The following is a 104776-nucleotide window of genomic DNA, read 5'->3' as shown; positions in this document are numbered from 1 at the left end:
TGTCAGATGAGCTTGAAGCCGGGGACATCCAGACTGTTCGGTTTTTTGGCCAGGATTGGGTGCTCTTCCGTGATGCCAATGGGAAGGTCGGCATGTTCGAACCGCACTGTCCCCATCTTGGGGCCCATCTTGGCGTGGGAGGCAAGGTCGATGGAGAGCTACTGCGCTGTCCCTTTCATAACTGGGGATTCGACCACAAGGGATTCTGCCGAAATATCCCGTATGCCAAGGCCATACCGCCAAAACTTAGACATGATCCGGTGTTGAAAGGGTTGTCGGTTGTAGAAGCCAACCAGATGATTTGGGCGTGGTTTCATCAGGATGGCGCTGCTCCCCTGTGGGAAGTCACTCATGTTCCTGAGGCGGGTGGCGCAGGCTGGTGCACACGTCGTCACCGCCTATTTGAAATCAAGACCATCCCACAGGAAATTGCCGAGAACAGCGTGGATGCTGCGCACTTAAAGTACGTTCACGGGCAGGAGGCACCGTTGGGCGTTGACTCATGCTACGAAGGACATCTACGAACCACTGCACTCAACGGACCGATGTCAATTGTGGACTCGCAGGGTGGTCGCATTGATTGCGAGTTCTCCGTGAACTTCGAACAGATCGGGCCAGGCATGCAGGTAGTCAGAATGTCCCGTCATGTCACCCTGGTCATATTGATCACTATTACCCCTGTCGAATCCGAACTCACCCATTTGCGCTTTTCCTTCTTGCATCCGGACTATAGCGGCGACCCACTCAGGCAGACGCTTATCGACGACCTTATCCAGGAGCAAGTGGGTGAGCGAGGTAACTACGTTGGGGTGCAGGCAGACCTGCCGATCTGGGACAACAAAGCTTACCTTCGCAAACCTCTGCTATGCGATGGCGATGGAAAGATAATGGAGTTCCGTCGCTGGTTCAGCCAGTTCTACGAGTAAGCCTATTGGACCCAGATACGGCTCTAGTTCAAGGATTTAGGCGTAGTGATCGAAGAGAAACTGCGAGGCAACGCCGAAATGGACGCCGAGCAGGCTCGATGGACCCATCTGGTTCCCGAGCCTGAACACCTACGCCTAATTCGGGAGTGCGAGGTATCACCCGCATGAATAAGGCAACGGCTTTGCTGGTCCATACAGACAATGTCAGGGCTACCGTCTTGATGAGTTGCTCGGGAGCAAGGTTGAAATAGGGGGTATCGGACTGCTCGTGCAGATGCCCGGCCTGTCGCGAGCGCTGCCAGAGTTGTTGCCATTGGCTGGCGCCCGCGTATTCGGCCAGTTGCTTGCCAAGTGCATGTCGTTGTTCGGGAGAGAGTGCAGTGCTAGGGAGTGCCTGGGCTTCCAGGCCAATCAGCAAGGTGATAGTGCTTAATAGTCGGCCGATGAACATGGCGATCTTCCATTTGTCTGGGGTAATGCCCGGACGCCATGGTTTCAGGAGGGAGGTGAGCGCAGAAGGAGGAAATTGTCCGCTCGCGGCAGGGCTGCGTTGTATGATGCGCACGAGCCGTTCCAGGCCCTTACCCCGATGTTGCAAGGAAATATCAATGACTCAAGGTCAACGCTTGAAATATTCCATTCTGATCTCCCTGCTGGTGCTGGGGATCATGCTCGGCCTGTCCTACCTGCAGAAGCAGGGGATGCTCAGTGAGCAAGTGTTCCAGTACATTGCCATTGCTGTGGCAGTCGCGGTCGTGGTGATCAACGGCATCATGCGCCGCAAGGTCAAACTCTGAAGCGATCCGCGCGGCCGGCATCTGCCGGCCTTCGCGCTTAGCGTGAGCAGGCTTGTTGCAGAATGCTGCGGGCCTCGGGGTTGAGGCTGTAGCACTTGTCGTTGCCCATGCTGATCACGCCCTCGATGCACAAGCGCTTGAGCACTTCCCGAACGCTGAGGAACGACAGTGGAATATCCAGCTGTTCAAGCTGGCTATGGACGCCGCGCACACCGATGCTGCGTCCGTTCCTGTCGGCCATATGCAAGGCATCGATGACCTTGAGGCGGATCAGGCTGGTACGCAGGCCGAATGACCTGAGCAGTTCGCGAATATGTTCGTTGCCGGGGCGTTCGTTGTCGCCGTTGTCGACTTTCACGCTCAGGGCTTGCCGAGCCTTTCGTTCGGGACGGTTGGCGATCGCTGCCTGTTGCTGGTTATACATGTGAATGCTCCCTTTCGTGGCCAGTCCAGATACCGTCTTATTGATGCCTACACCCTATAAGACGAATGAGCATGGCAAAACTGCAGTACTTGGCGAAAAAATTTCGATTCGCTTAGGTAAAGACGTATCGGGTCTGCAGTTTCCGTAAATTTATCGCCTGTGCTTCGTTCAATCAGGATCAATAGTTCCGTGATCTGTGCAGGAGTGTCCGTGATCAAATCCCATCCCTTGGCAAGCGTCTGTCTGGCCGGACTGCTCGCCGGCCTCAGCTTTGCTTCCCAGGCCCGTGTCGCCCCGGGTGATGCCAGTGCCGAAATCCGCCGCACCAGTTTTGGTGTACCGCACATCCTGGCCCAGGATGAACAGGGGCTGGGGTACGGAATCGGTTATGCCTATGCCCAAGACAACCTGTGCCTGCTGGCCAACGAAGTGGTCACGGTCAACGCCGAGCGCGCACGTTACTTCGGGCCTGATCAGGTGACCTTCGAGCAGCGCGAGAACCTGGCCAGTGATCTGTTCTTCAGCTGGCTCAACGCGCCTGCCGCGGTGTTCGGTTTCTGGCAGGCGCAACCGGAGCAGGTGCGTGCGTTGCTCGAAGGCTATGCCAAGGGCTACAACCGCGCGCTGGCCGAGCGCTTGGCCCAGGGGCAGGGGGCGCAATGTCTGCAGGCACAGTGGTTGCGGCCGATCACCACGCTTGATCTGGTCAAGCTGACCCGGCGTCTGTTGGTCGAAGGTGGGGTGGGGCAGTTTGCCGAAGCCCTGGCTGGCGCTACACCGCCCAATGCCGTGGCGCGCCTGGGCGTGGACATGGGTGTGGCGCAGGTGCGCCAGGACAATTTTGCCCTTGAGCGTGGCAGTAATGCAGTGGCCGTCGGCAGTGAACGATCGGCCAGTGGTCATGGCATGTTGCTGGCTAACCCGCACTTCCCCTGGGCAGGCGGCATGCGCTTTTATCAGATGCAACTGAGCATGCCCGGTAAGCTGGATGTCATGGGCGCCGCCTTGCCAGGACTTCCCTTGATCAACATCGGTTTCAACCGCCACCTGGCCTGGACCCATACGGTGGATACCTCCAAGCACTTCACCTTGTATCGGCTTGAACTCGATCCCAAGGATCCGACCCGCTACCTGCTCGACGGCAAGTCTCTACCCATGAGCCGCCAGCGTCTGACGGTGACGGTCAAAGGTGAGGACGGCAAGCTCATGCCGGTCAACCGCGAGGTCTACAGTTCGGTGTTTGGTCCGGTGGTACAGTGGCCTGGGCGGCTGGACTGGAACAAACAGTATGCTTTCAGCTTGCGTGACGCCAACCTGGACAACACGCGCGTACTGCAGCAGTGGTACAGCATGAACCAGGCTGACAGCCTGAAGGCGTTGCAAGACTCGGTGCGGCGTTTGCAGGGCATTCCTTGGGTAAACACCCTGGCCGTAGACGCCAAGGGTCAAACCTTGTACTTGAATCAGTCGGTGGTGCCCTTTGTTGACGCTGCCTTGCTGGCCGAGTGCGGCGATCCGGCAGCCGCACAGGGCATGATCGTGCTCGATGGCTCGCGCAGTGCCTGCAACTGGAAGGTCGATCCGCGTGCTGCGCAGTCAGGTATCTTTCCAGCCCAGCTGCAGCCGAGTTTGAGCCGAGGTGATTTTATCCAGCATTCCAACGACTCAGCCTGGATGGTCAACCCGGCGCAGCCGTTGCGTGGCTATTCGCCGTTGATCAGTCGCGAAGACCAGCCCCTGGGGCCACGCAGCCGCTTTGCCCTGCAACGCCTGAGCCGCGACGGCAAGCTGACGGGGGCCGACCTGCAGCAGATGGTGATGGACAACCAGGTCTATCTGGCGGAACTGTTGATGCCGGATATGTTGCAATGGTGTGGCAAGCAGGCGGTGGCGTCGCAATTGACTGCGCTGTGCAGCAGTTTGAAGGCCTGGAACCTGCGTGCCGACCTGGACAGTGGCATAGGTCTGGTGCATTTCCAGAACATCTTGCAGCGCTTGCTACAGCGCCCGGATATCTGGCGGGTGGCATTCGATCCGAGCGATCCCCAGCACACCCCGCGCGGGCTGGCCGTCGAGCGCGCCGAGGTGGCAACAGCCTTGAACGAAGCCGCCTTGGCATCGCTGGCCGAGGTGGAAAAGAGCGGCCTGGCAGCAGATGTGCGTTGGGGGCAGATCCAGCAAGCCGCCGATGGCACGCCGATTCATGGCGGCCCTGCAAGCCTTGGGGTCTACAACGCGATCCAGAGCGTACCGGCAGGGCCGGGCAAGCGCCTGGTGGTCAGTGGCACCAGTTACTTACAGTTGGTGACTTTTGATGCCAAGGGGCCTCAGGCCTTGGGGCTGCTGGCTTTTTCGGAGTCCAGCGAGGCGGGCTCGGCGCATGCCAGTGACCAGACACAGGCCTTCTCGGCCAAGCACTGGCACGCGATTCCATTCACCGAGGCGCAGATCAAGGCTGATCCGCAGTATCGCGTGCAGGTGATTCGGGAGGCAGATACCGCGGCGGTGGCCAACGTCGTGCCCTGATCCGAGGGACTCATCGCGGGGCAAGCCCGCTCCCACACAGAGCCCCTGTGGGAGAGGGCTTGCCCCGATCATTGCACTATCTCACGCAACAATAAGCCAAATCCCAGGTCCACTTGCTCGGGAATCGGCAGGTAGACCGTATGCCCGTCCCCCGGTGCTACCTCGATCGATGCCCCCTGACGGTCGCGCAACTGGTGCAGGTCGAAATGATAGTTGCCGCGCGGCGTCATCAACTCCAGATGATCACCCAGGGCAAAGCGGTTCTTGACCCGCACTTCAGCCAGACCATCGACGCGCTCGCCGGTCAGCTCTCCGACAAACTGCTGACGCTCGGAAACCGAATTGCCACGCTGGTAGTTCTGATATTCATCATGCACATGACGCCGCAGGAAGCCTTCGGTGTAACCGCGCTGGGCCAATGAATCGAGGTTGAACATCAGGTTGCGGTCGAACTCTCGGCCTTCAACGGCATCATCGATGGCCTGGCGATAGGCCTGGGTGGTGCGCGCGCAGTAGAAGTGCGACTTGGTCCGACCCTCGATTTTCAGCGAATGCACACCCATGCGGGTCAGGCGTTCGACGTGCTGCACCGCCCGCAGGTCCTTGGCGTTCATGATGTAGGTGCCGTGTTCGTCCTCGAAGGCCGGCATGTCTTCATCCGCCCGATTGCTTTCCTGGAGCAGGAACACCTGCTCGGTGGGCGCACCGATGCCCAGGGTCGGCTGCACTTCGCGGACGATATCGCCACTGGCATCTTCCGTAGCCGCTGTGGCGCTGTACTTCCAGCGGCAGGCATTGGTGCAACTACCCTGGTTGGCGTCGCGGCGGTTGAGGTAGCCCGACAGCAGGCAACGACCTGAATAGGCCATGCAAAGTGCGCCATGGACGAAAACCTCCAGCTCCATCTGCGGTACCTGCTGGCGGATTTCCTCGATCTCTTCCAGCGACAGCTCGCGGGACAGGATCACTCGGGTCAGTCCTTGGCTGCGCCAGAATTCGACGCTGGCCCAGTTCACCGTGTTGGCCTGTACCGACAGGTGAATCGGTATCTGCGCAAAGTGCTGGCGCACCAGCATGATCAGGCCTGGGTCGGACATGATCAGCGCATCCGGGGCCATCTCGATTACCGGCGCCAGGTCTTTGAGAAAGGTCTTTAGCTTGGCGTTGTGTGGCGCAATGTTGACCACCACATAAAAACGCTTGCCCAAGGATTGGGCTTCTTTGATACCCAGGGCCAGGTTGGCGTGGTCGAACTCGTTGTTGCGTACGCGCAGGCTGTAGCGCGGTTGGCCGGCATAGACCGCGTCGGCGCCATAAGCGAAGGCGTAACGCATGTTTTTCAGGGTGCCGGCAGGGGCGAGCAATTCAGGTTTGGCAAGCAGGGTCATGATCGGGTCGCGGCAAAAGGCGCGGATGCTACCGGTAATGCCACCTCAGGTTATTGATTTGCATCAACGGCGCTTTGGTCACTGCTTGTGCTTCAGTCGGACATTACACGACGGTTTCTTTAGTTTTATTCAGCAAAATCAATGGCTTGATATCAAATGACGATTATTGAGAAGAATTTCAGCTTGGATCACAGGAAACTTGAATGGCCCATAAAGTGCGCCTGAGAAAAAAGGAGCGGGCACACATTGTGTTATTTCATTGGGATCTAATAAATGTCTGAACCCGTCAGCTTGCACGCTTACCGCCAGACCAGTTGCAAGACCTGCAGTTTAGCGTCGCTGTGCCTACCCGGTTCAGTGAGTCATGAAGAAGTCGACACGCTTGATGACATGGTCAGGCACGGCCGTCTCCTGAAAAGGGGCGACTTTCTGTTTCGCCAAGGTGACAGTTTTAGCTCTATTTGCTCGATTCGGTCGGGCGCGTTGAAGTCCATTAACCTGAGCGAAAGCGGAGAAGAAAAAATCGTCGGCGTTCATCTGCCTGGCGAGCTGATCGGTCTGTCGGGCATGGGCGCCGAAGCTTATCCGGTGACAGTTCAAGCGCTAGAAACCACGTATGTTTGTGAGCTCCCGTTCGGGCCGCTTGACGAGCTGTTGATACGCTTACCGCAGACACGCCGACACTTGATGCGGGCGATGAGCCGTGAGATTCGCGACACACAGCAAATGACGCGGTTACTTTCAAAAAAGGCCGCTGATGCGCGGGTCGTCACCTTTCTGGTCAACCTGGAGGCTCGCTTTCGCGCGCTGGGGTATACGGCCAATCAGCTGCACTTGAGCATCTCGCGCAACGAAATCGGCAACTATCTGGGATTGGCCGGAGAAACCGTATCCCGAGTGTTCACTCGTCTCCAACAGAACGGCCTGATTGAGCTCGAAGGCAAGGACGTGCGCATTCTCGACCCCGACCAGTTGTTTTTCCAAGCCGATGGATCGATGGCAGTGTTCATTCCGCGTTAAGGAACATAAATGACTTTGATTCTCTCGCATGGGCCTTGGTCCATCGCTATCGCGAAACCTACCGATTCGTGTCCAGACTTTCAGACCCATTACACCTTGAATGAGGACAACGAAGTGGACACCACCTACCGCTGGGACTGGAAAGGACAAACCCTGGCCGGTATGAATAAGTGCACGTTCTCCTTCACCAAAATGGGAGTGCACCGGTCAATTACCTGGAGCACGTCACGCGATCGGAATGCTTGGTACAACGCGGCCCAGGCAAGCAGCGACGCAGACATGGGCTACGTGCAAATCGAATTGAATGCCAAGTACTTCTGGGAAAGCGACTTGACCGCTGGGCGAGCAATGGAGAATTGGCATGGCCTGATCATGGCAAACGCGACCGATGCCGCCTCAGAGGGTAATTGTTCTGTGTAAACGGCACTTTTGTCTCTGCGCCACGTACTAAAGTTATGAACGGCAGCGGAGCGCACATGAACGAAACCATCCTGCAGAACAGAGCCCTGCATTTGCTTCTGGCCCTGGTCACCATCGCCTTCATCTGGATCCTGCTACCGTTCTACGGCGCGGTGTTCTGGGCGGTGACCCTTGCCGTCGTCTTCGCTCCGCTGCAGCGCCGCTTGTTGCAGCGCCTGGACTGGCGGCGCAACCTGGCCGCGGGGCTGACCCTGCTGGTATGCCTGGTGATCGCCATCCTTCCGGTGATCATTATCAGCGCCTTGCTGGTGCAGGAAGGTGCGGCGCTGTACAAGAAGCATCGAGAGCGGCGAGCTGGACCTGGCCGGCTACATCGAGCGTTTCAAGGGCATCCTCCCGGCGTTCGCGCAAAATAGCCTGGAGCGCATGGGTATGGGCGACTTGGCTGGCTTGCGCGACAAGATCGCCAAGGGCGCCATGCAGGGCAGCCAATTCTTTGCCACCCAGGCGTTCAGTTTCGGCCAAGGCACCTTCGATTTCCTCGTGAGCTTTGCTGTCATGCTCTACCTGTTGTTCTTCTTTTTGCGAGACGGCGCCGAGCTGGCACGCAAAATCCGCGCTGCGGTGCCATTGGCCGAGCAGCAAAAACGCCGCTTGCAACTGAAGTTCAACCGGGTGGTGCGCGCAACGGTCAAAGGCAACGTGCTGGTGGCGGTGACCCAGGGTGCCCTAGGGGGGACTATCTTCTGGATTCTGGACATTCCCAGTGCGTTGGTCTGGGGTGTGCTGATGGCCTTTCTTTCGCTGCTGCCGGCGGTGGGTGCCGGCATCGTCTGGGCACCAGTGGCAGTGTACTTCCTGGTCACCGGTGCATACTGGCAAGGCGCAGTGCTGGCCACCTTCGGAGTATTCGCGATCGGTCTGGTGGACAACGTGTTGCGGCCGATACTGGTGGGCAAGGACACGAAAATGCCCGATTACCTTATTCTGATTTCAACCCTCGGTGGCCTGGCGGTATTCGGCCTTAACGGTTTTGTCATCGGCCCGCTGATTACTGCGCTGTTTATATCCAGCTGGGCGATCTTCGTTTCGACCAAACCGCAGGTGCAACTGCCCAGTTAGCGAAAGCTGTAGGACACTCCCGCGTATACCCCGAAACCTTCGCCGGGGGTTGAGTGGGCAATGTCCTTGCCCTTGTCGTTGTAGCCTGGCGTAACCGTGGCGGCATAGCGCTTGTTGGTCAGGTTGCGCAGGTCGATCCAGGCCTGCCAGTCCTGTTTCGGCGCGTTGTAGCCTAAGGTTGCACCGAGCAGGGCATAAGCGTCGGCCGGGTAGCTGTTGGCGTAGTCGACCTGGACCTTGGAAGCCATCTGGGTATTGATCCCGGCGTAAAAGCCGCTCGGCAGGTCGAAGCGCAGTTCGGCCTGGTAGTAGTGCATCGGGATACCGGGCAGGCGGTTGTCGCCGAAAACATCGTCGTCGCGGTAGTGGAAGTCGCTGAAGGTGTAGGCCTGGCGCAGGGACAGCTTGCCGACGGCGGTGCGCTCCCAGAGCAGACTGTCGAGGCCGGCTTCAACGCCTTGATGAACGGTGGGACTGGCGTTGAATTCGGCGGCAGGAAGGCCGGGCACGATCTCGACCGCCAGCAGTTCATGGCGCACGTCTGAGTAGTACCAGGCCAGGTCCCAACGTCCGGCCAGCGAATCACCCCGAGCGCCAAGCTCAAGGGTGGTGGCAGTCTGGTTTTGCATTTCGATTGGCTGGGTTTGCAGGCCTTTGATCCTCGGCGAGCTCCAGATCAACGCCCATGGGTGTGGCGGCTCAACCGAGCGGCTGAGGTTGCCGTACAGTTGCAGGCTCGGGCTCAGGTCATAGCGCAGGCCCAGACGCGGCGCGTAGTCCCAGTCATGCTGGCTGACCTTGCCGCCATTCTCCGGGTAGCTCACCGCACTTTCGCGGCGGGTATAGATCATCGCCAGGCTGCTGGTCAGCCACAGGTTGGGAGTCAGCTCAAGTTCGTTGCCGACATGCACAACGCTGTCGGAGCCCTGGTAGCTGAAATCACGGGTACGGGTGCCAATGGGCAGGTTGCCGTTGCTGTTTTCCGATACCCGGACGAACTCGGAGGCACCACTATTGGGCAGGTGCTTGGTGGTACGCCAGCCGACCGTGGTCTTGCTCTCGTGACCGAACAGGGTGTCACGACGAAAGTAGTTCAAGGTGCCGCTGACGTCGGTGTAGGCAACCTTCAAGCGGTTGGCACCTTCACGCAGGTCCATCGGGTAGTCGTGGTAGACCAGCCCGGCCTCCAGACGCGAATCGTCATCAAGGAAGAAGGTGGTCTTGTTGCCCAGCCAGGTACTGCCCGGTTGCGGCCGGCTGGCATCACGGCTCAGGTACAGCGGGTTGGCTGCGCGCGGATCGTGCTTGATCTGCTCTTTGCTCAGGCGCCCGGCCAGGTCATTCTCGGTTTCCCGGTAGCGCAGGTAGAAGCGCGTTTCCAGGTTCGGGTTGAAACGGTAGCCAACGTTGGCGGCAATGCCCTTGCTGCTGCCGCTGCTGTGCTCCTGATAACCATCGTACTCAGAGTCGGTCAGGGCCACGTAGTAGTCCAGGTCACCCAGTACCTGGCCCGAGCTGATCTGGCGCTTGGCATAACCGCGATTGCCCAGTTCATAGCGTACTTGCAAGGGCGCGGTATCATGGCCGGTATGGCTGATGTAATCGATGGCGCCGCCTAGGGCCAGGGCGCCGCGGTCGAAGCCGTTGGCGCCGCGCAGGACTTCGGCGCGGCTCAGCCATAAAGGCTCGAACAGTTCATAAGGCGTGCCGCCCGGGCCGGTCAACGGCAGGCCGTCAAACATCGTGTACACGCCTGAGCCGTGGCTGCCCGGCGCACGGTTGATACCTGAGCCGCGGATCGACAGTTTGATACCGTCGTTGCCGGCAGACTGGGCAAACACACCCGGCTGGTAGGCGAGTACGTCCTGGTTGCTGGCGACCCGGCCTTGCTCCACCCGTTGCATGTCCACCAGGTTGCTGGCGCCTGGCACCTGATACAGGCGCTCGCGGGCGTCTTGCAGCTCGCTCTGTTCCTGTTCCTGGATCAGTACCTGGCCAAGTTCAATGCCCTCGCTGGCCTGGACCGAAGTGGCGCAGGAAATCAGCAGGGCGAGGGAGGAGCGGGGCAGGGTGAGGCGCATCGATGGGGTTCCGGGACTGTGAGCGCGTATCTGACGTCGCAACTATCAGACGAAGCACAGGGGCCGGAAACAAAACACCCCGCCGAGGCGGGGTGTTTGTCATAGCGAGGTCGATCAGCCGATCAACTGCAAGCCTGCATGCTGGACCATGTCCAGCAACGGCTGCGGGTACACACCCAGCACAAAGGCCAGGATCGCAATTGCCAGCAGCATCACGCCGCCGGTGCGCTGTTCCCAGTTCAGCGGTGCATCGTGGCGACGCAGGTTTGGCTCCATCAGGAACAGGGTGACCATGACGCGCAGGTAGTAGAACACGCCGATGGCACTACCGATCACCAGGGCACCAACCAGCCACCACAGTTGCGACTCGACGCCGGTAGCGATGATGTAGAACTTGCCGATGAAGCCCGCGGTCAGCGGGATACCGGCCAGCGACAGCATCATCACGGTCAGTACCGCAGTCAGGTACGGACGGCGCCAGAACAGGCCGCGGTACTCATACAGGGCGTCAGCGTCACGACCGTTGTACGGCGAGGACATCAGGGTGATCACACCGAAAGCGCCAAGGCTGGTGATCACGTAGGTGACCAGGTACACGCCGATGGCTTCAACGGCCAGGCCCTTACTCGCCACCAGGGCGATCAGCAGGTAACCGAAGTGGGCGATCGACGAGTAACCGAGCAGACGCTTGAGGTTGCTCTGGGTCAGTGCCAGCAGGTTACCGATCAGGATCGAGGCTACGGCAATCACCGACAGCACGGTGGTCAGCACGCCGCTGCTGGCAGCAGGGGAGAGCATGAACAGACGCACGACCACGGCAAACACGGCAACCTTGCTGGCGGTGGCCAGGAAGGCGGCGACCGGCGCCGGAGCACCTTCGTAGACGTCCGGGGTCCACAGGTGGAAAGGCACCAGCGACAGTTTGAACGCCAGGCCGACCAACATCATGCCCAGGCCCAACTGAGCCAGCAGGCTTGGCATGTTGGTGGCTGCCAGGGCCTTGCCGATACCGTCGAAGCTCAGGCTGCCGGCGTCGGCGTACAGCAGGGCCATACCGAACAGCAGGAAGGCGGAGCCGGCGGCCGACAGCACCATGTACTTGATGCCGGCTTCCAGCGAACGCTTGTTGAAGAAGGCATAGGCGACCAGGCCGTAGACCGGTACCGAGAGCAGCTCCAGGCCAATGAACAGGCCAGCCAGGTGTTGCGCGCAGACCAGCACCAAGCCACCCAGGGCAGCCATCAGGATCAGCAGGTACAGTTCTTCACGGTTGCCCGGGTAGCCTTTGCCGCCGTCACCGAGGTAAGCGTGAGCGAGGGTCACGCAGGCCAGGGTAGCGACCAGGATCAGCGCCATGTACAGGCCGGCGAAGTTGTCGACGGTCAGCAGCGGGGTGACTGCCAATGGCGCAACTTTCAGGGCCGGGATGATCGACAGCAGGGCCAGGTTCAGGCCCATGATCGACAGCAGGAAGGTTTGCGAGTGGTTGCGGCGCCAGGCGATGGCCAGCATCACCACGATCGTGGTGATAGTGGTAATCAGCAGCGGCGCAAGCGCGATAAAGTGTTGAATCGTCAGGTCCATAGCGCTCTTACCGGGCCGAAGCGAGTTGAGTGAAAGCGGTACCGAACCACTGCTGCACACCGCTCATGGTGGCGGCAGAAGTGTCCAGGAACGGCTGCGGGTAGATGCCCAGCAGGATCAAGAGGCCAGCCAGGCCCACCACCATGATCAGTTCGCGGTTGTCCAGGCCGGCCAGGACCTCGTCGGTTTTCGACGGGCCGAAGTAGGCGCGGTGGATCATGATCAGCGAGTAGACCGAACCGAACACCAGGCCCGAGGTAGCGATCACGGTGACCCATGGGGCACTGGCGAAGGCGCCGATCAGGATCAGGAACTCGCCGACGAAGTTGCCGGTGGCCGGCAGGCCCAGCGACGCCGCAGCGAAGAACAGACTGATGCCCGGCAGGTAGGCGATGCGGTGCCACAGGCCACCCATCTGACGCAGGTCACGGGTGTGCAGGCGCTCGTACAGCTGGCCGCAGAGGATAAACAGTGCGGCTGCCGACAGGCCGTGAGCCAGCATCTGGATCACCGCGCCTTGCAGGGCTTGCTGGCTGCCGGAGTAGATACCGATCAGCACGAAGCCCATGTGCGAAACACTGGAGAAGGCGACCAGGCGCTTGATGTCGGTCTGGGCGAAGGCCAGGAACGCACCGTAGAAAATCCCGATCAGACCCAGGGTCATGGCGATCGGCGCAAACTCCGCCGAGGCATTCGGGAACAGCGGCAGGGCGAAGCGCAGCAGGCCGTAGGCAGCGGTTTTCAGCAAGATACCGGCCAGGTCAACCGAACCTGCGGTCGGCGCCTGGGCGTGAGCGTCAGGCAGCCAGGAGTGGAACGGTACCACCGGCAGCTTGACCGCGAAGGCGATGAAGAAACCGAGCATCAGCAGGTATTCGGTGCCAGCGGGCAGTTCGGCCTTGAGCAACTGGGTGTAGTCGAAGGTGATTACCCCGGTGTTGCTGTAGTTGACCAGTACCAGACCGAGGATCGCCACCAACATGATCAGGCCGCTGGCCTGGGTGTAGATGAAGAACTTGGTCGCTGCGTAGATCCGGGTCTTCTTGCCGTCGGAGGAGCTGTGACCCCAGAGCGCGATGAGGAAATACATCGGCACCAGCATCATTTCCCAGAAGAAGAAGAACAGGAACAGGTCCAGGGCCAGGAACACACCGACCACGCCGCCCAGGATCCACATCAGGTTGAGGTGGAAGAAACCGACGTGACGCTGGATCTCTTTCCAGGAGCACAGAACCGAAAGCACACCGAGCAGACCGGTGAGCAGGATCATCAGCAGCGACAGGCCATCGAGGGCCAGGTGCAGGCTGATGCCGAAGCGCTCGATCCACTGCACTTTGAATTCGACCGCCCACTCAGGCGCAGCGCCCGGTGCAGGGGCCAGGGTGTAGTCGCCGTTGGCCCACAGCCAGAGGCCGATACCAAGCAGCAGGGACATGGTCAGCAGCGCAATCCAGCGCGGCAGGGTGGCGCCGAAGCGCTCACCCAGCCAGCACAGCAGGCCGCCGATAAAGGGGATCAGGATCAGCCAAGGCAAAATCATGACGGGCTCAATTCCTTTCGCAAAGTCGCAAGGTTCATATCAGACCGCAGCCATCAGGACAGCACCGATTACAAGCACGGCACCCACGGCGATCGAAGCGGTATACCAGCGCAGCTGACCGGTTTCGGTTTTGCTCATGGCGGCATGACCGCCCTTGGCCATACGCGGAATCAGGCCAATGCTACGGTCAACCGGATCCTTGCGCAGGATATGGATGATCAGCAGGTAAGGTTTGACGAACAGCTTGTCGTAGATCCAGTCGAAGCCCCAGGCGGCGAACCACCAGGCCGACAGCACACGACCGATGCCGCTGTCGGCGATCGCGGTGGCCAGGCGCCGCTTGCCGAGGAACAGTACCGCGGCCAGCAGGATGCCGGCGATAGCGATAGCGCCCGAGGCGATTTCCAGGTTGTGCTTGGCTTCGCCGCCGGCATGGCCGACGCTCTGCGGCAGCACATCCGCCAGTGGTGGATGAATCCAGGCACCGATGAAGGTCGACAGCACGATCAGCACGCCCAGTGGCAGCCAGTGGGAAATCCCGTGGCCAGCATGCGCTTCGGTCTTGGCTTCGCCGTGGAAGGCGATGAAGATCAGACGGAAAGTGTATAGCGAGGTCATGAAGGCGCCGACCAGACCGGCGTACAACAAACCGTTGTTGCCGCTGGCGAAGGCTTCCCAGAGGATCTCGTCCTTGGAGTAGAAACCTGCGGTCAGCAGCGGCAGGGCAGCCAGGGCGGCACCACCGACGATGAAGCTGGTGTAGGCCAGTGGCAGCTTCTTCCACAGGCCGCCCATCTTGAAGATGTTCTGCTCGTGGTGGCAGGCAACGATCACCGCACCGGAAGCAAGGAACAACAGGGCCTTGAAGAAGGCGTGGGTCATCAGGTGGAAGATCGCGCCTTCCCAGGCACCAACGCCCAGGGCCAGGAACATGTAGCCGATCTGGCTCATGGTCGAGTAGGCGAGGATACGCTTGATGTCGGTCTGTACCAGCGCAGCGAAACCCGCCAGGACCAGGGTGATACCGCCGACCACGCCGACCAGGTGCAGGATGTCTGGCGCGAGGGCGAACAGGCCGTGGGTACGGGCGATCAGGTAGACACCGGCGGTCACCATGGTCGCGGCGTGGATCAGTGCCGAAACCGGGGTAGGACCGGCCATCGCGTCGGCCAGCCAGGTCTGCAGCGGCAGCTGGGCGGACTTACCGACCGCGCCGCCGAGCAGCATCAGGGTGGCCAGGACCATCCAGAAATCACCCGCCTGGAACTTCTGCGGGGCCAGCACCAGCAGTTCCTGCACGTTCAGGGTGCCGAGCTGGGCGAACAGGATGAACAGGCCGATGGCCATGAACACGTCGCCGATACGGGTGACGATGAAGGCTTTGAGTGCGGCGTTACCGTTATTGCGGTTGCTGTAGTAGAAACCGATCAACAGGTACGAGCACAGGCCCACGCCTTCCCAACCGAAGTAGATGAACAACAGGTTGTCGCCCAGGACCAGGAACAACATGCTGGCAATGAACAGGTTGGTGTAGGCGAAGAAGCGCGAGTAGCCGGCTTCACCGCGCATGTACCAGGAAGCGAACAGGTGGATCAGGAAGCCCACGCCGACCACGACGCCGAGCATGGTCAGCGACAGACCGTCCAGGTACAGGGTGAAGTTCGGCGCAAAGCCGTCCACCGACATCCACTGCCACAGCAGCTGGCTGTACGCGCCACCTTCAGGCGGTGCGACGTTGAACTGCCAGATCACGTAGGCGGCGACGATGGCCGAGAGGCCCACCGAGCCTACACCGATCAGCGCCGACAGGTTCTCCGAGAACCGTCCGCGCGAGAACGCCAGCAGCAGGAAGCCGACCAGGGGGAAAACGAAAGTCAGAAAGAGAAGGTTCATCCGCGCATCTCACTGGCTGCATCGATGTCGAGGGTGTGGAAGCGGCGATACAGCTGCAGCAGGATCGCCAGGCCGATACTGGCCTCGGCGGCTGCCAGGCTGATCACCAGGATGAACATGATCTGTCCATCCGGCTGCGCCCAGCGGCTACCGGCGACGATGAAGGCCAGTGCCGAGGCGTTCATCATGATTTCCAGGCTCATCAACACGAAAAGAATGTTGCGGCGCACCATCAGGCCGACGAGGCCGAGGCAGAACAGGATGCCGGCTACCGCTAAACCATGTTCGAGGGGAATTGCTGGCATGTGATTACTCCTTCGCCTCGTTGCGACCAAGATGGAAAGCTGTCACCGCTGCGGCGAGCAGCAGCATCGAGGCCAGTTCCACCACCAGCAGGTAAGGGCCGAACAGGCTGATGCCGACGGCCTTGGCGTCAACGGTGGTGTGGCCGATGCCGGTGCCGCTTTCGCTGGCGAACAGCACGTACAGCAGCTCCAGCAGCAGCAGGGCGGCCAGGACCACAGGGCCCAGCCAGATACCCGGCTTGAGCCAGCCACGTTCCTGGGCGACCGACGCCGGCCCCAGGTTGAGCATCATCACCACGAAAACGAACAGCACCATGATGGCGCCAGCGTAGGCAATCACTTCCAGGACACCGGCGAACGGAGCGCCGAGGGCGAAGAAGGTCATCGCCACGGAGATCAGCGAAATGATCAGGTAGAGCAGGGCGTGCACGGGGTTGGTGTTGGTGATCACCCGAAGGGTGGACACCACAGCGACACCGGATGCGAAATAGAAAGCGAATTCCATCTTTCTTCCTTAAGGGAGCAAGCTCTTCACGTTGATCGGCTCGGCTTCGTTCTGCGCGGCGCCTTTCGGCTTGCCGGCAACAGCCATACCTGCAACACGGTAGAAGTTGTAGTCAGGGTATTTGCCGGGGCCGGAGATCAGCAGATCTTCTTTCTCGTACACCAGTTCCTGACGTTTGAACTCGGCCATTTCGAAATCCGGCGTCAGCTGGATCGCGGTGGTCGGGCAGGCTTCCTCGCAGAGGCCACAGAAAATGCAACGGGAGAAGTTGATACGGAAGAACTCCGGGTACCAACGGCCGTCTTCTGTCTCGGCTTTCTGCAGCGAGATGCAACCGACCGGGCAAGCCACGGCACACAGGTTGCACGCTACACAGCGCTCTTCGCCATCCGGGTCGCGGGTCAGGACGATGCGGCCACGGTAGCGTGGCGGCAGGTAGACCGGCTCTTCGGGGTACTGCAGGGTGTCACGTTTGCGAAAACCGTGAGAGAACACCATCACCAGGCTGCGTAGCTGGGTGCCAGTGCCCTTAACGATGTCGCCAATATACTTGAACATGGGTCAAATCCTCACTGGGCCGCAACAGCTGGCGTGTTGAGCAACACGAGCGCAGCGGTCACCAGCAAATTGATCAGGGTCAGCGGCAGGCAGAACTTCCAGCCGAAGTCCATCACCTGGTCATAGCGCGGGCGCGGAATCGAGGCGCGCAGCAGGATGAACAGCATGATGAAGAACGCGGTCTTCAGAGCGAACCACAGGAACGGTACTTGCGGCAGGATGCCGAACGGACCGTGCCAGCCACCGAAGAACAGGGTTACCAGCAGCGCCGAGACCAGGATGATGCCGATGTACTCACCGACGAAGAACATGCCCCATTTCATCCCGGCGTATTCAATGTGGTAACCGTCGGCCAGTTCCTGTTCCGCTTCCGGCTGGTCGAACGGGTGACGGTGAGTCACGGCGACGCCAGCGATGAAGAAGGTGCAGAAGCCGAAGAACTGCGGAATGATGAACCACAGGTTCTGGGCCTGGTAGTCAACGATATCGCGCATGTTGAACGAGCCGGCCTGGGCAACGATGCCCATCAGCGCCAGGCCCATGAACACTTCGTACGACACGGTCTGGGCCGAGGCCCGCAGGCTGCCGAGCAGGGCGTACTTGTTGTTCGACGACCAGCCGGCGAACAGTACCGCGTACACCGACAGACCGGCCATGGCGAAGAAGAACAGCAGGCCGATGTTCAGGTCCGCGACACCCCAGGTCGGGGTGATCGGGATGATGGCGAAGGCGATCAGCAAGGCACTCATGGCCACCACCGGCGCCAGGGTGAAGATCATCTTGTCGACGAAGGGCGGGTTCCAGTCTTCCTTGAAGAACATCTTCAGCATATCGGCAGCGATCTGGAACATGCCGAACGGGCCGACGCGGTTCGGACCGTAACGGTCCTGCCACCAGCCCAGCAGGCGCCGCTCGACAAAACTGAGCAGCGCACCGCAGACCACCACGGCCAGCAGGACCACGATGGCCTTGATGACGGTGATGATCACATCGATCACTTCAGGGGTGAACCAGGTCATTGTGCTGCCTCCTGCAGGCCTTCGACGGATGCACCGAAGATGGCCGGTGGAATGCCGGCCAGGCCTTTGGGCAGGGCAACCAGGCCTGCGCCCAGTTCTTCATTGATACGCAATGGCAGACGCAGGGTCATGCCTGCCACGTTCACGCTGAGCATCGCGCCGTCGTTGACGCCCAGGCGGTCGGCTTCGGACTTGGCCAGGCCAACGTAGGCCTGTGGGATGCGCTCTTGCACCGGGGCGGCGCGCGAGGAGTTCTCTTCGCTGCCGAACAGGTGGTAGAACGGCACGACCTGCCAGGTACCACGGGCCGGGGAGAAGGCTGCCGGTACGCTGGCGAACCAGTTCAGCTTGTCACCCTCGGTTTCGATCAGGCGGGTGCCTGGGTCGCCTGCACGCAGGTGACCACCGACCTCGTCCTGGAACTTGTTCCAGGCTTGTGGCGAGTTCCAGCCCGGAGACCAGGCGAACGGCACTTGCGAACGCGGTTCGGCCGAACCCGAGTAACCTTCCATGGAGAAGGCGAAGGCGCTGTCCTTGTCTTGCGGAGTACGTGGCTCGTGCACGCTGATGTTGGCGCGCATGGCGGTACGACCGGAGTAACGCAGCGGCTCACGCGCAAGCTTCATGCCCTTGATGCGGAACGACGCGGATGGCGCGGCGTTGACGATGCCCGAGAGTTGCGGCGTGGCAGCGGCGCAGGCAGCGGTGACGTGGTCCAGCTGGGTCCAGTCCACCGGCTTGTTGAGCAGGGTCGCACGCAGGGCGTGCATCCAGCGCCAGCCTTCGTGAACCAGGATGCTGCTGTCCAGGTAGGTCGGATCGAACACCTGGAAGAAGCGCTGGGCACGGCCTTCCTGGCTGACCAGGGTGCCGTCGCCTTCGGCGAAGGTTGCCGCCGGCAGGACCAGGTGGGCGCGTTCGACGGTTGGGGTTTTCTGGTGATCGGCGACGATCACGACCTTGGCGGCGGCCAGGGCAGCGTCGACCTTGGCCGCTGGTACACGGCTGTACAGGTCGTTTTCGAGGACGACGATGGCGTCGGCCTTGCCGGCTATCACCGCGTCCAGGGCGGCATCGACGGACTCGCCACCGAGCATGGCCATACCCAGGCTGTTGGCCTCAGGCACCACCAGGCTCAGGGAACCGTTCTTCTCGCGCAGCTTCAGGGCTTTGGCGATGTTGGCGGCGGCCTCGATCAGCGCGCTGGAGGCCAGCGAAGTACCGGCAACCACCAGCGGACGGTTGGCGGCAACCAGGGCATCGGCGATGCGCTTGGCCAGGGCCAGGGCTTCGGCGTCCAGGCCTTCGACGGCAGGGGCGCTCGGGTCGATGGCGTGGGCCACGGCGAAACCGATACGGGCCAGGTCGTCAGGCGCGGCGTGTACGCATTCTTCAGCGACGTCATCGAGCTTGGTTTCGGCCAGGCTGGCGATGAACAGCGGGTACATGGCGTGCTGGCCGATGTTCTTCACCGCAGCATCCAGCCATGGCTGAACACGCATGGCATCGGCCATGGCTTCGGCCTTGCCCTTGACCGACTGGCGCAGGGCCAGGGCCACGCGGGCAGCAGTCTGGGTCAGGTCTTCGCCAAGGACGAACACCGCATCATGGTCTTCCATGTCGCGCAGGGTCGGGACCGGCAGCGGGCTGTCGTTGAGTACCTGCAGGGCCAGGCGCACGTGGGCCAGTTCAGCGGCTTCCATACCCGAGTAGAAGTGCTCGGCGCCGACCAGCTCGCGCAGGCCATAGTTGCTTTCCAGGCTGGCGCGTGGCGAACCGATACCGACGATGTTGCGACCGCGCAGCATGTCGGCGGCCTTGTCCAGCGCCGCGTCCAGGCTCAGCTTGCTGCCATCGGCCAGCAATGGCTGACGTGGACGGTCTTCGCGGTTGACATAGCCATAGCCAAAACGGCCACGGTCACAGAGGAAGTACTGGTTGACCGAACCGTTGAAACGGTTTTCGATCCGGCGCAGTTCGCCGTAACGCTCGCCCGGGCTGATGTTGCAACCGCTGGAGCAGCCATGGCAGATGCTCGGGGCGAACTGCATGTCCCATTTACGGTTGTAGCGCTCGGAGTGGGTCTTGTCGGTGAACACACCGGTCGGGCAGACCTCGGTGAGGTTGCCGGAGAACTCGCTTTCCAGGGTGCCGTCTTCAACGCGCCCGAAGTAGACGTTGTCGTGGGCACCGAACACGCCCAGGTCAGTACCGCCGGCGTAGTCCTTGTAGTAACGCACGCAGCGGTAGCAGGCGATGCAGCGGTTCATCTCGTGGGCGATGAACGGGCCGAGCTCCTGGTTCTGGTGAGTACGCTTGGTGAAACGGTAGCGGCGCTCGTTGTGGCCGGTCATCACCGTCATGTCTTGCAGGTGGCAGTGACCGCCTTCCTCGCAGACCGGGCAGTCGTGCGGGTGGTTGGTCATCAGCCATTCGACGACGCTGGCACGGAATACCTTGGCTTCTTCGTCTTCGATGGAAATCCAGCTGCCATCGGTGGCAGGGGTCATGCAGGACATGACGATACGACCACGGGTGTCGTTCTCGTCGGTGTACTGCTTGACTGCACACTGGCGGCAGGCACCGACGCTACCGAGCGCCGGGTGCCAGCAGAAATAGGGGATGTCGAGGCCTAGCGACAGACACGCCTGTAACAGGTTGTCTGCGCCGTTGACTTCGAGCTCTTTGCCGTCTACGTGGATAGTGGCCATGGTTCAAAGTTCTTCGTTGGCCCGCGTCTGCGGGCGTGGCTAATGGAAAACTGTGTGCCTGCAGCCCGCTACAGGTGTCCCCGGGCGAGCTGTGCAAGCAGCGGACGGCACGGACCGTCCGCATGTCTATTCGTTATGCGCCGACGACAATCGGCTTTGCCAGGTCCGGGCGCAGGCCGACAGCGGTGCTAACCGATGCCTGGTTGGCGATGCCAGCCTCGAACTCAGGGCGGAAGTACTTGATCGCGCTACCCAGCGGCTCAACGGCACCCGGTGCGTGAGCGCAGAAGGTCTTGCCTGGGCCGAGGAAGCCGACCAGACCCAGCAGGGTCTCGATGTCGCCCTGCTGGCCCTGGCCTTTCTCGAGGGCGCGCAGGAGCTTGACGCTCCATGGCAGGCCGTCGCGGCACGGGGTGCAGAAGCCACAGGATTCGCGGGCAAAGAACTCTTCCATGTTGCGCAGCAGCGACACCATGTTGACGCTGTCGTCCACGGCCATGGCCAGGCCGGTACCCATACGGGTGCCGACCTTGGCGATACCACCGGCGTACATTTGTGCGTCCAGGTGCTCGGGCAACAGGAAACCGGTACCGGCGCCGCCTGGCTGCCAGCACTTGAGCTTGAAGCCATCGCGCATGCCACCGGCGTAGTCTTCGAACAGCTCGCGGGCGCTGACGCCGAACGGCAGTTCCCACAGGCCCGGGTTCTTGACCTTGCCGGAGAAGCCCATCAGCTTGGTGCCGTGGTCTTCAGAGCCTTCGCGGGCCAGCGACTTGTACCAGTCGATGCCATTGCCGACGATGGCCGGCACGTTGCACAGGGTCTCGACGTTGTTCACGCACGTCGGCTTGCCCCAGACGCCAACGGCGGCAGGGAAGGGCGGCTTGGAGCGCGGATTGGCGCGGCGGCCTTCGAGGGAGTTGATCAGTGCGGTTTCTTCACCGCAGATGTAGCGACCGGCACCGGTGTGGACGAACAGCTCGAAGTCGAAGCCGCTGCCGAGGATGTTCTTGCCCAGCAGGCCTGCAGCCTTGGCTTCCTCGACCGCACGGGTGAGGTTGCGCGCTGCGGTGGTGTATTCGCCACGCAGGAAGATATAGCCGCGGTAGGCTTTCAGCGCGCGGGCACTGATGAGCATGCCTTCGATCAGCAGATGAGGCTGTTGCTCCATCAGCATGCGGTCTTTCCAGGTGTTGGGCTCCATTTCATCCGCGTTGCACAGCAGGTAGCGGATGTTCATGGATTCGTCTTTGGGCATCAGGCCCCATTTGACGCCCGTTGGGAAGCCCGCGCCGCCGCGGCCCTTGAGACCGGAGTCTTTCACGGTCTGCACGATATCGTCCTGGGACATCTGCGCCAGGGCCTTGCGGGCGGCGCTGTAGCCGTCCTTGGCCTGGTATTCGTCCAGCCACAGCGGCTCGCCGTCGTCGCGCAGGCGCCAGGTCAGCGGATGGGTCTCGGCGCTGCGGGCAATGCGGTTGGCCGGGCCGAAGGAAGTGATGGTCATACGTAACCCTCCAGCAACTTGGAGACGCCAGCAGGCTGGACATCGCCAAAGGTGTCGTCGTCGATCATCAGCGCCGGGGCCTTGTCGCAGTTACCCAGGCAGCACACTGGCAGCAGGGTGAAGCGGCCGTCGGCGGTGGTCTGGCCCAGGCCAATGCCCAGCTCGCTCTGAATCTGGCTGACCACCGATTCGTGGCCGCCGATGTAGCAGACCATGCTGTCGCAAACGCGGATGATGTGCCGGCCAACCGGCTGACGGAAGATCTGACTATAGAAGGTGGCTACGCCTTCGACGTCGCTGGCGGGGATGCCGAGCACTTCGCCGATGGCATAGATGGCGCCGTCCGGCACCCAGCCGCGTTCCTTCTGAACGATCTTCAGGGCTTCGATGGACGCCGCGCGCGGGTCCTCGTAGTGATGCATCTCGTGCTCGATGGCCGAGCGCTCGGTTTCGCTCAGGGCGAAACGGTCGGTTTGGATAAGCGTGCTGTTCATGCTTAGCGGTCCACGTCAGCCATAACGAAGTCGATACTGCCCAGGTACGCAATGAGGTCCGCGACCATGCTGCCGCGGATCACCGAAGGGATCTGCTGCAGGTGCGGGTAGCTCGGGGTGCGAATCCGGGTGCGGTAGCTCATGGTGCCGCCGTCGCTCGTCAGGTAGTAACTGTTGATGCCCTTGGTCGCCTCGATCATCTGGAAGGATTCGTTGGCCGGCATGACCGGGCCCCACGACACTTGCAGGAAGTGAGTGATCAGGGTTTCGATGTGCTGCAGGGTGCGCTCTTTCGGCGGCGGCGTGGTCAGCGGGTGATCCGCCTTGTACGGGCCTTCCGGCATGTTGCGCAGGCACTGGTCGATGATGCGGATACTCTGGCGCATCTCCTCGACACGGACCATGCAGCGATCGTAGGCATCGCCGTTGTGGGCCAGCGGTACTTCAAACTCGAAGTTCTCGTAGCCAGAATAAGGACGCGCTTTGCGCAGGTCGAAGTCAAGGCCGGTGGAACGCAGGCCGGCACCGGTTACGCCCCACTCCAGGGCTTCTTTGGTGTTGTACTGGGCAACGCCGATGGTCCGGCCCTTGAGAATGCTGTTCTGCAGGGCAGCCTTGGTGTACTCGTCGAGGCGCTTTGGCAGCCATTCGACGAAGTCTTTCACCAGCTTGTCCCAACCGCGCGGCAGGTCGTGGGCGACGCCGCCGATGCGGTACCAGGCCGGGTGCAGGCGGAAACCGGTGATGGCTTCGATCACGGTGTAGGCGCGCTGACGGTCGGTAAAGGTGAAGAATACCGGGGTCATGGCGCCAACGTCCTGGATGTAGGTACCCAGGAACAGCAGGTGGCTGGTGATCCGGAAGAACTCGGCCAGCATGATGCGGATCACGTCGACCTTCTGTGGCACCTGGATGCCGGCCAGCTTCTCGACCGCGAGCACGTACGGCAGGTTGTTCATCACCCCACCGAGGTAGTCGATACGGTCGGTGTAGGGAATGAAGCTGTGCCAGGACTGGCGCTCGGCCATCTTCTCGGCACCACGGTGGTGGTAGCCGATGTCCGGGACACAGTCGACGATCTCTTCACCGTCCAGTTGCAGGACGATACGGAAGGCACCGTGAGCCGACGGGTGGTTCGGGCCGAGGTTGAGGAACATGTAGTCCTCATTGGTACCGTGGCGCTTCATGCCCCAGGCCTCGGGGTTGAAGCGCGCAGCTTCTTCCTCAAGCTGCTGCTTGGCCAGGGTCAGGCTGTACGGATCGAATTCGGTCGCGCGCGCCGGGTAATCCTTGCGCAGGGGGTGACCTTCCCAGGTCGGCGGCATCATGATACGGGTCAGGTGTGGGTGGCCGGCAAAGTCGATGCCGAACATGTCCCAGACTTCGCGCTCATACCAGTTGGCGTTTGGCCAGATACCGGTCACGGTTGGCAGGTTCAGGTCGCCTTCGCTCAAGGCTACCTTGATCATGACGTCACTGTTCCGTTCCACCGACATCAGGTGATAGAACACGCTGAAGTCGGCCCCTGGCAGGCCACGACGCTGGGTGCGCAGACGCTCGTCCACGCCGTGCAGGTCATAGAGCATGCTGTACGGTTTGGCAACGTTACGCAGGAAGGTCAGTACTTCCTTGAGTTTGGCGCGGGTAACCCAAAGCACCGGCATGCCGGTGCGGGTTTCCTGGGCGACGAACGCCTCGGGGCCAAATTTGTTGTTCAGTTCGACAACCACATCCTGGTCGTCAGCCTTGTAAGGCGGGATATAAATAGCGGTGTCCGCTGTCATGGTCTCGGTCGCTTTCGGTCAACGTAGAGAATGAAGCCAGGCTGCCTGTCGCGCATGCGCAGGCAACAGGTCGCTGGATCAGACTTCGTCGGGGCTGCGCAGGTTGGTGACCTGGATGCGCTGTTCACGGCGTTGCTCTTTCTGCGACGGCATCTCGGCACGGTAGATGCCTTGATCACCGACAACCCAGGAAAGAGGACGACGCTCCTGGCCAATCGACTCCTGCAACAGCATCAGACCTTGCAGGAAGGCTTCAGGGCGAGGCGGGCAGCCAGGGACATAGACATCCACGGGGAGGAACTTGTCGACCCCTTGAACGACCGAGTAAATGTCGTACATGCCACCGGAGTTGGCGCACGAACCCATGGAGATGACCCACTTGGGTTCAAGCATCTGCTCGTACAGGCGCTGGATGATCGGCGCCATCTTGATGAAGCAGGTGCCGGCGATGACCATGAAGTCGGCCTGGCGCGGCGATGCCCGGATGACCTCGGCGCCGAAGCGGGCGATGTCGTGGGGCGCCGTGAAGGCCGTGGTCATTTCCACGTAGCAGCAGGAGAGGCCGAAGTTGTACGGCCACAGGGAGTTCTTACGCCCCCAGTTGACCGCGCCACTGAGCACATCTTCAAGTTTGCCCATGAAGATGTTCTTGTGGACCTGGTCCTCTAGCAGCGAATCGGAGACGGTTTCCCGCTCTCCGATTGGATATTGCTCGTTGGGAGCATCCGGGTCGATTCTGGTGAGATTGTATTGCATTGCCAAAGCCTCATTGTTTCAGCTTCGCTTGCCGCATGCGACGACCTACGGGAGCCCAATCGAGCGCCCCAACCCGCCAAAGGTAGACAAGACCAGCCAACAGAATTGCTATGAAAACGAGTGCCTCGACGAATCCGGTCCAGCCGCTTTCGCGGACGGACACAGACCAGGCAAAGAGAAAGAGGGCTTCGATATCGAAAATCACGAACAGCATCGCGACCAGATAGAATTTGGCTGACAGGCGCAAGCGGGCGCCGCCAGTGGGCAGCATGCCGGACTCGAAGGGTTCGTTCTTGCTACGGCCCCAGGCCTTGCTACCGAGCAGGGCGGACAGACCGAGCATGAAGGCACAGAGGCCGACGACACCCAAAAGGAAAATGGCAAAGCCCCAGTTGTGGGCGATGAGTCCTGTCGAATCGGGCATGCTGAAAATCCTTATACAGAGACCAGTCTCTGCGGCTTGGAAAGTAGTAAAGCAGTGACGATATGTCGCAGCGGAGTCTATCGCGCTGATTTTATGGGTAAACCCGGTGCAAGTAAAATTTCTGCAGCAAATTTATTCGTAGGATTAAGAACAAAAATCTTTCGTAGCTCGCTGCAAGCCGCATGGGGCGGGCATTGCCTCGGGTTTTGTTAATTATGTTTCTTGCACAGCGTAATGAAACTGCAACCTAGAAATGATAATTAATATCATCTACAGGTGTGCAATTCGTCCTACTGTTAAGGTCAACTACAAAGTTGTGCGGCATCGGCATCACCTTCAAGTTTCCACACCTTGTGTTTTAACCGAATTTATCCTGGCTTGCCGCGGCCTGGATCAAGGTTTTTGACGCTCGGCTGGTGTAGGCCGAAGCGGCAATCGCCCACTGTCCCAGCCAGTAGGCGAGGATGATCAGGTAGGGGGCGGCCTGGAAATGGCCGACAAAGCGGTCGATGCCGATCAGGCTGTCGGAGAACACGAAGGCGATCGCGCCCAGCGCCGCAACACCACCACAGGCCAGGGCGCGCCAGAGCATCGCGCTGATGGCCAGGGCATACACCGTCACAGGAATCAGTAACTCACCCAGGCCATGGCTGATCAGCAATGCCAGTAGCGCCGTGCCGACTATCAGTGAGATCGCCAGGGCCCAGGTTGCCCGTTGCCGCGTTTCGCTCAGGTAGCCGCGCAGGTAGGCCAGGTGTGCGCAGAGAAATGCCGCCAGGCCAAATACGAACAGATCGCCAGGCATGGCCAAAAGGATGTCGCCGAGTAGCGAAAAAACCAGGCCTATCGTGATCCAGCGTCGGTAGTGGGAAGGTTCGGCGGCCTTGAGCCAGAAGATCAGGGCCAGTACCGGAATCGGTTTGACCGCAAGGCCGAGCAACGCATTGTCGCTGGCCAGTGCATATAGATAGAGGGCCGCGCCGAGCAGGGCCAGGCAGAGCAGGGTGAAGGGGCGGGGCATGGCCGATCCTTGGTGTTGTTGTGCACCTAGCATAGCCAATGGGGATTTATAGGAAAGTGCCGAATCGGTCGAATCGCGGGGCAAGTCGAGTCGTCGCACTGCCGCGCCACAGAAAAACAAAACCCGGAGCCCCATCACAGGCCCCGGGTTTTGTCTGTCACCCGAATTTCAGCAACCGATCATTGATCAGTGGAACTGCTCTTCTTCAGTCGAGCCGGTCAGTGCGGTAACCGAAGACTTGCCACCCTGGATCACGGTGGTCATGTCGTCGAAGTAGCCGGTGCCGACTTCCTGCTGGTGGGCCACGAAGGTATAGCCTTTCGAAGCGTCAGCGAACTCCTGCTCTTGCAGTTTCACGTAGGCGGTCATGTCGTTGCGGGCGTAGTCGTGCGCCAGGTTGAACATGCCGTGCCACATGTTGTGGATACCGGCCAGGGTGATGAACTGGTGCTTGTAGCCCATGGCCGACAGTTCGCGCTGGAACTTGGCGATAGTCGCGTCGTCCAGGTTCTTCTTCCAGTTGAAAGAAGGCGAGCAGTTGTAGGACAGGATCTGGTCCGGGTATTCCTTCTTGATCGCTTCGGCGAAGCGACGGGCTTCGTCCAGGTCCGGCTTGGCGGTTTCACACCAGATCAGGTCGGCATAAGGAGCGTAGGCCAGGCCGCGGGCAATGGCTTGATCCAGGCCGGCACGAACCTTGTAGAAACCTTCCTGGGTGCGTTCGCCGACCACGAATGGCTGGTCGTACGGGTCGCAGTCGCTGGTCAGCAGGTCAGCGGCGTTGGCGTCGGTACGGGCCAGGATGATGGTCGGTACACCGGCAACGTCAGCTGCCAGACGGGCAGCGTTGAGCTTCTGAACGGCTTCCTGGGTCGGAACCAGTACCTTGCCGCCCATGTGGCCGCATTTTTTCACCGAGGCCAGCTGGTCTTCGAAGTGAACGCCGGCGGCGCCTGCTTCGATCATGTTCTTCATCAGCTCGTAGGCGTTCAGTACGCCGCCGAAACCGGCTTCAGCGTCAGCCACGATTGGTGCGAAGTAGTCGATGTAGCCGTCATCACCTGGGTTCTTGCCGGCTTTCCACTGGATCTGGTCGGCACGACGGAACGAGTTGTTGATGCGCTTGACCACGGTTGGAACCGAATCCACCGGGTACAGCGACTGGTCTGGGTACATGGACTCGGCCGAGTTGTTGTCGGCAGCCACTTGCCAGCCGGACAGGTAGATAGCCTGGATACCGGCCTTAACCTGTTGAACAGCCTGGCCGCCGGTCAGGGCGCCCATGCAGTTGACGAAATCTTTTTCCGGGCGGAAGGACGGGTGTGCGCCCTGGGTGACCAGTTTCCACAGCTTTTCGGCACCCATGCGGGCCAGGGTGTGCTCAGGCTGGACCGAGCCACGCAGGCGTACGACATCGGCGGCGGTGTAGGTACGGGTCACGCCTTTCCAGCGCGGGTTCTCGGCCCAGTCTTTTTCGAGGGCTGCAATTTGCTGTTCGCGTGTCAGTGCCATGGAAATAAACCTCGTCGCATCGGTCTTGGAAAAAATTCTCGCTCACACAGCGCAGATCAGAAGCCTGGCGTAAGTCATGTTCAGCGAAATATGCGACGGTCGAACGATGGGGCTCGAAGAGGGGAAGTGAGCAGGCGTGGGCGAGGTTTTCGCTGCAGGGTGGCTCGTGGATGCCTAACTGCAGTGAACAGTGCTGCCGGGTGCCTCATGATGCGCTTCCGTCCCTCGGGACAACTTCGTTCCAGTCGCAATCTCGTCAAACTGCCTTGTGGGCTGTACAGACACGAGTCGGCTCAGGTGGGTAGCTTAGAGCGCGGCTCGAAGGCCCTTGCCAGGGCCTCTGATTAGCGGGAGCGGGGCCATCATGCCTCTACCAAATGAGGTCGTCAAATGTTTTGTAGTGCTTTTTTATTGCCACTACATCTTTTGTCTAATGCGACTCATCAGTCAGTTCCGAGGCCGTTGGTCGAGGCCTTGATTTGCCTGGCTTCAGTCCAGAGCGTCGACTTTTACCCGCAAAGTCATGTTCTCACCGCGCTGGGTGCTGTAACTGAGGGCTGAAGCACTGCGTTCGGACTGGCTCTGCTGGTTGACACCGGCCAGGGTGATCCATTCGCCGAGTTTGCCGCTGACTTTTGTGTCGGTGCTTTGAACCTTCACTACATCGGGACGTTCCTGGCTCATCCGGTCATTGTTGGTGCTGATGCTCAGCTTAACGGTGTCGCCGCTGACGTTTGCGGTGACATAGAAGCCCTGGGTGACGTTGCGGTACTCAGTGTCACTTTGCACGCGGCCAAAGCCATCGGTGCTGGTGCTGGTGATCGGAATGCTCTGGCCGACCTGGATCAGTGCCGGGCTGCCTTCGGTGGCTTGCACCTGCTGCAGGCCGCCTTCGCGGTTGGCGGTGCCGTAGCGGATGACGCGGGCGTTACCGCGGTTATCCTGGAAGTTGCTGTCGTTGTTGTCGACGCTGATCATCAGGCGCCGCGGCGCAGTGTCCAGTTGTTGCAGCAGAGTGCGCAGGTCGTCGATGCGCTGGGGGGCGGCATTGACGATAAGCTTGTTTTCAAAGGCACTGACGCTGCCATCCTTGCCGATGAAGGATTGTGCGGTGGGGAGCAGTTCGGTGCTGGTGCGGTGGTTCAGCGGCAGGACTTCGGTGGCGGCCAGCGCACTCAGGCTGAACGACAGAAGCAGGGAGGCGAGTAGGGGGCGTAGCGGCATGTCCATGATCTCCGCGGGTGGAGTAGACATGATGGCAAATTTGTAGGGGTTGTGGGTATTTGAGCGTGTGGGATTCATCCGCGAAGGACTGCGTAGCCGTCCAGGTTTGGGGCCGCGATGCGGCCCTTCGCGGATGAATCCGCTCTCACACTCGACAGTCAGGCCAGTTCGCGTGACTCGCGAACCATATCCACGTGGGGAATCCCTGCTTCGAGGAACTCCTCGCTGACCACCTTGAAGCCAAGGCGCTCGTAGAATGGCGTGGCCTGCACTTGGGCGCTGAGCATTTGCTGCTTGAGGTCGCGGTTCTGCGCTTCGACGATAATAGCCTGCATTAGCGCATCGCCGACTTTCAGGCCGCGCCAGTCCTTGAGTACCGACACCCGGCCAATCTGGCCGTCGGTCAACAGGCGGGCCGTGCCGATGGCGTAGTCGCCTTCCAGGGCGAGGAAGTGCACGGCGCTGTTGTCGTCGGCATCCCATTCCAGTTCTGGCGGTACGCATTGCTCGGCGATGAAGACGGCTTCACGAATGCGGCGGATGTCGGCGTTGTCTTTGTGCCAGTCGGCAAGGCGGACCCGAATCTTATTCATTGGCAAACCCCAAGCTTCCTTGTTTGACCAGTTCGCAGATCAAGGTAATGCCTTGATCGCTTTCAAGCCATTGCTCAAGGTTTTCGATATGCAACGCATCGGCGGCGCAGATCAGTTTCAGCAGTTCGCGCAGGTCGCCCGGCAGCAGACGGCTTTGACCGCTGGCGAACAGCAGCAGGTTGTCATCGACTTCCGACCAGGCCAGGCGGGCGCTTGGATTGCGGATCAGGATTGCGCCCTGGGCCAGGCTTTCGATCAGTTCCGCTTCGTCCAGCGGCTCGCCACTGACCATCTCTGGGTAGCGTGGCTCGGTCATGAACTGGCCGAACCAGGTCAGCAGCAGGCGTTCGTCGCCCATGTGCTCGGTCAGCAGGTTCTTCAGGCGGTCCAGGGCGTCGTGCTGGATCTGGTGCGGGTCGCTGACCGGTTTGGCGTCGGCGTCGCTGTAGCGCTCTTCGTCAGGCAGGAACTGGCTGAGGAAGTCAGTGAAGTGAGTCAACACTTCAGCGGCGCTCGGCGCACGGAAGCCCACCGAGTAGGTCAGGCAGTTGTCTTCGGCGATGCCGTAGTGGGCCAGGCGTGGCGGCAGGTAGAGCATGTCGCCTGGTTCCAGGGTCCACTCTTCGCTTTGCTCGAATTCAGCCAGGATGCGCAGGTCGGCGTGCTCGATCAGGGGGCTGTCGCTGTCGCAGACCTGGCCGATCTTCCAGTTGCGCTTGCCCTGGCCTTGCAGCAGGAATACGTCGTAGTTGTCGAAGTGCGGGCCGACACTACCGCCTGGGGCGGCGAAGCTGATCATCACATCGTCGATGCGCCAGCTCGGCAGGAAGCGGAAGTGCTCCAGCAGCTCGTGGACTTCTGGCACGAACTGATCCACCGCCTGCACCAGCAGGGTCCAGTCGCGCTCGGGCAGCGTGCTGAAAGTGTCTTCCTCGAATGGGCCGCGACGCAGCTCCCACGGGCGCTCGCCGTGTTCGATGACCAGGCGCGATTCGACTTCTTCTTCCAGGGCCAGGCCGGCCAGCTCGTCGGCATCGATCGGGCTTTCGAAGTCGGTAAAAGCCTGGCGTACCAACAGAGGCTTTTTCTGCCAGTAGTCGCGCATGAATTCGCGGGCAGTGAGGCCGCCCAGCAGCTGCAGTGGAGTATCAGGATTCATGTGTAACCTATTGAAAAAAAGTAATTTTCTTTCGGGAATAAAAACGCCCGGCTGAGCCGGGCGTTTACGCGCAGGGCGCAGATCAGATGCGTTTGGCTTGAGCCGCAGCATTGCCGATGTAGGAGGCAGGCGTCAGCTTTTTCAGCTCGGCGCGGGCTTCAGCCGGCATGTCCAGGCCATCGATGAAGGTCAGCAGCGCTTCAGGGCTGATGCCTTTGCCACGGGTCAGCTCCTTGAGCTTCTCGTAGGGGTTCTCGATGTCGTAGCGGCGCATGACGGTCTGGATCGGCTCGGCGAGGACTTCCCAGCAGGCGTCCAGGTCTTCGGCGATACGGGCTTCATTGATTTCCAGCTTGCTGATGCCCTTGAGGCTGGCCTCGTAGGCGATCACGCTGTGGGCGAAGCCAACGCCCAGGTTGCGCAGCACAGTGGAGTCGGTCAGGTCGCGCTGCCAGCGCGAGATCGGCAGCTTGCTGGCCAGGTGCTGGAACAGCGCGTTGGCGATACCCAGGTTGCCTTCGGAGTTTTCAAAGTCGATCGGGTTGACCTTGTGCGGCATGGTCGAGGAGCCGATTTCGCCAGCGATGGTGCGCTGCTTGAAGTAGCCCAGGGAGATGTAGCCCCAGATATCGCGGTCGAAGTCGATCAGGATGGTGTTGAAGCGGGCGATCGCGTCGAACAGTTCGGCGATGTAGTCGTGTGGCTCGATCTGGGTGGTGTACGGGTTGAGCACCAGGCCCAGCTCGTCTTCGATGAAGGCGCGGGCGTTGGCTTCCCAGTCGATCTGCGGGTAGGCCGACAGGTGGGCGTTGTAGTTGCCCACGGCGCCGTTGATCTTGCCCAGCAGGGGTACAGCGGCAACCTGAGCGATCTGGCGCTCAAGACGGTAGACGACGTTGGCCAGCTCTTTACCCAGAGTAGTCGGCGAAGCCGGTTGACCGTGGGTGCGCGACAGCATCGGCACGTCGGCGAAGCGGTGAGCCAGCTCACGGATAGCCTGGGCGATCTGGCGCATCAGCGGCAACAGCACGTCGTCACGGCCAGCGCGCAGCATCAGGGCGTGGGACAGGTTGTTGATGTCTTCACTGGTGCAGGCGAAGTGAATGAACTCGCTGACCTTGGCCAGTTCTGGCAGCTTGGCAGCCTGCTCTTTGAGCAGGTACTCAATGGCCTTGACGTCGTGGTTGGTGGTGCGCTCGATTTCTTTCACGCGTTCGGCGTGTTCGAGGGCGAACTCATCGGCCAGGCCATTGAGCAAGGCGTTGGCTTCAGCGGAAAGCGCTGGAACTTCAGGGATTTGCGGATGAGCGGCGAGGCGCTGCAACCAGCGCACCTCGACCAGGGCGCGGAAACGGATCAGGCCGTATTCGCTGAAAATAGGGCGCAGGGCCTGGGTTTTGCCGGCGTAACGGCCGTCAACAGGGGAAACCGCAGTGAGCGAGGAAAGCTGCATGGGGTGTTCTCGGACAGTCAGGCTTTGAAGAGGGCGCATATCATACATGAAAAACGCGCCCGGGTCGGGTGGCTGACAAAAGGTAATGCCAGCAGGTCAATCCAGTGGTCTGGGCCGCAGGGCAGCCCTTGAAATCAGCCGCGCAACATCGGATACAGTTCTTTGAGCAGTTTGCGCCGGCTGACCACCAGCTGCCAGCGATGCCCGCCCAGCTGGCGCCACAGGCGCGCAGCACGAATGCCGGCGAGCAGCAGGGCGCGGATCTTCGAGGCGTTGCTTGGCTGCTGCAGATGGCGCATGTCACCGTGGACCTGAATGCGCTGGCGCAGGGTGCTCAAGGTGTCTTGGTACAGGGCGCCGCTGGAGGCAATGACGTTCTCGTGCACCAGGCCGAAATGCTCGGCCTGGGACTGGATCTGTGGCAGTCGGTTACCGATCACATCAAGCATGTCGCCGCGCTTGGCCAGTTGACGCTCAAGGCCAAGCATCGACAGTGCGTAGCGCAGCGGTTCGCGCTGCAGGCTGCCCGGATCACGCTCAAGAGCACTAGCCAGGGCGCGGTAGCCGTCACGCAGGTTGAGATCGTCGCCACCGAACACTTCCAGGGTACTTTGCGGGTCACGCACCAGCAGGCTGCCAAGCATGCAACCCAGGTTCGCCTCGCTGGCCTGGCCGGTGCGGGCAATGCGGTCAACCAGTACGGCGGCCTGGAACACGCCGCCCAGCGCAATCAACTGCTCTTGGATCGAGCTCATCAGTGCGCGCTCCACGGCTCGGCCGTCTCGATCACGCCGCCACCCAGGCAGATTTCGCCGTCATAGAACACCACCGACTGGCCCGGGGTCACGGCCCGTTGTGGCTCGTCGAACACCGCACGGTAGCCGCTTGCGCTCAGCTCCAGGGTGCAGTCCTGATCGCTCTGGCGGTAACGCACCTTGGCGGTCAGGCGCCGTGGGCTGGACAGGTCGATCGGGTTGACCCAGAAAATCTCCGACGCCAGCAAGGCGCGGGAGAACAGCCATGGATGCTCGTTGCCCTGGCCAACCACCAGCACGTTGCGCTCGAGGTCTTTTTCCAGCACGTACCACGGCTCGTCACCGGCATCCTTGAGGCCGCCGATGCCCAGGCCCTGGCGCTGGCCGATGGTGTGGTACATCAGGCCGTGATGGCGACCGATCACTTCACCGTCAGTGGTCTGGATTTCGCCGGGCTGCGCTGGCAGGTATTGCTTGAGGAAGTCGCTGAAGCGCCGTTCGCCAATAAAGCAGATGCCGGTGGAGTCTTTCTTCTTCGCTGTGGCCAGGCCATGTTTCTCGGCGATGGCACGTACTTCGGGCTTTTCCAGTTCGCCAACAGGGAACAGGGTGCGGGCGATTTCCTTGCCGCCGACAGCGTGCAGGAAGTAGCTCTGGTCCTTGTTCGGGTCCAGGCCTTTGAGCAGTTCGGTGCGTCCGTCGGTGTCACGGCGGCGCACGTAATGGCCGGTAGCGATCAGGTCGGCGCCGAGCATCAGGGCGTAGTCGAGGAACGCCTTGAACTTGATTTCGCGGTTGCACAGGATATCCGGGTTCGGCGTGCGACCGGCCTTGTATTCGGCCAGGAAGTGCTCGAACACGTGGTCCCAGTATTCGGCGGCGAAGTTGGCGGTATGCAGCTTGATGCCAATGCGGTCGCAGACGGCCTGGGCATCGGCCAGGTCTTCGCGGGCGGTGCAGTACTCGGTGCCGTCATCCTCTTCCCAGTTCTTCATGAACAGGCCTTCCACCTGGTAGCCCTGTTCCATCAGCAGGAGGGCGGAGACGGAAGAATCCACGCCGCCGGACATGCCGACAATAACGCGTGTCTTTTCGGGTTCGTAAAGTGCTGGACTGGTCATAGGTACCGGCTGTGTATCTGGAAAAAGACAACGATTCTATCAGGCTGCGGGCCTCAAGGCATCGTCACTGTCAGTCGCGAATCAACGCCAGGCTGTGCAGCGGCCCGGCCAGGTAGTCGTCGATGCAGCGCGGCACCAGCTCGCTGCGCCAGCGCTCGGGGTCAGCCAGCAGCTCGTCACGGGTCAGCCACACGGCGCGCACGATGTCGTTGTCCAGGGCGCGCTCGGGGTGGTGCCTGAGTGCGCGGGCGGCGAAGCAGATGCGCTGGTAGGTCACGCCGTTGCTTGGGGCTGTATAGAGATAGATGCCGACGACGCCGGTCAGTTCGACCTCCCAGGCGGTTTCCTCGAGGGTTTCGCGCCGGGCCGCTTCGCGCAGGCTTTCGTTGGCCTCAAGATGGCCGGCGGGTTGGTTGAAAACGTGCTTGCCGGCCTTGAACTCTTCGACCATAAGGAAGCGGCCCTGGTCTTCGACGATGGTGGCGACGGTGATGTGGGGTTGCCAGGTCATTCGGAAAGCCCTGTGTGGTTTTGGTGGACCTTATCCCGGAAAAGCAGAAGCCCCGGTGCGTGGCCGGGGCTTCCGTTGTTACGTCAAGCGAACCTTACAGTGCGGCAACCGCGCTGTTGAAGGTCAGGCTCGGGCGCATCACTTTGCTGGTCAGCTCGGCATCCGGGTAGTAGTAACCACCGATTTCAGCCGGCTTGCCCTGAACGGCGTTGAGCTCGGCGACGATGGTCGCTTCGTTCTCGGCCAGGGCTTTTGCCAGTGGGGCGAAGCGCGCTTGCAGGGCAGCGTCGTCGCTCTGTGCAGCCAGTGCCTGGGCCCAGTACAGGGTCAGGTAGAAGTGGCTGCCACGGTTGTCGATACCGCCGACCTTGCGCGCAGGGGACTTGTTGGTGTCCAGGAACTGGCCGGTGGCCTGGTCCAGGGTCGCCGCCAGTACCTTGGCTTTCGGGTTGGCGTAGGCAGTGCTCAGGTGCTCCAGGGACGCGGCCAGGGCGAGGAACTCACCGAGGGAGTCCCAGCGCAGGAAGTTCTCTTCGACCAGTTGCTGTACGTGCTTCGGTGCCGAGCCGCCGGCGCCGGTTTCGAACAGGCCGCCGTTGTTCATCAGCGGTACGATCGACAGCATCTTGGCGCTGGTGCCCAGTTCCATGATCGGGAACAGGTCGGTCAGGTAGTCGCGCAGTACGTTACCGGTCACCGAGATGGTGTCCTGGCCCGCACGGATGCGCTGCAGGGAAACCTTCATGGCCTCGACAGGCGGCAGGACGCGGATGTCCAGGCCAGCGGTGTCGTGGTCTTTCAGGTACTTCTGGACCTTCTCGATCAGCACGCCGTCGTGGGCACGCTGCGGGTCGAGCCAGAACAGCGCCGGAGTGTTGCTGGCGCGGGCGCGGTTGACGGCCAGTTTGACCCAGTCCTGGATCGGCGCGTCTTTGGTCTGGCACATGCGGAAGATGTCGCCGGCTTCGACTTCCTGCGACAGCAGCAGGTTGCCCTTGCCGTCAACCACGCGGATTACGCCGTCGGCCTTGGCCTGGAAGGTCTTGTCGTGGGAGCCGTACTCTTCGGCTTTCTGCGCCATCAGGCCAACGTTCGGTACGCTGCCCATGGTGGTCGGATCGAAGGCGCCGTGTTGCTTGCAGTCTTCGATAACGGCCTGGTAGATGGTCGCGTAGCAGCGATCCGGGATCACTGCCTTGGTGTCCTGCAGCTGGCCTTCGGTGTTCCACATCTTGCCCGAGTCACGGATCATCGCCGGCATCGAGGCGTCGACGATGACGTCGCTCGGCACGTGCAGGTTGGTGATGCCCTTGTCGGAGTTGACCATGGCCAGCGCCGGACGCACGTCGTAGACGGCTTTGATGTCGGCTTCGATCTGCGCCTGCTGTTCAGCTGGCAGGGTCTTGATACGGGCGTACAGGTCGCCGATGCCGTTGTTCAGGTTGAAGCCGATCTGCTCCAGTACCACGGCGTGCTTGTTCAGCGCGTCCTGGTAATACTCGGCAACGATCTGGCCGAACATGATCGGGTCGGAGACCTTCATCATGGTGGCTTTGAGGTGTACCGACAGCAGTACGCCCTTGGCCTTGGCGTCTTCGATTTCAGCGGCAATGAACTTGCGCAGGGCCTTGGTGCTCATGACGGCGCAGTCGATGATCTCGCCGGCTTTTACCGAGGTCTTTTCCTTCAGAACGGTGGTGGTGCCGTTCTTGTCCAGCAGTTCGATACGCAGGCTGTCATCGGCTTCGATCAGCGCGGCTTTCTCGCTGCCGTAGAAGTCGCCCTGGCTCATGTGGGCCACGTGGGACTTGGAGTCGGCAGCCCAGGCACCCATCTTGTGCGGGTGCTTGCGTGCGTAGTTTTTGACCGACAGCGGGGCGCGGCGGTCGGAGTTGCCTTCACGCAGAACCGGGTTTACGGCGCTGCCCTTGATGCGGTCGTAGCGAGCCTTGGCTTCTTTCTCGGCATCGGTAGCGGCGGCTTCAGGGTAGTCAGGAACGTTGAAGCCCTTGGCTTGCAGCTCCTTGATCGCGGCCTTGAGCTGCGGTACCGAGGCGCTGATGTTCGGCAGCTTGATGATGTTGGCTTCTGGCGTGGTGGCCAGTTGGCCCAGTTCTGCCAGGTGGTCGGCCACTTGCTTGTCGGCGCCGAGCTGTTCAGGGAAGGCAGAAAGGATGCGGCCGGCCAGAGAGATGTCCCGGGTTTCTACGGCGATGTCGGCGCAAGCGGTGAAGGCTTCGACGATGGGGAGCAGTGAATAGGTGGCGAGGGCAGGGGCTTCGTCGGTGAAGGTGTAGATGATCTTGGATCGGGTGGGCATATTCGGGTTAACTCTCTGTTTTGCTGAGCGTGCGCAGAATCTCGAAGTGCGCAGGGTAGGCGCTTCGCTCAGACACATCTATGAGCAGAAGGTCGAGGGTTCTGTGCGGTGATGGTGGATTGCATCAGTCGAGTGTCAAGCGGCTGAACTGCGGTAACAGCCCAGTCAGGTCGGGGTCGCGTTTCAGACGGTTCGCCCCAGTGACCCTTTGGTCACCGGCGGAGTATACCAAATCCTTGATCGGAATCATCAAGATCAACGTGTAACAGCGGCTTTTTTAGACCAAAGATGTAGGTGCATTAGCTCCAATTTGGTGCATTCGCAGCCATGGTTTCCGTTGCCGTGCAACTGGGGTACGCTCTGGGGATCCAGATGACGTACCACACCAAAAAAAACGGAGTGCAGCATGGGATACCAGAAAATCAAGGTTCCGGCAGTCGGCGACAAAATCACCGTCAATGCGGACCATTCTCTCAATGTTCCTGATAATCCGATCATCCCGTTCATCGAAGGCGACGGCATTGGCGTAGACGTCAGTCCCGTCATGATCAAAGTGGTCGATGCTGCTGTAGAAAAAGCCTATGGGGGCAAGCGCAAGATTTCCTGGATGGAAGTCTACGCCGGTGAAAAAGCCACCCAGGTGTATGACCAGGATACCTGGCTGCCCCAGGAAACCCTGGATGCGGTCAAAGATTACGTCGTTTCCATCAAGGGCCCGCTGACCACCCCGGTCGGGGGTGGTATTCGCTCCCTCAACGTTGCCCTGCGCCAGCAGCTGGACCTATATGTCTGCCTGCGTCCTGTGGTGTGGTTCCAGGGCGTGCCGAGCCCGGTGAAAAAGCCGGGTGATGTCGACATGGTGATCTTCCGCGAAAACTCCGAAGACATTTATGCCGGTATCGAATGGAAGGCCGGTTCTCCCGAAGCGACCAAGGTCATCAAGTTCCTGAAAGAAGAAATGGGCGTCACCAAGATCCGTTTCGACCAGGATTGCGGCATCGGCATCAAGCCGGTCTCGAAAGAAGGTACTCAGCGTCTGGTGCGCAAGGCCTTGCAGTACGTGGTGGACAACGACCGCAAGTCGCTGACCATCGTGCACAAAGGCAACATCATGAAGTTCACCGAAGGTGCCTTCAAGGATTGGGGTTACGAGGTGGCCAAGAACGAATTCGGCGCCGAGCTGCTCGATGGCGGCCCATGGATGAAGTTCAAGAACCCGAAAACCGGCCGTGAAGTTATCGTCAAGGATGCCATTGCTGACGCCATGCTCCAGCAGATCCTGCTGCGTCCGGCCGAATACGACGTGATTGCCACCCTCAACCTCAATGGCGACTACCTTTCCGACGCCCTGGCGGCGGAAGTGGGTGGTATCGGTATTGCGCCGGGCGCCAACCTGTCCGATACCGTGGCCATGTTCGAAGCCACTCACGGTACCGCGCCGAAATACGCTGGCAAGGACCAGGTCAACCCAGGGTCGGTGATTCTCTCGGCCGAGATGATGCTGCGTCATCTGGGCTGGACCGAGGCGGCCGACCTGATCATCAAGGGCACCAATGGCGCCATTGCCGCCAAGACCGTGACTTATGACTTCGAGCGCCTGATGGACGGCGCGACCTTGGTCAGCAGTTCCGGTTTCGGTGAAGCATTGATCAAGCATATGTAAGCCAGGCATAAAAAGCCGGCCCGTTCACAAGAACGGGCCGGCTTTTTTTGTGCTGTGTGTCAGACAGTTGCGGTGGTAGACGGTGCGGGTGTTGGATCAGTGGTCGCGGCTTTCAGTCCGTTGATTTTTATCGCATGCAGTCCTTTTGGTCCCTGGATGATCTCGAAGTTGACGACCTGTCCGGCTTTCAGGGTTTTATAACCCTCCATCTCGATAGCCGAGTAGTGTGCAAACAGGTCCTCTGTTTTCCCGTCTTCATTGATGAATCCATAGCCCTTGGCATTGTTGAACCACTTGACTTTACCGCTTGCCATCCTCATATCCCTCTGCAAAGGACTCCATCACTGGAGTATCATCCACTCCATCCGCATATGAACCTGCGAAAATTCTGGTTGACTGCGCGGATCTTTATCGACCACGGTGGGCTCTTATTGGTTGTAACACCGTTTTGCCGATAGTCAAGGTGAGGTGACGGCTGTCCCGCGTCACCTGTGCGGTCAATCCATAATCCAACCTGTCGAAATGATGAAATTCTTTCCATGCATGCACATAGCCAGATTCGACTAACATTCAATCAGGATCGCCCGCAATCGCATGAGGACGATGGTTCTGGCCTGGCGGTACAGGAGGCTAAACCGGCCCTGCAGGCACCACCGATGTACAAGGTGGTTTTGTTCAATGATGACTACACACCGATGGATTTCGTCGTCGAAGTGCTCGAGGTGTTTTTTAACCTGAATCGCGAGCTGGCGACCAAGGTCATGCTGGCCGTCCATACAGAAGGGCGGGCAGTATGCGGATTGTTTACCCGTGACATCGCCGAGACCAAGGCCATGCAGGTCAACCAATACGCAAGGGAAAGCCAGCATCCGCTACTCTGTGAAATCGAGAAGGACGGTTAATCGCCGACCACTTGGGTATGAGGTGAAGCTATGTTAAACCGCGAGCTCGAAGTCACCCTCAATCTGGCCTTCAAGGAGGCACGCTCGAAGCGTCATGAGTTCATGACTGTCGAGCACCTGCTGCTGGCGCTATTGGATAATGAGGCCGCCGCGACTGTTCTGCGCGCCTGCGGCGCGAACCTCGATAAACTCAAACACGACCTGCAGGAGTTCATCGACTCCACCACGCCGTTGATTCCCGTGCATGACGAGGATCGTGAAACCCAGCCAACCCTGGGCTTCCAGCGTGTATTGCAGCGCGCAGTCTTCCATGTCCAGAGCTCGGGCAAGCGTGAAGTCACCGGCGCCAATGTGCTGGTAGCGATTTTCAGCGAACAGGAAAGTCAGGCCGTGTTCCTGCTTAAGCAGCAGAGCGTGGCACGTATCGACGTGGTCAATTACATCGCCCATGGCATCTCCAAGGTGCCGGGCCATGGTGAACACTCCGAGGGCGAGCAGGATATGCAGGATGAGGATGGCGGCGAGACTTCATCGTCGGGCAATCCACTGGATGCCTATGCCAGCAACCTCAACGAGCAGGCCCGTCAAGGGCGGATCGACCCGTTGGTCGGTCGCGAACTCGAAGTCGAGCGTGTGGCGCAGATCCTCGCTCGTCGGCGCAAGAACAACCCGCTGCTGGTCGGTGAGGCTGGTGTCGGCAAGACGGCCATCGCCGAAGGCCTGGCCAAGCGCATTGTCGACGGCCAGGTGCCTGACCTGCTGGCGCAAAGCGTGGTTTACTCCCTGGACCTGGGCGCTTTGCTGGCCGGTACCAAGTACCGCGGTGACTTTGAGAAGCGCTTCAAGGCGCTGCTCAACGAGCTGCGCAAACGTCCGCAGGCGATCCTGTTCATCGACGAGATCCACACCATCATCGGTGCCGGTGCGGCGTCCGGTGGAGTTATGGATGCCTCCAACCTGCTCAAGCCGCTGCTGTCTTCGGGTGATATCCGTTGCATCGGTTCGACCACCTTCCAGGAATTTCGCGGAATCTTCGAAAAGGATCGTGCTTTGGCGCGGCGCTTCCAGAAGGTCGATGTCAGCGAACCATCGGTGGAAGACACCGTAGGTATCCTGCGTGGGCTCAAGGGGCGTTTCGAGTCTCATCACAACATCGAGTACAGTGATGAGGCCTTGCGTGCCGCTGCAGAGCTTGCGGCGCGCTACATCAATGATCGGCACATGCCCGACAAGGCTATCGATGTAATCGACGAAGCCGGTGCCTACCAGCGCCTGCAGCCGGTGGAGAAGCGCGTCAAGCGTATCGATGTGCCACAAGTCGAGGACATCGTCGCGAAAATCGCGCGGATTCCACCGAAACACGTCACCAGTTCCGACAAGGAGCTGCTGCGTAACCTTGAGCGTGACCTGAAGCTGACGGTGTTCGGTCAGGATGCGGCGATCGATTCGCTGGCGACTGCGATCAAGCTGTCGCGTGCCGGCCTGAAGTCGCCTGATAAGCCTGTCGGTTCGTTCCTGTTCGCAGGGCCTACCGGTGTAGGTAAAACCGAGGCGGCTCGTCAGCTGGCCAAGGCCCTGGGCGTCGAGCTGGTGCGCTTCGACATGTCCGAGTACATGGAGCGCCATACCGTATCGCGTTTGATCGGTGCGCCTCCAGGCTATGTCGGTTTCGATCAGGGTGGTTTGCTCACTGAGGCTATTACCAAGCAGCCGCACTGCGTATTGCTGCTCGATGAGATCGAGAAGGCTCATCCGGAAGTCTTCAACCTGCTGCTGCAGGTAATGGACCACGGCACCCTGACCGACAACAACGGGCGCAAGGCGGACTTTCGCAACGTTATTGTGATCATGACTACCAACGCCGGTGCTGAAACCGCTGCGCGAGCCTCGATTGGCTTCACTCAGCAGGATCACTCTTCCGACGCCATGGAAGTGATCAAGAAGAGCTTTACGCCGGAGTTCCGCAACCGTCTGGACACTATTATCCAGTTTGGTCGCCTGAGTCACGAAGTGATCAAAAGTGTGGTGGACAAGTTCCTTACTGAGCTGCAGGCGCAACTGGAAGACAAGCGTGTCCTGTTGGAAGTGAGTGATGCGGCGCGGGGGTGGTTGGCCGCTGGTGGTTACGATGCGCAGATGGGCGCGCGGCCAATGGCGCGGCTGATCCAGGACAAGATCAAGCGGCCATTGGCCGAGGAGATCCTGTTTGGCGAGCTGGCCGAGCATGGCGGTGTGGTGCACATCGACATTCGCGATGGCGAGCTGGTGTTCGACTTCGAGACCACGGCCGAGATGGCCTGACAAGAGGTGTGGGGGCGGATGAATCCGCTCCCTTGGTCGTCAGGATGGAGCAACAAAAACGCCCGGCATATAGCCGGGCGTTTTTGTTGGTGACGCTTAGCGGGCGCGGTAGGTGATGCGCCCCTTGCTCAGGTCGTAAGGCGTCAGTTCGACGCGGACCTTGTCACCAGTCAGGATACGAATGTAGTTCTTGCGCATTTTTCCGGAGATATGCGCGGTAACGACGTGCCCATTTTCCAACTCCACACGGAACATGGTGTTGGGCAGGGTGTCGACGACAGTGCCTTCCATTTCGAAGCTGTCTTCTTTCGACATGCAGTAAAGCCCTCGGTGTCCAGTTAATGGCCCGGTGCACAACTGCGCCAGGCAAAAAAAGTGGCGTGCATTGTGCCCGAAAAATGGGCTTCAAGCCAATGATTTCAGTTCAGGCTTACCCAGCGCTGATTGATCAACAGCTCGATGGGGCGGTACTGGGTCTTGTAGTTCATCTTTTTGCAGTTTTTGATCCAGTAACCGAGGTAGACCGCGTCCAGTCCCAGGCGCACGGCTTCGCTGATCTGCCAGAGGATGGCGAAGCGGCCCAGGCTGCGGCGCTCTTCGTCGGGGTCGTAGAAGGTGTAGACCGCCGACAGGCCATTGGGCAGCAGGTCGGTGACTGCAACGGCGACCAGGCGGCCATCCAGGCGGAACTCGTAGAAGCGTGAAAACGGCAGGTCGCGGACCAGGAAGGTGGCAAATTGGTCGCGGCTGGGCGGGTACATGTCTCCGTCGGCGTGGCGTTGCTCGATGTAGCGCCGGTACAGTTCGAAGTGCTCTTCCTTGAACGCCGGGCGTGCGGCTATGACGGTCAGGTCGGCATTGCGCTTGAGGATGCGTTTCTGCTGGCGATTGGGTAAAAAGCGCGCAGCCGGGATCCGCGCCGGCACGCAAGCGTTGCAGTTTTGGCAGTGTGGGCGATACAGGTGGTCGCCGCTACGCCGGAAGCCCATTTCCGACAGGTCTGCGTAGACATTCACATCCATCGGCTGGCTCGGGTCGAGAAACAGCGTGGTGGCTTGCTCGTCTGGCAGGTAGCTGCAGGAATGGGGTTGAGTGGCATAAAACTTCAACCGCGCCAGCTCTGTCATGATCAACCCCTCGGGAGGTGCTTTAGATTTAAGTGTAAGCCAGCTGGAAAAACTCGCCTAGCAAACCCAGCTGGCGCTGCTGGGTTGGTCCAGGTAGCGCTGCAGGTAGTCGGCAAAGGTTGCCCGGGCAATGGCCCGGGCTCCCAGGCTGTGCAGGTGATCGGTCGGCATCTGGCAGTCGATCAGGATAAACCCGGCCTGCTGCAGGTGTTCGACCAGGGTCACGAAACCTACCTTGGACGCGTTGTCGGCGCGGCTGAACATCGACTCGCCGAAAAACAGCCGGCCCATGGCCAGGCCGTACAGGCCACCGACCAATTCACCGTCCTGACGCACTTCAACCGAGTGGGCAATGCCCTGTTGATGCAGCTTGAGGTACGCCGCCTGCATGCTGTCGGTGATCCAGGTGCCGTCGGCATCGTCGCGGGGGGCGGCGCAGGCGGCAATCACCGCGGCAAAGTCCTGGTCGAAGCTGACCTGGTAGTGGCCTTGGCGAATGAACTTGCGCAACGAGCGTGACACATGCAACTCGTCGGGAAACAGCACAGTGCGCGGGTCGGGTGACCACCAGAGGATCGGCTGGCCGTCCTGGTACCAGGGGAAGCAGCCATGGCGGTAGGCCTGCACCAGGCGCTCGGCGCTGAGGTCGCCGCCAGCGGCAAGCAGGCCGTTGGGGTCGCGCATGGCCTTATCCAGCGCTGGGAAAGTCAGGGAGTTGCGGCTCAACCAGGTCAGCATCGTCGTTTAATGGCGGAGTAGGGGAGGGCGCCCAGCATCGCTCCATTCCAGAGCCTTCGCAACTTGCATGGAGCTTTGTTGTCACACTTGCACAAAAACACCGCATAAGCCTTTGTCACAAAAGAAAATGCGTGCTCAAATTGCGATATAGGAAATTGGCCCCCGTTTACGCTTCTTTCTGGCGTGCCGCCATGGCGGTAGGCGGGCAGTAATGTTAAAAGTAGTGGTTTGTTGACTGTTTAATTAGGTCAATCACTGTTGGACGCGCATTGAGCGCAGGAATAGACGCGTTTTGAAGAAATCCACCGCAACATCGAATCCCTTGCCTGTGCCGCTGTGGCGCCAGCAGCTGCATTATCGCCTCAAGGAAGGCGCGCTGATCGCCATGGGGGCGCTGTGCCTGTACCTGTGGATGGCGCTGCTGACCTACGATCAGGCCGATCCGGGCTTCAGCCACACCAGCAACGTCGAGCAGGTGCAGAATGCCGCCGGACGTGCCGGTGCCTACTTCGCCGATATCCTGTTCATGGTGCTGGGCTATTTCGCCTACATTTTCCCGCTGTTGCTGGCGATCAAGACCTGGCAGATCTTCCGCGAGCGTCACCAGCCCTGGCAGTGGAGCGGCTGGCTGTTCTCCTGGCGCCTGATCGGCCTGGTGTTCCTGGTGCTCTCGGGCGCGGCGCTGGCGCATATTCACTTCCATTCGGCGGCCAGCCTGCCAGCCTCGGCCGGTGGCGCGCTGGGCGAAAGCCTGGGCGACCTGGCCAAGAACGCCTTGAACGTGCAGGGCAGCACCCTGATGTTCATTGCCTTGTTCCTGTTCGGCCTGACCGTGTTTACCGACCTGTCCTGGTTCAAGGTCATGGACGTGACCGGTAAGATCACCCTCGATCTGTTTGAGCTGTTCCAGGGCGCCGCCAATCGCTGGTGGGCCGCGCGCAATGAGCGTAAGCGCCTGGTGGCGCAGCTGCGTGAAGTCGACGACCAGGTCCATGACGTGGTGGCCCCGGTGGCGGCGGATCGTCGTGAGCAGGCCAAGGCCAAGGAGCGCATCCTCGAGCGTGACCAGGCCCTGACCAAGCATGTCGCCGAGCGCGCGCAGCAGCCCGCGCCGGTGATCATGCCGGCTCCGGTCAAAGTGCCTGAGCCGAGCAAGCGTGTGCAGAAAGAAAAACAGGCGCCGCTGTTCGTCGACAGTGCCATCGAAGGTACCCTGCCGCCGATCTCGATCCTCGACCCTGCCGAGAAGAAGCAGGTCAATTACTCGCCCGAATCCCTGGCTGGTGTCGGTCACCTGCTGGAAATCAAACTCAAGGAATTTGGCGTTGAAGTCTCGGTGGACTCCATCCACCCCGGCCCAGTGATCACCCGTTACGAAATCCAGCCAGCCGCCGGCGTCAAGGTCAGCCGTATCGCCAACCTGGCAAAAGACCTGGCCCGTTCTCTGGCGGTGACCAGCGTGCGGGTGGTTGAAGTGATTCCCGGCAAGACCACCGTCGGTATCGAGATTCCCAACGAAGACCGGCAGATCGTGCGCTTCTCCGAAGTGCTGTCGTCGCCGCAGTACGACGAAGCCAAATCGCCAGTTACCATGGCCCTGGGGCACGACATCGGCGGCAAGCCGGTGATCACTGACCTGGCGAAGATGCCGCACCTGCTGGTGGCAGGTACTACCGGTTCCGGTAAATCGGTGGGGGTCAACGCCATGATCCTGTCGATCCTGTTCAAGTCCGGCCCGGAAGACGCCAAACTGATCATGATCGACCCGAAAATGCTCGAGCTGTCGATCTACGAAGGCATTCCGCACCTGCTTTGCCCGGTCGTCACCGACATGAAGGACGCCGCCAACGCCCTGCGCTGGAGCGTTGCCGAGATGGAGCGGCGCTACAAGCTGATGGCGGCCATGGGCGTGCGTAACCTGGCGGGCTTCAACCGCAAGGTCAAAGACGCCGAAGAAGCCGGCGAGCCGATTTACGACCCGATGTTCAAGCGCGAAAGCATGGATGACGTGCCGCCGCTGCTGAAAACCCTGCCGACCATCGTGGTGGTGGTCGACGAATTCGCCGACATGATGATGATCGTCGGCAAGAAGGTCGAAGAGCTGATCGCCCGTATCGCCCAGAAGGCCCGAGCCGCTGGCATCCACCTGATTCTCGCGACCCAACGGCCATCGGTGGACGTGATCACCGGTCTGATCAAGGCCAACATCCCGACCCGTATGGCCTTCCAGGTGTCGAGCAAGATCGACTCGCGGACCATCATCGACCAGGGTGGCGCCGAGCAGTTGCTCGGCCACGGTGACATGCTCTACATGCCACCGGGCACCAGCCTGCCGATCCGTGTACACGGCGCCTTCGTTTCCGACGAAGAAGTCCATCGGGTGGTCGAGGCGTGGAAGCTGCGTGGCGCTCCGGACTACAACGACGACATCCTCAACGGTGTCGAAGAGGCCGGTAGCGGTTTCGACGGCGGTGGTGGCGGTGACGGTGATGATGCTGAAACCGACGCGCTATACGATGAAGCCGTACAATTCGTACTGGAAAGCCGTCGCGCTTCCATCTCCGCCGTGCAGCGCAAGCTGAAAATCGGCTATAACCGCGCCGCGCGGATGATCGAGTCAATGGAAATGGCCGGTGTCGTCACCGCCATGAACTCCAACGGCTCGCGTGAAGTGATTGCCCCCGGGCCGTCCCGCGACTGATGAACTACCCAGCCTGTGGCCAGTGACGGCCACGGGCCCATTCATACTGCAACGAGGATTTCCATGCGCCTGATTCGCATGCTGTTGGTTTCCGCTATGGCCCTGTCCAGCGCTTCGGTATTTGCCGGCGAGCAGGATGTGGCGCGCTTGACCCAGTTGCTGGAAAAATCCAGAACCATCGAGGCCCGATTCTCCCAGCTGACCCTGGATGCCAGTGGCACCAGTCTTCAGGAAACGGCGGGGCAGATGTCGGTGCAGCGTCCTGGCCTGTTCTACTGGCACACTGATGCACCGCAGGAGCAGGTGGTAGTCTCGGATGGCAAGACGGTCACCCTGTGGGACCCGGACCTGGAGCAGGCGACCATCAAGAAGCTTGACCAGCGCCTGACCGAGACCCCGGCACTGCTGCTGTCCGGCGATGTATCGAAGATCAGCCAGAGCTTCGATATCACTTCCAAGGAGCAGGGCGACGTCATGGATTTCACCCTCAAGCCGAAAACCAAGGACACTCTGTTCGACTCTTTGCGTCTTTCGTTCCGCAAAGGCCTGGTCAATGACATGCAGCTGATCGACAGCGTCGGCCAGCGTACTAACATCCTGTTTACCGGGGTTAAAGCCAACGTGGCAATCCCGGCGAGCAAGTTCAAGTTTGATATCCCGAAAGGCGCGGATGTCATTTCCGAGTAAGAGGTAGTAGCGCCGTCCATGGACCTGTTTCGTAGTGACCCCGTAGCCCAGCCCCTGGCCGCGCGCTTGCGTCCGGCCAACCTGGACGAGTACGTCGGCCAGGAGCACCTGCTGGCCCGCGGCAAGCCGCTGCGCGAGGCACTGGAGCAGGGTGCGCTGCACTCGATGATCTTCTGGGGCCCGCCCGGGGTCGGCAAGACCACCCTGGCGCGGCTGCTGGCGCAGTTTTGTGACGCCCACTTCGAGACCGTTTCGGCGGTGCTGGCCGGGGTCAAGGAAATCCGCCACGCGGTGGAAATCGCCAAGCAGCAGGCCGGGCAGTACGGGCGGCGCACGATCTTGTTCGTTGATGAAGTGCACCGCTTCAACAAGTCCCAGCAGGATGCCTTCCTGCCCTATGTTGAAGACGGCACGCTGATTTTCATCGGTGCTACTACTGAAAACCCATCGTTCGAGCTCAATAACGCGCTGCTGTCGCGGGCGCGGGTCTATGTGCTCAAAAGCCTCGACGAGCCGGCGCTGCACAAGCTGGTGCAGCGGGCCCTGACTGAAGAGCGCGGCTTGGGCAAGCGCCAACTGCGTCTGGGCGACGACGCCTTCAAGATGCTCATGGCCGCCGCCGATGGCGATGGTCGGCGCATGCTCAACCTGCTGGAAAACGCTTCTGACCTGGCCGAAGACGGCAGCGAAATCGGCGTCGAGTTGCTGCAGAGCCTGCTCGGTGACAGTCGCCGTCGTTTCGACAAGGGTGGTGAGGCCTTCTACGACCAGATTTCGGCGCTGCACAAGTCGGTGCGCGGCTCCAATCCCGACGGCGCGTTGTACTGGTTTGCACGCATGCTCGACGGCGGTTGCGACCCGCTGTACATCGCCCGGCGCGTGGTGCGCATGGCCAGCGAAGACATCGGTAACGCCGACCCCCGCGCCCTCAGTCTGTGCCTGGCGGCCTGGGACGTTCAAGAGCGTCTGGGCAGCCCCGAAGGCGAGCTGGCAGTGGCTCAGGCCATCACCTACCTGGCCTGCGCGCCGAAAAGTAACGCGGTGTACATGGGCTTCAAGACTGCCCTGCGCGAAGCCGGCGAGCATGGTTCGCTGGAAGTGCCGCTGCACCTGCGCAATGCGCCGACCAAGCTGATGAAGCAATTAGGCTATGGCGACGAGTATCGCTACGCCCACGACGAACCGGATGCTTACGCCGCTGGCGAAGACTATTTCCCCGACAACCTTGAACCACGCCAGTACTACCAGCCGGTGCCTCGCGGCCTGGAACTGAAGATCGGCGAGAAGCTCAAGTACCTGGCCGAACTCGACCGCAACAGCCCGCGGCAGCGGAGAAAACCGTGATTGCCGTGATCGCCGCGGTCAGCGCGGGAGGCATTGCCGGGACCTTGCTGCGCTTTGCCACGGCCAATTGGGTCAATGCCCACTGGCCACGCCACTTCTATCTCGGTACGCTGGCGGTCAATCTGATTGGCTGCCTGCTGATCGGCCTGCTATACGGGTTGTTTCTACATCGCCCGCTGGTGCCGGTCGAACTGCGTGCGGGCTTGATCGTCGGTTTTCTCGGCGGTCTGACGACTTTTTCATCCTTTTCACTGGATACCCTGCGCCTGCTCGAAAGCGGACAGGCGCCGCTGGCCTTCGGTTATGCCGGGCTCAGCGTATTTGGCGGGCTGCTCGCAACCTGGGCCGGCCTGTCTTTGACCAAATTCTGAACCAACGAGAGAACGATATGCTCGATTCCAAACTGTTACGCGGCCAACTTCAGGAAGTGGCGGACCGCCTGGCCTCCCGTGGCTTCAGCCTGGATGTCGCGCGCATCGAGGCACTGGAAGAACGCCGCAAGGTGGTGCAGACCCGTACCGAACAACTGCAGGCCGAGCGTAACGCCCGTTCCAAGTCCATCGGCCAGGCCAAGGCCCGTGGCGAAGACATCGCGCCGCTGATGGCCGATGTCGAGCGCATGGCCAATGAACTGGCCAGCGGCAAGGTCGAGCTGGACGGCATTCAGGCCGAGCTGGACTCGATCCTGCTGGAAATTCCTAACCTGCCGGACGAAAGCGTGCCAGTCGGCGCCGATGAAGATCACAACGTTGAAGTACGCCGCTGGGGCACCCCGCGCAACTTCGACTTCGAGATCAAGGACCACGTTGCCCTCGGCGAGTTGAGCGGCGGCCTGGATTTTGAAACCGCAGCCAAACTGTCGGGCGCCCGTTTCGCCCTGCTGCGTGGCCCGATCGCGCGCCTGCACCGCGCCCTGTCGCAGTTCATGATCAATCTGCACACCAGCGAGCATGGCTACGAAGAAGCCTACACCCCGTACCTGGTACAAGCCCCGGCGCTGCAAGGCACCGGTCAGTTGCCCAAGTTCGAGGAAGACCTGTTCAAGATCAGCCGCGACGGCGAGGCCGACTTCTACCTGATCCCGACAGCCGAAGTGTCGCTGACCAACATCGTTGCCGGCGAGATCCTCGATGCCAAGCAACTGCCGGTCAAGTTCGTCGCTCACACTCCGTGCTTTCGCAGTGAAGCCGGTGCCTCGGGCCGTGATACCCGCGGCATGATCCGCCAGCACCAGTTCGACAAGGTCGAGATGGTCCAGATCGTCGAACCGGGCAAGTCCATGCAAGCCCTGGAAGGCCTGACGGCCAACGCCGAGCGCGTGTTGCAGGCCCTGGAGCTGCCATACCGGGTATTGGCGCTGTGCACTGGCGACATGGGTTTCAGCGCGGTCAAGACCTACGACCTGGAAGTCTGGGTGCCAAGCCAGGACAAGTACCGCGAGATCTCCTCGTGCTCCAACTGTGGTGACTTCCAGGCGCGCCGCATGCAGGCACGCTGGCGCAACCCGGAAACCGGCAAGCCGGAGCTGGTCCACACCCTCAACGGTTCGGGCCTGGCGGTGGGTCGCACCTTGGTGGCGGTGCTGGAAAACTACCAGCAGGCCGACGGTTCGATCCGTGTACCGGAGGTGCTCAAGCCGTACATGGGTGGCCTGGAGGTCATCGGTTAAATGGAATTCCTGCCGCTGTTCCACAAACTGCGCGGCAGCCGTGTGCTGGTTGTCGGCGGAGGCGAGATTGCCCTGCGCAAGTCGCGTCTGCTGGCCGATGCCGGGGCGGTGCTACGGGTGGTCGCGCCCGAGATCGAAGTGCAACTGGCCGAGCTTGTCCGGCACAGCGGTGGTGAAATTTTCAGCCGTGGCTATCAACCGGGCGACCTCGACGGTTGCCAGCTGATTATTGCCGCCACCGACGACCAGGCGCTCAACGCCCAGGTCTCGGCGGATGCTCATCAGCGTTGCGTACCGGTCAATGTGGTCGATGCGCCGGCCCTGTGTTCAGTGATCTTCCCGGCCATTGTCGACCGTTCACCTTTGGTCGTGGCAGTGTCCAGCGGCGGCGATGCGCCGGTACTGGCGCGGCTGATCCGGGCCAAGCTGGAAACCTGGATTCCGGCCGCTTATGGCGAGCTGGCCGGGCTGGGTGCGCGCTTTCGCGACAAGGTCAAGGCACTCTATCCGGACGTCAATCAGCGTCGCGGCTTCTGGGAAGATGTGTTCCAGGGCCCGATCGCCGAGCGGCAACTGGCCGGGCAGGGCGCTGAAGCCGAGCGCTTGCTGCAGGCCAAGATCGACGGTGCCAGCTATCAGGCGCCAGGTGAGGTGTATCTGGTCGGTGCGGGCCCGGGTGATCCGGACCTGCTGACCTTCCGCGCCTTGCGCTTGATGCAGCAGGCCGACGTGGTGCTCTACGACCGTCTGGTCGCGCCAGCGATCATCGAGTTGTGCCGCCGTGATGCCGAGCGCATCTACGTCGGCAAGCGTCGCGCTGACCACGCCGTGCCGCAGGATCAGATCAACCAGCTACTGGTCACCCTGGCGCGTCAGGGCAAGCGCGTGTTGCGCCTCAAGGGCGGTGATCCGTTCATCTTCGGCCGTGGTGGCGAAGAGATCGAGGAGTTGGCCGAGCAGGGCATACCTTTCCAGGTGGTGCCAGGTATCACCGCAGCAAGCGGTTGCTCGGCGTATGCCGGGATTCCGCTGACCCATCGTGATTACGCCCAGTCGGTGCGCTTTGTCACCGGCCACCTCAAGGACGGCACCAGCAACCTGCCTTGGGATGATCTGGTGGCACCGGCGCAGACCCTGGTGTTCTACATGGGCCTGGTTGGCTTGCCGACCATCTGTGCCGAGCTGATTCGCCACGGTCGCGCCGCTGATACGCCGGCAGCGCTGGTCCAGCAGGGCACCACGCCGAACCAGCGGGTGTTCACCGGTACGCTGGCTGACCTGCCGGCGCTGGTGGCCGAGCATGAAGTCCATGCACCGACTTTGGTGATCGTCGGCGAAGTGGTTCAGTTGCGCGAAAAGCTGGCCTGGTTCGAAGGTTCTCAAGGCTGAAAAGCATCGCGGGCAATGCCTGCTTCTGCAGGGTTGTGCATCACGCCAACCATTGTAGGAGCCGGCCTTGCCGGCGATGAGGCCAGCAAGTACTACCTCAAACCTCGGTCTTGATCCAGATCCCTTTCCCTGCCAGCCTCTCCCGATCATGCCCCAGCGCAAAGCCCTGCAACGGCCCTTTAGGCACAATCCCGTTCGGATTAATGGTCTTGTGGCTCATGTAATAGTGCTTCTGGATATGCTCGAAGTTCACCGTCTCGGCTACCCCCGGCCACTGATACAGCTCCCGTAGCCAGTTCGACAGATTCGGATAATCGGCCAGGCGTCGCAGGTTGCACTTGAAGTGCCCGTGGTACACCGCATCGAAACGAATCAGCGTGGTGAACAGTCGCCAGTCCGCTTCGGTCAGGTATTCACCGGCCAGATAGCGTCGTTCGTCCAGATGCTGTTCCAGGCAGTCGAGCTCGGCAAACACTTGATCAAACGCCTGCTCGTACGCCTGCTGCGAGGTGGCAAAGCCTGCGCGGTACACACCGTTGTTTACTGCCGGGTAGATCCGCTCGTTGAGCGCATCAATCTCGGCTTGCAGTGGCTCGGGGTAGAGGTCCAGGCAATTGCCGGTCAAGTCGTCGAAAGCGCGGTTGAAGATGCGGATGATCTCCGCCGACTCGTTGTTGACGATGCGCTGTTCCTGCTTGTCCCACAGCACCGGTACGGTGACGCGACCGCTATAGTGCGGGTCGTCGCGGGTGTAGCGCTGATGCAGAAAGTCCAGGTGTTCGACCTTGTCGCCTGTAGATCCCTGGCTCTGTTCGAAGGTCCAGCCGTTTTCGCCCATCAGCCAGCTGACCACTGACACGTCGATCAGGCTTTCCAGGCCCTTGAGCTTGCGAAAGATCAGGGTGCGGTGGGCCCAGGGACAGGCCAGTGATACATACAGGTGATAGCGCCCAGCCTCGGCAGCCGGCAGTTGATTGTGTCGCTGGGTGCTTTCGCGCTGGAACGCGCCGTCTTTACTGCTCTGATACCACTGGTCATGCCAGCGTCCGTCGATCAACAGGCCCATGCTGAGCTCCTTGGCGATTCGTTCGAGTATAGAGTTCAGTGTACGGGCTGGAGTTCGAACGAATAGCGCAAAGTCTGCGTCTGTGTAATCGATTTTATTGATGGGTTCTCTTACGCCTGACGCTGATCCCAGTAACGTTGCGCCTGTAAAAAGGCGTCATCGCGGTTGCGACCTAGCCCGCGCAAGGCCAAGGCCATGGTCGCAACCACGGCGAGCTCACCATAACTGTCGCGGGCTTCACCGTGCCACACGCTCAGCAGATGCCCAGGATCAAGGCTTGCCGGTTTGACATGGCGCTGGGCTGCCAGGGCTGGCCATTCTTCGTCCCACTCAATGCCGTCCGCTGTGCCATACAGGTGGCTGCTGGTGTCCGGGTTGATCTCGATTTCGCCGCCATCGCCCTTGACCACGATAGCAGTGTCGCCGAGCAGCCGGCTGGCTTCGCGATGCACCGCCTGGTAGCCCGGGTGGAAGATGCTTTGCAGGCCGCAGCGTGCGCCCAGCGGATTGAGCACCCGGGCCAGGGAGTGGATGGGCGAGCGCAGGCCCAGGGTATTGCGCAGGTCGATCATCCGTTGCAGATGCGGTGCCCAATCCTGCAGCGGGATAAACGCCAGCTGATGGTTGTCCAGCGCCTGTGCCACAGCAGCCCAGTCACGGCAGAGGGGGATCTGCAGCGGTTCGAGCACCTGTTCGGTAAACAGTCGTCCTGCGGTATGAGCGCCGCCGCCATGCAACAGAATGCGCACGCCGTTGGCGGCCAGGCACTTGGCGGCCAGCAGGTACCAGGGCAGGTGGCGTTTCTTGCCGGCATAGCTCGGCCAGTCGAGGTCTACCGCAATCTGCGGCGCGTGCAAGCGCTGACGCAACGCCTCGGTGAAACCGGCCAGTTCCTCGGGGCTTTCTTCCTTGTGGCGCAGCAGCATCAGGAAGGCGCCCAGCTGGGTTTCCTCGACTTTGCCGTCGAGCAGCATACCCATGGCTTCACGGGCTTCCTCATGGTTCAGGCTGCGGGCACCACGCTTGCCCTTGCCAAGGATGCGCACGAACTGGGCAAAGGGATGTTCGGCCGGGGTTTCGGTGATCAGCGGGCGAGGGTCGGTCATATGCAATTGGTCGGCTTCGGCAGGCCCGCAAGCTTCGCGGCGAGTTTGGCGGGAGTGCCTTTGAACAGGCGGTTCAGGTGCATGCTGTTGCCTTTTTCCGGGCCCAGCTTGAGTGCGGTGTACTTGATCAGCGGGCGGGTCGCCGGTGACAGCTCGAACTCCTGGTAGAACGCACGCAACAGCGTCAGTACTTCCCAGTGTTCGGGGGTCAGTTCCAGCTGCTCGTGGGCGGCGAGGGCGGTAGCGACCTCGTCGGACCAGTCACTGAGTTCCACCAGGTAGCCATCCTTGTCCAAGGCGATGCTGCGCTCGCCGACAGTCAGGGTGCTCATAGCCAGCTGTTGACCTTGTCGTAGTCCAGCGACAGGGCGACAAAGGCCGGGTAGTCGATGACCTGAGTGTTGTCGCCTGCGCTGATAGCGCGTGCTTGCAGGTCCTCTTCAAGGGCGAACAGGCGACCTTGCAGGTTGCTTGCATGCAGGCTGGCCAGCGGTGCGCTGCCGGGCTGCAGGGCATACACCGCATCACCGCAGAGCAACAGGCCATCCTCGTTGCCGAGCAGACGCAGGCAGCTGCTCAGGCGATTGTCGCCGAAGGGCGAGTGGGAAATTACGTGCAAGGTGCTCATCAAAGGGTTACCACCTGGTCGAAACGGTCGATCAGCGCGGCCAGCGCGGCGTCATCCAGCACCTGCACGGGCAGGCTCAGGGTCTCCACGGCCAGGCCACGCTCCTGCAGGCTGCTGCGGGCGGCAAACAGCTCTTCGACACCGAACATCGGCAGGGCCTGCAGATTGGCGGCCAGGTTCTTCTGTTGCAACTGAGCGGGTTGCTGCCCGGGCGCGAGCTGGAACACTCCGTCATCGAGAAACAGCATGCCCAGCGGCAGATCGAAGGCGCCACCGGCCAAGGCAATATCCAGCGCTTCGCGGGCCGACGGACCGGCCCAGGGCGCCTGACGGCTGATAATCAGCAAGGACTTGGCCATCTCAATCGCCTCCAAAGCAGATCAACCGGTCGGCGTTTTGCGCGCCATCATGCAACTGGCCAAGGCCGGACAGCTCCCATGGCGCCGGCAGGTTTACCGCCGGGCGCTGATAGCGTTGGGCTTCTTCGGCATTGAGCACGCCACGGCGCAAGGCAGCGGCGATGCACACCACGGCGTCGAGCTGCTGCTCACTGACGAACGCGCGCCACTCGGCGGACAGGTCCAGTTCATCCTGGGGCGTGACCACATTGCCTGAGGCGCTGTACACACCGTCCTGATAGAAGAACAACCGGACAATCTGGTGTCCGCTGGCCAGCACCGCCTGGGCAAAGCGCAGGGCGCGGCGCGAGGAGGGCGCATGGGCCGGAGAAAAAACCGCAATGGCGAACTTCATGGAAGGCTCATTCAGCAAAACTGCGCCAATAATAAAGCAAAAAGCCCGCAACGGCTGCGGGCTTCTGTTTTGTGGGTGGCGCTCTGGTAGGAGCGGGCTTGCCCCGCGATTACCCCAACCTACTCAAACCTTCTCTTTATGCTCCGGCAAGAACCAGTTCAGCACCAAGGCACAAATCCCCCCGGTCGCCACACCCGACTCCAGCACATTGCGCAGCGCCGACGGCATATGCGCAAGGAACTCCGGCACCTGCGCCACGCCCAGGCCCAACGCCAGCGACACAGCAATAATCAGCAGCGCCCGGCGATCCAGGCTGATGCTGGCCAGAATGTTGATCCCCGAAGCTGCCACCGCACCGAACATCACCATCGCCGCACCGCCGAGCACCGGCTCCGGTACCGCCTGGATCACCCCGGCAACACTCGGGAACAGGCCGAGGATCACCAGCATGGCCGCGATCCATACCCCGATATGACGGCTGGCGATACCGGTCAGCTGAATCACTCCGTTGTTCTGGGCAAAGACCGAGCTTGGGAAGGTATTGAACACCCCGGCCAGCAGCGAATTGGCGCCATTGACCAACACGCCGCCCTTGATCCGTTGCATCCACAGCGGGCCTTCGACCGGTTGGCGCGAGACCTTGCTGGTAGCGGTGACGTCACCAATGGCTTCCAGGGAAGTCACCAGGTAGATCACCAGCATCGGAATGAACAGCGCCCAGGAGAAGCCCAGGCCGAAATGCAGCGGCATCGGCACCTGGAACAGTTCGGCTTCGTGCATGCCGGTGAAGTTCAGGCGACCCAGGTAGCCGGCCAGGGCGTAACCCACGGCCAGGGCAATGACAATAGCGCAGCTGCGCATCCACACCACAGGGATACGGTTGAGCACCACAATAATGGCCAGCACCACCCCCGACAGCAGCAGGTTCTCGCCATTGGCGAAGGTGCCGTTGCTCATGGCAGCAAAACCACCGCCCATGCTGATCAGGCCGACCTTGATCAGCGTCAGGCCGATCATCAACACCACGATACCGGTCACCAGCGGGGTGATCAGGCGTTTGACGAACGGCAGAATGCGCGAAATGCCCATTTCGACGAAAGAGCCGGCGATGACCACGCCGAAAATCGCCGCCATTACCGCTTCAACCGGCGTACCTTGCTTGACCATCAGCGCGCCACCGGCGATCAACGGTCCGACAAAGTTGAAACTGGTGCCCTGGACAATCAGCAGCCCGGCGCCGAATGGCCCGAAGCGCCGGCACTGGACAAAGGTAGCGATCCCGGAAATCACCAGCGACATCGACACAATCAGGTTGGTGTCCCGTGGCGAAACCCCCAGTGCCTGACAGATCAGCAGGCCCGGCGTCACGATCGGCACAATGATCGCCAGCAAATGCTGAAGTGCTGCCAGCATCGCGATCAGTGGCCGCGGCCGGTCTTCAAGGCCGAGGACCAGTTCATTGGCCTGCGCGGGTGCGCCGGGTCCTTGCTCGATTGAACTCATGGGAGTGCTGCCCCGGAAGAAAAAAGGAGCGCATTCTACGTGCTATTGCAGGGTGCAGGAAGCCGCGATGCACTTGGAACGGGCGTGCCCCGCGAAAAATCATCAGCCATGAAAAAGCCCGCCGAAGCGGGCTTTTTCACAAACTACCAAGCATTTGATCAGTCATCCCGACCCATCAAGCCGAACAGTTGCAGCAGGCTGACGAACAGGTTGTAGATCGAAACATACAGGCTGACGGTTGCCATGATGTAGTTACGCTCGCCACCGTGAATGATCGCGCTGGTCTGGAACAGGATGCAGACCGACGAGAACAGCACGAAACCGGCGCTGATCGCCAGCTGCAGGCCGCTGATCTGGAAGAACAGGCTGGCCAGCACCGCGCCCATCAGGACGAAGAAGCCGGCGGTGATGAAACCGCCGAGGAAACTCATGTCCTTGCGGGTGATCAGCACATAGGCCGACAGGCCACCGAACACCAGCGCGGTCATGGCGAAGGCCGAACTGACCACCTCGGCGCCACCGGCCATGCCCAGGTAACGGTTGAGGATAGGGCCGAGGATGAAGCCCATGAAACCGGTGAGGGCGAAGGTAGACACCAGGCCCCAGGCCGAATCACGCAGTTTGTTGGTGAGGAAGAACAGGCCATAGAAGCCGATCAGCACCACGAAGATGTTCGGGTAACCGACGCGCATTTGTTGCGCCACGAAGGCCATCAGGCCACTGAAGGCGAGGGTGATGGCCAACAGACCGTACGTATTACGCAGGACCCGGCTGACCTCTTGCTGCTCGACCTGCTGGCCGTGATTGACGGCGTAATCCTGTTCGCGCATGGCGACACTCCTGTGGGTTTGAAACGTTCAGATGCAAAGATCATAACAGAGGACTGCAACCCAGCTATACAGAGAGTTTGACAGCTTGTTTCATTTCGGTATTATGACGCCCGCAATACGAGGAAGCGTGGCCGAGTGGTTTAAGGCAACGGTCTTGAAAACCGTCGATGGGCAACTATCCTAGAGTTCGAATCTCTACGCTTCCGCCACTTTCAAAGCCCTGATTATTCAGGGCTTTTTGCGTTTCTGGGGTATGGAAAAACCACCCATGGGAACACCCTTGGGAATGGTTTATTTTGTCAGCGCTGACAAAACTTCGGCTACTTAGTGGGCTTCGCCAGTGCTCCTACGCGCCGGTAAACCCGTTCAGTGATGTCGCCTTTTGTGTGTCCAAGCAACAGGCTGGCGTGCTCCACATCAGTGATTTCCGATGCGGCCTTGGGGCGTATGTCACGGAACTGGAACTGACTGATGCGGCCGGCCAGGACCTGGTCGCCGGAGGCTGTCGCTTCCTTCACAGCCTCCTCCCGGGCATCATCCCAGCGCCGCCGAAGCATCGACGCTGTCACTCGTAGCCCGCCATCCGTCAGGATCAGGTACGGTGATGTGTGTGCTTCGTTTCTCTTCAGGATCTCCCCGATGAGGACGCCAAGACCGCTTTCCGCTCCGTCCACTTCAAGCATGATCCGCAGCTTCTTGTGGGTCTTCTTCTGCGTCACGCCGAGAGCGTTGTCCTCGATGTCGTCCTTCCTCATCACCAGTACGTCCGCTGGACGCTGGCCCGTCAGATACGCCAAATCCATGGCCACCCTCAATTCATCCACCGCTTTGGCATACACAGCTTTCCAGACCGAATCGTTTGCATAGAAGTCGCGCGGCTTCTCCTTATTCTTGCGCACACCCTGGCACGGGTTTTCCTTAGTAGAGAGGCCCCACTCGCGCGCCATGTTGTAGATGTGGGATAGAAGGGCGATCTCCCTGTTCGCCCGGACAGGTGCCGATCGGGCATCCCTGTACTGGGCGACAAGCGACGGCGTGATGGCGTCTATAGGGGCTCCATCGAAGAAAGGCCGAAGTTGGCGAAGCTCCGCCAGGTTGTCTTTCTGCGTGCGCGGTGCCTTCTTGGGGATGATGTCTCGTTCATATCGATCGAAGACCGACTTCATTTGAAGGAGATCGCGCGGCTTCTCCTTGGCTTCCAACTCGGCCCACTTCAGCCTGGCCAAGTTCAGGTCGGTGCCCAGGGGGATTGGCTTGCCTGACTTGTCCAGGTAGATGTAACTGATCCACTCTTTTTTCGGGTTCTTCTTGCTTTTGCTGCTGCGCTTGCGCCGGTACATGCCCGGCGGCAAGTCCCTGTTTTCGTTCTTCCGGGGGCGCATATCACCTAACCTTCGAAATATCAGGCGTCCATGCCGGTACCGGCAGAGGCGGGGGTGCTACTGGCAGCACTTGAAGGGTGATGCCTAGCTTCATTCGGGCGTACTGCCGGCCAACCAGAGGGCGGCCACCACGGCTTTCGACGAAGTGCCATTGGCGCTCTTCAAGCCAGCGGCGCTGGTAGCCCCTGGCCTTGTAGCCGGTCAGCTCGGCCAGTTCTTTCTCCGAGAGAATTTCGGTTTCCATGGGATAGGCTCCACGCCGCGCATGGCGGCAGAGGTGGATGGATAGTTAAATTGGGGAAGGGTAAGCTGCGGCTTTTCGCCATCCGGGAAGGACGTCTGAATGTCCAAGTCGATTAAATGGGCCGGCATTGCGCTCTTAGTTGCGGTGCTTGCTGGTTGCGGTAGCCAAAGGCTGGCCTACACACCGTCTGGATCGCACATAGCGGACAGAGCCCATGCCGTGGAGGTGATTGAGCAAGCCTTCTTCGAGGACTACAGCAAGAAGTCCCGCCCGCAATCGGTCTTGGTCACAGACAAGGTCATAATTCTTTCGGACGGCGTCATTTCTCAGGGCAGCAGTGTCGGTTCTGCAGTTCCAATTGGATCTGGCGCTCTCGCAGTAGGAAACAGCACGGTTGTCACACGGGAAGCCAGTCGCCGCATTTATCTCAACTCGATAGGCGAAGTGACGCTCTACCAGAAGCGCGGTCGAAGTAACCGATTCGTGGTGATAGTTCGCGCCATTGATGGCAGCCCCCTTGCCTCGATCAGAACGTTCAGTCTCGACCGGGCCAAGCAGTTCTCCGACGCCATCACATACGTCAAGGTCCCCTCCAAATGAACCGAGCCCTGTAGAGCGGGGCGGCGATGGGTAGGAGGATCATGGCGTGATTTCCTGCATTGCAGCGTCGACAGCGGCGTCTATGGATACTTTGCCATCGGCGACATATACCTCTCCGCCGAGGATGCGCTCTACGGCGCACGGCAGTTTGGTGATGCCGAACCTGTCGCACAGCCAACGGTACCGCTCGGCATCCTTGCGCAATGCCCCATTCTCGGCCTTGAACTGGTCAGCCAGATGCCAGGGCGTCCAGTAACCGTCCTCCATCGGTACCGCCAGTGGGCTGCTTGGTCCATTCCAGCGAAGACCGTATCGGGGTAGGCCATCGCCTTCCGGTGGGCGGGGTGGGGGCACAGGCTGAAGGCCCTGCAGCCGTTCGATTTCCGCAAGCAAGGCTAGGACTACATCAGGCGGCAAGCTCATGTCCGTGAATCCCGTCGCATCCTCAGCCAGAGCCTTCAGCTTCTCCTTATCGATCACAGCGAATACCTCTCTTCATTCCAGCGCACTGGTGCCTTTGCAGGGGTAAGGGTGTCTTGTTCGTGCGGGGAGAGCTGGCGCTCGTTGCCGGCCTGCAGTTGGCTGTCGGGGATACAGCTGATGCCGACCCCGTTCAGCAGGTAGCAGGTGACGCCGCGTTGGCTGTCGTGCTGCACGTCGATGACGTTCTCGGTTGCGCTGGCGCCGGTGGCCAGCATCAGGAAGCAGAGGGCGAGGCGGGTCATGGCCGCACCTCGCGTAACTGTTTGTAATAGTCTCCGGCAGGCCCTGCGTGGCGCAGGGCATCCGTCACGTTCATCCAGCCAAGGCTTTTGGCGAGCGCCCAAACCTCGCCATAGAGCTCTGCCTTACGGCTCTCCATGTCCTTCCTATGCGCCTCATGGTGAGCGGCCAATGCCTTGATACAGCGCTTGCAGGTGACCATGCCTTCCTTGGTCGTGAAGTCGCCCTCGATCAGGCTGGTGCCGCAGAAAACGTACTCGTCGCCGTCTTCTTGTGGTGCGCCCGATCCACCGTAGGTGAAGTGTGTTTTCCGCCTATTCATGGTTTCACCTCTCCGCTGTAGCGCTCGTAGCCGTCGCCATACTCGTAGCAGTACGTTGCTGGCCAACATCCACGAGTGCCCTCGGGGACCAGGTTGTACATGCGGTCATAAGTGCCACGGCCTGGGGTTGTCTTGATCCAGACATGGACGGGGCCGCCAAGTGGCCAGCCTGGATACCGTTTGATGGCGGCGGCCATGAACTGATCAAGGTCGTGATGACCCTTGCTCATAACGATGTAGGTGTCTTCGCCAACGCTCTGCACGTCGAGCGGATGCTGTTTTGCAGGCATGCAGGTTCCTTGGCCGCCATATCGCGGCAATAAATAGAGGGGGTAGGGGTAGAGCCTGATCGGGACCCGTTCATCAGTTGAGTTGGGTAAGTAACCGATCTGAAGGTCTAAATTTCTTGTTGGAGAAGTAAATCTGGAGGTAGTTATGCGAACCAGAGGACAAAAATACTGGGACTGGGCAGATGTCCATCTCCATTGCAGAACTCACGAGGAGGCGCTTTCCGACGGCACCACCTTTGATATACAGGCTCGACTGTCGAGGACAGGTGCCACACAAATGTTTATTGGCGTTTACGCTGCATCTGGCGATGCTATCCGCGAAGAGGTCTATGCCAAACGCCCAGGAGAAAACATCACGCGGGCACTGGCTTGGGGCGTAGAGCGGGCAAGGCATATAGCCTCTAAAGGCACATCAGCTGCAGCGTAAGGCTGCCGTTAGACGCTGATAGGGCTGGCCGAGTGTCAGCCCTACCGCACGCGGAGTACAAATGTACTCCTTGGTCATTCAGCCGGCTTGAACTCGACCGCTGGTGTCAGCTTGCGGGCGTAGTCGAGCAGGCTCTTCGACCAATCCTGCCCAACGCCATCATCGAAGGCGAAGAGCATGCCGCCCAGCGCTCGGCGCAACTCCTCAACTTCCGGATCACGCGCAGCGAACGCCTTGGCACCCTGGTCGGCCATGTCACCGGCGCTGAAGCCGTCGGAGGTTGGTGGGTGGAGGTAGAGAGGCTTGGTAATAGGCCATTCATCTCGAGCCCAGTCTTCCGCAAGGCTTGGATCTTGCGTGTAATCTTCGATGCAGTCGTTCTCTTCGCGCACCCAAAGATATGGCGAAACCTGCTCGCCCTGGTGCTGGGCGGCTGGCGCATCAAGCAGGCCCTGCCAGAACTCAGCATGAGGCGAGGGGTAGGGATGAGCCTGGTACTGCAGCAGCTTCACCAGGCGCTCGACTTCATCGCGCGGCACGCTGACCATCTGTTCGGTGTTGCTGGATCGGTTTTCTGTGGGCATGGGGATACCTCGCGGATATCATGCGGGCCTGGGAAAGGAGGGGCGAAATGGCACAATCAGATAGCTTTAAAAATCTGTATAAAAAAATGGATGCAACATCTAAAACGAGGTTTCATGCTGCGCGCAGGCTGAAGCTGCATGCGAAGCTTTCTACTTACACCGTCGTTGTTTTATCTCTTGTGCTGATACTTGTATCTCTGATGCAGGCGTACGATTTAGGAGTGAACATCAAAAAGAAGGAAGTTGTACTACTCCAGGTGTTCGCTTCGATAGCGGTGTTGGTGTACTCGCTTCTTATGGAGAAAAACGATTTTTCCAGTCGCTCAGAAAAAATGTATTCCTGCGCATCAAAACTTGGTGAATTGAAGCAAAAATCGCATCCGAAGGCTAATGACGATGAGTTCGATAAGACTACCTACGATTCTTGCTGGAAGGAGTATCACGACGTTTTAAAACTTTATGAGACGCACTCTAGCAACGACTTTAGAGGCGACTACCTAAGAGCCAAGCTGGAGATGCCAGAGCATTACCCAATTGAGGGTCGAGCGAAATTTTTCGCAAGCGCAAAGGTTTGGTTTCTGTACCTGCTAGATTTTTTGGCTTACCCCGTAGTTGCTGCTGTGCTTGTAGCAGCGCTTTATTGGGTCTGGATTGGTTTCAGTTCAGCTCCGATCACGCCACTCGTTGGCGGCTAATCACCGCAGAAGCAGTCAATATCTTCCGCCAGGTAGTCGAAATCGAAGTCCGTTTGCCTGGAGCGCTGGTCTGCTGACCAGGCCAATGCCCGATAATTGGGGCGGTCCTGCCGGAATACTTGGCCGAACCGCTCTTCGGTGCCAGACCACCAGATCACCCTTGAAGGGTCTTCCTGGATGGTCCTGATCAGCTTGGCCTCGTTCTTCTTCCAGCACAGGTCGCAATTGCCGTAGTCCGAATCCATGCCCAGGTCGAAAGGCTGTTCGGCCCAGAAAGCCGCCACGTCTTCCTTGATGATGCCAGCGACGTACGATGGGCAGACGCTGTCCCATCGCGCATTGCCGCGCTCGTTGGCGGTCATCATCCGGCTGTAGCGGCGGGGCTCGTCGTAGCGGATGCCGACTATACAGTCCCACTCGTCGTAGCCCAGGGCTCGCATGTGCTTTTCGCCGATCTTCACCTTCAGGTAGGCGGTGCACATGTTGTTGCTGAAGTTCGGCAGAACCGCTGGCAGGTTCTTCTCAGTCCTCCGGTATGCCTGGTAGTACTCAAGCATCATCGTGAATGGCTCGCCGTTGCGGCTGGCCGTCTCGAAATCCACGATCTTGTACCAGGGCGCGTCGTCCGGCTGGCCGTACACCCGGCACCACTCCATCCAGACGATGTTGACGCCCCAGTGCTTGGTCATGGCGTCGATGAAGCCCAGCGTCTCCTCCCGTTCCTTGCCGGTGTTCTGGAAGAAGGCGTGCACGTCTGCCGGTAGCTTGCCGCCGTGGGCCTCCAGAATTTTCCAGAGCATGTGTCCACTTGTGCGGCCACCACTGACGCCGATCTGCGCCGGCCCAGTGATCTGGTAGGGGTTCATGGCAATCTCCATTGCAGGCGCCGCCCTCGCCGGGGTGGCGTGATTCATAAAAGAGGGCTATCAATTGATGTCCAAGCATCCGGACTGGAGCCCGACATGACCCTGCAAAGCGATACAGAAGCACTTGCAGCAATCGAGGAAGAGGCCGAGAGAATGTTGGAGCAGCTTGGCGTTCCAGATGACAAGCAGAAGCGTGAGGTGGTTATCGGCCTGCGGCAGATCATTGCCATTGCTCGGTACAGGTCAGACTTGGACTTGAGCGAGGAAGACCTACGAAAAGGCTGAAGTCGATCCTGGCGCTGGCTGTCAGCGCGAGAAGGTCAGGCCGCGCGAACCCTGAAGGTCAGCATGGCCGTGGCATCGTCGTTAAAGCACTCGGCCAGCTCTTGATAGGCCCGGTACTTGGCCTGGCTGCGTGTAGCCGCCCATACGCGCCGCACGTAATGACGCGCATCGCCGAGCATGTACTTCACGTCATCCCAGTCATACATTCCGTTGGTAAGCACTTCGAACTGCTTCAGCGGCAGCTCTTCGGCCATTTCGCCGTACTGCATCTCCCAGGTTGGGTGGTAGTTGCGGATGCGCTTCTTCGGGTCACTGTCGAGAATGACGCCTATGTATTGGCCGCGATCGGCGATGATCACGCCGGGCTCACCGTTGGCGATCACCCGACGCCCAATCTCGGCCGGTACGTCGTAATGGCGGCGAACGTATTCGCAGTTGTAGTTGCTCATGGATCGCTCCTTGATCAGGCGGTGACGCGCTCGCCGATGACGGCAGTGCTATAGGTGACCTCGTAGTTCAGGGTCAGCTCGAAGCGGCCTCCGCATACGTCGCAGGTCATTTCCTGGTCTCTGTGGTCTTCCGATTCCAAGTGAATGGCCGTCGCGCAGTGCGGGCATTTGCACTCGTCCTGATATTCGAAGTCCGAGTCGCCGAACTCCGATTCGGCAAACTTGGCCAGGGCCTCCGCCTTGGTTGCAGCGTCGATGCGATCCTGGCAAGGCTTGCAGGTGAAGCCTTCGGAATGTCCCCAGGGCGTCTCGGTGAGCTTCGAACGATGGGTTCCGCAGTGGTGACAGGCGTTGTGATTGTCGCAGACGATGTAGCTCCACTTTCCCGTCGTGCCGTTGCACTTGTTGCAGCCCGAAATCCAGTACCAGGCGCCGTCGATGCGCTCGGCGTACAGGCCTTTTTCCGGCGGCTCAAGCTTCACTTCCGGCAAGCCGTTGCGGTGCGGCCGGTCGTGATTCTTGCCGTTCCAGATGTTGGTGTGGCCGGAGCGGGTGCGCTCTGTCCATTCGCCAGGGATCTCGGCGATTCGGATCTTAGTGTGCTTATCCATGGCTTTCTCCATGCATGCGCCGCACTCCTTGGATGGATGCGGCATGGTGGCAATTTGGTGGGTGGTTGTGGTTTATTAGCCAACTTATTAGGTCAACATAAGGGAATGAATAGAATGAAGATGGAAAGGAATGCCCTGCTTTATGCATTTAGGATAAATCAAATCCCAGCCTATATTTGCCCACATTGTCGCGGGGGAAGATTGAAGCTGGAAGGTGAGTTTGAAAGTGAAGAAACTGAAGAATCTAAGAAGGATCAAGAGCAAGGATGGGATCCAGATCTAGTTGTTCTGAGGTTTAGCTGTAAGTTGAAGTGTCCTATTTGTTTGGAAATTGTTTTCTTGATCGGTTCTGGCGGTGTTGAGCGAGAGCATGAGGTGGATGATAATGGGGAGTGGAATGCTTTAGACGTTACTTATTTTGATCCGAAGTTTTTTTACCCGGCTCTCAGTATTGCTAATTGTCCTGATAGAACACCCTATCGAGTGAAGGAACAGGTCGATGCGGCTGGCGCACTATATTTTTCTCATCCAGATTCTTGCTGCAATAGTATTCGCGCAGCTGCGGAAGAGATATTAACGGATTTAGGTGTCGATGTTCTTGATGATAAAGGAGGTTTTATTTCCTTCGCTAAGCGAATACAGGGACTTCCGAGCGAAAGGGAAAGCGTTGTTGCATTGTTTCACGCAATTAGGTGGCTTGGGAATTATGGAAGTCATCCCGGTTCAGGCTTGCAGCGTTCGCATGCGCTCGATGCTTTCGATATTTTAGATCTATTGTTGGAGGAGCTATACAGTGATAGAAAATTGAAAACTCAAGAGTTAGCAAAACGCATTAATGACGCCAAAGGACCTTTCGGGCATTTAAGAGCGGCAGTAACAGAATAGTTTACGCTACGTCAGGTTTCGGCCTAACCACTTCAACGCCAGGGTCGCGCCTCAGCTCGCCCACACCTGCTGCTTCGAATTGGTACGCCAGCTTTCGTGATATCTCAAAAGCTGGCGCGTCAGGTTGAAGCCACAAGCAGTAGCAGGCCTTTGTCGTCCGGGTCACTGCCCAGCCAGATGTCTGGCGCGCGGAGCTGGCGCTGCATTCGCCATTCATCCAGGGTGCGCGCCACAGAATTGCTGATTGCGAATTTGTGGCGCGGCGGCAAAGCAAACAGCGTGAGGGACTGGATCGGCCCGAGAGCATGTACCCGCTCGATCAGAACGCGGATGATGAAGCTTCGGTCGGCAGCGTTGATCCATTCGCCCATCGAATCCAGCGCCTGAACAGTGCCGCGACGCGCCATGAGCCGGATCTCGACTCGATTTGCTGGCGCATGCTGGTCACTTTCGATTTCCAGGTGGGCGCCGGCGGCGAAGAATGGAAATTTCGACCTTCCGAGCGAGTGCGCGTTGTAGATCAGTAGGGTTAGCGCCTCACCACTCTCCTCAATCTCGGCCCAGGCCATCAGATCGGAAAGCTGTCTGGCGTGTGACACGCCAAGCTTCAGCCTCAGGTCTTGCTCCCCCAGTAGAGCTGCCTTCTCGCGCCGACGCTCGTCGCGCTCCTGCGGCGTCATCGCCATACACCACCTCCTTCAATCCGCTGGGCGGCGAGTGAACCTGTGCCCGGCGCCGGTGACGCTGCAGGGCCGTTCGTTTGGGTTTCATAGGTGAGCTCCATATCCATGTCGTGCCAGCCCGCATTCCACCACCCGCCGTCTACGGTCATGTTTCCGTAGGGCTGGGAGAGGCGGCACTTTCCGTCTTGGCGGCAGGCCCGGCCCTGGTAGTAGGCCGTGGGGTAGAGCAGGCGGAGCCGTCGGGCCTTCATGGCTACGCCCCGGCCAGGTGATGCAGTGGGGCGAAGGGGATGTCGTCGTCGAAGCTGTCGTAGTCCGGGCCTGGGGCGCCTTGCTGGTTCTGCTGAGGTGCCTGCTGGCGCTGCTGCTGGGGCCGAGACTGTTGCTGCCCGCCGTCCTGCGGCTTGCCACCCAGCAACTGCATGGTGCCCTTCATGTCGACGTGCACCTCAGTGCTGTACCGCTTGATCCCGTCCTTCTCCCACTCGCGGGTGTGCAGCTTGCCCTCGATGTAGACGTGGGAGCCCTTGCGCAGGTACTCCCCAGCGATCTCGGCGACCTTGCCGAACAGGGTGACCCGATGCCACTCGGTGCGCTCGACCTTCTGGCCGGTCTGCTTGTCAGTCCACTGCTCGCTTGTGGCCAGGCTCAGGTTGGTCACTGTGTTACCGTTGGGCAGGTAGCGAACCTCTGGGTCCTGGCCGCAGGTGCCGACCAGGATGACTTTGTTGATTCCACGTGCCATGAGGGCTCCTAGCGCTGCAGCGCCTTACGTACGAATGGGTCAAGATCCGGCTGATTGAGCAGCCAGCGGCGGTAGTCGGCTGGCAAATCGGAGAACTTGGCGCCGCGGTGCTTGCCGAAGCAGATCACCGTGGGGATTCGCGCATCCTCAGAGAGGGCCCAGAGCTCTTCCCAGTCAGCCACAGGGCGGCCGAGGCGCTCGCCCAGGGCATCCATGATCTTGATCAGAAGCAGGCGGCAGTTCTTCACGTCATCGAGCGCGGCATGGGCATTGCGCAGCAGGCCCTGCGCCTCACTGCGGTAGTGCAGGTAGATCATCGCCGATTGCGTGTGGGTGTCGGCATCTGGCCACAACATACGGCTCAGCGCCGCGGTGCAGATGCGCTTGACCTCTGGCCGACCGATGACGCCCCAGTCGTAGTCGACGTTGTGGCCGATCAAGTACTCTGCCTCGGCAGGTAGCTCGAACTCGGTGTGGGCCGGGCAGCCCACCAGGTCTTCGTCGAGGATGTGGCTGGTAGCTAGGGCCCCGAGCTCGATCCGTTTCTCAGGCATGAAGCGCTGGAGGTATTCGCTTCCAACTGGCAGACCTGGGATGGCGGTCAGCTGCAGCCAGGCGGCCTCTACCAGTTGAGGCTCGTTCAGGCCGGTTGTTTCGCTGTCGAAGATGAAGGCATTCATGCCGATTGCTCCTGAGGGGTGAGTTCGTGTTTGCGTTTGTCCTTGGCGGCGACCAATGCTGGCTTGAGGCTGTCAAAGCCTTGCACGATCACCCTGCCAGCGTTGTACGCCGATTCCAGTGCTGCCATGTCGGGTGCCCTGGCGATGTCCGCGATGGCGTCTACCAGCAATTCTTTGGCGCGTGCCTCAGGGCTCACCCCTGAGTTGAGCCAGGCCAGAAGGCGGCGGCCAGTGTCTTCGCTGATCAGCTCTGGCTGATCGAACAGCTTCGTCCGATCTTTGCTGGCCAGTGCGGTGTGAGAGTCGTGTGTCAGATCTAGCACCACTGTGAACTCGTAATCGGTACCGTCCCGTTGTTCCGACTTCATGCCGAGCTTCACGATTTTCTTGCCTTCCCCTTGCACGGTCTCTGTTTTGCTACGCATGGTGCAGATCACATGCAGGGAGCTTGTCAGGATCTTGTTCGTCAGCTGACGGTGACGGGGAGTGGTCTCGTTCCAGGCCGCCCATGTGTTGCCGCGAAACTTCTGGTGGGCGAGCGTTTCGTTCGCCTCGAGGCAGCCGCCTGGGCCTGTCCACTCATGGGAATAGCTGTCGATGATCAGAACGTTGTATCCAGCAGCCTCGGCCGCAGTGATTGCGTCAACGTAACGCTCTGGCGCGAAGGGTGCCTGCAACTCCAAAACATCGAAGTCAGCAATGTCAGAGTAGAGCGATGCGCTGCCTTGCTCGGTGTCGATGACCGCAATTCGACCGCCCAGGCCCTTGGCCATCAGCAGTGCGGAGAAGGTCTTGCCTGATCCAGATGGCCCAGCAAGTGCCAGCCGTAGCTTGGCCTGCTTGCGTTCGGCTTTCTTGAACATGGGGGTGTCCTCAGTTCGGTTGGTTGTCCCACTGCCGCTCGAGGCGTGCAGCTTCATCTTCGTACTCTTTGCGCTGCTCGCCGTTGAATTGCTCGGGCGAGAAGGCTCCGACCGTCTTCCAGTCAAGCTGGGCGGCCAGGCGGGGTGATGTGTTCATGGTTGCCTCAGTGGGTGAGGGCGCCGGCGTATGCGCTTGCGAGCATCCAGGCAGTGCAAAGGAGGAGAGTGATGGCAGAACCGCGCCAAAGCGCGATGCGCCGGGCCCGTTGATAGCAGGTCATGGCCGCACACGGATGGCGATACGGCGCCCCTTCATTGTTGTCGCAAGTCGCCGGGTCAGGCTCGCAACAGGCGTTTCGCGAGGCAGGCCCACGGCCTCATTGAAGGGAATGCCGAAGCTGATTACCGCAAGAGAGCGCTCAATATGCTCAAGCTGCTCGTCGATCAGACTTTTAACCGGTGCCGTCGTCATGCTGCCCCCTTGAACTGTGCGTTGTAGCTCGCGTAGATCTGGTCGATTCGGTCGCGAAAGTGGCGATGCTCAGTGTCGCTAATCACCCGAAGCATGAAGGCCAGGGTGATCGCCGAAGTGGCCGCGGCGCTAGCGTTTGGTTTGCCGATATCGCGAATCAGGTTCTCTATCTCCCCCTCGATCCAGGCGACAGCAGTTTGATGATCACGCTGCTGCTGATTCATGCAGTTCTCCTTGCGGCGGCGCCGCTTCCACACATCGATTCCATCTTGGCCAGGGCCTGGGCCCGTACCTTTTTGCCACTCGCGAGCCTTGCTGCCTCCTGGGTGCGGAGCATTTCCAGCCAGGCCCTGTTGTTTGCTGCAGCCTCCTGAGGCGATAGGTCGCTGCCCCACGGGTCGTCATAGCCACCCGCCAGGCTTTTATCCATGGCCCGCGCCTGGGCGCTGTCTGCATAGAGCTCGTTATCCATGGACGCCTCCAGGTGGTGGGTTACTCGGTGGGTGGGGAAGGAAGGGGCTGCCAGTGCGTCACGCCATTGCTCAGGTACATCTGCGTGTAGAGCTGGTTTCCAGCATCATCGAGGCCGCAGGTCACATCTCCGAAGTAGTCCTGGATGTGAACCATATCCATGCCGCCCTTTGGCCAAGCGTGTGGCCCGGCGTGCTTTGATGTGCCGTCTGCGTAAGCGAGAACAGAGTCATCCTGAAGCTCGGGCAGCCTGTCGCTGCACTTGGTCCAGCCGCTCATGTTGCCTCCGGCCAATGGCGATTGATGCTCTCTTTCGCGTAAGGGGAAAGTCGCTGGAAGCTGTTCACCGTGCCGCATCCGGGCATGGTCCCCTCCAGTTCAACGCAGGCCTTGATGTCGCAGCGCCGGGAGCAGACCCAGCCGCCGTAATGGCAGCGGTGCACTTCGCCGTCTGTCTCAGGGTGGTAGGCCACGCCGCCTCTCCAAGAAGGCGACCCGCGCAACTTGAGGCCGCAGCCCCGGCACACGGCCTGGGTATCGGTGCAGTCATGCATGTGCTGATCCTCTGGACCGCATTGGTCAGATGCCAGGCGCGGGTGACCAAGCCCAGCCGTGAGACTGGCCTGGCACCTGCCGATGCGGTCGATTTGAAGGGAAGGGGATGCAGGCGCCCGGCGCTGCCCGGGAAGCATCTGGTCTGGCCGGGAAGGCCCCGGATTCGCCTGCGGTGATGCGATCTGCATCGGGGTGTGATCTGCGCTTGTCATCGCAAGGACGCCCATTCAGTACCGCCTCAAGGGCTCAGCGCGTTGACGTCGCGCCCGGTATGGAGTCGCCTTTCCAGATCACACCCCGATGCAGCCTGCGATGGGGAGCAGGGCATCGGGCCGTCTTTCCGGCTGTCAGGGAATCAAGCCTGTTTTTACAGGGGCAGGCTCCCTGTTCCTTCGCTTTCCACAGTCGAGGGAAAACCATATGCTCCGATCTCCACAGCCGAGATAAGGAACATCGTTATGGCGGAATACATGGTGCGGGTTGAGATCTTCAAGGCAGACAGCGAGGAGTATGCTGACCTGCATAAGGGGCTGGAAGCGCTCGGGCTCAAGAGAACAGTTCAGGGGGACAATGGTCTTCTCAGGATGCCACCCGGCACTTATTACGGATCAAGCTCACTGACCACCTATGAGCTAAGGGAGAGAGTTAAAGCGATTGCGGCGCCATTCTCATACCCTGCTGATCCTTCGGTATTCGTCAGTCAGTCAAGCGACTGGTCGAGCTGGCTACACCCCGCTTGAGATGATCCGCCGCCTGAGAATGGCCTGCCCTTAGGCATTTCATCAGCCCAATATTTCAGGTGATTCATCGCGATCGAGAATGCCTCGTCAAAACTGATGCTTTCGTCGGTCGCGATTTCCTGAACAATCCCCCGAACTCGCTCTATCTGTTCAGCGTTCATCGTCTTGCCCTCCAGGGTGGTTGATCAGGATTCGGCATCTTGCTCAAGCCAAGCAATCTTCGGCGCCTCTTTGCGAAGCGCGAAATACTCGACTTGAACCTTGGCGCTGTTGATCATCTTGCCGCCGAGGTTGGCCAACTCTGAGGCGTCCTTAGCGTCGATCTCGCCTGCTTGCAACTGGCGGAAGACGTCGGCCAGGTTCTTCCGAAGCTCTTCAGCGTTCTTCATCAATCATTTCCTTCGCTGCGCGTGTGATAAGTAGCTGCAACCGCTTCAGCGGTATTAGCTCGGATGGTATGTCTGAGTTACTGAGGGATGTTCTACTGCTAAGTACGTGCCTGATATATGAATCAGTAAGCTTCTCTGACTCCGACCTGCGCCTTTGGGTAAGCCTCTCTTTGTTAGCAGCCTGCCAGGCTTTGGTCCTGGCAATCTGGGCTAGCCTATTCTCTTCGTAGTGCTTCGCTCGCCTTGCAGTGACCTTTTCGCGGTTGCCGGTTACGTAGATTTTGTCTCGATCGGCGATCTTTTCTTTATTTTCCTGTATGTAGCGCCGGTCTTTTTCCTGGATCTTTTTTTTGTTCTTTTCCCGATACGTGGCCCCGCGCTGCTTTGCACATTCTTTGCACTGGCATGCTGCTCCAGCTACCCCGTTCCGGGAATGGAACATGGTTAAGCTCAACAGCTTCTTGCAGTGCGTGCATACCTTCGACTCTTCGCACATGACATTGCACCGGTCTGATTTCCCTGATACCCCTCGCAAGAAGGGCATCGAGGAAATCTGCCGCGACCCGCTACTGGCGTCGTTCGCTGGCTTGAATCGAATGGTGCCCGGATGTTTGGCCGCGCCGGGCCGTGGTAGCCTCTCAAGTCCCTACAACCGTTGAGGCAATAACATGGAAGCTGCAAAACCAAAGTGCTCAGGATGCGGAGCAGAAGGCCTGAAGAAGGTTTTCTTTCAAGCTGCCCCGGCAACCCCCAACTTCCTGATCGCCAGCTGCGCTGACTGCGGGGTAATCCACTCGGTGTTCTCGAAGCCGTACGAGCCACCGCAGATGCCTCGCCCTAACCCCGTCGAGATCATTCGCTAGCGAGAAATCCTGTCGCCGGCACACCAGAGGCCTGCTCTTCGCCCTGTCGCCAGAGCTCAACAAAGTGGGCGTAAGCGGCCTCGGCGAACTGCTTAGCCAGCTGGTCGAACTCTTCAGTGCCTGGCTTTGGAATCACTTCAACCGTCAGTCCTTCAATTTTCATCGTCTGCTGATCCTGCTCTCCGCGTGGTCCCGAAGTAGGGCCACCTGGAGAGCATCCTGCCCGCTGTTAACGGGCAGGTAATCTCTACTCCTTGCATAGGCCAACGGTCGCTTTCCCGTCAGTGACTTTCAGCGCGACACGGGATCACGGTCCCAAGGCCAAACGCTTACTCACCACCACGCAGCCTCTCCAGCTACGCCCTCCGAATGAGGTCTCCTATGCCCAGCGCCGACATGAGGTCGAATCGCTGCGTACCGTTGCGCGGTACGTCCGCTGGCTATGCATCGGCCAGCTCGGCGTTCATCTGGTTGTTAAAGAGCAGCGGTCCGGTTGAGGGCCTCCGCAGTCCCTGTTGGGTGACTGCGATGGATGAACTATACGAATACTCATAATTCCAGTCAATACGGTTTTGCATAATTTTTCCTGTGGGTATGAAAAAGCCCGCACCTGGCGGGCTCTTAACGTATATGTCGGATCAGTTTACTGGGTCGTAACCCTGTACCCACATATTGAAGGTGTGCTGGGTCGAATTCCGGAAGCTGTCACACCAGGAATACGGGGCGCAGCTGAAGGTTCCCCTGATCGCATATTTCCCATCACCAAGGGACTGCTTGAACACCTGGCCATTGAGGAATCCGATCTGACTAGTCGGGTACGTTTGAATGAAGGTGTCGTTAGCTGACATAACCTTCATGCGAGTGACCATCGATGCACCTTCAATGGCCCGCGCCCACATGGCTGAACACTGTTTCTCCCCGCTGCACACCGGTGTTGGCTGGACATTATGGAGCAGCATGTCAGGTTTTTTTGGCGGAACAGCACAACCTGAAACGAACGATATCGCCAACGCGGCGAGAGCTACATGACGCATGGTTTCCCTCCCAGGGTAAAAGCTCAAAACAACTTGTTGAATTTCAACCTATCCCGCCACCTCTCCAGATGACCTTTCCGAGGAAGGGCATGTCATGCAAAGCAGCCTCACTGACAGGCTCATCTGGATATGAAATTTTGTCCGGGTTGTCGCTGCGAATCACCCAGGAGCCGGTAAGCTGCTGGCTCAATCGCTTGATGCTGTTACCGCCATCCGGGCGACGGATAACGTACACCTGCTTGTCTTTGGGCTCCACCTTCGATGTATCGAAAAGAACAACATCACCCTCAAAAATATAGGGCTCCATGCTGTCCCCATCGGCGTAGATAACAAACAGGTTCTCGGGCTTTGAGTTCATGCGCCTGATCCACTCGCGCTTGAAGGCCAAGCCTTCGGTTACCTCTACGTGTTCATTGAGGTAACCATTGCCGCAGGCGCCGCGAGCTGTGAACTGGGGGATCAAAGCGTATTCCTTTTCGCTCGGGGAGGTTAGTTCTCGCGTTTTTTCCTCGCCGCCGCCGAACAGAAGCCAATCGGGAGAGACGCCCAGCGCCATGGCGATAGGTTCAATAGTGCTCTTCCTTGGGCTCTGACTTTCCCCAGAGAGAATCCTATTGATTGTGGGTTGTGGCACCTTGGCCCGCCTGCCCAGCTCACTTTCATTCAAGCCAAGCTCTCGCAGTTTGCTGCGGAGCCTATCTGCCACGCTCATAAAATCACCATACAAAAACGTATACGAGGAATTGTATTGCTCCGGGCTATCAGTTTCCGTATGATTTGGTATGCAAAACTTCATAGGAGGACGGCCATGACAGTCCAAATGATGCTGGTACGCCTTTTTCAGCTTGGGCTGTCTCAGGCGCAGATCGCCAAAGACTGCGATACCACGCAACCGACCATCTGCAGAGCAGCGAAAGGCGGCGCGGATGTTCGCTACGAACTGGGAAAGTCGATCGAAACCCTGCTCAGCAAAACAGAACGAGCCGCAAAAAAATCGGCTGAACGCAACCAGAAAGCAGCTTAAGGAGCAAGACCCGCATGTACGCCAATCCCAAGCACCTACATGACCGTGAGATCAAGGTCCGGGTCGATGAGGACACATTCGAACTGATTCAAGCCCTGGCGAAGTTCCATCGTACACAGCGCGCCGTTCTGTGCCGCGAATTGCTGGAAGCGCAGTTGGCTGCTTTGTCCTCCGAGAATACCGGCGATCAGCACGTGGCCTGAAGGCCCGGAGGAGGCCCCATGCCGACTGAACAGGTCGGGTTGGACCAGGGACTGATGGAGCAGCTAGAGCAGGAGGCGGAACGAAGGGGGATTACCCCCGATGCCCTTGCAGCAGAGTTGATCCGAAAAGAACTGGCTAACCGCACTAAGCCCCGGAATCCGCGGGGCACTGTGACACCGTTTCACCGCAGGGCCTGACTAGGCCCTGATAAGCCCGAATTGCGGGCACAAAAAAGCCGGTGGCTAGACCGGCTCTCTGCAACACAAAACTCTGAAGGGAATTATGCATATGCAGACCCAAAGTGTACAGGCCCTCAAGCGGGCCGCGCCACAAAATGCGAACCACGATTTCGTGGCGCGCGAAGTGATGATGAGCAGCGCAGAGATTGCTGAGCTCACCGGAAAGCTTCACAAGAACGTGATTCGTGACATTCGCGAAATGCTAGACGCGCTGGAACAGGATGGCTCAGATCTGAGCCATGTCCGTGAAGCCAAGGATTCACGCGGGTACACCGCAGAATTCCACCTTGATCGCGAGCTAACCGAAACCCTTCTCACCGGATACAGCATTCCGCTGCGCCGAAAGGTGATCCACCGGCTGCATGAGCTTGAGCAGGCTGCACCGCGTGTAATCGCCACTCTCCCTGACTTTTCCAATCCTGTGGCTGCTGCGCGGGCCTGGGCCGATGAGATGGAGCAAAAGCAGGTTGCTCAGCACGCCTTGGCGATTGCCGCTCCAAAGGTCGAGTTCGTCGACAAGTACGTCGATGCAACCGGCCTCAAGGGCTTTCGCCAGACCGCCAAGCTCCTGAGGGCCAATGAGGCCCGCTTCCGTGAGTTCCTCCTGGATAAAAAGATCATGTATCGCATGGGCGGGGAGTGGCAGGCCTACCAGCAGCACATCGACGCCGGACGCTTTGACATCAAGACTGGTACCACTGACGGCGGTCACGCTTTCAACCAGACCAAATTCACCCCGAAGGGCGTCACCTGGGTGGCCGGCCTGTGGGCCCAGTACAACCTGGGCGAGATCTGACATGCAATTTACCGTGACGATCAACCAGGCGAAGGCTCTTGAGTGGGGCTTGAACTCCCAGCAAGCGCTGCTGTTCGCGTTCGTCTACGGCTGCCCGAGCTGGGCAAAAGCGTTGAAGACTGATGACGGGATCTTCTTTGCACTGAGCAAGGCCAAGATCGTGGAAGAGTTGCCTTTGCTGACCGACAAGCCCGACACGGCCTATCGGATGCTGAAGGCCTTGGAAGAAGCCGGTTTGATCGAGCTTTCCAGCACTTCGAACATCACCCTTTTCCGCCTGACCGCCAAGGCAGCTGAGTGGAACAAGAAGCAGGATGGGTCGGAAAAATATCCGACCCCACCACAAACCAAGGGTCGGAAAAAAATCCGATCTACCTCGGAAAAATCTCCGAGCAAGGTCGGAAAAAAATCCGAGCCAGGGTCGGAAAAATCTCCGACAAATCAGGATACCAGTAATCAGGATACCAATCAGGGGACCAGTCACAGCTTGCAGGACGCCTCGGACAAGCCGAACCAGTCCCGCGGCTTGGTGCTGGTTGTTGATCGCACTGATGCCCCCCGGGTTGAGATCCCGGCCGACATGCCTGGCCCGAAGGATCAGGCCTGCAAAACCTTCAAGATCTGGGCGAACTACGCCATGGCCTACCGCAAACGCTACAGCACTTGGCCAGTGTGGAACGCCAAGGTCGGTGGCCAGCTCGGCCAACTGGTTGACCGTCTCGGTGCCGACGTCGCCCACCACGTTGCCGCCCACTACCTGAAAACCAGCGATGCGGCAGTTCTGCGCAAGTGTCACAGCCTCAACGAACTGCTGGTGAATGCTGAGAGCTACCACACCCAATGGATGACCGGTCAGCGCGTCAACGGGACCACCGCGCGCCAGATGGAGCGCACCGAAGCAAACCTGTCCGCAGCTGAACAGGCGGCTCAACTGGTTCTGGCCAAGCGCCAGGCAGGGGAGCGCAATGAGTACCTGTGAGATGAACGATGCCCAGGTTGCAGGGCTGGCTGCTGCCATTTGCGCTACGGCTGAAGCCATGGGGCAGGAAATGAACCCAGGCACTGCGGCGATGATGGCCGAGGACCTCTGCGCTTACCCAGTAGCTACCGTCCGCGCCGCCCTGAAGGCCTGCCGACTGGAAGTGAAGGGCAAGCTCGCCATGGCCGACATCCTGCAGCGAGTGCAGGCCGCTGACGGTCGCCCTGGCAAGGATGAGGCGTGGTCCATTGCCCTGACTGCCAGTGATGAAAGCGAGACCGTGGTGATGACTGCCGAGATTCAGCAGGCCATGGCCGCGGCGCAACCGGTGCTTGCGCTGGGCGACAAGGTCGGCGCCAGGATGGCGTTCATGAGCGCCTACGAAAGGTTGGTTGCCGGAGCGCGGGCTGAGGCTAAGCCAGCTGCCTGGAGTGTTTCCCTCGGATTCGATCCGGTTCGTCGAGTGACAGCCATCGAATCGGCTGTTCGTATGCAACTGATCACCCAGGAGTCGGGCACCAAGTACTTGGCCGATCTGCGCATCGCGCCCATCACCGAAGACGGCCAGGCCATCGCCGGACTGCTCACCGGTGCCCCTGTCCAAGCATCCCCGAAGCTGCGCGAGAAGCTCGCTGAAGTCCGATCAATCGTTGAGGCCGCTAAGGCCCGGCAGGACCGCGAGAAGCGCAAGAAGGCCCAATCCGATCGGGTCAATACATATCTGCGCAAGCGTAAGGCCCGCGAGGCAATCGCCGCGGCGCAATCGAAGGAAGGATTCTGATGAATATCGACAAATCAAAACTGCAGCCCCTGCTGTGGGCAGTGGTAGGCGCCTGGAGGGCTGGCGGCCAGGACCTGCAGGAGCGCACCGACGCTCTGGATGGATTCCTTGGGGAGCACACCGTGGAGGAGGTCGCCCTCCAGCTGCTGGCAGAGCTGAGTCTTGCCCGCGAAGCGCACGACGCCTACGCCGCTGACAAGAAGAGGCTGGCATTTTCGCTAAATGATGCCAGGGCAGAGGCTGCGGCGCTGCGCAAGGATGCCGAGCGATACCGGTGGCTGCGCGATGAAGAGTACCTGCACGCCTGGGCTGACGTGCACGTGTGTGATGAGCTGCGCCGGGCAGAGCTCACGGACAAGGCCGTCGACGCAGCCATAGCGAAGGAGGTATCCCATGGCTGACCGTATCAGCGTCAACTGCCAGGCCAAGCTCTCCGAGGCCATCACCTGCCTGACCACCATGTACCGCGACAAGAAATTCGTGGTGGTGAGCCTGCGCCCTGGCAAGGACCGCACGTTGGACCAGAACGCCCTGTGGTTCGCTTTCTACAAACGCATTGCCGAGATGACCCAGATCGGTGACGCATCGGAGGCCCGCAAGTACTGCAAGCTGCACCACGGCGTGCAGATCCTAATCAACGAGGATGAGGACTACCGAGCGGCCTGGTACCGAACCACTAAGCACCTCAACTACGAAGAGAAGCTTGGCCTGATGGGCGACTGCAAGCTGCTGGGGCCGGACGGTTTCCCGGTAACCAGTCTCTTCAATCGCGCCCAGGGCATCGCCTACACCAACCGTATCGTTGCTGACTTCACCGCCCATGGTGTGGTCTTCGACGACCTGCTGAGCCAGGAGGCCGCATGACGATCGAAAGGAAGCTGCCCAAGCCGAAAAAATGCTGTGTCGCATCGTGTGGGGCCTCATTCGTCCCTTCACGCATGGGGCAGGCTGTATGCAGTCCGGCCTGTGCGGCACTCGATGCCCCGCGTCATCGGGAAAAGGCCCATAAGGCTATCAACCAGCGCAAGCGCCGCGAGATCAAGGTCCGCAAGGAGAAGCTCAAGAGCCGCGGCGACTACATGCGCGAGGCCCAGGCCGAGTTCAACACCTACATCCGCCTGCGCGACCAGCACCTGCCGTGCATCAGCTGCGACTCGCTGCCCAGTGACCACGACCTGATCACCGGCAGCCGCTGGGACGCCGGCCATTACCGCTCTGTTGGCGCCTGCCCGGAGCTGCGCTTCGAGCCGCTCAACGTTCACCGCCAATGCGTGAAGTGCAATCGCAACCTCTCCGGTAACGCGGTCGAGTACCGAATTCGGTTGGTGCAGCGCATCGGTGCCGACCGGGTGGCCTGGCTGGAAGGGCCTCATCAGGCCAGCAAGCACACCATCGACGACCTGAAGGCCATCAAGGCCGAGTACCGGGCAAAGATCAAACAGCTGAAGGAGGCTGCAGCATGACCACAGCATTGGCGTTTTTTATTCTGGCCGTGATGCTCGTGGCATCCGGCGCCGTGCTTGCCTGGGGTGCCGCAGTCGCCCGCGAGCGTAGTAGCGAAGAATTCATCTTGAGGAAATCCAAGCGGGCAGGGGGTAAGCCATGAAGTACCAGAGCGTTTTGGCAGCAGTAGTGCGTGCGCTGGCGGCAGAGACCATGAGCGGCGTGGGTGGTGGCGACTTCGAGCCGAAGGTGCAGGCTTCGAAGCTGAAGGGGGAGATCACCGGCAAGGATGCGGCGATGCTCGTGGACTGCTGGGTGCATGCCCGCCTGCACAGCAAGTTGATCCCGAGACACTGGAATGCGCTGACAGCCAGGTTCTCCACCCACAAGGCTAAGAAGGTCGACGCGATTGGCAAGCTGGTTCCGCTGATCGCCACCCAGGCGCCGGACTTGTTCCGTTACAAGGCGGTCACCGCCTGGGCCATCCCGCCGGTGAAGGGAGTGCAGCCGCAAATCGGGCACGAGGTGGCCAGCCGGGCGGCCCGTGAGCGTGCTGAGTTCGAGTCGCTGCATGCTGGCGTGGTCAGGCACCTGGCGGGCGGCGAGATGCCAGAGGATGCAGGACAGGCGCGCCGCGACCAGTACGTGAAGCGCTCCACCGACATGATCGTGCTGCCGGCAGAGTTCTACGACATAAACACCTGGGACGGCCAAGGCCTGAATCGGACCACCTACTGGCGCTGGAAGAAGGCCATCGAGAAGGTGCTCGAAGAGATGGTCACCGAGGCCCTGGCAGCCTCCGGCAAGATTTTGGAGGAAGAAGGCGTTTTGATGTCAGATGCCGCTTGACACCTGTGCAACGATGCAACATTATTTGTTCATCCTGTCATTCCTTCGTGTGTTGAGGATTGACGAAAAGAACCCGGCCAAGTGCCGGGTTTTTTATTGCCCCCAAGAGGGCCTCAAGAGGCCCGGCTACAACGTCGGGTTTTTGTGTCTGCTTACCTGCCAAGCTTTTCCATTGCCGCATCGGCGAGGAAAGACGAACGGCTTTTGACATTGTGATCGCGCACGTAGCGGTCGATCCGCTGGATGACAAAGCCAGGCAGGGTCACGTTGACCTTCTCGGTCTTGCCCAGGTACGGCGTAATGTCGATCTCAATCATGCCCCAGCCCATATCCGCGAAGTCTGGATTGCTCCGGTGCGTTGCGGCAGTGGTCGGCATGGGAATGGCCTGGCCATTCGAAGCGATCTCCTCGAGCATGATGTGCGCGACCTCGACGGCGGCGGTGTAAGCCTCCTCGAAGGTGTCGCCTGCGGTTACAGCGCCTGGAATGTCCGGCACCTGGATGCCGATAGCGGTGTTTTCGTCGCCCCACTCGATACAGATTGGATATTGCATTGTCGTCTCCTGCGAAGGTGCAAAGGGTGAAGCCGGGTTATTTCAACCCGGCTCGTTCCTTGATGCTCTTTACCGTGCCTATCGGTAGGTCTTTCTTTGGGTGAGGCACTGGTATCGAGTTAGGGTTGTTGGGGTGCTTGAAGATGTGGTGGCTTCCAGTAACTCGCTTTAGAACCCATCCAGCCGCTTCAAGCTCCTTTATCAACTGCCTGCTTTGCACCTCCGTCTCCTTGTGTGGTTGATGGGGTAATTATACCTCTAGGCGCATAACGTGTAAAACGTTTTGTGTGTCTGGGGTTATCTTTCTGCCTCGGCATGCTCCGGGGCTTTTTCGTTCTAGGAGCAGATCAATGTCCGAAGCAGAGAAGCAATCGGTTCAGGCCGTCATTGACGCGGTAGTCGGTGGCGATGTGAATCGCCTCAAACTGGGGCTTGTTCGACTTTCCCAGCTGCCAGGTAGAGAGTTCTCCACTATCACCACCCAGCTGCTGAACACCGAGCAGCGTGAGTCTGTACCTTTGGTCTGCTTCGACCTCAGGAGCCTATTCTTTCATCGTGATGGCTGGGTGTTTGGCTCGGTATACACGCCTGGCGAGTTCCTTTGCGAGAACGCGAACCCATCCGGCGCAGGTCTTCCGCTCGAACAGGTTCGCGAAGCAGTCCAGAAGGCTCGCGGAGAGCATGACGAGAAGGTCCTGAGGAAAGCGCTTGACTTGAAGGCCGCCATTGAGGAGATGGAAGACCTGCTGAAGCGGCACTCGTTTGCAGATTCTAAGTTGACCAGTCTCGCGCAAGTCGAGCTGCACAAGGGGCAAGCACTGCTCCTGGCTGCGCTCAACCCAGTAAACAGCCTGTAATTCTCGGCCCGGTACAACGGGCCTTTTCGTTTTCGGCTCCGCCACACCCATTGCTCCAAGCTGGGAGTGCTGCTGGGGCTGATCTAAATCTGCAGGTTCTGGAGTTGAGCATGAAGAGCGAATACCGCTGCCTTGTTGAGGCGATCCTCTGCTGCGAGCAGAAGCTGAGAGAGGCAAAGGCTATTCAACTCGACGCTCAAGAGAAGCTGACCAAGGCTGACGGCTTTGTGGCCTACCAAGAGGCCAGTCTTCGTGAGAACGAGCAGAGACTGGCCGAACTGGAAAGATCTCTTGGGTTAGAAGCCCAGGCACGCCGCTAAGGTGTTGGGGTACTTGATTTCGCCCTTGGTTGCCTTCACTCGGTTATCGAGATCAATGACAAGCATCTGATCTTTTGATGCGGAAAATTTGGTTTTGAGGTACAGCATGTCGCGGATGCTCTCGGCTGTCCCTGGCGCCTCAATTGCGTAGAAAGAAGATGTTTCTTCCCATTGGGAAGTGGCTATTTCTCTCACCTTTTTCGTAAACGAGTCGTAGCGGTCCTGGTAATCGTCGTCGTACTCAAATCGGAAAGTAATTACGAAGTGTCCCATGGCTCAATCCTTTGTCGCGGTTGTAGGGATCACGACGATAGCACGGAGCCACTGCCCGCCTTGAGCGGGTCTCTTTTTCTCATGGAGCACCACCTATGGCCGAGCCAACAAGCGCCGCCGCGAGCGTAGTGCTGGGCAAGTACGGGGTGGTGATGGCTGCATTCATCGGCTCGATTCTTTCGCTTGGCTTCCTGAAGGACCTGACCCGCTTCCAGGCTGCGACTGCTGTTGCAACTGGCTTTGGATTTTCGGTTTACCTGACCCAGCCTGTCACTGCCTGGCTTGCCCCCAAGCTTGAGCTTGCGGTGACTGATGACCTGCTGTGCGGGGTGGCCTTCGTGCTGGGCCTTACAGCCATGAACATCATCCCGGCAATCAAGGCTGCCATGGGGTCGTTCGTCGCGGCGCGAGGTGCCTGACATGAACAGCATCCTGGTTTCAGCGCTGACCGCCCTGGACGTGTTTCTGTGCGTTCTGGTGGTGCTTGCCGCCTGTGACTACCTGCGCAAGGTTCGCCCAGCTGACCAGCCGCTGCTGAGTATCGCTTTCTACCTGGTGGCCATCGGCGGGTTCGGTGCATTCGTCACCGCCCTGCAGGGTCATTGGGTAAACCTATTCGGAGCGATGCTTCACGCGGGCGTGGTCGCCTATGCCTGGGCCCGGCGCGGCCATGTGTTCGGCTGATCCGCACCACAAATTCAAGGTGCGCCGTTTTGTGGCGCGACAACTCCAGAGGAATCACCCATGGACAACCAGCACAAGAAGATCACCGGCTACCGCGACTTGAGCCAAAGCGAGATCGACGGCATGAATTCGATCAAGGCCTTGGAAGCGGACGCCGGCGAACTGTTCAAGCAGATCGGGCAGATTGAGGGTGTTGACCCACGCCTGCTGGCTCTGGCCAAGACCAACCTGCAGCAGGGCTTCATGTGGTTCGTGCGCTCGATCGCTAAACCTGCTGACCCGTTTAACTGAGGTGAGCGATGAGCATCAAGAAGACGCTTGTCCACTTCCATAACATCACGCTGACGTTGTCAGAGGATGACCTGAAGGCTGCATTGGTCGCCAAATATGGCAGTGCTGCGGTGGAGGTACTGGGTGAGGGGGTGATCCTCCAGAACGCCAGTTTCTCCACCTATTACCCGGAAGAAGGTGTGAAGTTCACCTTTGCTCAGCCGCTGGAAGGGCACAATACATGACGACCATTGCTTACAAGGACGGCGTGATCGCCTACGACTCTCGCCAAACCCGGGGTGGAGCAATCGTTTCTGATGATTCCCCGAAGTGCCAGGTTGTCGACGGCGTCAGCTTTTTCCTGTCTGGTGCCGTATGCGATGAGAAGGCTTTGATCGCCGCGTACTTCGGTACTCCATCGGCAGTTCCTGTGGAGTGCTCAGGCTATGTTGTCGATGGCGGCAAGCTGCTGATGGTCGGTCATGACGACAAGACAGGCATCTGGCGGCAGGAGCTCGCCCCGTCCAACCCTGACGCTATCGGCAGCGGCTCGGCCTATGCCCTGGCTGCAATGGACATGGGGGCAAGTGCAGAAGACGCGGTGCGGGCTGCCATGAAGCGGGACATCTACACCGGCGGGAAGGTCCGTTCGGTTCGAGTCGCCCGCGATCAGTAAGGAATAACCATGACAACCAAGCAACCCGACTGGGAGGCGATCGAACGAGCCTACCGGGCCGGGGCGCTTTCCATCAGAACCATCGCTGAGCGCCAGGGCGTGAGCGACACCGCGATCAGGAAGAAGGCCAAGGCCTTGAACTGGGCGCGGGACCTTTCCGACCAGGTACGCAAAGAGGTTCGCAGCAAGCTGGTTCGCGGCGAGGTTCGCAACGATCAAGGCGCGAACCGCGAACTCGACACCGAAATCATCGAAGAGGCCGCAGAGGAGGGCGCGCAGGTAGTTCGCAGCCACCGCCGCGACATTCGCAAGGCCACGAACCTTGCGAACCTGCTGATGGATGATCTGCTGACCACCATCCAGCGTCGGGAAGAGATCGAAGATGCGATTGATGACGAGACCGCCGAGGACAGCAACGGCATGCGCCGGGCCTCGATGCTTGCCGCGGTGGCCCTCCCAAGTAACTCCAAGACCCTGTTCCAGCTGTCAGCTGCAATGAAGAACCTCCAGGTGCTCGAGCGCCAGGCATTCGGCCTGGACGAGAAGGAGAAGACGGACGAAGCGGACGAACTGTCCAAGCTGATGGATGAACTATCGAAGGAAGCCTGACCCATGAAGCCCGAGCACCTGAAATTGCTCCGGGACCGGTTCTGGCGGCTGAACAACCTGTACTTCATCACCGACAAGCAGGGGAAGAAGGTCCGCTTTCGCATGACGCAGGAGCAGATCGATTACTTCCAGGGGATGCACACCCGCAACATCATCCTGAAGGCGCGGCAGTTGGGGTTCACCACCTTGGTGTGCATCGTCCAGCTGGATGCCGCGTTGTTCGAAGCGGCGAAGTGCGCCCTGATCGCTCACACCCTGAACGACGCCAAGCGCCTGTTCAGGGAGAAGGTGAAGTACGCCTACGACCACCTACCCAAGGAGATCAAGGCGGCCAACCCGGCGCGCAACGACGCCGCGGGCGAGCTGGTGTTCAGCAAAGGCGGATCGCTTTACGTCTCCACCTCGTTCCGGGGCGGCACGCTGCGCTACCTGCACGTTTCCGAGTTCGGGAAGATCTGCGCCAAGTTCCCGCACAAGGCGCGGGAGATCGTCACCGGTGCGTTTGAGGCTGTGGCCGCTGAGTGCTTCGTCACCATCGAGTCGACCGCCGAGGGCCGGGCCGGGTACTTCTTCGATTACAGCCAGTCAGCAGAGAAGCAGCAGCTCGCCGGCGTGCCCCTGGGTCTGTTGGACTGGAAGTTCTTCTTCTTCAGCTGGTGGCGGAACCCGCTGTACTGGCTCGATCCGACCGATGTCGTCATCCCGGACCGGCTAACCAAGTATTTCGACGACCTGGCTGCAAAGCACAGCATCGTCACCAACCCAGGCCAGCGCGCCTGGTACAGCGCCAAGGAAAAGACCCTTGGCGACGACATGAAGCGGGAATACCCGTCGATCCCTGCCGAAGCATTCCAGCAGACGATCGAGGGCGCCTACTACGCCAAGCAGTTCACCAAGCTCTATGCCGCCCAGCGCATCGGCAAGCTGCCCGACAATAGCCACCTGCCAGTGCACACGTTCTGGGATATCGGCGTGGGCGACTCGACCGCTATCTGGTTTGTCCGGATCGTTGGCGAGGAATACCACGTCATCGACTTCTACCAGAACAGCGGCGAAGGCCTGCGGCACTACATGAAGATACTGAAGGATCGCGGCTACACTTACGGTGAGCACTGGGGGCCGCACGACATCGACAACCGCGAGTTCGGCAGCGACGGCAAGACCCGCCGAGAGCTGGCCCGCGAGGGCTACGAGATCGACGGGCAGAAGTACTGCATGACGTTCAAGGTGGTCCCTAAGCTTGGCGTGGATGAAGGCATCGAGCAGGCGCGGGAGATCCTCCCGAACTGCGCCTTCGATGAAGCCAAGTGTGAGGAGGGCATTACCGCCCTTGAGAGCTACCGCAAGGAGTGGGACGACAAGCGTGGGTGCTGGAAGGATAAGCCGCTTCACGACTGGTCATCCCACCCGGCCGACGGTTTCCGCTATTTCGCCGTTGCCATGGCGCGACGCAAACGCACAGGCGGTGTCCGCCGCATCGGAGGTTTGGCGTAATGCCTGTCCAATCTACCAACCCAGACTACGACGCTCACATTGCTGAGTGGCGGATGATGGATGACGCCCTTGAGGGCGAGGGCGCTATCAAGCGCAGCCCGCGCAATCTGCCGAAGCCGAGCGGCATGGTCGAGGCCGAGAAGCTGGACGGCGCGGGTAACGCCTACCTCTACCGTAACTACACCGAACGCGCCCAGTACGAGCATTGGGTGCGGGACTCGCTGCGCTCGATGATGGGCCTGGTCTCGCGACTGATTCCTGAGGTGAAACTGCCTGCCGGTCTCAAGCAGTTGGAGGAGAATGCTACCGCCGACGGCTTCGGCTTGACCCAGTTGTTCTTGCGCATCGTGCGCCAGGCCATCTCGCATGGCCGGGTACCGCTGGTAGTCAACGTGGACGACGCGGGGCAGCCGTATTTCTCCACCTACGCAGTGCGCAACGCCATCAACTGGGACACTGCCGATCAGGGTGGTCGCCAGGACCTGGTCCTGTCTGTGTTCCGTGAGTTCCGGAAGAAGGATACCGAGGACCGCTACAGCCATGAGTGCGTGATGGTTTTCCGAGAGTTCTACATGGAAGGCGAAGTCTGCTACACCGCCGTGCGCAACGAGGCCGGCGAGTTGGTCGAGAACGCGCGCCCTCTGGGTACTGTCGGCACCGACAACCAACTGGTACGGGGCCTGGAGTACATCCCGGTCATCTATTGCGGTTCGACCGATAACTCGCCGGACGTGGACGAGATCCCGCTTCTGACCATGGCGCGGGCCGCGCTGAAGTCATACCAACTCAGCGCTGACTACTTCACTGCGCTGCACCAAACCAGCCACCCGCAGCCGTGGGTCTCTGGCCTGGATGAGAGCGTGGAGCTCAGCGTCACCGGGCCGTCAGCTGCTTGGGATCTCGGCCCGAAAGGCCAATGCGGCTACCTGGAGTTCCAGGGCGCCGGCATCCAGGCAGTTCGGACTGCCATGGAAGACCAGAAGAATGCCGCTCTGGAAGCTGGCGCCAAGGTTATGGACGTGTCCGGCACCGAGTCCGGCGAAGCGCGCAAGACGCGCCAGAACGACCAGCACGCAACGCTGCACAGTATCGTCATTACCGCAGCGGCCGGCATCGAGCAAGCCCTGCGCTATGCCGCAGAGTGGACCGGCTATAACCCGGACGAGGTCGTCTTCACAGTTAAGCCGGAGTTCGTCATTCCTGAGGTCGATTCCCAGGTGCTGGCCGAACTGCAGAAGAGCGTGATGGCGGGGACCATCAGCGCCGAGACCTACTGGCAATACCTCACCACCGGCAAGCTGCCGGAGCGCTCCTACGACGAAGAGGCCGAGCTGATCAGCGACGAGCGCGAGTCGGCCGGCATCAACCTGGATAAAGACGATGGCGACGAAACCGGAGCAGACAACGGACGAGAAGCTGCTGGAACAGGTAAGTCGCCACTCGGTTCTGCTTGAGCGGCTCAAGGCCGGCGAGGTCAAGAAATTCGAAAGCTACTTGCGCCGAATCGATGCCCACGTGCGTGACCAGCTCACCCGCAAGGAGCTGACGACCTACAGCCGCAGCAGGCTCGAGGAGTTTCTGGGGCGGGTGGGCGGCAAGCTGCTGGAGATCTACAAGGCTTTCGGCGACCGAATGCAGGCCGACCTGGTGGACATCGCCCTGTATGAGGCAGCCTTCGAAGGCCGCAGTCTGGCCAAGGCGCTCCTAATCGACACGATCATGCCGACCGACGCCCTGATCCGGACGGCGATCAACACGCAGCCGTTGCAGGTGTCGGGGATTGACGGCGGCACGCTGCTGAAATCCTTCCTCAACGGCTGGACACGCACCGAGTCGACAAGGGTAACCAACGCCATCCGACTCGGCGTCGTGCAGGGCCAGACCAACGCCGAGATCACCCAGGCCATTCGCGGTACCGCGGCACAGAACTTCACAGACGGCGTCCTGGCTGTAACAAACCGCAACGCTCGCTCGATAGTTCAGACCGCAGTTCAGCATGTGGCCACCACGGCGCGCATGGAGACGCTCAAGGCGAACTCCGATGTCATCCCAGGCTATCGCTGGGTTTCGACGCTTGACCGCAAGACCAGCACCCTCTGCAAGAGCCTGGACGGTCGGGAGTTCGAGATAGGGAAGGGGCCGCTGCCGCCGGCACACGTCAACTGCCGCTCGACCACTGTGCCGGTGACCAGGTTGTCAGCGTTTTTTGCTGAAGGAGCAACGCGGGCGTCTGTGGGCGCTGGCGGTGGTGCGCAGGTTTCGGCAAGCCACAGCTATTACCACTGGCTCAAAACGCAGCCAGCGACCTTCCAAGATGCTGCGCTTGGGCTGGTGCGCGGCAAGCTGTTCCGGGATGGCGGCCTGACCGCCGAGCGCTTCGCGGCCCAGCAATTGGACAAGAACTTCAAGCCGCTGACGCTGGACCAGCTCAAGGAGCTGGAGCCGCTGGCGTTCACGCGGGCGGGGATCAACTAGTCGTGTTTGATCCCGGCCTGCTGACTTCCACATCAGTAGTTGATCGTTACCGAGGTGGCTCCACGAACTTTCAGCTCGTGAATAATCTGCTCTACGGTTGCCTCGCCAAGAGAAACGTCTTCGGTAGAGACCACCTTGTTTTTATGTAGGTCGAGGTTACGACCAGAAAGAAGCGCGTCGAGTTTTTCCCACGTGGATTCGCGCGGGGCACAGAAACACGAATGATCCGGGTTTTCGTACCGGGAAGGCATGGCCGGGTTAATACTGATGGCTTTGGCCACCTCAGTATAAGAAAGGCCCATTGCCTCACGGGCAGCTTTCAAGGCTGCGGGAAACTTAGGGCTGGTAGGGTGTGGAAGGCTCATTTTGATTTTCTCCATCAGGTTGGCGTGATTCAATAATACAGTACTAGTACTGTATTGCAATACTAATATCGCCTCGGATTTCGTCCGGGGTTTTTTTATGCCCGCAAGGCGGGTCAATCAATCCCAAGGGGATAGCCACATGCCTTTCGACTTCGACCCGGCCGCCCACGGCCTCAGCCTTGACGAAACCCAAGCCGCCGCGCTGAAGGCAGCGCTAAGCGGCGAGGTACAGAAATTCCTGGACGGCGAGGTCTCGGGCCTCAAGTCCAAAAACACCGAGCTGATCGGCTCCAACAAGACCATCAAGGCCGAGCTGGACAAGCTGAAAGGTCAGTTCGACGGCCTGGATATCGAGGCGGTCAAGGGTCTGCTGGCCAAGGCCGGTCAGGACGAAGAGACCAAGCTGATCGCCGAGGGCAAGCTGGACGAGGTTATTAACCGTCGTACCGAGCGCCTGCGCGGCGACCTGGACAAGCAGGTTAAGGCCGCCAACGAGCGCGCTGATAAGGCTGAAGCCTTCGCTGCCAAGTACAGCGACAAGGTGCTGGCCGACTCCATTCGCGCGGCCGCCATCAAAGCCGGCGCGCTGCCTGAGGCTGCCGAGGACATCATTCTTCGCGCCCGAGGCACCTTCAAACTGAGCGAAGACGGCGAACCAATCGCCACTGACCGTGCCGGCGAAGTCGTGTACGGGAAGGACGGCAAGACCCCGCTGTCTCCCCTCGAATGGGCGGAATCGCTGCGCGAGACCGCTACCCACCTGTGGCCAAGGGCTCAGGGTGCCGGGCAGACCGGCGACAACGGTGGCAAGGCCACGAAGAAATGGGGTGAGTACACCGAGCAGGAGCGCGCTGCGATCGCTCGTGACAACCCCGACGCGTACAAAAAACTCCAAGCCACCCGAGGAACCTAACCCATGGCATCTACCCAACTGTCGGACATCTTCGTTGCCGACTACTACGGCACTCTGGAGCCGGTGAACTCCCCAGAAAAGACCGCCGTTTACGAGTCGGGCATCATCACCCGCTCGGCCACCCTGGACAACATCGCCAAGAACGGCCAAGGCACCTCCGAGATCAGCTACTGGCAGGATCTCGACGCCGATGAGGCGCCGAACATCTCCAACGATGACCCTGACGACCTGGGAGCCGTTGGCAAGGCCGAGCAGGGCAGCATGCGTGCCCGAACCCTGTACCTCAACAAGGGCTACGGCGTCTCCGACCTGACTGCCGAGCTGGCCAACTCCGAGCCGATGCAGCACATCCGCAACCGCTTTGGCACCTACTGGACCCGCCAGTGGCAGCGTTATCTGATGGGCGCAGGGCGCGGCATCATCGCAGCCAACATCGCCCAGAACGGCGGCGACATGGTCAAGGATGCGGGCGCTTCGATCAGTGCCAATGCCTTCCAAGACGCCGCCTTCACCGCCGGTGATGCTGCCGACATGTTCGGTGCAATTGGCGTGCACTCGGTCGTCATGAACCAGATGGTCAAGCAGGACATGATCGAGTACCTGCGCGACTCGCAGGGCAAGATCATCCTGGCCACGTACCTGGGCAAGCCGGTCTTCATGGATGACGCTCTGACCTACGCCCCGGGCCAGTTCCTCTCGCTGTTCTTCGGCCAAGGCGCCTTCGGTTACGGCGAGGGCGACCCTCACATGCCGGTCGAGATGCAGCGCAACGCCGCCGGCGGCAACGGTGGTGGTGCCGAGGTGCTGTGGGAGCGTAAGACCTACATCCTGCAGCCGGCCGGTTTCAGCTGGCAGGGCAGCGAGAACCGCAACCTGAGCCCGACCGCCGCCCAGTACGCCTCGGCGGCCAACTGGAAGCGCGTCTTCGACCGCAAACAGGTTCCGTTCGCCGCGGTCATCAGCGGCACCGCCACCCCTTGACCCCATGATGCGGGGCGCCGGCCTGGCGCCCTGCGCAGGAGATCTGCATGAAAGTCATCTACACCAACACCCCTGGCAGCGAGCGCGGCACCTGCTATCGCCGCCTGGACCAGTTCTTCGGCGTGATCGACGGCGCGACCTCGGTGTCCGTGCAGGGCGATGCTCCGCACATCGGCGAGGCGTACCAGCGCGAAGGCATCAGCGTCAGCGAGATCGAAGAAGGCCTTCGCCTGGACGGCCCGACCATCGCCCAGTGGGTAGCGGAGGGCTACAAGGCTTCTGCTTACCCGCCGAACGGCTATGCCTCGGTCAGTAGCCAGGCGGAGATCGACAAAGCGATCGAGGACGAGGGCGGCGGCGACGATGAGACCGACCCGCACAAGATGAAGGTCCCTCAGTTGAAAGCCTGGCTGACGGCCCAGGGCATCACCTTCGACGCCGCCCTCAATAAGCCCGAGCTGCAGGCCCTCATCCCGTCGAAGGAATAAGCCATGACCGACTTCATCACCGTCGCTGACGTCGACCAGAAGCTTGGGCCGGGTTGGGCGGGCTCCGGTGATGCTGTTCTTGCCGTAGCCATGGCCAATGCCTGGCTCACGGCAAAGATCAGGCGGACGGCGCCAGACCCGGTGCCGGACGCGATCGTGTCCGCCGGTGCACAGGTGGCCAAGCTGGCTGCCGAGAACAAGCTCTACAAGGACACCGGTAAAGAAGTGCTCAGCAAGACCGTGTCAGCTCAGGCTGGAACCTCGACTAGCAAGACCTACGCCGAGGGTTCAGTCGAGTTGTCCGCGGCTGAGAACTTCGCATTGGACCTGATCGCTCCCTGGGTGCGTCGTTCAGGGACCGTCATGCTCAAGAGGACATAGCCATGGGCATGCGCGAGGAGATACAGGCCGATCTGGCCGAAGCCTTTGACGATCCAGACGGCCTGGCTGACGCCGTAAGGCCGGTGGCCGGCAGCCGCATCATTAAGGGCGGGTATGACCCGGAGATCGGCGGCACAGTGCCCGCCACGACCATTCGCTACATCGGCCGCGGGGTGTTCGGCAGCTACCTGGCCAAGGAGATTGATGGGTCACGCATCCAGACTGAGGACGTGAAGCTGCTGGTGCTGCAGAACGAGCTGTTCGAAGAGCAGGGTGGGCAGGTAAGCGAAACCCCTGCGGCGCCCAAAATTGGCGACCAAGTTAGCGGCTACCGAGCACTCAACGTGTCTGAAGACCCCACTCAAGCTACCTGGACCATTCAGTTGAGGAAGTGATCATGCCACGTGGCTCACACATGACGCAGCGATATGGCGGGCTACAGGGCGGATTCGCTGAAGCCATTCGGGCTTTCGCGGAGCAGGCCGAGCAGGTGCTTGATGCCACGTTTCGCGAGATCGTTATTGAGATTGGTAGCAGTGTCATCCGCATGTCGCCAGTGGGCGATCCCGAGACCTGGAAGGCCAACGTATCTCATCGAGCGGCTAACACTCGGGCTGCTGACAGCTACGACTTCAAGGTCGCGGTACGCAACATGCTGATCAACCTGAACCAGGACAACTTCACCAAAGCCGGCAGGCTGCGCAAGGGCGTCAAGTACGCCATGCCGCTGACCAAGGCAGAGCGCGATCAGAACTTCGCTGTGAACGGTCTTGTGGCGGGGCAGGGATATGTCGGCGGGCGCTTCCGTGGCAACTGGCAGTTCTCCATTGATGCTCCGGCAACTGGCGAGCTGGACCGGATCGACCGATCTGGTAACGAGACAATTGCCGAGCTGAAGGCGCAGGTCGCGGCGCTGACGATCGGCCAAACCGCCTACATCGTGAACAATCTGCCGTACGCGATCCCTCTCGAGTACGGCCATTCGACACAGGCGCCGCACGGAATGGTGCGGGTGACCCTGGCCAACTTCCAACGCATCGTCGACGAAGCCATCAGGGAAAACCAGGTATGAGCCACGCACGCGCACGCCAGGCGATTGAGATCAAGCTGGCGGCCTGGGCATCTGCGCGCCCGATCCGGGTTGCGCACATGGAGGAGGACCTCGAGGTCGCTCCGGGCGAAACCTACCTCCGGGCCTTCCTACTGCCGGCCAGCACCACCACCCGCTACTTGGCTGCTGAGGCCTTGGAGTACCGGGGTGTCTATCAGATCAGCATCGTCTGCCCGGCAGGCCAGGCCCTCGCTACTGCCGACGCCCTGGTCGACGAACTGAGCGATCTGTTCCGCGTCGACACCGAACTCAGCCGCAACGGCTTCGAAGGCCTGATCGTCGAGCCGCTAGAGCAGGGGCCCACCATCACCGAGCCGGCGACCTACACGGTCCCGGCCAGCTTCACCTACCAGGGTGTCGCAGACCAACCGCCCGCTGGGGCATAACCAACCGCCGCCCGGCGGGCATCAATGAGGAAATACACCATGGCTGCACGCTTCCCGCTGCCGAACGGAGCTACGCTCGAGATCGCCAGAGTCATTGGCGCCGCCGTAGCGTTCACGGCGCTCACTAACGCAAAGCCGCCGGTGGCGACCGCTGCCGGTCACACTATCCAGAACGGCGACGTCCTGCTGGTCAATTCCGGCTGGGCACTCATCAGCGACCGCGCCGTTAAGGCCTCAAACGTCGCCGATGATGCGTTCTCTCTGGCTGGTCTCGATACCAGTGATGCAGAAAAATTCACCGCAGGCGCGGGCGTGGGTTCCGTGTATCCGGTTTCCGACTGGGTTCAGATCTCGAAGGTCACGTCGTTCAACTCGGCCGGTGGTGAGCAGCAGTATGCGACCGTCGGCTATCTGGAAGATGACGACGACAAGCAGTTCCCCACCAACCGCAACCCGACCACCTTGTCGATCGTGGTGGAGGACCAACCTTCCGCCCCTTACGTGCAGGCTGTAGAGGGTTACGACGCCTCCAAAGAGCTCGCGGTGATCCGTATGAAGCTCCGCAACGGTGACCAGATCCTGTACCCAGGCTACGTCAGCATCACCCCTGATCCGACCATGGAGCGGAACAACGTCATGACCCGAACCATCAGCGTCGGTCTGTCTGCTCGTTCGCTTCGTTACCTGGCTGGCGCGTAAGGAGTCCCCATGGCAAAGATTAAAATCGCGCAGAACCCAACGTTCGGCGCAGCGGTGCAGCTTCCACGAGTCGGCTCTGATCCGGTGGAGGTAGGGTTCGAGTTCCGATACTTGGACCGTATCGCGCTATCCGAGATGTTCGATCGCTGGAACAAGGCGCGTGACGCCTGGGCGGAGAAGGCGAAGGAAGAGGGTGTCAGCTGGAAGGACGCCACTGCCGCCGAGATCGAGCTTCAGGCTGATCAGTTGAAGGATATCGTGGTCGGCTGGGATCTCGACGACAAGTTCAGCGACGACGCCATCCTCGACCTGGTGCAGACCTGCACTGGTGCGCCAAAAGCTGTCATCGACGCCTTCCAGAACGCCTACAACCCCGCACGCCTGGGAAACTGAGGGCGGCGGCACGGGCCTGCTATAAGCATGGCCCGTCCGCCGATCAGCTAGCGGCCTTGGGGCTTACCCCAGACGACATCGACGAGGACGAGGTAGAGGTCTGGCCGGACGCCTGGCCAGCCTTCCGCCTGTTCGATGCCATGGGCACGCAGTGGCGGGTGGGCCAGGGCGGGCCTTCAGGCCTGGACTACGCCGCCATTCCCTCAACGGCCTCAATGCTCGGCATCAAGCGCCGCGACCTCACTGACATTTTTCCCGATCTTCGCGTGATGGAGATCGAGGCCTTGGCCGTCATCGCCGAATCCATGGAGTAGATCATGACCACCATTGCCTCTCTCGGTCTTCAGATCGACTCCGGCGATGCTGTCGAGGCCAAAGACAACCTCGACCAGCTGACGGATGCCGGCAAGCGCAGCGAGGAGTCTGCTGGAAAGACCGGGCGCGCCTGGGAGTCAGCGCTGAGCGGGATGCAGGGTGATACCCGGCAGATTGTTCAGGAGCTGCAGGCTCTCAACGCCAAGCAGGCTGAGCTGGCACAGCAGATGATCACGGTCGGCCGTGCCGTGACCACTGCCGCGGCGGGCATGACTGCATTCAAAGCCGGGGCTGAGCAGGCTGGGCAAGCGCAGGCTGCGTTGACCACTGCCACGGACGCCGGGGCCCAGGCCAGCCGCCGTGCTGCCGAAACTGCTGATGATCAGCAGGCTCGCCTGTTGGCCATGGCGCGGTCATCCCTGGAGGCGAGTGAGTACGTCCAATCGCTGAACCGTGCAACCGCTCAAACCGCCGAAGTTACCAGCCAAGCGAATGCCGTGCTGTCGGAGAACGCCAGCCGGCAGGCCGCCATCAACACCCGTGCACAAGCTTTGTTGGCGACAGAAGAGCGCCTGGCCGGATCCGCCAAGACCGCAGCCGCCGCCCAGCGCGATCAGGGCCAGGCTCTCGACGACCTGCTCGGTAAAATCGACCCTACGGTCGCAGCCATGAGCCGTCTGGATCAGATGGAGCAGAAGCTGCAGGGGTTCAAAGCCAACGGCGTCCTCGACCCTGAGACTTTCGCTGAGTACAAGGGGAAGGTTGACCAGGCGAGGGCTGCCCTGGGCAGTGCGGATGCCGCGCTGAGCAGCACTGGCATGACTGCAAAGGCTACCGCTGCAGCGCTGCGAGGTGTGCCGGCTCAGTTCACTGATATTTTCACGTCGATCGTCGCTGGTCAGCCGATCATGATGGTTGCCTTGCAACAGGGCGGGCAGCTCAAGGACATGTTCGGCGGGCTTGGCCCGGCAGCGCGCGCCTTGGGCGGCTACATCCTTGGCCTGATCAACCCCTTTACCGTGTCGGCTGCTGCCGCAGTGACGCTGGGGTACGCCTTTTACAAAGGTTCCGAAGAGGCACACGCCTACAGCGACGCGCTGATCCTGACGGGTAATTCCGCTGGGCTGACTGCCGACCAACTGGGCAGTATGGCCAAGCAGGTGAGTTCGACTGTTGGCACAACCGGGGCAGCTGCATCGGTTCTGGCGAGCCTGGCCGGTAGCGGCAAGATCGCGGGTGACAGCTTCATGGACGTGGCCCAAGCAGCCGTATCGATGGAGGAGGCTACAGGCAAGGCGGTTTCCGAGACCATTGCCGAGTTCGTCAAGTTGGCGGACGACCCAGTCAAAGCCTCGGTAGCGTTGAACACCCAGTACAACTACCTGACGAGTTCGGTCTACTCGCAGATCGCTGCACTCGAGCAGCAGGGGAAGCACGCAGACGCCGTCAAGCTCGCCACCGAAGCCTTCGCGGACGCTATCAACGAGCGCACCCCGAAGATCATCGAGAACCTGAGTTGGTGGGAGCGCGGTTACAACGCAGTCGCCAAGGCTGCCGATCAGTTGAAAAACATTGGTCGGGAGAGCATCGATGACGATATCCGTCAGGCCGAGATCAACTTGGCCGGTGCCGAACGTGGCGACGTTGGGGCCTTCCAGAACCGCGACACCATGGTCGAGTTTTACACCGATCAGCTCCAGTTCTTGAAGGACAAGAAAGCAGCCCAGGAGGAAATCGCTGCATTCGATCGCCAGGAGGCGGAAGCCAACGAGAAGACCATCAAGGCCATGGCCAAGGTCGATGTCCTGGAGAGGTCAGCCTGGACCAACTCTAAGAAACGCAGCGAGGCGCTCAAGGAGTACGAGCGCTCCCTGGATATCATCAGAAAGAAGGATCCAGCCGACGCGCGACTCAATCCTGAGGCTGTCGCAAGGGTCCGCAGCAACATCGCCGAGCAGTACAAGGACCCAGTCGGGCGGACTGGCGCTGTGGACCTTTCCGGCTTCAATGCACAGAAGAACACCCTTAACTCCATCCTGGCTGAGTACAAAAACAACCAGAAAGAGCTGGATGCTGCCCAGAAGGCCGGAATCATCTCCCAGGAGTCGTACGCTGCCCAGCGCGCGGCCATCATCGAGCAGCAGAAAGGCGAAGTGACCAACGCCTACCAGGCGGAGATCGCGGCGCTCGAAGCTGCCAAGGGCAAGGCCGGCACCTCGGCTGCCCAGCGGGTCCAGCTGGACCAGAAGATCGCCGATGCCCGGGCTAACATGGTCAAGGCGCAGAAGGACGCTGATTCGGAACTGGCTGTGCTGGCTACGAACGAAGAGGGCAGGCTGAAGCGGCAGAAGGCTGCCACCCAGGCCTATGTCGACCAGCTGGAGCGTCAACGATCCGCTCTGTCGACTTCCGGTGCCAGGGCTGCAAATGCTCTTGGGCTTGGAGATCGTCAAGCGGGACTTCAGCGCGACTTGGACGGCGTCACTGATCGTTTCAACGACGAGCGCGCCAAGCTGCTGGACCGCCGCCGAACTGCCCCGGACAAGTACAGCCAGAATGACTACGAGCGTGACCTGGCCATCCTGGGCAAGGCCGAGGACAAGTACCGCAACACCGTGGTCGACAACTACGACAAGATCTCAGAGGCCCAGGGGAATTGGCGCAGTGGCGCATCGTCGGCCTTCCAGAACTACCTTGAATCGGCCCGGGATGTCGCCGGCCAGACCAAGAGCCTGTTCACCAACGCCTTCAGCTCGATGGAAGACGCCGTCGCGAACTTCGCCATATCCGGCAAGTTCTCGTTTGCTGACTTCACCAAGTCGATCCTGGCGGACATGGCGCGGATTGCCACCCGGCAGGCTGCCTCAGGGTTGCTGTCGAGCATTGCCGGCAGCGCGCTGGGCGCTTGGTTCAGCGGCGGCAGTGCGCCGACCTCGGCGGGTTCCACCCAGGCCGGCTACAGCCCGGAGATCATGGATAACTTCGTCTCTGGTCAACGTGCCGCCGGCGGCCCGGTAGCGGCGAACTCGCTCTACCAGGTGAACGAGCTGGGCCCAGAGCTGCTGAATCAGGGAGGGAAGACCTACCTGATGATGGGCGCTGAGGGCGGCACGATCACACCGTTAGGGGCCGGACCAGTGTCCGCCGCAGCTGCTGGAGGTGGTGGTGGAGGTAACACTTACAGTTTTCCAATCACGGTCCAGATTGACGTTTCCGAGAACACCGATGGTGCTTCCACGTCCGGGCAAGATGCCGTTACGCTTGGAAAGAGCATTCAGGAGGCAGCGAGGATGGAGGCAGAGTCGGCCATCCGGAAAGGGCTGGCTCCTGGTGGAAGCATCTATCGCGTGATGAAAGGAAGGTAGTGATGAGTTTTGAGTATGACCGTCTGGAGCTGATGCAGGCCATTAATGGCGCGGTGTCAAAGTTCTTTTTCAAGGACTTACCCAAGTCAGTTTCAGCTGAACAACTTCGTGATAGAGGTCGCGCGTTTGGTGCTGCTATTGGTCGTATCCAGGCTGTAATTGAAGAGGAAGGTTCGATTGGCCCCGAAACGCTGATGGAAATCCGTCGGCTGGAGGGGCTCCACTCAAAAACGTTTGCAGATGAAGTAAGCGGGGCCATTCGTCCTGGCGGGGAGATATGGCGCCTTACTCAGCGGGAGTAGGAATGGCCATAGAAGTGTTCAATTGGCCCACCGAGCGTGGTGGCGCCCCTGAAATTAAGTACCGGGTAAGGGAGTCTCGGTTCGGCGGTGGGTACAAGCAAATCGTCGGCGATGGACCAAACAACAAGGAAGACTCCTACCCGGTAACCTTCGCCGGACCCAAGCAGAAGGCATTGGCAGTCATGGCTTTCTTTGACCGGCATGCTGGCGCGAAGGCATTCCTTTGGACAACGCCCATGGGGCAATTGGGCCTTTTCACATGCAGTGACCCAGCTCCCATCCCTGTCGGCGGCGGGGTCTTCAAGATCACCGCCACATTCGTGCGGTCTTTTCACCCGTAGGAAATCACCATGTCTCTCATTAGCGATATCCAGACGCTTGCGCCTGGCAGTGAAGTGCTGCTGTTCGAGCTGGACGGTTCGGACTTCGGTGCTGACATCCTCCGCTTTCATGGGCATGCGATCCCACACTCTCCTGAAGAGTTGATGGCTGCTGGTGTCGACGCTGACCAACTGCCAGCTAAGCCAATCTGGTGGCAGGGCAACGAGTATGGCGCCTGGCCGATGCAGATCGAAGGCATCGAAGCCAACTCGGATGGCACGGCGGTACGTCCGACGCTCTCTGTCGGTAACGTCAACGGGCGCATCACGGCTCTATGCCTGGCATTCGATAACTTGCTTGAGTTCAAACTCACTATTCGGCAGACGCTGGGCCGGTACCTGGATGCCGAGAATTTCCCAAGTGGCAGCCCCGACGCCGACCCCGCCGAGGAATCGATCGAGGTCTGGTACATCGACCAGAAGATCAGCGAGAACGGCACTATGGTGGCCTGGGAGCTGGCTAGCCCAGGCGATGTCGGCGGCGAGACGATCGGGCGCCAGATGACGACACTTTGCCATGAGGCCATGACCGGCGGCTATCGTGGGCCGGTTTGCGGCTACACCGGCCCCTATGTCGACGAAGACGGTAAGCCTACCGACGATCCGGCCAAGGACGAATGTAGTGGGTGCCTTGGAACTGGCTGTGAAGCACGCTGGGGCGCGGAGAACGAACTTCCGTTCGTGGGCTTCCCCGGCGTATCCCTCATTGCACGGAGCTGACCATGCGCAAACACATCCTGGCCGCCGTGCAAGCGCACGCCGCGGCTGAATACCCGCGCGAGTGCTGCGGGCTGATCCTGGCCGTAGGTCGCAAGCAGGTTTATGTGCCGTGTACCAACACTGCCAGCGACCCGAGTGAAGAGTTCCGGATTGCACCTGAGGAGTACGCGGCAGCGGAAGACCAGGGCGAGGTGATCGGCATTGTTCACTCGCACCCTGACGCCACCAGCAGGCCGTCACCGCGCGACCTGGCCATGTGCGAAGCTACAGCGCTGCCCTGGCACATCCTGTCCTGGCCTGAAGGCGACCTGCGCACCATCACCCCAAGCGGCAGCACGCCGCTGCTAGGTCGACCATTCGTGCACGGCGCCTGGGACTGCTGGCAGGCCTGCGCGGACTGGTATCAGCGGGAATGGGGGTTGGAGTTCCCGGCCTACGCCCGGGAGGACGGGTGGTGGGAGCAGGCCGCCGGGCCAAGCCTGTACGAACAGGCCTACGAGGCGGCGGGCTTCTACCAGGTCGAACGGCCGCAGCGTGGCGACATGATCGTCATGGGGGTGGGGCGCACGGCGCACCCGAACCATGCTGGGATTTACCTGGGCGCCGACCCGCAATTGCCAGGCGAGCAGGTCCAGGTGTTCGGCCAAGGCCCATTTCTGCTGCACCACTTGTACGGCAGACCATCAGAAATCATCGTGTTCGGAGGGCCATGGCTTGCCCGGACACGCCTTGTGCTGCGTCATCGGGACGCGAAATGAAGCGGCCACGCCGCGGGAGAGGGATATGCAGCAACGCTACAAGCTGACGATCTGGGGCCTTTTCACGATGAGCGGGAGTGATGCGTGCGGCGCTCAGGCCGTGATCGGGATTATGGACAGCGAGAAAGAGGTTGACCGTATGACCATCACCGGCAAATGGCAGAGCCCGAGTGGCTACCGCAGGAGCTACACGGGCAAGTCCGGCCTAACCGCGCAGCTACTGTCCGGTCCAGGTGAGCTCAGCTATGTCTGGGAAAAAGACGAGGCGGATCCGTATCGCCCGGTCATTGCTTGGCGTCGTCGACTGAGCAATCCGCCAGGCTGTGATCCGGTCGAAGTGGACGTGCAGGATGGGCGCGCCGAGTATTTGCTCAGCGGCCCATACAGCATCGGAGAAGGCGGCCGGATCGAGGTTGTCGACGGCAAGCTGCTCTTCACCGGTAGCAACTTCAAAATTAATTGAGTGTTTCTAGGAGTACGACATGAGCAAGTTGGTTGAAATCACGCACTTCCGTACGGAGCAATTCACCCTGACCAAGGATGAATTGGTGGAGGCGCTAAAGAAGAAATACGGCAATGAGCCTATTTTCACCGAAGGCCAGATCGACATGGTGGCCCACCAGCAGCTGTTCCAGCCTGCCGATGAGACACAGATCTATTTCAGGATCGATCTGACTGAGCAATGATCAGCGGGGGATCTCGATGCTGGCCTCTCGAAGCGCCTGCTCCAGCTTCTTCACGCGCTGCTCCAAGTTGTTGAGCACAATCTTGAAGGATTGAGTGACGTCGTACAGTTCCCGCGGTAGCTTTCCGTTCGGGGTGTTGTTGGCGATGCTTTGTAGATGGCGACTCAGGTCTGCCCAAGCTTTTTCGTCGTTCAATTCGACCTCCTAGGTCATCAATATCCCAGTCCATGGGCTTGCAGGCAACGGACTGGGGCGGTTCGTTGGGGGGCACAACGCTACTACGCTGCCGAGCAGGAAAGGTACTGGCTTTCCATCCACGCTGGATGGGTGGACAGGATGGTCGCCGGAATGACTTCGGAGGATGATGGCGCATTGCCTTTTTCAAGGAGTCGAGCCATGGCGTTGCGCTTTCGTAAGAGCTTTAAGGTCGCCCCGGGTGTGCGGATAAACCTCAGCAAAAGTGGAATTAGCACATCTGTTGGCGGTAAGGGCGTGACCGCCAATCTAAGCAAGAAAGGAACGCGCGTTACCACTAGCATCCCCGGTACCGGCCTATCATCGTCCAAGCTCTATGGCTCGGGATCAGGAGAAAGGGCAACGCCGCAAGCTGCACCTTTATGGGCTCATGTGGTCACCTGGGGGCTGATCGCAGTGTTCCTGTGGTGGATCTTAAGTTGACACGCAAGCCCAGCCCCGCGCTGGGCTTTTTGCATCCCGAGTCAGTTCTGGCGCAGCTCTTGCGAGCGAAGCTTCTGAGTACCATAAATCACGGTCTGAAAGGTCTTGGCCAACTCGAGGTCGCCCCCGCCATGAATCCATCCTGCGAGGTAGGCGTGAGCAAGATGGAAACGGTTGTATAAGTCCTGATCTGAATCAGCCAGAGCGATGTAGCTCTGCAGCTTCATGACAAAGTCACTTGCTTGCTTCGGGTCAAGCGCATTGGGTTGCAGCGGTTCCTCGAAAGGGTTCATGCGAATATCTCCAGAAATTCAATTCAAGACTGTCGAGCAGTCATGTGTAAGTTGCGTGACTAAGAGGCGTTGCTAGCGGTCGCGGCGCTTGGCCGGGCTTGGGGTTACTTGATCAGTTCATCGTCCGGTTCTTCATCCGGTCCTGGTAGCGCATCGAAGCGCTCCAGCATGCCCGGGAACTCCTCTTCCATCATGCGGCGAGTTTCAGGGTTCTTCAGCTTCATGCGAAGCCCGATGATCGTCAGCTTTCGCATGAGCTCTTCGGTGGAGATACCAAGCTTCGCCGCCTCGGTGTCGAAGTACTCAGCTTCTTCGGCGCTGAGCTGGACCTCGATCTCCTTCGTGGTCTTCTTCAGCTCTGGCATCAAGTCGAAGGCATCCATCTTCAGGACGCGGGCTAGCTTCATGGCGCCGCCAAGGCGGGGCTTTGAGCGACCGGCCTCGTAGCGAACGATTTGAGGTTGGCTAATTCCGCTCTGTTCAGCGAGGTCTTTTTGCGTGAGGCCGGCCTCGGATCGCGCCCACAGTAGGCGCTCGGCGAAAGATCTGGTGTCGGTCATTACGTGCTCGAAGCCTTCTACTAACAATGTTTCATATCACTATACCAGACAAGAAAAGGAAGTAAGTGATCACACTTGACATGTGATCTATAGAGCGCTTAAATGATCACAACTGATCACATGGCTATCTGGGAGGGCCTGATGAGAAAGGGTGAGGCAAAGGTTCAGACGGTACTAAGGCTGGCGCCTGCGATGCGCAAGTGGCTGCTTGGCGAAGCGGATTCGAACGGGCGCACCATCAACGGCGAGGTCATTTATCGCCTGAAGAAGATGATGGAAGAGGAGATGCAGGATGAGCAAAAACAGCGGGCATGAAAAAGCCCCAAGCGTTGCAGCGCTTGAGGCCTCGGATAACGTCAATCAGCTTAGGAAAAACGTCGAGATGAATAATAGCACAGCAATCACGCCGGACAACCTCCCGCGAATTCGCTTTACCGGTCTCCCAGTTATCACCACCGCAGCGCTTGCCAGTGTCTACCGAGCGAGACCCAAGAACATTCAGGACAATTTCCAGAACAACGTTGATCGCTTCGAGATCGGGAAGCACTTCTTCAAGCTGGAAGGTACGGAGCTCAAGGCCTTCAAGAACAGCCCCGATAATATCGGGTCTGTTGAGAAGCAGGCCCGCAGTCTCATCCTTTGGACTGAGCGCGGTGCTGCTCGCCACGCCAAGATGCTGGATACCGATGAGGCATGGGATGTCTTCGAGAAGCTGGAAGACAGTTACTTCCAGATCAAAGGGCTTGGTGGAAACTCGTTCCCGGTACCAATTCAAACTCTCATTGGGACGGTGATCGGCAGTGATGGTGAGCACGTTTTGGATCAAGTCATCGATCAGAAGGCCAACGCTATCCCAGTCGGGCTGCGTCGGAGCTTCAAGCACACCATGAAGAGTCGGCTGCGTACCCGCTTCAGCGTTCAGAAGACTGCGCTGATTCCAGCGGCGGAGCTGGCCAATGCCTGCAATTTCGTTGCGGCCTACGTCTTTGAGGGCGACCTGATGCCAAGGCGCGAGCAGGTCCAGATCGTCGGCGAGCCGTTCAAGCGTTATTTGGTGGCTTTCAACCACAAGGGTGAGCAGAGCATCGAGGAAATTCCTGACAACGCGTACATCCTGTCGCAGCACGAATTGATGGCAGGGATGGTAGCGACACCAGGTGACATTCCTGTCTCGCTTATGGATATGTTCGACTTCGTGACTGCAGGTATCGCTAATCTCAAGTCGAGAGCGATGTATCTGACCCGGAGGACTGGCGCATGAGCATGGAATTGCTGACCCTGAGCATCAAAGGCACGTCTCCGTTGATGATGCACAGTGACAAACTGGCCAACCCTCTGCATCCGGCTACGAAAGCGCACCGCGAGCTGACCAGCAAACGGAAAAAGGTTGACGATGATCATGTCGCTATCGCCAAGTCGGAGTTCATCGCCGGGGCATACTTCGACGAGCGCGCAGGGATCCATATCCCTGGCGCCAACTTCGATGCGACATTCCTCGCTGGTGCGAAGCTGCAGAAGCTGGGCACCCACTGGAAACGCGGCGCATTGGTTATGACCGACAAGGCATCGCTGGAGTTTGATGGCCCGACCACCCCAGAGGCACTTTGGGAGGATCAGCGTTTCGTTGATTGCCGTGGCGTCAAAGTTGGCCAGGCCAAGATCATGCGTTACCGCCCGATCTTCCTCGACTGGGCCTGCCAGCTTGAGGTGGCGATCAACACCGACGTGCTAGACCTGCAGGAGGTCAGGAAGGCTATCGAGGATTCTGGCAAGCTGATCGGCGTCTGTGAGTATCGTCCGCGCTTTGGGCGCTTCGAGGTGGCCTATGTCTGAAGTCACCAAGTACCCGGTCCACAAGCAGGCGGTCGAGGATTTCCTTAGAGAGTTCAAATACGGCGACCTGGTCGGCCATGGCTGGCTAGAGGCGCGCTTTGGGATGCCTTCTATGGTTGAGTCAAAGTCGCTGACGGTGGATCAATTCCGAGACCGGCAATTCGAATGGCTGGCCAACGTCGAGGCTTTCAAGGCTGAGCTGCTGCGGGATCATCAGGTCTGCTTGCAGTCCGTTCGAGGGCGTGGCTACCGCTGGGTCCCGCCTCGTGAGCAAACTGGGGTCGCGATGGAAGAGCTCGGGCGAAACGTCCGCAAGGCCTTCCGCGGTACCGGGCAAAAATTGCGACATCTGCGGATAACCGAGCTGACTGACGAGCAACGGCGCGAAAACTTGGACCAAGTGGCTAAATTTTCCGCTCTTCGCGGGATGGCTACTAAGGCGCTCAACTAAGCATCGCTTGGCGGGGTAGGGCAAGGTCGGGTGCGGTGGGGTCTGATCTGGCCAGGTACCGCGTGCTGTGACGTGGTTCGGGCTGTAAACAGCGTAATGCCGGTTGAATGCAGTCGGCATTGCGGTGGCGAAAGCTACTAGTGGTGTGACTTGCCTTGGTGCCGCGAGGTCCGGCAAGGTGCGGTTAGGCAAAGTATGGGCTGAAAACAGCGTAATGCCGATTGGTGGCAGTCGGTATTGCGGTGGCTATAGCCAGCATGCGCTGGGGTATGGTTAGGTGCGTCGAGGCGAGGCCAGGTATGGCTAGGCAAAACATGGGCTGTAAACAGCATCGATAAGGCACCTTAGCAGACTGTGTGAAAACACGCTGACAGGCCTTAAGCCAAACGCCCCGACTTGTTCGGGGCGTTTGTTTTTGTGCTGTAAAAGGCCTTTCAGCCCATCAGTTGCATCATTTTTCGGGCACCCAGGAC

Annotated in this window: 133 protein-coding genes, 1 tRNA gene and 1 pseudogene (1 of these 135 cut by a window edge); 64 read left to right on the top strand and 71 right to left on the bottom strand. The window is 60.0% G+C overall.

What is annotated here, in order from left to right:
* On the top strand, nucleotides 1–926 hold the 3' portion of the coding sequence (locus tag ACRESH_RS00675) for an aromatic ring-hydroxylating oxygenase subunit alpha (protein ID WP_431740119.1). The gene continues 76 nt to the left of window position 1, outside the view; only the last 926 of its 1002 coding nucleotides appear in the window; its start codon lies beyond the left edge, outside the window; its stop codon occupies nucleotides 924–926.
* Nucleotides 927–954: 28 nt separating this feature from the next.
* Here ACRESH_RS00675 and ACRESH_RS00670 read toward each other — a convergent pair whose 3' ends face one another.
* A complete protein-coding gene (locus ACRESH_RS00670; protein ID WP_431740118.1) occupies nucleotides 955–1491 on the bottom strand; it encodes a hypothetical protein in 537 nt (178 codons plus the stop codon).
* 43 nt (nucleotides 1492–1534) lie between these two features.
* On the opposite strand from ACRESH_RS00670, the gene ACRESH_RS00665 reads away from it, so the two are divergent.
* Nucleotides 1535–1723 (top strand): hypothetical protein, encoded by a 189-nt coding sequence (locus ACRESH_RS00665; protein ID WP_431740117.1) that lies wholly within the window; start codon nucleotides 1535–1537, stop codon nucleotides 1721–1723.
* A 37-nt stretch (nucleotides 1724–1760) separates the two neighbouring features.
* Here ACRESH_RS00665 and ACRESH_RS00660 read toward each other — a convergent pair whose 3' ends face one another.
* Complete coding sequence (locus tag ACRESH_RS00660) at nucleotides 1761–2147, bottom strand: fe2+ zn2+ uptake regulation protein (RefSeq protein WP_431740116.1); 387 nt, start codon at nucleotides 2145–2147, stop codon at nucleotides 1761–1763.
* A gap of 210 nt (nucleotides 2148–2357) precedes the next feature.
* Between ACRESH_RS00660 and ACRESH_RS00655 the strand changes: the two genes are divergently transcribed.
* Nucleotides 2358–4673 carry an acylase gene (locus tag ACRESH_RS00655; protein WP_431740115.1) on the top strand — a complete coding sequence of 772 codons (2316 nt, stop codon included), beginning with the start codon at nucleotides 2358–2360 and terminating at the stop codon, nucleotides 4671–4673.
* A 68-nt stretch (nucleotides 4674–4741) separates the two neighbouring features.
* Here the strand turns inward: ACRESH_RS00655 and yegQ are convergent, their stop codons facing one another.
* The gene (yegQ, locus tag ACRESH_RS00650; protein WP_431740114.1) at nucleotides 4742–6061 is read right to left on the bottom strand and encodes a tRNA 5-hydroxyuridine modification protein YegQ; all 1320 of its coding nucleotides are present in this window, start codon (nucleotides 6059–6061) and stop codon (nucleotides 4742–4744) included.
* Nucleotides 6062–6334: 273 nt separating this feature from the next.
* On the opposite strand from yegQ, the gene fnr reads away from it, so the two are divergent.
* From fnr to ACRESH_RS00635, 3 genes and pseudogenes are all read left to right on the top strand, one after another.
* Nucleotides 6335–7081 (top strand): fumarate/nitrate reduction transcriptional regulator Fnr, encoded by a 747-nt coding sequence (gene fnr, locus ACRESH_RS00645; protein ID WP_431740113.1) that lies wholly within the window; start codon nucleotides 6335–6337, stop codon nucleotides 7079–7081.
* 9 nt (nucleotides 7082–7090) lie between these two features.
* Complete coding sequence (locus ACRESH_RS00640; protein ID WP_431740112.1) at nucleotides 7091–7501, top strand: hypothetical protein; 411 nt, start codon at nucleotides 7091–7093, stop codon at nucleotides 7499–7501.
* A gap of 56 nt (nucleotides 7502–7557) precedes the next feature.
* Nucleotides 7558–8623, top strand: a pseudogene (locus tag ACRESH_RS00635) (AI-2E family transporter).
* On the opposite strand, the gene ACRESH_RS00630 reads toward ACRESH_RS00635, so the two are convergent.
* The 24 genes from ACRESH_RS00630 to ACRESH_RS00515 form a co-directional block, all read right to left on the bottom strand.
* Nucleotides 8620–10704 (bottom strand): TonB-dependent receptor family protein, encoded by a 2085-nt coding sequence (locus ACRESH_RS00630; RefSeq protein WP_431740111.1) that lies wholly within the window; start codon nucleotides 10702–10704, stop codon nucleotides 8620–8622. The pseudogene ACRESH_RS00635 and the gene ACRESH_RS00630 overlap by 4 nt on opposite strands.
* 114 nt (nucleotides 10705–10818) lie before the next feature.
* A complete protein-coding gene (gene nuoN / locus ACRESH_RS00625) occupies nucleotides 10819–12288 on the bottom strand; it encodes an NADH-quinone oxidoreductase subunit NuoN (RefSeq protein ID WP_431740110.1) in 1470 nt (489 codons plus the stop codon).
* A 7-nt stretch (nucleotides 12289–12295) separates the two neighbouring features.
* Entirely contained in the window at nucleotides 12296–13828 is a 1533-nt protein-coding gene (gene nuoM / locus ACRESH_RS00620) for an NADH-quinone oxidoreductase subunit M (RefSeq protein WP_431740109.1), read from the bottom strand.
* Nucleotides 13829–13867: 39 nt separating this feature from the next.
* A complete protein-coding gene (gene nuoL, locus ACRESH_RS00615; RefSeq protein ID WP_431740108.1) occupies nucleotides 13868–15721 on the bottom strand; it encodes an NADH-quinone oxidoreductase subunit L in 1854 nt (617 codons plus the stop codon).
* Complete coding sequence (nuoK, locus tag ACRESH_RS00610) at nucleotides 15718–16026, bottom strand: NADH-quinone oxidoreductase subunit NuoK (protein ID WP_028944232.1); 309 nt, start codon at nucleotides 16024–16026, stop codon at nucleotides 15718–15720. Before nuoK ends, nuoL begins: the two co-directional genes overlap by 4 nt.
* Nucleotides 16027–16030: 4 nt before the next feature.
* Complete coding sequence (nuoJ, locus tag ACRESH_RS00605) at nucleotides 16031–16531, bottom strand: NADH-quinone oxidoreductase subunit J (RefSeq protein WP_431740107.1); 501 nt, start codon at nucleotides 16529–16531, stop codon at nucleotides 16031–16033.
* A gap of 9 nt (nucleotides 16532–16540) precedes the next feature.
* Entirely contained in the window at nucleotides 16541–17089 is a 549-nt protein-coding gene (nuoI, locus tag ACRESH_RS00600) for an NADH-quinone oxidoreductase subunit NuoI (protein ID WP_431740106.1), read from the bottom strand.
* A gap of 11 nt (nucleotides 17090–17100) precedes the next feature.
* The gene (nuoH, locus tag ACRESH_RS00595; RefSeq protein ID WP_431740105.1) at nucleotides 17101–18108 is read right to left on the bottom strand and encodes an NADH-quinone oxidoreductase subunit NuoH; all 1008 of its coding nucleotides are present in this window, start codon (nucleotides 18106–18108) and stop codon (nucleotides 17101–17103) included.
* Nucleotides 18105–20819, bottom strand: coding sequence for an NADH-quinone oxidoreductase subunit NuoG (nuoG, locus tag ACRESH_RS00590; RefSeq protein ID WP_431740104.1), 2715 nt, complete (start codon nucleotides 20817–20819; stop codon nucleotides 18105–18107). The genes nuoH and nuoG overlap by 4 nt, the downstream gene beginning before the upstream one ends.
* Before the next feature lie 133 nt (nucleotides 20820–20952).
* On the bottom strand, nucleotides 20953–22326 hold the full coding sequence (nuoF, locus tag ACRESH_RS00585) for an NADH-quinone oxidoreductase subunit NuoF (RefSeq protein ID WP_431740103.1): 1374 nt from the start codon (nucleotides 22324–22326) through the stop codon (nucleotides 20953–20955).
* Nucleotides 22323–22820 (bottom strand): NADH-quinone oxidoreductase subunit NuoE, encoded by a 498-nt coding sequence (nuoE, locus tag ACRESH_RS00580; protein ID WP_012313767.1) that lies wholly within the window; start codon nucleotides 22818–22820, stop codon nucleotides 22323–22325. The genes nuoF and nuoE overlap by 4 nt, the downstream gene beginning before the upstream one ends.
* A 2-nt stretch (nucleotides 22821–22822) precedes the next feature.
* The gene (nuoC, locus tag ACRESH_RS00575; protein WP_431740102.1) at nucleotides 22823–24604 is read right to left on the bottom strand and encodes an NADH-quinone oxidoreductase subunit C/D; all 1782 of its coding nucleotides are present in this window, start codon (nucleotides 24602–24604) and stop codon (nucleotides 22823–22825) included.
* A gap of 78 nt (nucleotides 24605–24682) precedes the next feature.
* Nucleotides 24683–25360, bottom strand: a complete 678-nt coding sequence (locus ACRESH_RS00570) for an NADH-quinone oxidoreductase subunit B (protein ID WP_010220398.1) — start codon at nucleotides 25358–25360, stop codon at nucleotides 24683–24685.
* 10 nt (nucleotides 25361–25370) lie between these two features.
* Nucleotides 25371–25784, bottom strand: a complete 414-nt coding sequence (locus ACRESH_RS00565; RefSeq protein ID WP_285860819.1) for an NADH-quinone oxidoreductase subunit A — start codon at nucleotides 25782–25784, stop codon at nucleotides 25371–25373.
* A gap of 358 nt (nucleotides 25785–26142) precedes the next feature.
* Entirely contained in the window at nucleotides 26143–26805 is a 663-nt protein-coding gene (locus ACRESH_RS00560; protein ID WP_431740101.1) for a lysoplasmalogenase, read from the bottom strand.
* A gap of 186 nt (nucleotides 26806–26991) precedes the next feature.
* Nucleotides 26992–28317, bottom strand: coding sequence for an isocitrate lyase (gene aceA / locus ACRESH_RS00555; RefSeq protein WP_400169981.1), 1326 nt, complete (start codon nucleotides 28315–28317; stop codon nucleotides 26992–26994).
* 489 nt (nucleotides 28318–28806) lie between these two features.
* Nucleotides 28807–29541 (bottom strand): secretin N-terminal domain-containing protein, encoded by a 735-nt coding sequence (locus ACRESH_RS00550; protein ID WP_431740100.1) that lies wholly within the window; start codon nucleotides 29539–29541, stop codon nucleotides 28807–28809.
* Between the two features lie 158 nt (nucleotides 29542–29699).
* Nucleotides 29700–30134: a GNAT family N-acetyltransferase gene (locus ACRESH_RS00545; RefSeq protein ID WP_431740099.1), complete on the bottom strand. Its 435-nt coding sequence runs from the start codon at nucleotides 30132–30134 to the stop codon at nucleotides 29700–29702.
* Nucleotides 30127–31293: a JmjC domain-containing protein gene (locus ACRESH_RS00540; protein WP_431740098.1), complete on the bottom strand. Its 1167-nt coding sequence runs from the start codon at nucleotides 31291–31293 to the stop codon at nucleotides 30127–30129. The genes ACRESH_RS00545 and ACRESH_RS00540 overlap by 8 nt, the downstream gene beginning before the upstream one ends.
* A gap of 82 nt (nucleotides 31294–31375) precedes the next feature.
* A complete protein-coding gene (purB, locus tag ACRESH_RS00535; RefSeq protein WP_431740097.1) occupies nucleotides 31376–32746 on the bottom strand; it encodes an adenylosuccinate lyase in 1371 nt (456 codons plus the stop codon).
* A gap of 134 nt (nucleotides 32747–32880) precedes the next feature.
* Nucleotides 32881–33501 carry a high frequency lysogenization protein HflD gene (hflD, locus tag ACRESH_RS00530; RefSeq protein WP_431740096.1) on the bottom strand — a complete coding sequence of 207 codons (621 nt, stop codon included), beginning with the start codon at nucleotides 33499–33501 and terminating at the stop codon, nucleotides 32881–32883.
* Complete coding sequence (gene mnmA / locus ACRESH_RS00525; RefSeq protein WP_431740095.1) at nucleotides 33501–34622, bottom strand: tRNA 2-thiouridine(34) synthase MnmA; 1122 nt, start codon at nucleotides 34620–34622, stop codon at nucleotides 33501–33503. The genes hflD and mnmA overlap by 1 nt, the downstream gene beginning before the upstream one ends.
* 70 nt (nucleotides 34623–34692) lie before the next feature.
* A complete protein-coding gene (locus ACRESH_RS00520) occupies nucleotides 34693–35133 on the bottom strand; it encodes an NUDIX hydrolase (protein WP_431740094.1) in 441 nt (146 codons plus the stop codon).
* Nucleotides 35134–35227: 94 nt separating this feature from the next.
* On the bottom strand, nucleotides 35228–37453 hold the full coding sequence (locus ACRESH_RS00515; RefSeq protein ID WP_431740093.1) for an NADP-dependent isocitrate dehydrogenase: 2226 nt from the start codon (nucleotides 37451–37453) through the stop codon (nucleotides 35228–35230).
* 406 nt (nucleotides 37454–37859) lie between these two features.
* Here ACRESH_RS00515 and icd point away from each other — a divergent pair, with 406 nt between their 5' ends.
* A complete protein-coding gene (gene icd, locus ACRESH_RS00510) occupies nucleotides 37860–39116 on the top strand; it encodes an NADP-dependent isocitrate dehydrogenase (RefSeq protein ID WP_045201398.1) in 1257 nt (418 codons plus the stop codon).
* Nucleotides 39117–39175: 59 nt separating this feature from the next.
* Here icd and cspD read toward each other — a convergent pair whose 3' ends face one another.
* On the bottom strand, nucleotides 39176–39430 hold the full coding sequence (gene cspD, locus ACRESH_RS00505; RefSeq protein WP_431740092.1) for a cold shock domain-containing protein CspD: 255 nt from the start codon (nucleotides 39428–39430) through the stop codon (nucleotides 39176–39178).
* A gap of 225 nt (nucleotides 39431–39655) precedes the next feature.
* Between cspD and clpS the strand changes: the two genes are divergently transcribed.
* Both clpS and clpA read left to right on the top strand, forming a co-directional pair.
* Complete coding sequence (clpS, locus tag ACRESH_RS00500; RefSeq protein ID WP_009400967.1) at nucleotides 39656–40018, top strand: ATP-dependent Clp protease adapter ClpS; 363 nt, start codon at nucleotides 39656–39658, stop codon at nucleotides 40016–40018.
* Nucleotides 40019–40048: 30 nt separating this feature from the next.
* Nucleotides 40049–42319, top strand: coding sequence for an ATP-dependent Clp protease ATP-binding subunit ClpA (clpA, locus tag ACRESH_RS00495; protein ID WP_431740091.1), 2271 nt, complete (start codon nucleotides 40049–40051; stop codon nucleotides 42317–42319).
* Between the two features lie 96 nt (nucleotides 42320–42415).
* On the opposite strand, the gene infA is transcribed toward clpA, so the two are convergent.
* From infA to aat, 3 genes are all read right to left on the bottom strand, one after another.
* The gene (gene infA / locus ACRESH_RS00490; RefSeq protein WP_002553999.1) at nucleotides 42416–42634 is read right to left on the bottom strand and encodes a translation initiation factor IF-1; all 219 of its coding nucleotides are present in this window, start codon (nucleotides 42632–42634) and stop codon (nucleotides 42416–42418) included.
* A gap of 104 nt (nucleotides 42635–42738) precedes the next feature.
* Nucleotides 42739–43446 carry an arginyltransferase gene (locus ACRESH_RS00485; RefSeq protein WP_431740090.1) on the bottom strand — a complete coding sequence of 236 codons (708 nt, stop codon included), beginning with the start codon at nucleotides 43444–43446 and terminating at the stop codon, nucleotides 42739–42741.
* Between the two features lie 57 nt (nucleotides 43447–43503).
* Nucleotides 43504–44184, bottom strand: coding sequence for a leucyl/phenylalanyl-tRNA--protein transferase (gene aat, locus ACRESH_RS00480; RefSeq protein ID WP_431740089.1), 681 nt, complete (start codon nucleotides 44182–44184; stop codon nucleotides 43504–43506).
* 292 nt (nucleotides 44185–44476) lie between these two features.
* Between aat and ftsK the strand changes: the two genes are divergently transcribed.
* From ftsK to cysG, 6 genes are all read left to right on the top strand, one after another.
* Nucleotides 44477–46885, top strand: a complete 2409-nt coding sequence (gene ftsK / locus ACRESH_RS00475) for a DNA translocase FtsK (RefSeq protein WP_431740088.1) — start codon at nucleotides 44477–44479, stop codon at nucleotides 46883–46885.
* A 63-nt stretch (nucleotides 46886–46948) separates the two neighbouring features.
* Nucleotides 46949–47572: an outer membrane lipoprotein chaperone LolA gene (lolA, locus tag ACRESH_RS00470; RefSeq protein WP_431740087.1), complete on the top strand. Its 624-nt coding sequence runs from the start codon at nucleotides 46949–46951 to the stop codon at nucleotides 47570–47572.
* 18 nt (nucleotides 47573–47590) lie between these two features.
* Nucleotides 47591–48916 (top strand): replication-associated recombination protein A, encoded by a 1326-nt coding sequence (locus ACRESH_RS00465; protein WP_431740086.1) that lies wholly within the window; start codon nucleotides 47591–47593, stop codon nucleotides 48914–48916.
* Nucleotides 48913–49287, top strand: a complete 375-nt coding sequence (gene crcB / locus ACRESH_RS00460; protein ID WP_431740085.1) for a fluoride efflux transporter CrcB — start codon at nucleotides 48913–48915, stop codon at nucleotides 49285–49287. Before ACRESH_RS00465 ends, crcB begins: the two co-directional genes overlap by 4 nt.
* A 17-nt stretch (nucleotides 49288–49304) precedes the next feature.
* Nucleotides 49305–50585, top strand: a complete 1281-nt coding sequence (gene serS / locus ACRESH_RS00455; protein ID WP_431740084.1) for a serine--tRNA ligase — start codon at nucleotides 49305–49307, stop codon at nucleotides 50583–50585.
* Nucleotides 50586–51974 (top strand): siroheme synthase CysG, encoded by a 1389-nt coding sequence (gene cysG / locus ACRESH_RS00450; protein ID WP_431740083.1) that lies wholly within the window; start codon nucleotides 50586–50588, stop codon nucleotides 51972–51974. It begins immediately after the preceding gene.
* Nucleotides 51975–52071: 97 nt separating this feature from the next.
* Here the strand turns inward: cysG and ACRESH_RS00445 are convergent, their stop codons facing one another.
* From ACRESH_RS00445 to ACRESH_RS00410, 8 genes are all read right to left on the bottom strand, one after another.
* On the bottom strand, nucleotides 52072–53040 hold the full coding sequence (locus tag ACRESH_RS00445; RefSeq protein WP_431740082.1) for a glutathione S-transferase family protein: 969 nt from the start codon (nucleotides 53038–53040) through the stop codon (nucleotides 52072–52074).
* A 110-nt stretch (nucleotides 53041–53150) separates the two neighbouring features.
* Complete coding sequence (locus ACRESH_RS00440; RefSeq protein WP_431740081.1) at nucleotides 53151–54146, bottom strand: glycosyl transferase family protein; 996 nt, start codon at nucleotides 54144–54146, stop codon at nucleotides 53151–53153.
* The gene (locus ACRESH_RS00435) at nucleotides 54143–54478 is read right to left on the bottom strand and encodes a TusE/DsrC/DsvC family sulfur relay protein (protein WP_431740080.1); all 336 of its coding nucleotides are present in this window, start codon (nucleotides 54476–54478) and stop codon (nucleotides 54143–54145) included. Before ACRESH_RS00435 ends, ACRESH_RS00440 begins: the two co-directional genes overlap by 4 nt.
* Nucleotides 54475–54774, bottom strand: a complete 300-nt coding sequence (tusB, locus tag ACRESH_RS00430; RefSeq protein ID WP_431740079.1) for a sulfurtransferase complex subunit TusB — start codon at nucleotides 54772–54774, stop codon at nucleotides 54475–54477. Before tusB ends, ACRESH_RS00435 begins: the two co-directional genes overlap by 4 nt.
* The gene (gene tusC / locus ACRESH_RS00425; protein ID WP_431740078.1) at nucleotides 54774–55133 is read right to left on the bottom strand and encodes a sulfurtransferase complex subunit TusC; all 360 of its coding nucleotides are present in this window, start codon (nucleotides 55131–55133) and stop codon (nucleotides 54774–54776) included. The genes tusB and tusC overlap by 1 nt, the downstream gene beginning before the upstream one ends.
* A 1-nt stretch (nucleotide 55134) precedes the next feature.
* Nucleotides 55135–55527 (bottom strand): sulfurtransferase complex subunit TusD, encoded by a 393-nt coding sequence (gene tusD / locus ACRESH_RS00420; protein ID WP_431740077.1) that lies wholly within the window; start codon nucleotides 55525–55527, stop codon nucleotides 55135–55137.
* 123 nt (nucleotides 55528–55650) lie between these two features.
* On the bottom strand, nucleotides 55651–57030 hold the full coding sequence (locus tag ACRESH_RS00415; protein ID WP_431740076.1) for a nucleobase:cation symporter-2 family protein: 1380 nt from the start codon (nucleotides 57028–57030) through the stop codon (nucleotides 55651–55653).
* A 158-nt stretch (nucleotides 57031–57188) separates the two neighbouring features.
* Nucleotides 57189–57860 (bottom strand): Bax inhibitor-1/YccA family protein, encoded by a 672-nt coding sequence (locus ACRESH_RS00410; RefSeq protein WP_400171834.1) that lies wholly within the window; start codon nucleotides 57858–57860, stop codon nucleotides 57189–57191.
* A 121-nt stretch (nucleotides 57861–57981) separates the two neighbouring features.
* Here ACRESH_RS00410 and ACRESH_RS00405 point away from each other — a divergent pair.
* Nucleotides 57982–58069 (top strand) — tRNA-Ser (locus tag ACRESH_RS00405).
* A gap of 111 nt (nucleotides 58070–58180) precedes the next feature.
* Here the strand turns inward: ACRESH_RS00405 and ACRESH_RS00400 are convergent.
* Nucleotides 58181–59242: a tyrosine-type recombinase/integrase gene (locus ACRESH_RS00400; RefSeq protein WP_431740075.1), complete on the bottom strand. Its 1062-nt coding sequence runs from the start codon at nucleotides 59240–59242 to the stop codon at nucleotides 58181–58183.
* 1 nt (nucleotide 59243) lies between these two features.
* Complete coding sequence (locus ACRESH_RS00395; RefSeq protein WP_431740074.1) at nucleotides 59244–59486, bottom strand: DUF4224 domain-containing protein; 243 nt, start codon at nucleotides 59484–59486, stop codon at nucleotides 59244–59246.
* A 99-nt stretch (nucleotides 59487–59585) separates the two neighbouring features.
* Between ACRESH_RS00395 and ACRESH_RS00390 the strand changes: the two genes are divergently transcribed.
* A complete protein-coding gene (locus ACRESH_RS00390; RefSeq protein WP_431740073.1) occupies nucleotides 59586–60086 on the top strand; it encodes a hypothetical protein in 501 nt (166 codons plus the stop codon).
* Nucleotides 60087–60125: 39 nt separating this feature from the next.
* Here ACRESH_RS00390 and ACRESH_RS00385 read toward each other — a convergent pair whose 3' ends face one another.
* From ACRESH_RS00385 to ACRESH_RS00370, 4 genes are read right to left on the bottom strand one after another with little or no spacing between them, the layout of a single operon-like run.
* Nucleotides 60126–60566 (bottom strand): hypothetical protein, encoded by a 441-nt coding sequence (locus tag ACRESH_RS00385; RefSeq protein ID WP_431740072.1) that lies wholly within the window; start codon nucleotides 60564–60566, stop codon nucleotides 60126–60128.
* Nucleotides 60563–60811, bottom strand: a complete 249-nt coding sequence (locus ACRESH_RS00380) for a hypothetical protein (protein WP_431740071.1) — start codon at nucleotides 60809–60811, stop codon at nucleotides 60563–60565. Before ACRESH_RS00380 ends, ACRESH_RS00385 begins: the two co-directional genes overlap by 4 nt.
* Complete coding sequence (locus tag ACRESH_RS00375; RefSeq protein ID WP_431740070.1) at nucleotides 60808–61131, bottom strand: hypothetical protein; 324 nt, start codon at nucleotides 61129–61131, stop codon at nucleotides 60808–60810. Before ACRESH_RS00375 ends, ACRESH_RS00380 begins: the two co-directional genes overlap by 4 nt.
* Complete coding sequence (locus ACRESH_RS00370; protein WP_431740069.1) at nucleotides 61128–61421, bottom strand: hypothetical protein; 294 nt, start codon at nucleotides 61419–61421, stop codon at nucleotides 61128–61130. The genes ACRESH_RS00375 and ACRESH_RS00370 overlap by 4 nt, the downstream gene beginning before the upstream one ends.
* Nucleotides 61422–61566: 145 nt before the next feature.
* Here ACRESH_RS00370 and ACRESH_RS00365 point away from each other — a divergent pair, with 145 nt between their 5' ends.
* Nucleotides 61567–61848 (top strand): hypothetical protein, encoded by a 282-nt coding sequence (locus ACRESH_RS00365; protein WP_431740068.1) that lies wholly within the window; start codon nucleotides 61567–61569, stop codon nucleotides 61846–61848.
* A 74-nt stretch (nucleotides 61849–61922) separates the two neighbouring features.
* On the opposite strand, the gene ACRESH_RS00360 is transcribed toward ACRESH_RS00365, so the two are convergent.
* A complete protein-coding gene (locus tag ACRESH_RS00360) occupies nucleotides 61923–62432 on the bottom strand; it encodes a hypothetical protein (protein WP_431740067.1) in 510 nt (169 codons plus the stop codon).
* Between the two features lie 47 nt (nucleotides 62433–62479).
* On the opposite strand from ACRESH_RS00360, the gene ACRESH_RS00355 reads away from it, so the two are divergent.
* The gene (locus tag ACRESH_RS00355) at nucleotides 62480–63127 is read left to right on the top strand and encodes an SLATT domain-containing protein (RefSeq protein WP_431740066.1); all 648 of its coding nucleotides are present in this window, start codon (nucleotides 62480–62482) and stop codon (nucleotides 63125–63127) included.
* Here ACRESH_RS00355 and ACRESH_RS00350 read toward each other — a convergent pair.
* Entirely contained in the window at nucleotides 63124–63993 is an 870-nt protein-coding gene (locus ACRESH_RS00350) for a hypothetical protein (protein WP_431740065.1), read from the bottom strand. The genes ACRESH_RS00355 and ACRESH_RS00350 overlap by 4 nt on opposite strands.
* A gap of 96 nt (nucleotides 63994–64089) precedes the next feature.
* Here ACRESH_RS00350 and ACRESH_RS00345 point away from each other — a divergent pair, with 96 nt between their 5' ends.
* The gene (locus tag ACRESH_RS00345) at nucleotides 64090–64278 is read left to right on the top strand and encodes a hypothetical protein (RefSeq protein WP_431740064.1); all 189 of its coding nucleotides are present in this window, start codon (nucleotides 64090–64092) and stop codon (nucleotides 64276–64278) included.
* 35 nt (nucleotides 64279–64313) lie between these two features.
* Here the strand turns inward: ACRESH_RS00345 and ACRESH_RS00340 are convergent, their stop codons facing one another.
* Together ACRESH_RS00340 and ACRESH_RS00335 are read right to left on the bottom strand one after the other, a co-directional pair.
* The gene (locus ACRESH_RS00340) at nucleotides 64314–64727 is read right to left on the bottom strand and encodes a hypothetical protein (RefSeq protein WP_431740063.1); all 414 of its coding nucleotides are present in this window, start codon (nucleotides 64725–64727) and stop codon (nucleotides 64314–64316) included.
* A 14-nt stretch (nucleotides 64728–64741) separates the two neighbouring features.
* Nucleotides 64742–65338, bottom strand: coding sequence for a hypothetical protein (locus ACRESH_RS00335; RefSeq protein WP_431740062.1), 597 nt, complete (start codon nucleotides 65336–65338; stop codon nucleotides 64742–64744).
* Between ACRESH_RS00335 and ACRESH_RS00330 the strand changes: the two genes are divergently transcribed.
* Nucleotides 65327–66223 (top strand): DUF4145 domain-containing protein, encoded by an 897-nt coding sequence (locus ACRESH_RS00330; RefSeq protein ID WP_431740061.1) that lies wholly within the window; start codon nucleotides 65327–65329, stop codon nucleotides 66221–66223. The genes ACRESH_RS00335 and ACRESH_RS00330 overlap by 12 nt on opposite strands.
* A 119-nt stretch (nucleotides 66224–66342) precedes the next feature.
* Here ACRESH_RS00330 and ACRESH_RS00325 read toward each other — a convergent pair whose 3' ends face one another.
* The 15 genes from ACRESH_RS00325 to ACRESH_RS00255 form a co-directional block, all read right to left on the bottom strand.
* Entirely contained in the window at nucleotides 66343–66909 is a 567-nt protein-coding gene (locus tag ACRESH_RS00325; protein WP_431740060.1) for a hypothetical protein, read from the bottom strand.
* A 250-nt stretch (nucleotides 66910–67159) separates the two neighbouring features.
* The gene (locus ACRESH_RS00320; RefSeq protein ID WP_431740059.1) at nucleotides 67160–67651 is read right to left on the bottom strand and encodes a single-stranded DNA-binding protein; all 492 of its coding nucleotides are present in this window, start codon (nucleotides 67649–67651) and stop codon (nucleotides 67160–67162) included.
* A gap of 8 nt (nucleotides 67652–67659) precedes the next feature.
* On the bottom strand, nucleotides 67660–68331 hold the full coding sequence (locus tag ACRESH_RS00315; RefSeq protein WP_431740058.1) for a 3'-5' exonuclease: 672 nt from the start codon (nucleotides 68329–68331) through the stop codon (nucleotides 67660–67662).
* On the bottom strand, nucleotides 68328–69194 hold the full coding sequence (locus ACRESH_RS00310; protein ID WP_254502144.1) for an ATP-binding protein: 867 nt from the start codon (nucleotides 69192–69194) through the stop codon (nucleotides 68328–68330). The genes ACRESH_RS00315 and ACRESH_RS00310 overlap by 4 nt, the downstream gene beginning before the upstream one ends.
* Before the next feature lie 10 nt (nucleotides 69195–69204).
* The gene (locus ACRESH_RS00305; RefSeq protein WP_258663719.1) at nucleotides 69205–69351 is read right to left on the bottom strand and encodes a hypothetical protein; all 147 of its coding nucleotides are present in this window, start codon (nucleotides 69349–69351) and stop codon (nucleotides 69205–69207) included.
* A 120-nt stretch (nucleotides 69352–69471) separates the two neighbouring features.
* The gene (locus ACRESH_RS00300) at nucleotides 69472–69666 is read right to left on the bottom strand and encodes a hypothetical protein (protein WP_258663718.1); all 195 of its coding nucleotides are present in this window, start codon (nucleotides 69664–69666) and stop codon (nucleotides 69472–69474) included.
* Complete coding sequence (locus ACRESH_RS00295; RefSeq protein WP_431740057.1) at nucleotides 69663–69890, bottom strand: hypothetical protein; 228 nt, start codon at nucleotides 69888–69890, stop codon at nucleotides 69663–69665. The genes ACRESH_RS00300 and ACRESH_RS00295 overlap by 4 nt, the downstream gene beginning before the upstream one ends.
* Complete coding sequence (locus tag ACRESH_RS00290) at nucleotides 69887–70138, bottom strand: hypothetical protein (RefSeq protein WP_431740056.1); 252 nt, start codon at nucleotides 70136–70138, stop codon at nucleotides 69887–69889. The genes ACRESH_RS00295 and ACRESH_RS00290 overlap by 4 nt, the downstream gene beginning before the upstream one ends.
* A gap of 20 nt (nucleotides 70139–70158) precedes the next feature.
* Complete coding sequence (locus ACRESH_RS00285) at nucleotides 70159–70416, bottom strand: DUF551 domain-containing protein (RefSeq protein WP_431740055.1); 258 nt, start codon at nucleotides 70414–70416, stop codon at nucleotides 70159–70161.
* Nucleotides 70413–70691 (bottom strand): hypothetical protein, encoded by a 279-nt coding sequence (locus ACRESH_RS00280; RefSeq protein ID WP_431740054.1) that lies wholly within the window; start codon nucleotides 70689–70691, stop codon nucleotides 70413–70415. Before ACRESH_RS00280 ends, ACRESH_RS00285 begins: the two co-directional genes overlap by 4 nt.
* Nucleotides 70692–71392: 701 nt before the next feature.
* A complete protein-coding gene (locus ACRESH_RS00275; protein WP_431740053.1) occupies nucleotides 71393–71593 on the bottom strand; it encodes a hypothetical protein in 201 nt (66 codons plus the stop codon).
* Between the two features lie 24 nt (nucleotides 71594–71617).
* The gene (locus ACRESH_RS00270) at nucleotides 71618–71821 is read right to left on the bottom strand and encodes a hypothetical protein (protein ID WP_431740052.1); all 204 of its coding nucleotides are present in this window, start codon (nucleotides 71819–71821) and stop codon (nucleotides 71618–71620) included.
* A gap of 852 nt (nucleotides 71822–72673) precedes the next feature.
* The gene (locus ACRESH_RS00265) at nucleotides 72674–72847 is read right to left on the bottom strand and encodes a hypothetical protein (protein WP_431740051.1); all 174 of its coding nucleotides are present in this window, start codon (nucleotides 72845–72847) and stop codon (nucleotides 72674–72676) included.
* A gap of 475 nt (nucleotides 72848–73322) precedes the next feature.
* On the bottom strand, nucleotides 73323–73718 hold the full coding sequence (locus ACRESH_RS00260) for a hypothetical protein (RefSeq protein WP_431740050.1): 396 nt from the start codon (nucleotides 73716–73718) through the stop codon (nucleotides 73323–73325).
* A 43-nt stretch (nucleotides 73719–73761) separates the two neighbouring features.
* The gene (locus tag ACRESH_RS00255; protein WP_159388568.1) at nucleotides 73762–74430 is read right to left on the bottom strand and encodes an XRE family transcriptional regulator; all 669 of its coding nucleotides are present in this window, start codon (nucleotides 74428–74430) and stop codon (nucleotides 73762–73764) included.
* A gap of 96 nt (nucleotides 74431–74526) precedes the next feature.
* Between ACRESH_RS00255 and ACRESH_RS00250 the strand changes: the two genes are divergently transcribed.
* From ACRESH_RS00250 to ACRESH_RS00205, 10 genes are all read left to right on the top strand, one after another.
* Entirely contained in the window at nucleotides 74527–74742 is a 216-nt protein-coding gene (locus ACRESH_RS00250; protein ID WP_159388569.1) for a hypothetical protein, read from the top strand.
* Nucleotides 74743–74756: 14 nt separating this feature from the next.
* Complete coding sequence (locus ACRESH_RS00245; RefSeq protein WP_119687397.1) at nucleotides 74757–74945, top strand: hypothetical protein; 189 nt, start codon at nucleotides 74757–74759, stop codon at nucleotides 74943–74945.
* Nucleotides 74946–75228: 283 nt separating this feature from the next.
* Complete coding sequence (locus ACRESH_RS00240; RefSeq protein ID WP_431740049.1) at nucleotides 75229–75981, top strand: phage antirepressor KilAC domain-containing protein; 753 nt, start codon at nucleotides 75229–75231, stop codon at nucleotides 75979–75981.
* A 1-nt stretch (nucleotide 75982) separates the two neighbouring features.
* The gene (locus ACRESH_RS00235; RefSeq protein ID WP_431740048.1) at nucleotides 75983–76960 is read left to right on the top strand and encodes a phage replication protein; all 978 of its coding nucleotides are present in this window, start codon (nucleotides 75983–75985) and stop codon (nucleotides 76958–76960) included.
* The gene (locus ACRESH_RS00230) at nucleotides 76947–77741 is read left to right on the top strand and encodes a hypothetical protein (RefSeq protein WP_431740047.1); all 795 of its coding nucleotides are present in this window, start codon (nucleotides 76947–76949) and stop codon (nucleotides 77739–77741) included. The genes ACRESH_RS00235 and ACRESH_RS00230 overlap by 14 nt, the downstream gene beginning before the upstream one ends.
* Entirely contained in the window at nucleotides 77741–78142 is a 402-nt protein-coding gene (locus tag ACRESH_RS00225) for a hypothetical protein (protein WP_431740046.1), read from the top strand. The genes ACRESH_RS00230 and ACRESH_RS00225 overlap by 1 nt, the downstream gene beginning before the upstream one ends.
* Nucleotides 78135–78605 carry a hypothetical protein gene (locus ACRESH_RS00220; RefSeq protein ID WP_258593574.1) on the top strand — a complete coding sequence of 157 codons (471 nt, stop codon included), beginning with the start codon at nucleotides 78135–78137 and terminating at the stop codon, nucleotides 78603–78605. The genes ACRESH_RS00225 and ACRESH_RS00220 overlap by 8 nt, the downstream gene beginning before the upstream one ends.
* Nucleotides 78602–79204: a recombination protein NinG gene (locus tag ACRESH_RS00215; RefSeq protein ID WP_431740045.1), complete on the top strand. Its 603-nt coding sequence runs from the start codon at nucleotides 78602–78604 to the stop codon at nucleotides 79202–79204. Before ACRESH_RS00220 ends, ACRESH_RS00215 begins: the two co-directional genes overlap by 4 nt.
* On the top strand, nucleotides 79201–79347 hold the full coding sequence (locus ACRESH_RS00210) for a hypothetical protein (protein ID WP_431740044.1): 147 nt from the start codon (nucleotides 79201–79203) through the stop codon (nucleotides 79345–79347). The genes ACRESH_RS00215 and ACRESH_RS00210 overlap by 4 nt, the downstream gene beginning before the upstream one ends.
* Nucleotides 79344–80033 carry a hypothetical protein gene (locus tag ACRESH_RS00205; RefSeq protein ID WP_431740043.1) on the top strand — a complete coding sequence of 230 codons (690 nt, stop codon included), beginning with the start codon at nucleotides 79344–79346 and terminating at the stop codon, nucleotides 80031–80033. The genes ACRESH_RS00210 and ACRESH_RS00205 overlap by 4 nt, the downstream gene beginning before the upstream one ends.
* Before the next feature lie 152 nt (nucleotides 80034–80185).
* On the opposite strand, the gene ACRESH_RS00200 is transcribed toward ACRESH_RS00205, so the two are convergent.
* Nucleotides 80186–80587 carry a type II toxin-antitoxin system HicB family antitoxin gene (locus tag ACRESH_RS00200; protein WP_045194468.1) on the bottom strand — a complete coding sequence of 134 codons (402 nt, stop codon included), beginning with the start codon at nucleotides 80585–80587 and terminating at the stop codon, nucleotides 80186–80188.
* Nucleotides 80588–80624: 37 nt separating this feature from the next.
* On the bottom strand, nucleotides 80625–80807 hold the full coding sequence (locus ACRESH_RS00195; RefSeq protein WP_016715573.1) for a type II toxin-antitoxin system HicA family toxin: 183 nt from the start codon (nucleotides 80805–80807) through the stop codon (nucleotides 80625–80627).
* A gap of 130 nt (nucleotides 80808–80937) precedes the next feature.
* On the opposite strand from ACRESH_RS00195, the gene ACRESH_RS00190 reads away from it, so the two are divergent.
* Both ACRESH_RS00190 and ACRESH_RS00185 read left to right on the top strand, forming a co-directional pair.
* Nucleotides 80938–81444: a hypothetical protein gene (locus tag ACRESH_RS00190; protein ID WP_431740042.1), complete on the top strand. Its 507-nt coding sequence runs from the start codon at nucleotides 80938–80940 to the stop codon at nucleotides 81442–81444.
* A gap of 110 nt (nucleotides 81445–81554) precedes the next feature.
* On the top strand, nucleotides 81555–81764 hold the full coding sequence (locus ACRESH_RS00185; protein ID WP_431740041.1) for a hypothetical protein: 210 nt from the start codon (nucleotides 81555–81557) through the stop codon (nucleotides 81762–81764).
* Here ACRESH_RS00185 and ACRESH_RS00180 read toward each other — a convergent pair.
* On the bottom strand, nucleotides 81741–82037 hold the full coding sequence (locus tag ACRESH_RS00180; RefSeq protein WP_431740040.1) for a hypothetical protein: 297 nt from the start codon (nucleotides 82035–82037) through the stop codon (nucleotides 81741–81743). The genes ACRESH_RS00185 and ACRESH_RS00180 overlap by 24 nt on opposite strands.
* Nucleotides 82038–82132: 95 nt before the next feature.
* Here ACRESH_RS00180 and ACRESH_RS00175 point away from each other — a divergent pair, with 95 nt between their 5' ends.
* Genes ACRESH_RS00175 through ACRESH_RS00135 form a run of 9 tightly spaced genes read left to right on the top strand, consistent with a single transcriptional unit; the run spans nucleotide 82133 to nucleotide 88245 of the window.
* Nucleotides 82133–82456, top strand: coding sequence for a peptidase M48, Ste24p (locus ACRESH_RS00175; protein WP_258593563.1), 324 nt, complete (start codon nucleotides 82133–82135; stop codon nucleotides 82454–82456).
* Nucleotide 82457: 1 nt separating this feature from the next.
* Nucleotides 82458–82721: a hypothetical protein gene (locus tag ACRESH_RS00170; protein WP_431740039.1), complete on the top strand. Its 264-nt coding sequence runs from the start codon at nucleotides 82458–82460 to the stop codon at nucleotides 82719–82721.
* Nucleotides 82722–82781: 60 nt separating this feature from the next.
* Entirely contained in the window at nucleotides 82782–83012 is a 231-nt protein-coding gene (locus ACRESH_RS00165) for a DUF7681 family protein (RefSeq protein WP_431740038.1), read from the top strand.
* An 8-nt stretch (nucleotides 83013–83020) separates the two neighbouring features.
* The gene (locus tag ACRESH_RS00160; RefSeq protein WP_431740037.1) at nucleotides 83021–83236 is read left to right on the top strand and encodes a hypothetical protein; all 216 of its coding nucleotides are present in this window, start codon (nucleotides 83021–83023) and stop codon (nucleotides 83234–83236) included.
* Nucleotides 83233–83667, top strand: coding sequence for a proteasome subunit beta (locus ACRESH_RS00155; RefSeq protein ID WP_431740036.1), 435 nt, complete (start codon nucleotides 83233–83235; stop codon nucleotides 83665–83667). The genes ACRESH_RS00160 and ACRESH_RS00155 overlap by 4 nt, the downstream gene beginning before the upstream one ends.
* Before the next feature lie 9 nt (nucleotides 83668–83676).
* The gene (locus tag ACRESH_RS00150; RefSeq protein ID WP_431740035.1) at nucleotides 83677–84276 is read left to right on the top strand and encodes a hypothetical protein; all 600 of its coding nucleotides are present in this window, start codon (nucleotides 83677–83679) and stop codon (nucleotides 84274–84276) included.
* A gap of 3 nt (nucleotides 84277–84279) precedes the next feature.
* Nucleotides 84280–85770, top strand: coding sequence for a terminase (locus ACRESH_RS00145; RefSeq protein ID WP_431740034.1), 1491 nt, complete (start codon nucleotides 84280–84282; stop codon nucleotides 85768–85770).
* The gene (locus ACRESH_RS00140) at nucleotides 85770–87224 is read left to right on the top strand and encodes a DUF4055 domain-containing protein (protein WP_431740033.1); all 1455 of its coding nucleotides are present in this window, start codon (nucleotides 85770–85772) and stop codon (nucleotides 87222–87224) included. The genes ACRESH_RS00145 and ACRESH_RS00140 overlap by 1 nt, the downstream gene beginning before the upstream one ends.
* Nucleotides 87151–88245 (top strand): minor capsid protein, encoded by a 1095-nt coding sequence (locus ACRESH_RS00135; RefSeq protein ID WP_431740032.1) that lies wholly within the window; start codon nucleotides 87151–87153, stop codon nucleotides 88243–88245. Before ACRESH_RS00140 ends, ACRESH_RS00135 begins: the two co-directional genes overlap by 74 nt.
* A gap of 32 nt (nucleotides 88246–88277) precedes the next feature.
* Here the strand turns inward: ACRESH_RS00135 and ACRESH_RS00130 are convergent, their stop codons facing one another.
* Entirely contained in the window at nucleotides 88278–88610 is a 333-nt protein-coding gene (locus ACRESH_RS00130; RefSeq protein WP_431740031.1) for a helix-turn-helix domain-containing protein, read from the bottom strand.
* Between the two features lie 139 nt (nucleotides 88611–88749).
* On the opposite strand from ACRESH_RS00130, the gene ACRESH_RS00125 reads away from it, so the two are divergent.
* From ACRESH_RS00125 to ACRESH_RS00045, 17 genes are read left to right on the top strand one after another with little or no spacing between them, the layout of a single operon-like run.
* Nucleotides 88750–89523 carry a hypothetical protein gene (locus tag ACRESH_RS00125; RefSeq protein WP_431740030.1) on the top strand — a complete coding sequence of 258 codons (774 nt, stop codon included), beginning with the start codon at nucleotides 88750–88752 and terminating at the stop codon, nucleotides 89521–89523.
* A 3-nt stretch (nucleotides 89524–89526) separates the two neighbouring features.
* Nucleotides 89527–90504, top strand: coding sequence for a major capsid protein (locus tag ACRESH_RS00120; protein ID WP_096010286.1), 978 nt, complete (start codon nucleotides 89527–89529; stop codon nucleotides 90502–90504).
* 47 nt (nucleotides 90505–90551) lie between these two features.
* Entirely contained in the window at nucleotides 90552–90992 is a 441-nt protein-coding gene (locus tag ACRESH_RS00115) for a HeH/LEM domain-containing protein (RefSeq protein WP_431740029.1), read from the top strand.
* A 3-nt stretch (nucleotides 90993–90995) separates the two neighbouring features.
* On the top strand, nucleotides 90996–91373 hold the full coding sequence (locus ACRESH_RS00110; RefSeq protein ID WP_431740028.1) for a hypothetical protein: 378 nt from the start codon (nucleotides 90996–90998) through the stop codon (nucleotides 91371–91373).
* 2 nt (nucleotides 91374–91375) lie between these two features.
* Entirely contained in the window at nucleotides 91376–91768 is a 393-nt protein-coding gene (locus ACRESH_RS00105) for a hypothetical protein (protein ID WP_431740027.1), read from the top strand.
* 2 nt (nucleotides 91769–91770) lie between these two features.
* Entirely contained in the window at nucleotides 91771–92445 is a 675-nt protein-coding gene (locus tag ACRESH_RS00100; RefSeq protein ID WP_431740026.1) for a hypothetical protein, read from the top strand.
* Complete coding sequence (locus ACRESH_RS00095; protein ID WP_431740025.1) at nucleotides 92442–92870, top strand: phage tail terminator-like protein; 429 nt, start codon at nucleotides 92442–92444, stop codon at nucleotides 92868–92870. The genes ACRESH_RS00100 and ACRESH_RS00095 overlap by 4 nt, the downstream gene beginning before the upstream one ends.
* A gap of 39 nt (nucleotides 92871–92909) precedes the next feature.
* The gene (locus tag ACRESH_RS00090) at nucleotides 92910–93569 is read left to right on the top strand and encodes a phage tail protein (protein ID WP_431740024.1); all 660 of its coding nucleotides are present in this window, start codon (nucleotides 92910–92912) and stop codon (nucleotides 93567–93569) included.
* Nucleotides 93570–93578: 9 nt separating this feature from the next.
* Nucleotides 93579–93962, top strand: coding sequence for a phage tail assembly chaperone (locus ACRESH_RS00085; protein ID WP_431740023.1), 384 nt, complete (start codon nucleotides 93579–93581; stop codon nucleotides 93960–93962).
* A gap of 56 nt (nucleotides 93963–94018) precedes the next feature.
* Nucleotides 94019–94276 carry a DUF1799 domain-containing protein gene (locus ACRESH_RS00080; protein WP_431740022.1) on the top strand — a complete coding sequence of 86 codons (258 nt, stop codon included), beginning with the start codon at nucleotides 94019–94021 and terminating at the stop codon, nucleotides 94274–94276.
* 3 nt (nucleotides 94277–94279) lie between these two features.
* On the top strand, nucleotides 94280–97642 hold the full coding sequence (locus ACRESH_RS00075; RefSeq protein ID WP_431740021.1) for a phage tail tape measure protein: 3363 nt from the start codon (nucleotides 94280–94282) through the stop codon (nucleotides 97640–97642).
* Nucleotides 97643–97644: 2 nt separating this feature from the next.
* Entirely contained in the window at nucleotides 97645–97944 is a 300-nt protein-coding gene (locus tag ACRESH_RS00070; protein ID WP_431740020.1) for a hypothetical protein, read from the top strand.
* 2 nt (nucleotides 97945–97946) lie between these two features.
* Nucleotides 97947–98285 (top strand): phage tail protein, encoded by a 339-nt coding sequence (locus ACRESH_RS00065; RefSeq protein WP_431740019.1) that lies wholly within the window; start codon nucleotides 97947–97949, stop codon nucleotides 98283–98285.
* 9 nt (nucleotides 98286–98294) lie between these two features.
* Entirely contained in the window at nucleotides 98295–99044 is a 750-nt protein-coding gene (locus ACRESH_RS00060) for a phage minor tail protein L (protein WP_431740018.1), read from the top strand.
* 2 nt (nucleotides 99045–99046) lie between these two features.
* Nucleotides 99047–99802 carry a C40 family peptidase gene (locus ACRESH_RS00055; protein WP_431740017.1) on the top strand — a complete coding sequence of 252 codons (756 nt, stop codon included), beginning with the start codon at nucleotides 99047–99049 and terminating at the stop codon, nucleotides 99800–99802.
* 25 nt (nucleotides 99803–99827) lie between these two features.
* Entirely contained in the window at nucleotides 99828–100265 is a 438-nt protein-coding gene (locus tag ACRESH_RS00050) for a hypothetical protein (RefSeq protein WP_431740016.1), read from the top strand.
* Nucleotides 100266–100284: 19 nt separating this feature from the next.
* On the top strand, nucleotides 100285–100488 hold the full coding sequence (locus ACRESH_RS00045) for a hypothetical protein (protein WP_195884165.1): 204 nt from the start codon (nucleotides 100285–100287) through the stop codon (nucleotides 100486–100488).
* On the opposite strand, the gene ACRESH_RS00040 is transcribed toward ACRESH_RS00045, so the two are convergent.
* Entirely contained in the window at nucleotides 100489–100683 is a 195-nt protein-coding gene (locus ACRESH_RS00040; protein WP_258663203.1) for a hypothetical protein, read from the bottom strand.
* Between the two features lie 201 nt (nucleotides 100684–100884).
* On the opposite strand from ACRESH_RS00040, the gene ACRESH_RS00035 reads away from it, so the two are divergent.
* Entirely contained in the window at nucleotides 100885–101166 is a 282-nt protein-coding gene (locus tag ACRESH_RS00035; RefSeq protein ID WP_431740015.1) for a DUF4236 domain-containing protein, read from the top strand.
* Nucleotides 101167–101207: 41 nt separating this feature from the next.
* Here the strand turns inward: ACRESH_RS00035 and ACRESH_RS00030 are convergent, their stop codons facing one another.
* Together ACRESH_RS00030 and ACRESH_RS00025 are read right to left on the bottom strand one after the other, a co-directional pair.
* Complete coding sequence (locus tag ACRESH_RS00030) at nucleotides 101208–101459, bottom strand: hypothetical protein (protein WP_431740014.1); 252 nt, start codon at nucleotides 101457–101459, stop codon at nucleotides 101208–101210.
* Nucleotides 101460–101563: 104 nt separating this feature from the next.
* Entirely contained in the window at nucleotides 101564–102019 is a 456-nt protein-coding gene (locus tag ACRESH_RS00025) for a helix-turn-helix transcriptional regulator (RefSeq protein WP_431740013.1), read from the bottom strand.
* A gap of 102 nt (nucleotides 102020–102121) precedes the next feature.
* Between ACRESH_RS00025 and ACRESH_RS00020 the strand changes: the two genes are divergently transcribed.
* The 4 genes from ACRESH_RS00020 to ACRESH_RS00005 are packed head-to-tail and all read left to right on the top strand — an operon-like array spanning nucleotide 102122 to nucleotide 104303.
* Nucleotides 102122–102334, top strand: coding sequence for an Arc family DNA-binding protein (locus ACRESH_RS00020; RefSeq protein WP_431740012.1), 213 nt, complete (start codon nucleotides 102122–102124; stop codon nucleotides 102332–102334).
* Nucleotides 102312–103280: an ORF6N domain-containing protein gene (locus tag ACRESH_RS00015; protein WP_431740011.1), complete on the top strand. Its 969-nt coding sequence runs from the start codon at nucleotides 102312–102314 to the stop codon at nucleotides 103278–103280. The genes ACRESH_RS00020 and ACRESH_RS00015 overlap by 23 nt, the downstream gene beginning before the upstream one ends.
* Nucleotides 103277–103852, top strand: coding sequence for a hypothetical protein (locus ACRESH_RS00010; RefSeq protein ID WP_431740010.1), 576 nt, complete (start codon nucleotides 103277–103279; stop codon nucleotides 103850–103852). The genes ACRESH_RS00015 and ACRESH_RS00010 overlap by 4 nt, the downstream gene beginning before the upstream one ends.
* Nucleotides 103845–104303, top strand: coding sequence for a hypothetical protein (locus ACRESH_RS00005; protein WP_431740009.1), 459 nt, complete (start codon nucleotides 103845–103847; stop codon nucleotides 104301–104303). The genes ACRESH_RS00010 and ACRESH_RS00005 overlap by 8 nt, the downstream gene beginning before the upstream one ends.
* The last annotated feature ends 473 nt before the right edge of the window (nucleotides 104304–104776 follow it).

Origin of the sequence: Pseudomonas sp., assembly GCF_050739775.1 — a bacterium.
GTDB lineage: Bacteria > Pseudomonadota > Gammaproteobacteria > Pseudomonadales > Pseudomonadaceae > Aquipseudomonas.
This window is presented reverse-complemented; position numbering and strand designations above follow the sequence as displayed.

What these genes read in the sequence shown, in the direction of transcription:
- ACRESH_RS00665 (WP_431740117.1), top strand. Translation starts at nt 1,535, where the DNA reads ATGACTCAAGGTCAACGCTTGAAATATTCCATTCTGATCTCCCTGCTG.
- ACRESH_RS00660 (WP_431740116.1), bottom strand. Translation starts at nt 2,147, where the DNA reads ATGTATAACCAGCAACAGGCAGCGATCGCCAACCGTCCCGAACGAAAG.
- yegQ (WP_431740114.1), bottom strand. Translation starts at nt 6,061, where the DNA reads ATGACCCTGCTTGCCAAACCTGAATTGCTCGCCCCTGCCGGCACCCTG.
- fnr (WP_431740113.1), top strand. Translation starts at nt 6,335, where the DNA reads ATGTCTGAACCCGTCAGCTTGCACGCTTACCGCCAGACCAGTTGCAAG.
- ACRESH_RS00640 (WP_431740112.1), top strand. Translation starts at nt 7,091, where the DNA reads ATGACTTTGATTCTCTCGCATGGGCCTTGGTCCATCGCTATCGCGAAA.
- ACRESH_RS00630 (WP_431740111.1), bottom strand. Translation starts at nt 10,704, where the DNA reads ATGCGCCTCACCCTGCCCCGCTCCTCCCTCGCCCTGCTGATTTCCTGC.
- nuoN (WP_431740110.1), bottom strand. Translation starts at nt 12,288, where the DNA reads ATGGACCTGACGATTCAACACTTTATCGCGCTTGCGCCGCTGCTGATT.
- nuoM (WP_431740109.1), bottom strand. Translation starts at nt 13,828, where the DNA reads ATGATTTTGCCTTGGCTGATCCTGATCCCCTTTATCGGCGGCCTGCTG.
- nuoL (WP_431740108.1), bottom strand. Translation starts at nt 15,721, where the DNA reads ATGAACCTTCTCTTTCTGACTTTCGTTTTCCCCCTGGTCGGCTTCCTG.
- nuoK (WP_028944232.1), bottom strand. Translation starts at nt 16,026, where the DNA reads ATGCCAGCAATTCCCCTCGAACATGGTTTAGCGGTAGCCGGCATCCTG.
- nuoJ (WP_431740107.1), bottom strand. Translation starts at nt 16,531, where the DNA reads ATGGAATTCGCTTTCTATTTCGCATCCGGTGTCGCTGTGGTGTCCACC.
- nuoI (WP_431740106.1), bottom strand. Translation starts at nt 17,089, where the DNA reads ATGTTCAAGTATATTGGCGACATCGTTAAGGGCACTGGCACCCAGCTA.
- nuoH (WP_431740105.1), bottom strand. Translation starts at nt 18,108, where the DNA reads ATGACCTGGTTCACCCCTGAAGTGATCGATGTGATCATCACCGTCATC.
- nuoG (WP_431740104.1), bottom strand. Translation starts at nt 20,819, where the DNA reads ATGGCCACTATCCACGTAGACGGCAAAGAGCTCGAAGTCAACGGCGCA.
- nuoF (WP_431740103.1), bottom strand. Translation starts at nt 22,326, where the DNA reads ATGACCATCACTTCCTTCGGCCCGGCCAACCGCATTGCCCGCAGCGCC.
- nuoE (WP_012313767.1), bottom strand. Translation starts at nt 22,820, where the DNA reads ATGAACAGCACGCTTATCCAAACCGACCGTTTCGCCCTGAGCGAAACC.
- nuoC (WP_431740102.1), bottom strand. Translation starts at nt 24,604, where the DNA reads ATGACAGCGGACACCGCTATTTATATCCCGCCTTACAAGGCTGACGAC.
- ACRESH_RS00570 (WP_010220398.1), bottom strand. Translation starts at nt 25,360, where the DNA reads ATGCAATACAATCTCACCAGAATCGACCCGGATGCTCCCAACGAGCAA.
- ACRESH_RS00565 (WP_285860819.1), bottom strand. Translation starts at nt 25,784, where the DNA reads ATGCCCGATTCGACAGGACTCATCGCCCACAACTGGGGCTTTGCCATT.
- ACRESH_RS00560 (WP_431740101.1), bottom strand. Translation starts at nt 26,805, where the DNA reads ATGCCCCGCCCCTTCACCCTGCTCTGCCTGGCCCTGCTCGGCGCGGCC.
- aceA (WP_400169981.1), bottom strand. Translation starts at nt 28,317, where the DNA reads ATGGCACTGACACGCGAACAGCAAATTGCAGCCCTCGAAAAAGACTGG.
- ACRESH_RS00550 (WP_431740100.1), bottom strand. Translation starts at nt 29,541, where the DNA reads ATGCCGCTACGCCCCCTACTCGCCTCCCTGCTTCTGTCGTTCAGCCTG.
- ACRESH_RS00545 (WP_431740099.1), bottom strand. Translation starts at nt 30,134, where the DNA reads ATGAATAAGATTCGGGTCCGCCTTGCCGACTGGCACAAAGACAACGCC.
- ACRESH_RS00540 (WP_431740098.1), bottom strand. Translation starts at nt 31,293, where the DNA reads ATGAATCCTGATACTCCACTGCAGCTGCTGGGCGGCCTCACTGCCCGC.
- purB (WP_431740097.1), bottom strand. Translation starts at nt 32,746, where the DNA reads ATGCAGCTTTCCTCGCTCACTGCGGTTTCCCCTGTTGACGGCCGTTAC.
- hflD (WP_431740096.1), bottom strand. Translation starts at nt 33,501, where the DNA reads ATGAGCTCGATCCAAGAGCAGTTGATTGCGCTGGGCGGCGTGTTCCAG.
- mnmA (WP_431740095.1), bottom strand. Translation starts at nt 34,622, where the DNA reads ATGACCAGTCCAGCACTTTACGAACCCGAAAAGACACGCGTTATTGTC.
- ACRESH_RS00520 (WP_431740094.1), bottom strand. Translation starts at nt 35,133, where the DNA reads ATGACCTGGCAACCCCACATCACCGTCGCCACCATCGTCGAAGACCAG.
- ACRESH_RS00515 (WP_431740093.1), bottom strand. Translation starts at nt 37,453, where the DNA reads ATGCCCACCCGATCCAAGATCATCTACACCTTCACCGACGAAGCCCCT.
- icd (WP_045201398.1), top strand. Translation starts at nt 37,860, where the DNA reads ATGGGATACCAGAAAATCAAGGTTCCGGCAGTCGGCGACAAAATCACC.
- cspD (WP_431740092.1), bottom strand. Translation starts at nt 39,430, where the DNA reads ATGGCAAGCGGTAAAGTCAAGTGGTTCAACAATGCCAAGGGCTATGGA.
- clpS (WP_009400967.1), top strand. Translation starts at nt 39,656, where the DNA reads ATGCATGCACATAGCCAGATTCGACTAACATTCAATCAGGATCGCCCG.
- clpA (WP_431740091.1), top strand. Translation starts at nt 40,049, where the DNA reads ATGTTAAACCGCGAGCTCGAAGTCACCCTCAATCTGGCCTTCAAGGAG.
- infA (WP_002553999.1), bottom strand. Translation starts at nt 42,634, where the DNA reads ATGTCGAAAGAAGACAGCTTCGAAATGGAAGGCACTGTCGTCGACACC.
- ACRESH_RS00485 (WP_431740090.1), bottom strand. Translation starts at nt 43,446, where the DNA reads ATGACAGAGCTGGCGCGGTTGAAGTTTTATGCCACTCAACCCCATTCC.
- aat (WP_431740089.1), bottom strand. Translation starts at nt 44,184, where the DNA reads ATGCTGACCTGGTTGAGCCGCAACTCCCTGACTTTCCCAGCGCTGGAT.
- lolA (WP_431740087.1), top strand. Translation starts at nt 46,949, where the DNA reads ATGCGCCTGATTCGCATGCTGTTGGTTTCCGCTATGGCCCTGTCCAGC.
- ACRESH_RS00465 (WP_431740086.1), top strand. Translation starts at nt 47,591, where the DNA reads ATGGACCTGTTTCGTAGTGACCCCGTAGCCCAGCCCCTGGCCGCGCGC.
- serS (WP_431740084.1), top strand. Translation starts at nt 49,305, where the DNA reads ATGCTCGATTCCAAACTGTTACGCGGCCAACTTCAGGAAGTGGCGGAC.
- cysG (WP_431740083.1), top strand. Translation starts at nt 50,586, where the DNA reads ATGGAATTCCTGCCGCTGTTCCACAAACTGCGCGGCAGCCGTGTGCTG.
- ACRESH_RS00445 (WP_431740082.1), bottom strand. Translation starts at nt 53,040, where the DNA reads ATGGGCCTGTTGATCGACGGACGCTGGCATGACCAGTGGTATCAGAGC.
- ACRESH_RS00440 (WP_431740081.1), bottom strand. Translation starts at nt 54,146, where the DNA reads ATGACCGACCCTCGCCCGCTGATCACCGAAACCCCGGCCGAACATCCC.
- ACRESH_RS00435 (WP_431740080.1), bottom strand. Translation starts at nt 54,478, where the DNA reads ATGAGCACCCTGACTGTCGGCGAGCGCAGCATCGCCTTGGACAAGGAT.
- tusB (WP_431740079.1), bottom strand. Translation starts at nt 54,774, where the DNA reads ATGAGCACCTTGCACGTAATTTCCCACTCGCCCTTCGGCGACAATCGC.
- tusC (WP_431740078.1), bottom strand. Translation starts at nt 55,133, where the DNA reads ATGGCCAAGTCCTTGCTGATTATCAGCCGTCAGGCGCCCTGGGCCGGT.
- tusD (WP_431740077.1), bottom strand. Translation starts at nt 55,527, where the DNA reads ATGAAGTTCGCCATTGCGGTTTTTTCTCCGGCCCATGCGCCCTCCTCG.
- ACRESH_RS00415 (WP_431740076.1), bottom strand. Translation starts at nt 57,030, where the DNA reads ATGAGTTCAATCGAGCAAGGACCCGGCGCACCCGCGCAGGCCAATGAA.
- ACRESH_RS00410 (WP_400171834.1), bottom strand. Translation starts at nt 57,860, where the DNA reads ATGCGCGAACAGGATTACGCCGTCAATCACGGCCAGCAGGTCGAGCAG.
- ACRESH_RS00400 (WP_431740075.1), bottom strand. Translation starts at nt 59,242, where the DNA reads ATGCGCCCCCGGAAGAACGAAAACAGGGACTTGCCGCCGGGCATGTAC.
- ACRESH_RS00395 (WP_431740074.1), bottom strand. Translation starts at nt 59,486, where the DNA reads ATGGAAACCGAAATTCTCTCGGAGAAAGAACTGGCCGAGCTGACCGGC.
- ACRESH_RS00390 (WP_431740073.1), top strand. Translation starts at nt 59,586, where the DNA reads ATGTCCAAGTCGATTAAATGGGCCGGCATTGCGCTCTTAGTTGCGGTG.
- ACRESH_RS00380 (WP_431740071.1), bottom strand. Translation starts at nt 60,811, where the DNA reads ATGACCCGCCTCGCCCTCTGCTTCCTGATGCTGGCCACCGGCGCCAGC.
- ACRESH_RS00375 (WP_431740070.1), bottom strand. Translation starts at nt 61,131, where the DNA reads ATGAATAGGCGGAAAACACACTTCACCTACGGTGGATCGGGCGCACCA.
- ACRESH_RS00370 (WP_431740069.1), bottom strand. Translation starts at nt 61,421, where the DNA reads ATGCCTGCAAAACAGCATCCGCTCGACGTGCAGAGCGTTGGCGAAGAC.
- ACRESH_RS00365 (WP_431740068.1), top strand. Translation starts at nt 61,567, where the DNA reads ATGCGAACCAGAGGACAAAAATACTGGGACTGGGCAGATGTCCATCTC.
- ACRESH_RS00360 (WP_431740067.1), bottom strand. Translation starts at nt 62,432, where the DNA reads ATGCCCACAGAAAACCGATCCAGCAACACCGAACAGATGGTCAGCGTG.
- ACRESH_RS00355 (WP_431740066.1), top strand. Translation starts at nt 62,480, where the DNA reads ATGGCACAATCAGATAGCTTTAAAAATCTGTATAAAAAAATGGATGCA.
- ACRESH_RS00350 (WP_431740065.1), bottom strand. Translation starts at nt 63,993, where the DNA reads ATGAACCCCTACCAGATCACTGGGCCGGCGCAGATCGGCGTCAGTGGT.
- ACRESH_RS00345 (WP_431740064.1), top strand. Translation starts at nt 64,090, where the DNA reads ATGACCCTGCAAAGCGATACAGAAGCACTTGCAGCAATCGAGGAAGAG.
- ACRESH_RS00340 (WP_431740063.1), bottom strand. Translation starts at nt 64,727, where the DNA reads ATGAGCAACTACAACTGCGAATACGTTCGCCGCCATTACGACGTACCG.
- ACRESH_RS00335 (WP_431740062.1), bottom strand. Translation starts at nt 65,338, where the DNA reads ATGGATAAGCACACTAAGATCCGAATCGCCGAGATCCCTGGCGAATGG.
- ACRESH_RS00325 (WP_431740060.1), bottom strand. Translation starts at nt 66,909, where the DNA reads ATGGCGATGACGCCGCAGGAGCGCGACGAGCGTCGGCGCGAGAAGGCA.
- ACRESH_RS00320 (WP_431740059.1), bottom strand. Translation starts at nt 67,651, where the DNA reads ATGGCACGTGGAATCAACAAAGTCATCCTGGTCGGCACCTGCGGCCAG.
- ACRESH_RS00315 (WP_431740058.1), bottom strand. Translation starts at nt 68,331, where the DNA reads ATGAATGCCTTCATCTTCGACAGCGAAACAACCGGCCTGAACGAGCCT.
- ACRESH_RS00310 (WP_254502144.1), bottom strand. Translation starts at nt 69,194, where the DNA reads ATGTTCAAGAAAGCCGAACGCAAGCAGGCCAAGCTACGGCTGGCACTT.
- ACRESH_RS00305 (WP_258663719.1), bottom strand. Translation starts at nt 69,351, where the DNA reads ATGAACACATCACCCCGCCTGGCCGCCCAGCTTGACTGGAAGACGGTC.
- ACRESH_RS00300 (WP_258663718.1), bottom strand. Translation starts at nt 69,666, where the DNA reads ATGACGACGGCACCGGTTAAAAGTCTGATCGACGAGCAGCTTGAGCAT.
- ACRESH_RS00295 (WP_431740057.1), bottom strand. Translation starts at nt 69,890, where the DNA reads ATGAATCAGCAGCAGCGTGATCATCAAACTGCTGTCGCCTGGATCGAG.
- ACRESH_RS00290 (WP_431740056.1), bottom strand. Translation starts at nt 70,138, where the DNA reads ATGGATAACGAGCTCTATGCAGACAGCGCCCAGGCGCGGGCCATGGAT.
- ACRESH_RS00285 (WP_431740055.1), bottom strand. Translation starts at nt 70,416, where the DNA reads ATGAGCGGCTGGACCAAGTGCAGCGACAGGCTGCCCGAGCTTCAGGAT.
- ACRESH_RS00280 (WP_431740054.1), bottom strand. Translation starts at nt 70,691, where the DNA reads ATGCATGACTGCACCGATACCCAGGCCGTGTGCCGGGGCTGCGGCCTC.
- ACRESH_RS00275 (WP_431740053.1), bottom strand. Translation starts at nt 71,593, where the DNA reads ATGAACGCTGAACAGATAGAGCGAGTTCGGGGGATTGTTCAGGAAATC.
- ACRESH_RS00270 (WP_431740052.1), bottom strand. Translation starts at nt 71,821, where the DNA reads ATGAAGAACGCTGAAGAGCTTCGGAAGAACCTGGCCGACGTCTTCCGC.
- ACRESH_RS00265 (WP_431740051.1), bottom strand. Translation starts at nt 72,847, where the DNA reads ATGAAAATTGAAGGACTGACGGTTGAAGTGATTCCAAAGCCAGGCACT.
- ACRESH_RS00260 (WP_431740050.1), bottom strand. Translation starts at nt 73,718, where the DNA reads ATGCGTCATGTAGCTCTCGCCGCGTTGGCGATATCGTTCGTTTCAGGT.
- ACRESH_RS00255 (WP_159388568.1), bottom strand. Translation starts at nt 74,430, where the DNA reads ATGAGCGTGGCAGATAGGCTCCGCAGCAAACTGCGAGAGCTTGGCTTG.
- ACRESH_RS00250 (WP_159388569.1), top strand. Translation starts at nt 74,527, where the DNA reads ATGACAGTCCAAATGATGCTGGTACGCCTTTTTCAGCTTGGGCTGTCT.
- ACRESH_RS00245 (WP_119687397.1), top strand. Translation starts at nt 74,757, where the DNA reads ATGTACGCCAATCCCAAGCACCTACATGACCGTGAGATCAAGGTCCGG.
- ACRESH_RS00240 (WP_431740049.1), top strand. Translation starts at nt 75,229, where the DNA reads ATGCATATGCAGACCCAAAGTGTACAGGCCCTCAAGCGGGCCGCGCCA.
- ACRESH_RS00235 (WP_431740048.1), top strand. Translation starts at nt 75,983, where the DNA reads ATGCAATTTACCGTGACGATCAACCAGGCGAAGGCTCTTGAGTGGGGC.
- ACRESH_RS00230 (WP_431740047.1), top strand. Translation starts at nt 76,947, where the DNA reads ATGAGTACCTGTGAGATGAACGATGCCCAGGTTGCAGGGCTGGCTGCT.
- ACRESH_RS00225 (WP_431740046.1), top strand. Translation starts at nt 77,741, where the DNA reads ATGAATATCGACAAATCAAAACTGCAGCCCCTGCTGTGGGCAGTGGTA.
- ACRESH_RS00220 (WP_258593574.1), top strand. Translation starts at nt 78,135, where the DNA reads ATGGCTGACCGTATCAGCGTCAACTGCCAGGCCAAGCTCTCCGAGGCC.
- ACRESH_RS00215 (WP_431740045.1), top strand. Translation starts at nt 78,602, where the DNA reads ATGACGATCGAAAGGAAGCTGCCCAAGCCGAAAAAATGCTGTGTCGCA.
- ACRESH_RS00210 (WP_431740044.1), top strand. Translation starts at nt 79,201, where the DNA reads ATGACCACAGCATTGGCGTTTTTTATTCTGGCCGTGATGCTCGTGGCA.
- ACRESH_RS00205 (WP_431740043.1), top strand. Translation starts at nt 79,344, where the DNA reads ATGAAGTACCAGAGCGTTTTGGCAGCAGTAGTGCGTGCGCTGGCGGCA.
- ACRESH_RS00200 (WP_045194468.1), bottom strand. Translation starts at nt 80,587, where the DNA reads ATGCAATATCCAATCTGTATCGAGTGGGGCGACGAAAACACCGCTATC.
- ACRESH_RS00190 (WP_431740042.1), top strand. Translation starts at nt 80,938, where the DNA reads ATGTCCGAAGCAGAGAAGCAATCGGTTCAGGCCGTCATTGACGCGGTA.
- ACRESH_RS00185 (WP_431740041.1), top strand. Translation starts at nt 81,555, where the DNA reads ATGAAGAGCGAATACCGCTGCCTTGTTGAGGCGATCCTCTGCTGCGAG.
- ACRESH_RS00180 (WP_431740040.1), bottom strand. Translation starts at nt 82,037, where the DNA reads ATGGGACACTTCGTAATTACTTTCCGATTTGAGTACGACGACGATTAC.
- ACRESH_RS00175 (WP_258593563.1), top strand. Translation starts at nt 82,133, where the DNA reads ATGGCCGAGCCAACAAGCGCCGCCGCGAGCGTAGTGCTGGGCAAGTAC.
- ACRESH_RS00170 (WP_431740039.1), top strand. Translation starts at nt 82,458, where the DNA reads ATGAACAGCATCCTGGTTTCAGCGCTGACCGCCCTGGACGTGTTTCTG.
- ACRESH_RS00165 (WP_431740038.1), top strand. Translation starts at nt 82,782, where the DNA reads ATGGACAACCAGCACAAGAAGATCACCGGCTACCGCGACTTGAGCCAA.
- ACRESH_RS00160 (WP_431740037.1), top strand. Translation starts at nt 83,021, where the DNA reads ATGAGCATCAAGAAGACGCTTGTCCACTTCCATAACATCACGCTGACG.
- ACRESH_RS00155 (WP_431740036.1), top strand. Translation starts at nt 83,233, where the DNA reads ATGACGACCATTGCTTACAAGGACGGCGTGATCGCCTACGACTCTCGC.
- ACRESH_RS00150 (WP_431740035.1), top strand. Translation starts at nt 83,677, where the DNA reads ATGACAACCAAGCAACCCGACTGGGAGGCGATCGAACGAGCCTACCGG.
- ACRESH_RS00145 (WP_431740034.1), top strand. Translation starts at nt 84,280, where the DNA reads ATGAAGCCCGAGCACCTGAAATTGCTCCGGGACCGGTTCTGGCGGCTG.
- ACRESH_RS00140 (WP_431740033.1), top strand. Translation starts at nt 85,770, where the DNA reads ATGCCTGTCCAATCTACCAACCCAGACTACGACGCTCACATTGCTGAG.
- ACRESH_RS00135 (WP_431740032.1), top strand. Translation starts at nt 87,151, where the DNA reads ATGGCGACGAAACCGGAGCAGACAACGGACGAGAAGCTGCTGGAACAG.
- ACRESH_RS00130 (WP_431740031.1), bottom strand. Translation starts at nt 88,610, where the DNA reads ATGAGCCTTCCACACCCTACCAGCCCTAAGTTTCCCGCAGCCTTGAAA.
- ACRESH_RS00125 (WP_431740030.1), top strand. Translation starts at nt 88,750, where the DNA reads ATGCCTTTCGACTTCGACCCGGCCGCCCACGGCCTCAGCCTTGACGAA.
- ACRESH_RS00120 (WP_096010286.1), top strand. Translation starts at nt 89,527, where the DNA reads ATGGCATCTACCCAACTGTCGGACATCTTCGTTGCCGACTACTACGGC.
- ACRESH_RS00115 (WP_431740029.1), top strand. Translation starts at nt 90,552, where the DNA reads ATGAAAGTCATCTACACCAACACCCCTGGCAGCGAGCGCGGCACCTGC.
- ACRESH_RS00110 (WP_431740028.1), top strand. Translation starts at nt 90,996, where the DNA reads ATGACCGACTTCATCACCGTCGCTGACGTCGACCAGAAGCTTGGGCCG.
- ACRESH_RS00105 (WP_431740027.1), top strand. Translation starts at nt 91,376, where the DNA reads ATGGGCATGCGCGAGGAGATACAGGCCGATCTGGCCGAAGCCTTTGAC.
- ACRESH_RS00100 (WP_431740026.1), top strand. Translation starts at nt 91,771, where the DNA reads ATGCCACGTGGCTCACACATGACGCAGCGATATGGCGGGCTACAGGGC.
- ACRESH_RS00095 (WP_431740025.1), top strand. Translation starts at nt 92,442, where the DNA reads ATGAGCCACGCACGCGCACGCCAGGCGATTGAGATCAAGCTGGCGGCC.
- ACRESH_RS00090 (WP_431740024.1), top strand. Translation starts at nt 92,910, where the DNA reads ATGGCTGCACGCTTCCCGCTGCCGAACGGAGCTACGCTCGAGATCGCC.
- ACRESH_RS00085 (WP_431740023.1), top strand. Translation starts at nt 93,579, where the DNA reads ATGGCAAAGATTAAAATCGCGCAGAACCCAACGTTCGGCGCAGCGGTG.
- ACRESH_RS00075 (WP_431740021.1), top strand. Translation starts at nt 94,280, where the DNA reads ATGACCACCATTGCCTCTCTCGGTCTTCAGATCGACTCCGGCGATGCT.
- ACRESH_RS00070 (WP_431740020.1), top strand. Translation starts at nt 97,645, where the DNA reads ATGAGTTTTGAGTATGACCGTCTGGAGCTGATGCAGGCCATTAATGGC.
- ACRESH_RS00065 (WP_431740019.1), top strand. Translation starts at nt 97,947, where the DNA reads ATGGCCATAGAAGTGTTCAATTGGCCCACCGAGCGTGGTGGCGCCCCT.
- ACRESH_RS00060 (WP_431740018.1), top strand. Translation starts at nt 98,295, where the DNA reads ATGTCTCTCATTAGCGATATCCAGACGCTTGCGCCTGGCAGTGAAGTG.
- ACRESH_RS00055 (WP_431740017.1), top strand. Translation starts at nt 99,047, where the DNA reads ATGCGCAAACACATCCTGGCCGCCGTGCAAGCGCACGCCGCGGCTGAA.
- ACRESH_RS00050 (WP_431740016.1), top strand. Translation starts at nt 99,828, where the DNA reads ATGCAGCAACGCTACAAGCTGACGATCTGGGGCCTTTTCACGATGAGC.
- ACRESH_RS00045 (WP_195884165.1), top strand. Translation starts at nt 100,285, where the DNA reads ATGAGCAAGTTGGTTGAAATCACGCACTTCCGTACGGAGCAATTCACC.
- ACRESH_RS00035 (WP_431740015.1), top strand. Translation starts at nt 100,885, where the DNA reads ATGGCGTTGCGCTTTCGTAAGAGCTTTAAGGTCGCCCCGGGTGTGCGG.
- ACRESH_RS00030 (WP_431740014.1), bottom strand. Translation starts at nt 101,459, where the DNA reads ATGAACCCTTTCGAGGAACCGCTGCAACCCAATGCGCTTGACCCGAAG.
- ACRESH_RS00025 (WP_431740013.1), bottom strand. Translation starts at nt 102,019, where the DNA reads ATGACCGACACCAGATCTTTCGCCGAGCGCCTACTGTGGGCGCGATCC.
- ACRESH_RS00020 (WP_431740012.1), top strand. Translation starts at nt 102,122, where the DNA reads ATGATCACAACTGATCACATGGCTATCTGGGAGGGCCTGATGAGAAAG.
- ACRESH_RS00015 (WP_431740011.1), top strand. Translation starts at nt 102,312, where the DNA reads ATGAGCAAAAACAGCGGGCATGAAAAAGCCCCAAGCGTTGCAGCGCTT.
- ACRESH_RS00010 (WP_431740010.1), top strand. Translation starts at nt 103,277, where the DNA reads ATGAGCATGGAATTGCTGACCCTGAGCATCAAAGGCACGTCTCCGTTG.
- ACRESH_RS00005 (WP_431740009.1), top strand. Translation starts at nt 103,845, where the DNA reads ATGTCTGAAGTCACCAAGTACCCGGTCCACAAGCAGGCGGTCGAGGAT.